The organism is Methylobacterium sp. Leaf465, from assembly GCF_001424705.1.
In the GTDB taxonomy this organism is placed as follows: domain Bacteria; phylum Pseudomonadota; class Alphaproteobacteria; order Rhizobiales; family Beijerinckiaceae; genus Methylobacterium.
In genome coordinates this window covers 341,987-455,597 of the sequence record NZ_LMRA01000012.1, presented here as the reverse complement: position 1 = coordinate 455,597, position 113,611 = coordinate 341,987, and the positions used below count along the sequence as shown (strand labels likewise).

Below are 113,611 nucleotides of genomic sequence, written 5' to 3'. Positions count from 1 at the left end.
TTCCTCCGCGTCGCTCACAGCGTGAATTCATGATGGCCGCCACCGCACCGACCTTCGCGTCGACCCATGCCGCGCCGCCGCCGCTCGCGGGGCAGCGGGTCCGGGTTCTGATCGCAGACGATTCGGCGGTGGTGCGCGGGCTGGTCGCGCGCTGGATCGGCGAAGCCGGCCACGAGGTCGTCGCCACGGCGGCCAACGGCCGGATCGCCGTCGAGGCGATGGCCCGCCACGACCCCGACGTCATCCTCCTCGACATCGACATGCCGGAACTCGACGGCACCCAGGCCCTGCCGCTGCTGCTCGCCAAGAGCCCCGGCGTCCAGGTCATCATGATGTCGACCCTGACCACCCGCAACGCCGACATCTCCCTGCGCTGTCTCGCCCTCGGGGCCGTGGACTACATCCCGAAGCCCGAGAGCAACCGGGGCGTGACCACCTCGGACGCCTTCCGCACCGACCTGATCGAGCGGGTGCGCCTCTTCGGCTCTGCCCGGGCGCGCAAGCGCGGCGCCTCCGGCGCGCCGATCCCCGTCTCTCCCGGGTCGCACGCGCCCGCACCGGTCTCGGCCCTGCGTCCGACCGCCCCCCTGGTGCTGCGGCCGAAGGCCCGCACCGGCGTCGCGCCCCGCGTCCTGCTCATCGGCGCCTCCACCGGCGGGCCCCGCGCGGTGGGCGAGGTGCTGGAGAAGATCGGCAGCGCCACGCTGCGTCAGTTCCCGGTCCTCATCGTCCAGCACATGCCGCCGGTCTTCACCGCGGTCTTCGCCGAGCATCTCGGCGTCCGCACCGGCCTACTGGCCGCCGAGGGCAAGGCCGACGAGCGCCTGCAGCCGGGCCGGATCTACGTGGCGCCGGGCGGACGGCACATGGGCCTGGGCGGAAGCCGCCAGGACGTGACCATCCGCCTGCATGACGGGCCCGTGGTGAATTTTTGCCGGCCCGCCGTGGACGTGCTGTTCCAGGATGCCGCCGCGATCTTCGGCGCCGCGGCCCTCGCGGTCGTCCTCACCGGCATGGGCTCGGACGGGACGGGCGGGGCCCGCGCGCTGACGGAGGCCGGGGCGGCGGTGCTCGCCCAGGACGAGGCGACCAGTACGGTCTGGGGCATGCCCGGCAGCATCGCCAAGGCGGGACTCGCCCAGGCGATCCTGCCTTTGGGCGAGATCGGCCCGGCGCTGCGCAATCTTCTGACGGGGCAGGGCGCATGACCGACGTCGAGTTCGATTTCCTGCGCGCCTACCTCAAGCCCCGCTCCGGCCTCGCGCTCAGCGGAGAGAAGCGCTACCTCGTCGAGAGCCGCCTCGGTCCGATCTGCCGGCGCTTCAACCTCGCCGATCTCGGGGCGCTGGTGAACGCCCTGAAGGGCGGCCGCGACCTCGCGATGGAGCGGGCTGTGGTCGAGGCGATGACCACCAACGAGACCTTCTTCTTTCGCGACCGCACGCCGTTCGACCTGTTCCGCGACGTGCTGCTCCCCGAGGCCATGGCCCGCCGGGCCGTGCAGCGCCGCCTGCGGATCTGGTGCGCCGCCGCCTCCACCGGGCAGGAACCCTATTCCCTGGCGATGATGCTGCAGGACGCCGCCCCGCGCCTCGCCGGCTGGACCGTCGACCTCGTCGGCACCGACCTGTCGACCGAGGTGCTCGAGAAGGCGAAGGCCGGGCTCTACAGCCATTTCGAGGTGCAGCGCGGCCTGCCCGTGCAGTCGCTCATCAAGCACTTCGAGCAGGTCGGCGAGCAGTGGCGCATCTCGGCCAGCCTGCGGCAGATGGTGGATTACCGCCCGCTGAACCTGCTGCAGCCCTTCGATTCGCTGGGGACGTTCGACATCATCTACTGCCGCAACGTGCTGATCTATTTCGATGCGCCGACCAAGGGCGACGTGCTGGCCCGCCTCAGCGGCAGCCTGGCCGCCGACGGTGCCCTGCTGCTCGGCGCCGCCGAGACGGTGATCGGCCTGACCGAGAAGCTCGTCCCGAACACCAAGCACCGGGGCCTGTACAACCAGGCCGCCGCGTCCCTCGCACCGCAGGCTCGGCCGCTGCCGGTGCTCAACCCCGCCGCCGTGGCGGTCGCGCCGGCCCTGGCCGTCGCCCCGGCGCTGCGCCGGGTGGTCGGCCTCTGAGTGGCATCCGACGGATCGTGGCGCGGGCGCAGGCCCGCGCCATCTGCGCTTGGTCGGTCGACGCCGCGCGGGGGAGGGGACGACGGGTGTCCGCACGAACAAAAAAGGCCCCGCTCGCGCGGGGCCGTTTCGTCGTCCGACCGGTGGTTCAGACGGCGATCCGCTCTTCGCCCTCGTTGCCCCAGACGGTCTCGATGTAGTTCTTGCCCTGGCTGGCGTTCGCCAGCTTCTTGCGCAGCTTGCAGATGAAGACGTCGATGATCTTCAGCTCGGGCTCGTCCATGCCGCCGTAGAGATGATTGAGGAACATTTCCTTCGTCAGCGTCGTGCCCTTGCGCAGCGAGAGGAGCTCCAGCATCTGGTACTCCTTGCCGGTCAGGTGCACGCGGCTGCCGGAGACCTCGACGGTCTTCTGGTCGAGGTTCACGATCAGGTCGCCGGTGGTGATCACCGACTGGGCGTGACCCTTCGAGCGGCGGACGATCGCGTGGATGCGGGCGACGAGTTCGTCCTTGTGGAAGGGCTTGGTCAGGTAGTCGTCGGCGCCGAAGCCGAGGCCCTTCACCTTGTCCTCGATGCCGGCCATNGTGGATGCGGGCGACGAGTTCGTCCTTGTGGAAGGGCTTGGTCAGGTAGTCGTCGGCGCCGAAGCCGAGGCCCTTCACCTTGTCCTCGATGCCGGCCATGCCGGAGAGAATCAGGATCGGCGTCTTCACCTTGGCGACGCGGAGGTTCCGCAGCACCTCGTAGCCCGACATGTCGGGCAGGTTCAGGTCGAGCAGGATGATGTCGTAATCATACAGCTTGCCGAGATCGATCCCCTCCTCACCGAGATCGGTAGTGTAGGTGTTGAAGCTCTCGGACTTGAGCATCAACTCGATGCTCTGCGCGGTCGCGCTGTCGTCCTCGATCAGAAGTACCCGCATCGTCGGTCCCCAGCCCAGCCGGCCGTGTGCAGCGTACGGGCAAGCCCCCGCCGTTCGTTCGCCACCGGCCCGTGGCGAACGCTCCCTCGTCAATGACGTGAAACGCTATTCGTTAATCGTTAACAAACCCTGTTTCACGGACGCAAGCACCCAATTGGACCCGCGGCCCGGCCACGCTTCGAACCGTTGACGATCTGTTCTCGTCCGACCGTCTTCGGGTGTGATGCGAAACCTTCGCATGTCCCCTCAAGTGCCTCACCCGCATGGGCTTGTTGCGCGCTGTCTCTCCGGAACAACGGCACCGGAATGTCGTCGGCCGAACGAAAATTTTTTACGTCCCGGCGTGAGCCGGCGGCGCGCTACAAGCCCGATGCACACAGTGTTAAGGAGGGAGGTAAACGAATGGTTGAGAGACGCGCCGATGACCGATCGCGACCCTAGCATCGGACGCTTGCGCCTGGCTGACGCGCGCAGCGCCCTCGCGGGAATCCAGGTGCTCGAGACCTACGGACGGGTCGTGGCGATTCGCGGCCTGCTGATCGAAGTGGCGGGTCCGGTGGCGGCCATGCGCCTCGGCGGACGGCTCGACATCGCGGTGGAGAACGGCCTCGGCGCCGTGCCCTGCGAGATCATCGGCTTCCAGGGCGATCGGGCGCTGGCCATGCCCTTCGGCTCCCTGGAGGGAGTGCGGCGCGGCTGTCCGGCCCTGGTGCGGGACGAGGCCGCCGGCGCGGTGCGCCCCTCCGCCGCCTGGCTCGGCCGGACCATCGACGCCCTCGGCCGGCCCATCGACGGCCTCGGGCCGCTGCCCCCCGGCCCGGCGATCTATCCGCTGCGGGCCGATCCGCCCCCGGCCCATGCCCGGCAGCGGGTCGGGCCGCCCCTCGACCTCGGTATCCGCTGCATCAACACCTTCCTGACGATGTGCGCCGGGCAGCGCATGGGCATCTTCGCCGGGTCCGGCGTCGGCAAGTCGGTGCTGCTGTCGATGCTCGCCCGCTACACCGCCGCCGACGTGGCGGTGATCGGCCTCGTGGGCGAGCGCGGCCGCGAGGTGCAGGAATTCCTCCAGGACGATCTCGGCGCCGCCGGCCTTGCCCGGTCGGTGGTGGTGGTGGCCACCTCCGACGAGCCGGCCCTGATGCGCCGCAACGCCGCCTACGTCACCCTGGCGATGGCGGAGTATTTTCGCGATCAGGGCGCACAGGTCCTGTGCATGATCGATTCGATCACCCGCTTCGCCATGGCCCAGCGCGACATCGGCCTCGCAGCCGGCGAGCCGCCCACCGCCAAGGGCTACACGCCCACCGTGTTCAGCGAGCTGCCCCGGCTCCTCGAGCGGGCCGGGCCCGGGACGGGGCAGGGGGCGATCTCCGGCCTGTTCACCGTCCTGGTCGAGGGCGACGACCACAACGAGCCCGTGGCCGATGCGGTCCGGGGCATCCTCGACGGGCATATCGTGATGGAGCGCGGCATCGCCGAGCGCGGGCGCTACCCGGCGATCAACGTCCTGCGCTCCGTTTCCCGCACCATGCCTCGCGCCTGCGACCCCGCGCACCTGCCGACGGTGCGCCGGGCCCGTCGCCTGCTCTCCACCTACGCCGACATGGAGGAGCTGATCCGTCTGGGCGCCTACCGGGCGGGCGCCTCGCCGGAAGTGGACGAGGCGATCGCGCTCATGCCCGAAATGGAGGCTTTTCTGGGTCAGGGTAAGGAAGAAGCAACTTCGATCGGCGAGGGTTACCGTCGCCTGGCAGAGATCGTCGGCGCGCCCTGAGAGGACGCCCCGGCTCCATCTCCCGATGCCGGGCCCGGGGCGCGGCCGGTCGCGCACCGGCGAGCCGTGCGTTGCGTGGAGTGAACCCGCCCATGAAATCCCGTGACACGTTGATCCGGCTGCGACGCTTCCAGGTCGACGAGAAGCGTCGGCGCGTGACGCAGATCGAGATGATGAAGGCGGACTTCACCCGCATGGCGATGGAGCTCGACCGCGAGGTCGCCCACGAGGAGAGCCGCGCCGGCATCACCGATCCGGCCCATTTCGCCTACCCGACCTATGCCCGGGCCGCCGCCACCCGCCGGGACAACATGCGCCAGTCGGCCGCCGCCCTCGAGGGGCAGCTCGCCGAGGCCAAGGCCGAGCTCGGCGAGGCCTTCGAGGACCTGAAGAAGATCGAGATCCTTGACGACCGGGAGCGCAGCGCCGAGCGCGTCGCCGAAGCGGCCCGCGACCAGGCCGCCATGGACGGTATTGGCCTCTCGCGCATCCGCGCCTGAGACGGACGGGGTGCCGGCGCCCCGCGGGGCGACCGGCACGAAACCGTCATGATCCCGTGGGATGAGCCATCCCTGCCGGGGCCGCGCGGAACCTTGCTTGCGATGCCGCGCATCGTCGTGCAGGGAGGGCCCGAACAGGGGCGTGTCCGGACCACCATGAAGAAGATCAGCGATTTTATCTGGCCGATCATCGGCCTCGCCGCCGTGATCGGTTCGGGTTACCTGCTCTACAAGGAGTTGGCCGGCATCTCCATGGCGGAGATCAAGGGCAGCTTCGCCGCGATTCCAATCCACCGCTTCCTCTTCGCGGCCCTCTCGACCCTCGTCGCCTACGCGGCGCTCGCCTGGTACGACCGGATCGCGCTCCTGCATCTCGGCGTGCGCCACATCTCGTGGTTCTTCGTCTCGGTCTGCTCGTTCACGACCTACGCGCTCTCCCACAATATCGGCGCCTCGGTGTTCTCCGGCGCGGTGGTGCGCTACCGCGCCTACACCGCCAAGGGCCTCTCCGCGGCCCAGGTCGCGGTCCTGGTGGCGCTCTGCTCCTTCACCTTCGGCCTCGGCACCATCCTGCTCGGCGGCTTCGTGCTCACCGTCCTGCCCGACACCCTGACGCGCCTTAACGGCTACCTGCCGGCGATCCTGACCGACCCCGCCACCGCCCGCATCCTCGGCTGCTGTCTGCTCGCCTTCGTCGCCCTCTACGTCGCGGGCTCGCTGCTGCACCTGAAGCCGCTCACGATCCGCAAGTTCAAGCTCGAATATCCCCGCCCGCGCATCATGGGCCGCCAGCTCATCGCCGCTCCGCTCGAGCTGCTGGGCGCCGCCGGCATCATCTACTTCGCCCTGCCGGAGGCCGGGAACCCCGGCTTCCTCGTCGTGCTCGCGGTCTTCCTCGCCTCGTTCTCGGCGGCCCTGGTGTCGAACGCCCCCGGCGGCCTCGGGGTGTTCGAACTGGTCTTCGTGGTGGCGATGCCCGACATCGCCCGGCCGTCGGTGATCGCCGCGCTGCTCGTCTTCCGGCTGTTCTATTTTTGGCTCCCGTTCCTGATCTCGGTGGTGGTCGTGCTCCTCTACGAGCGCAACCGCCTCGCCTCGGCCCTGCGGGACGAGCCCCACGACGCGGCCGCCCCCGAGCCGCCCTTGACCGCCCCCGGCCTCGACGCCCATGCCCTCGAGCGCCGCATGGAGAAGAAGCCGGTCTGATCCGTCCTCGTAAGGGGAGATCGAACCCGCATCACCCGGTCCGCGACGGCCGGCTTCGGGCGCGAACATCCGGACCCGCTCCCGGGGCTTTCGCGTCGACGACTCCCCGACGGATCGCTGGCTGCGCTAACCGGATCGCGCGCGGATTCGTCCGCTCCGGAGGAGCGGGATGAGGCAGCTTCTGAAATTCGGCCGCGGGACGGAGGACCGCGACCTGTCGAAGGATTTCGATGCCGCGGAATATCTGCGCCTCAATCCCGACGTCGCGACGGCGGTCCAGGACGGAAAATCCGGTCCGCCGAGGTCCACTACCTGAACATCGGTCGGCACGAGGGACGGATTCACGCCCTCTCCGCCGAGATAGTAGCGGCGATGACGGCGGATCTGGGACGGGAGCTGTTCCGCTACCCCTATCGGGCAGTGGGGGCGATGCCGCCCTTCCGGTTCGAGGTGCCGTCCCGGAGCGCGGCGGACCGCGCGATCTGCGAACGGATCATCACAGCCTGGCACGTCTCCGCCGCCGCGGATCCCGGCAAGACCGGCGGGATGTGGGATCAGCTCACCGCCGGCCACACGCGGTTGAAGACGGCCCTGGCGCAGCGCGATCCCGATCTGCTGGCGGATCTCCTCGCCAACATGTCCCAGGAGCACCTCGTCCACGGCCTGGCCATGGGCAAGAGCACGGCCGCCCGCGCCCGCGGCGTGCCGGATCGGCATGCGGCCATCTGGTGCGACCGCCTGCTGCGCCTGGGCGAGGCCCTCGGCGTCTGTCCGGTCCGGTCGCCGGAGCAGGGCGGCACCGATGCCCCCCTCGAATAGCTCGACATCGTTGCCGCGGTGGAAGCGGTCCTGAGCTTCCCGTTGGCGTTCCCCGCCATCGGAGCCCCTTTCGGCGTGGCCCTGCAAGGGTCCGCCTTTCCCGAGCAGTCCTTCATGCATGCCTACGCCGCCTGGCGAGTCGACACGCTCGGCCCCTTCCGGCGCATCGCGGAGATCGGTGGCGGCTTCGGCGGGCTGTGTGCCTATCTGGCCGGCGGTGATCGAACCTACACGATCTACGACCTGCCCTACACGAACCTGCTGCAGGGCTATTTCCTGCTGCGATGCGGTCTGCCCGTCTCCCTGAGCGGCGAACGCCCGGAGCGGATCCAGGTCCTGCCCTGGTGGATGATCAACGATCCCGCCGCCCGGTTCGACCTGGTCATCAATCAGGATTCCATTCCGGAAATGTCGCCGGCAACCGGGCGGGCCTATATCGATCGCATCAAGGAGATCGCGCCGGCCTTCTACTCGGTCAATCAGGAGGCCTCGGCGATGAACCTGCGGGCGGACCGCCAGCTGCGCGTCCCGGAGATCATCAGGGCCGCCGGCGGCTATACGCGGCGATCGCGGAACCTGTTCTGGCTCCGGGACGGCTACGTCGAGGAATTCTACCTCTGCGGCACGACAGACTGATCCGCGTCACCCCCGCGACGGGGCCGACCGCGACAGGCGCGCGCGGCGAACCCGGATGGTCCGCGAGACCGGCTCACCGCCGGGGCGCGGGGTCGCCTCTCAGACCGAGCCGACGGTCCGGAGCCGGGCGCGGGGATGGATCTCCGCCTGGCTCATCACCGGCGTCTCGCGCCGGAAGCGCTCGATGATCGAACGCACGAAGGGCCGGGCCTGGACCGAGGTCACCAGCACGGGCATCTCGCCCATGCGGGCGGCGGTCTCGAAGCGGTCGCGCACCGTGTTGACGAAGTCCGAGAGCTTCGAGGGCTGCATCGCCAGGTAGCGCTCGTCGCGCTCGCCCGCGATCGAGTCGAGGAAGGCCTGCTCCCAGGCCGGCGACAGGGTGATGATCGGCAGCATGCCGTCCGGCCCCTGGTACTGGGCGCAGATCTGGCGGCCGAGGCGGGCGCGGACGTGCTCGACGATGTCGCGCGGGTTCTTCACGTGCCCGGCCACCTCTGCGACGCCCTCGATGATCGCCCCGAGGTCGCGGATCGAGACCCGCTCGGCCAGCAGGAACTGCAGCACCCGCTGGATGCCGGTGGTGCCGATCTGGCTCGGCATCACCTCCTTGAGGAGCTCGGCATGCTCCTTCGAGACCTCGCGCAGGAGCTTCTGCACCTCGACATGGTTCAGGAGCTCGGAGACGTGCGCCTTGATGATCTCGGTGAGGTGGGTGGAGACCACCGTGGCGGCGTCCACCACGGTGTAGCCCTTGAGCTGGGCTTGGTCCCGCAGGGAGGCGTCGATCCAGGTGGCGGGGAGGCCGAAGGTCGGCTCCAGCATGTGCTGGCCGGGCAGCTGCACCTGTCCGCCCATCGGGTCCATGGCCATGAACTGGCCGGGGAAGATCTGGCCCGTGCCGGCCTCGATCTCCTTGACCCGCACCACGTAGGCGTTCGCGTCGAGCTGGACGTTGTCGAGGATCCGGACCGAGGGCATCACGAAGCCGAGCTCGGCGGCGAGCTGGCGGCGCAGGGCCTTGATCTGGTCCGTCAGGCGGTCCTGGCCCTCCGGGCCGTTGACCAGGGCGAGCAGGGCGTAGCCCATCTCGAGCTTGAGGTCGTCGAGCTTCAGGAGGTCGGTGACGGTTTCCTCCTTGGCGGCCGCGGCGGCGGCCACCGCCGAGGCGTCCATCGGCGCACCGTCGGCGTCGAGGGGCGGCGCCTCGCGGGCGACCTTGGCGAAGTGCCAGGCGGCGTAGCCGGACGCGCCGGCGAGCGCCAGGAAGGGCAGCATCGGCATGCCGGGCAGGAGGGCGATCAGCACCATGACGCCCGAGGACATGCCCAGGGCCTTGGGGTAGTTCGCGAGCTGCTTGCCCAGGGCCTTGTCGGCCGAGCCCTTCACGCCCGCCTTGGAGACCAGGATGCCGGCCGCCGTCGAGACGATGAGGGCGGGAACCTGCGAGGCGAGGCCGTCGCCGATGGTGAGCAGGGTGTAGGACTTCGCCGCCCCCAGGAACGGCATGCCCTGCTGGGCGACGCCGATGATGATGCCGCCGATCACGTTGATGAAGGTGATGAGCAGCGCGGCGATCGCGTCGCCGCGGACGAACTTGGAGGCACCGTCCATGGCGCCGAAGAAGGAGGATTCCTCCTCCAGGGCGGCGCGGCGGGCCTTGGCCACCTTCTCGTCGATGAGGCCCGCCGAGAGGTCGGCGTCGATGGCCATCTGCTTGCCGGGCATCGCGTCGAGGGTGAAGCGGGCGGCGACCTCGGCGATGCGGCCCGATCCCTTCGTGATGACGACGAAGTTCACGATGATCAGGATCGCGAAGACGATGATTCCGATGACGAAGTTGCCGCCCATCACGAAGTTGCCGAAGGCCTCGATGACGTGGCCGGCGGCCGCCGTGCCCTCGTGCCCGTGGCCGAGGATGAGGCGGGTGGAGGCGAGGTTCAGCGCGAGGCGCAGCAGCGTCGCCACGAGGAGCAGGGTCGGGAAGACCGTGAACTCGAGCGGATTGTCGATGAACAGCCCGGTCATCATGATCAGCACCGAGATGATGATCGAGACCGCGAGCAGCAGGTCGAGCAGGAAGGCCGGCAGCGGGAAGATGAGCACCGTGAGGATGCCCATCACGGCGGTGGCGAAGAACAGGTCCGTGCGCTTGGAGAGCGCGTTCAGGTTCGCCCGGTTCGGGATCGCGAAGCTCGCGAACTGTGCGAGGCTCCCCCCGGCCCCTCCCGCCGGAGCCGGCGCGCCGGCAGCCGTCTCGCTCATCGTCACCCTCGCTGCCCCCGAGGGTCGGGGGCTCGGCAAGATTTGCCGAGCACAGGGTTAGCGAAGGGTTAACGCCACGCCGTCCGCCGCCCCGCCTGAGCGGAAATACCGCGTCAGGCGAAGTATTTGCGGGTGACCACCGCGAGCGCGAACACCAGTCCGGCACCACCGGCGATGAGGCTGATCATCAAGAGGCGCCGGGGCTCCTGGGAGGATTCGGGCTTCACCGGCTCGACGATCATGCTGAAGAACTCGATCTGGCGCTCCGCGATGATCCGCGCCCGCTCGTTCGCGGCCAGCACCTTGGCGAAGTACTTCTCCGCATCCGCCCGGTCGGCGTCGTAGGCCTCGAACCGGGTGAGGGCGTTCGCCAGGATGCGGCGCTGTTCCGGGTCCTCGCTGGCCGACTGGCGCTCGATCCGCGCGATGTTGTCGTCGAGGTCCTTGATCTGGGCCTTCATGTCCTGGATGCGGCGGGTCTCCGGCGAGAGGTCGCGCTGACTTTGGATGAGCTGGACGGCCAGGTTGATGCGGGCCGTGCGCAGCTCCGACAGGACCTTCAGGTTGCTCTCGTTGGTCTTCTGCGCGTCGAGGACGCCGTCGCGGTTGCGCAGGGCCGCCACCTCGGTGCGGATCTTCAGCATCCGCTCCTCGGCCCGCTTGAGCTCGCGCTGGCTCTCCAGCACCGCGTCCTCGCGGGCCCGGCCGCTGAGGGCGTTCACCATGCGCTCGCTCTCGGCCAGGATCGCATTCGAGAGGTTGAGGGCATCCTGCGGATCGAAGGCGTTCACGGACAGGAGGATGATGCCCGATCCGGACTCGATCTTGGTGTGGACCCGCTCGTGCCAGTACTTGACCAGCTTCTCGATCGGCTTCTCGGGATCGAAGCGCGAGAGGATGTCGATGCCGGGCCGGGAGAACATCTCCCGCAGGGGGTAGGTCTTCTCGATGGCCTCGATCATCGGCCGGCTCATGATGTAGTTCGTCGCGATCAGGCTGTCCTGCGCCACCATCTGCTTCATGGGGGAGCCGGAATTGGTGCCGACCTGATCGGGCGAGGCCTTGTCGACGTTGCCGAGGGCCGGCCGCAGGGCGAAGCGCGACTCGATCACGAAGCGGTCCGACGCGATCACGCCGTAATAGGCGATGGCCGCCAGGGTCGGGATCAGGAAGCAGACCAGGAAGAGCACCGGGATCAGCGGATCCGTCTTCACGTGGCTCTGGTAGGAGCGGATGCCCTTCTTGCGGTCGGCGAAGCGCGAGACGCGGGCGATCTGCTTCAGGGATTCGGCCACCGCGTTCGAGCGGTCGGCCGTGGTCAGCGGCTGACCCTGCGGGTTGCGGATTTCGATGCTCATGCGCCCCGGTATTCCATGTCGTCCGGCCATCCCGCCGCCAGGTTACACCCTTTGCACCGCCGCCGCGGCAAAACCGTGGCCACCGGCGCGCCGGCGCAACTCAGGCGTTCAGGCGGCGATAGACCTCGATGGCGTCGTCGATGCTCTCGTAGACGATCGCCCGCCCGTTGATGATGACGATGCCCTGCTGGCACCAGGTGCGCAGGGTGTCCATGCCGTGGGAGACCATGATCACGTCGGCATTCTCCCGGCGCGCCGCGAAGGCCTCCTCGCAGCGCTTCTGGAAGCGGGCATCGCCCACCGCCGTGACCTCGTCGATGAGGTAGCAGTCGAACGGGATGGCCATGCTCATGCCGAAAGCGAGGCGCGAGCCCATGCCGGACGAGTAGGTCCGGATCGGCACGTCGAGGTAGCTGCCGAGCTCCGAGAAATCCTCCACGAACTCCAGCACCTTGCGCGGGTCCTCGCCGTAGATGCGCGCCACGAAGATGATGTTGTCGCGCCCGGTCATGGCCGGGTGGAAGCCGCCGGCGAAGCCCAAGGGCCAGGACACGCGCGTGGTGCGGACCACGCGGCCCTTCGTGGGCATCTCGGTGCCGGCCAGGAGGCGCAGGGAGGTCGACTTGCCGGCGCCGTTGATCCCCAGGATGCCGTAGCTGGTGCCCGGCTTCAGGGTGAAGGAGACGCGCTCCAGGATCGTCCGGCGATGCCCGTCCGTCCGGTAGACCTTGGTCACGTTGTCGAAGCGGATCACGGCGGAGCACGACTCCCGAAGCCTGGCCCTGCGCGCATCGGCTGCAAAAGCGGCGAATCTGAGAACGCAGCGCCGCGACCCCCGAGGGGCGGGTACCCTCGGGGGGGGAAATCGCACGGGAATCGTCAGCTTTGCCGTTCCGAGGCTTGCACGCCGTCCATGCGGCTTGTACAGGACGCCTCCCGGCGCGATCGCGAAGCCCGGCCGCCCCGGCGGCTGCGAGACGCGGCGACGGGACCGGAGGGGTGGCCGAGTGGTTGAAGGCGCACGCCTGGAAAGTGTGTATACCGGAAACGGTATCGCGGGTTCGAATCCCGCTCCCTCCGCCAGATCCTGACGTCCGACATTCGGCTCGTGCGAGAACGCCCAGCGTTCTCCGCGCATCGCCAAGGCTTTCGTCCTGTTCGAAATGACAGGGCTTCACCCACCCTCCCAAGACTGACGGCGCGCCCCGCCGTCTGTCTTACAGGCTCGGCAGCCCCGCGCATCGTCGCGTCGTTGTCGTCGCCCGGCTGTGTTCGCGGGCGGCACCATCGTCATCCTCGCCCCCACCGCCGGCCACGGTATCCTGCATAGGGCCGGCGAGCGCTGCGGTGAGGACCTGATCGGCGCGCTCTGCGCTGAGTTTAGGCGGGCGTCGGGACATCCGTGGCGCCGCCGGCCCCGGTTCGGTGAATCCGCAGACCGGGCCGCCGCGCAGGGGTCGGGCGACCCAGTCCAAAAATTGGACTCGTCTTGCTGAAAGTCTGGCGCTAAATGACGCCTCATCTGAATTTTGTCGGTTAATTCAGACGAGTCGCGGCGTGCGCAGCCACAAAGCAGGTCCAGGTCCATGCGGTTGACCTTTCTGTTCGATCCCTTGTGCGGCTGGTGCTACGGGGCCGCTCCCGCGTTGGCCTGGATCGCCCAGTCGGGGGCGGTCGCGCTGGACCTCGCGCCCACGGGCCTGTTCGCGGGCGAGGGCGGCCAGCCCATGGATCCCGCCTTCGCGGACTATGTCTGGCAGAACGACCAGCGCATCGCGGACCAGACGGGGCAACCGTTCAGCGACGCCTATCGCGCCCTGATCTTCCGGACGCCCGGCGCCGCCTTCGATTCGGCCTCCGCCACCCTCGGCCTCGTCGCGATCGGACTGACCCGGCCCGGCCGGGAGTTCGAAGGCCTGCAGGCGCTCCAGAAGGCCCGCTACGTCGCGGGCCGGGACACCGCGGATCGCACCGTGGTTGCGGACGTGCTCGCCGGCGCCGGCTTCGCGGAGGCCGCCGGCCGGCTGGAGGAGCCCGACCCCGAACTGCGCAAGGCGACCCGGCATCGGATCGAGGCCGCCGTCCGGATGGCGGCCCGGTTCGGGGCCCGGGGCGTCCCCGCCCTCGTCCTCGCGGACGAGGAAGGCGCCCGACGCCTGCCGAGCGGCATCCTCTTCGGCGACCGGGACAGATTGGCGGCCGAGCTTCGCGCCGGATCGGGAGAAACACTTTGATGGAGGAAACGCCGATGCAGGCCGGGCTTGGCTCGACCATCGCGATGCCGCTGACCGGGCTGGCCGGACCCGGGCTCGCCTGGACGCACTTTCCCGCCGGCCCGAAGGGGTTCTTCCGCGCCCCGGTGCTGATCGAGGGGCCGACCGAAGCGATCCTGATCGACGGCGGCTTCACCTTCTCCGACGGTCGAGCCGTCGCGGCGGCGATCGCAGCGACGGGCAAGCGCCTCACGACCATCTATGTCAGCCAGTCGGACCCGGACTATTACTTCGGGCTGAAACCCCTCTGCGAGGCCTTTCCGGAGGCCAAGGTGCTCGCTGCCCCCGCCACCGTGTCGGCCATCGCCCACACGGTCGATGCGAAGATCGCCGCCTGGGGCCCGCAGCTGGGGGCCGAGGGTCCGGGGACGCGGGCCGACGTGGTCATGCCCACGCCCTTCGACGGCGCTGCCCTGTCGGTCGATGGAGAGACCGTCGAGATCGTGCCCGCCATGGGCCTGCCCAACCGCCGCACCCTGTTCGTCCCGGCCCTGAACGCGGTGTTCGGCGGAGTCCTGATCTTCTCCGGCGTCCACGTCTGGACCGCCGACACGCCGAGCCCGAAGGCCCGCGCCGCCTGGATCGCCGAACTCGACCGGATCGCCGCGCGTGCGCCGTCCGTCGTCGTGCCGGGCCATCTGGCGGTCGAGGCCGCCACCGACGGCTCGGCCCTCGCCTTCACCCGAAGCTACCTCCTGGCCTTCGAGGAGGCCCTCGCGGCGGGCGGGGATGCCGCCGCGCTGAAGGCCGCGATGCTGACCCGCTTCCCGGGCCTCGGCATGGACATCGCCCTCGACATCGGCGCCAAGGTCGCCACGGGCGAGATGGTCTGGGGCTGAGGCGGAGCGGCACGCCAGCGGGGGCGGCGGACGGTGGCCGGGCCGCCGGCCCCCTCAGAACGCGTACCGCACCGTACAGTAGGGCATGCGCTCGGCGAGCAGGGCCTTGAAGCGGGCGAGCCACTGACCCTTCCAGCCGGTGCGGTAGCGCAGGTTGGCGCCGCCGCCCTCGGAGACCTTCGCCTCCTGGATGTCCGGTCGCCAGAGCAGGTCCTCGGCCTTGGGGTGCCAGCCGAGATTGACCGCATGCAGGTCGGCGTTGTGGGTCAGCAGGATGATCTCCGCCTTGAGCTGTGCCCGGGCCGCCGGCCCGATCGCGCCGTCGATGGCGGCGAACAGGGCCGACCAGTCGGCCTCCCAGCCCTCGTAGAGGATGACCGGCGAGAAGTTGACGTGGACCTCGTAACCGGCGGCGACGAAGTCGTCGATGGCGGCGATGCGCTCGGGGATCGGTGCCGTCCGCACGTCGACGATGCGGGCGATGCGCTCGGGCATGAGCGAGAAGCGGATCCGGGTCTTGCCCTGGGGGTCGTAGGCCAGGAGATCGCGGTTCACCGCCTTGGTGGCGAAGGACGCCTTGGCGTTGGGGATGTCCCGGAAGAGCGCCACGAGATCCCGCACCGTCTCGCTCACCATGGCGTCCACCGAGAGGTCGCCGTTCTCGCCGAGGTCGTAGACCCAGAGGGCGGGATCGATCGTGTCGGGCTCGGATAGGTGCCCCTGGCGGGCGGCGTGGCGCGCGATGGCGGCGGCCACGGCCTCGACGTTGACGAAGAGCGAGATCGGATTGGCGAAGCCCTTGCGCCGGGGCACGTAGCAGTAGGCGCAGGCCATGGCGCAGCCGTTGGAGGTCGAAGGAGCGATGAAGTGGGCGCTGCGCCCGTTCGGCCGCATGGCGAGGCCCTTCTTCACCCCCAGCACCAGGGTGGAGCGCTTGATCCGCACCCAATCCTCCACCGAGCCGGCATTGCCGTGCAGACTCGGGATGTTCCAGTGCGAGGGGACGACGATGCGTTCGGCCTCCGGAAACCGGTCCAGGATTTCCCGCCCGCGCGGGTAATCCGGCACGGCGGGCTCGTGATAGATCGTCGTGACGTCGAGGAGGTCGCGGGGTCGAGCCATCAGCCTTGCGGAATCTCTGCCGCGATCCGCGTCCTGCGCGCGGCACCGGTTCCGGGCCAACGCAGCCGGCCCCCGGGCGATCCGGCCCGCGTCGTTCGGAGCCGGGCGATCAGAGGCGCGCGAGCAGCTCGGCCTTCTTGGCGGTGAACTCGCCCTCCGTGAGGATGCCCTTGCGGCGCATCTCCGACAGGCGCTCGATCGTCGAGAGCACGTCGCTGCCGCCCACCGGCCCGGCGCTGCCCGGATGCGACGCCTCGGCGCCCGGATGACCGGCCTCGAAGGGTTCGGGCGCGAAAGGTTCGGGGGCGAAGGGTTCGGGAGCGAAGGGGCGGGCCTCGCCGCGCTCGGCCTCGTCGAGGCGCTTCAGGCTGGCGAGGTCCACGGGGCCGCCGGGGCCGGAGAAGCGCAGGCTCGTCGCGCTGCCCTGCTGCTGCGAGACGCCGCTGATGGCGTGATCGGCGGTGTCGTAGATCGCGGCCCGCCCCTCCGATTCGACCACGAGACGCCGCTGGACCGGGAAATAGGCGTAGCGCATCCCGTTCTGCGATCCGGCGGTGGCCGGTGCCCCCCATTCGGGAGGCCAGGGCGCCCCGGCGCCGCGCGGCACCTCCGACCAGACGCCCGCCGGCAGCGCGGCGGCGAGGGCGGTGCAGAGGGCGTCCACCCGGGCCTTGAGCTCGGCGTTGAACATGTCGCCGATCATGGTCATGCCCGAGCCCGACCATTGGCCGAAGCCGCCGAGCTCGGGATGGTTGAACTGCGCCATCCGGCCGTGGCCCGCTTCGAGCGCCTGGACGAGGTGGCGCACGGCGTCGAGGCTGACCCGGTAGCGATCGGCGATCGCCTGCAGGCCGTAGGGCTGATCTGTCATGCGCCGGTCTCCTTGCCCCGGGCGGCCCCCGCCGCGCCGTGTTCGCAGTCTTGGTGTTCCCAGTCTTGCCGTTCGTAGTCTTGCAGCAACCGCTCGCGCCGTGGAAGCGGCTGCGGGGCACCGCGCCGTGCGCTGCAAAAAGATTTGCCCCGTGGCGGACCTTCCGGCGAAGCGTGAGCGTTCCTGTCCAGGTTTCCAGGACGGGGCGTCGCGCAGCGCCCTGTCTCGACGCACCCACCGATACCGCCCGGAGCGAACATGGCCGACACGACGAATCCCGCGGACCGCTCAAGCCCGCAGGGCCGCGCTAAACGTTCGCGCATCAAGGAAGGCTCGCCCTATCCGCTCGGCGCGAACTGGGACGGCCTGGGCGTGAACTTCGCCCTGTTCTCGGCCCACGCCACCAAGGTCGAGCTCTGCCTGTTCGACGATGACGGCGTGAACGAGATCGAGCGGATCGAGCTGCCCGAGTACACCGACGAGATCTGGCACGGCTACCTGCCCGACGCGCGCCCGGGCACCATCTACGGCTACCGCGTCCACGGCCCCTACGAGCCGACGGCCGGGCACCGCTTCAACCCGAACAAGCTGCTCATCGACCCCTACGCCAAGGGGCTCGTCGGCTCCATCACCTGGAACCCGGCCCTGTTCGGCTACCAGATGGAGACCGGCGACGACCTGACCTTCGACGACCGCGATTCCGCGCCCTTCACCCGCCGCTCCCGCGTCATCGACCCGGCCTTCACCTGGGGCCGGGACCGCAAGCCGCACGTGCCGTGGGAGAAGACCATCTTCTACGAGACCCACGTGAAGGGCTTCACCAAGCTCCACCCGGCGGTGCCGGAGAAGCTGCGCGGCACCTATGCGGGCCTCGGCACGCCGGCGGTGCTCGACTACATCAAGAGCCTCGGCGTCACCTCGGTGGAGCTTCTGCCGGTCCACGCCTTCGTGCAGGACGATTACCTGCAGGAGAAGGACCTGGTGAACTACTGGGGCTACAACACCATCTCGTTCTTCACCCCCGCCCGGCGCTACGCCGCCGTGCCGGACTTCGCCTTCTCCGAGTTCAAGGAGATGGTGGCGCGCATGCACGGCGCCGGCCTCGAGGTGATCCTGGACGTGGTCTACAACCACACCGCCGAGGGCAACGAGAAGGGTCCGACGCTGTCGTACAAGGGCGTCGACAACGCCTCCTACTACCGGCTCATGCCCAAGGAGCCGCGCTACTACATCAACGACACCGGCACGGGGAACACCTTCAACCTGTCGCACCCGCGGGTGCTGCAGCTCGTGACCGACTCCCTGCGCTACTGGGCCACCGAGATGCGGGTGGACGGCTTCCGCTTCGACCTCGCCACCATCCTGGGCCGCGAGCCGCACGGCTTCGACGAGGGCGGCGGCTTCCTCGACACCTGCCGGCAGGACCCGGTGCTGAACGGCGTCAAGCTCATCGCCGAGCCCTGGGATTGCGGCCCGGGCGGCTATCAGGTCGGCGGCTTCCCGCCGGGCTGGGCCGAGTGGAACGACCGCTTCCGCGACGACGTGCGCGGCTATTGGCGCGGCGACGAGGGCATGCTGCCCGATCTCGCCGCCCGGCTAACCGGCTCGGCCGACAAGTTCAACAAGCGCGGGCGCAAGCCCTGGGCTTCGGTGAACTTCCTGACCGCCCATGACGGCTTCACGCTGAACGACACCGTGTCGTACAACGAGAAGCACAACCTGGCGAACGGCGAGGACAACCGCGACGGACACTCGCACAACCTGTCGAACAACTACGGGGCCGAGGGACCGACGGACGATCCGGAGATCCGCGCCGTGCGCCTGCGCCAGATGCGCAACATGCTGGCGACGCTGTTCCTCTCCCGCGGTACCCCGATGCTGCTCGCGGGCGACGAGTTCGCCCGCACCCAGAACGGCAACAACAACGCCTATTGCCAGGACAACGAGATCTCCTGGCTCGACTGGGAGGCCGTCGGGCCCGAGGAGCGGGATCTCGCCGAGTTCACGCAGCGCCTGACCCTGCTGCGCGAGGCGCTCCCGATCCTCACCCGCGGCCGATTCCTCACGGGCGCCTACGACGAGGAGTTCGGCGTCAAGGACGTGACCTGGCTGCGTCCCGACGGCGGGGAGATGTCGCCGGAGAACTGGACGCAGGGCGATGCCCGCGCCATCGCGGTGCTCCTCGACGGCCGGGCCCAGGCCTCGGGCATCCACCAGCGCGGCGGCGATGCCACCCTGCTGCTGCTCTACAACGCCTACCACGACCTCGTGTCGTTCACCCTGCCGGAATCGGTGGGCGGCGTCGGCTGGACGCGGCTCCTCGACACGAACCTGCCCGACAGCCAGGACGTGGTGAGCAAGCCGATCGGCGCGACCTACGAGGTCACCGGACGCTCGATGCTGATGTTTGTCCTGAAGCCCGAGGAGATCGAGGGCGTCGAGGCCAGCGACGGGGAGCGTTCCTACCAGCACGTGATGCAGGCCTTCGAGCGGGCCAACGTCAACAGCGTCCGCTTCGAGACCGAGCAGCGCTGACCCTCCGACCCGCCGCGCGTCTCGTGACGCGCGGCGGGTCCTCGCTGAATCGTCATGCCGACGGTGAGATGCCTGGGCCGGCACAGGGAACGATGATGGCGCCGGGAGTTTGACCCGTGTAAGGGGCGACCTGCCAGGCTCGCCTGCGAAGCCCCGCCGATGTGATAGCGCGACGATGATCGACACGCCCAAGATGCCGCCGAACGGGGCGCTCGCGCAGGACCCGATCCGATCCCCGATCAGCTCGGAAGCGGCCTTCTTCTTCGCCTCGGTGGCCGCCTCGCGCATGCCGATGGTGATGAGCGACCCGCGCCTGCCCGACAATCCGATCATCTTCACCAACGACGCCTTCCTGGAGATGACCGGCTACCGCCGCGACGAGGTGCTGGACCGCAACTGCCGCTTCCTCCAGGGGCCGGACACCGATCGTGGGGCGGTGCGCGAACTCGCCCGGGCGATCGCGGCCCGCGAGAACGTCGCCACCGAGATCGTCAACTACCGCAAGGACGGCACGCCGTTCTGGAATGCGCTCTTCGTCTCGCCGATCTACGACGCGGGCGGAACGCTGGTGTACTTCTTCGCCTCGCAGCTGGACGTTTCGCGCCGGCGCGACGCCGAGGAGGCCCTGGGCCAGGCCCAGAAGATGGAGGCGCTTGGCCAGCTCACCGGCGGCATCGCGCACGACTTCAACAACCTGCTGCAGGTGATCGTCGGCTACGTCGACATCCTGGGCGCCGGCCTCGACGATCCGAGCGCCGACCGCAACCGCCTGCGCCGGGCCACCGACAACATCCGCACCGCCGCCGAGCGCGCCACGACCCTGACGCAGCAACTCCTGGCCTTCGCACGCAAGCAGCGCCTCGAAGGCCGCTCGGTGAACCTGAACGCCCTGGTCCAGGGCATGGCCGACATGGCCGGCCGGACCCTCGGCGAGACCGTCTCCCTCGACTTCGACCTCAGCCCCGACCTCTGGAACTGCCGGGTCGACCCGAACCAGGCCGAGGTCGCCCTCCTCAACGTCTTCATCAACGCGCGCGACGCGATGCCGGAGGGCGGCCGCCTCACGGTGCGGACCGAAAACCACGTCATCACCGGCGAGGTCGACGGTCCCCTGGCCCCCGGCCGCTACGTCACCATCAGCGTGAGCGATACCGGCAGCGGCATCCCGGCCCATGTCCTGGCCCGGGTCATGGACCCGTTCTTCACCACCAAGGAGGAGGGCAAGGGCACCGGCCTCGGCCTGTCGATGGTCTACGGCTTCGCCAAGCAATCGGGCGGCGCCGCCCGCATCGAATCCGTCCTGGGGGCGGGGACCGTGGTGCGCCTGTCCTTTCCGGCCACCGAGACCGCGGTGTTCGAGGCGGCGCCGGCCGCTGTCGGCCCCCAGGAGGGGTCCGGCACCGAGACGATCCTCATCGTCGACGACCGGGAGGACGTGGCCGAGCTCGCCCGCACCATCCTGCGGGATTTCGGCTACAGCACCCTGATGGCGCAGAACGGCCGCGAGGCCCTCGAAGTGCTGGAGAGCGGGAACGCCATCGACCTGCTCTTCACCGACCTCATCATGCCGGGCGGCATGAACGGCATCGCCCTGGGACGCGAGGCCAAGCGCCGGCGGCCCGACCTCAAGGTCCTGCTCACCACGGGCTACGCCGAGGCAAGCCTGGAGCGAACCGATGCCGGGGGTTCGGAGTTCGATCTCCTGAACAAGCCCTACCGCCGGACGGACCTGGTCCGCCGCGTTCGGGCGGTTCTCGACGGGCCCGTCGCGATCGGCTGACGCCTCGCCCGGGTCCTCCAGCGGAGTGGATTCGCGATGAGCCAGGGCGACAAGTCGAAGTACACCGACAAGCAGATCCGCAAGGCGGAGCACATCGCCGAGTCCTACGAGGCGCGCGGCGTGCCCGAGAGGGACGCCGAGGCGCGGGCCTGGGCGACCGTCAACAAGGACGATGGCGGCGGCAAGAAGCCCGGCGGCTCCGGGCGGGGCAAGGCGACCCGCCATCCCGCGGCCCATCGCGGCGGCGCGGTCGGCGGCAAGGCCTCGGCCAGCCGCACGGCGGAAGAGCGCTCCGCCTCCGCCAAGAAGGGCGCCGCCACCCGCAAGCGCAACGCGGACGCCGCGCGGCACGCGTCCTGAGGATGACCTGGGTCGAGGCGTACCGGGTGGTATCGACCGTCCGACCCGACGGGGCTCGGGCGTTGGACGGACGCCTCGAGCGCTGAAGGTTTCAATGCTCCCTCCCGTGCGGTCGGGGCGATCGCCGATGGTGCCGCGCCGTCAGCGTGCCATTCCAGAAGCCGCTCACGGGATGAAGTCCTGTACGGCCCACGTTTCCTGATGTGGGGCTCCGTTGCGCGGCCCCGGGATGACGGGGTGCTGAGCGCGGGTTTTCACCGGATGCCGCGCGCGGGCAGACGCCCCCCGACCCAGAGCGGGGAACGGTGAGGGCCCCGCAACAGAGAGAGGCGAGCACCCATCCGCGGACGCTGGACCGTATGATCCAGCGTCCATCGCAGACGACGCGTCCGCGCTACGACGTCGGCCCTCGGGCTCCGCCGAAGCCCGCTCAGGCCATCGCGGCCTTCAGGTGCTGGTCGACCTTGTCGAGGAAGCCCGTGGTCGAGAGCCAGCGCTGGTCGGGGCCGACGAGCAGGGCGAGGTCCTTGGTCATGAACCCGGCCTCGACCGTGTCGACGCAGACGGTCTCCAGGGTCGTGGCGAACGTGGCGAGCGCCGCGTTGTCGTCGAGCTTGGCCCGGTGGGCGAGGCCACGGCTCCAGGCGAAGATCGACGCGATGGAGTTGGTGGAGGTCTCCTTGCCCTTCTGGTGCTCGCGGTAGTGGCGCGTCACCGTGCCGTGGGCGGCCTCGGCCTCGACGGTCCGGCCATCGGGGGTAAGCAGCACGGAGGTCATCAGGCCGAGCGAGCCGAAGCCCTGGGCCACGGTGTCGGACTGCACGTCGCCGTCGTAGTTCTTGCAGGCCCAGACGTAGCCGCCCGACCACTTGAGGGCCGAGGCCACCATATCGTCGATCAGGCGGTGCTCGTAGGTGATGCCGGCCGCATCGAACTTCGCCTTGAACTCGTTCTGGAAGACCTCCTCGAACAGGTCCTTGAAGCGGCCGTCATAGGCCTTCAGGATGGTGTTCTTGGTCGAGAGGTAGACCGGGTACTTGCGGTTCAGGCCGTAGTTCATCGAGGCGCGGGCGAAGTCGCGGATCGAGTCGTCGAGGTTGTACATCGCCTGGGCGATGCCGGGGCTCGGGAACTTGAAGACTTCCTTCTCGATGACCGTGCCGTCCTCGCCCTCGAACTTGATGGTCAGACGGCCCTTGCCCGGCACTTTGAAGTCGGTGGCCTTGTACTGGTCGCCGTAGGCGTGGCGGCCGACCACGATGGGCTGGGTCCAGCCCGGCACGAGGCGGGGCACGTTCTTGCAGATGATCGGCTCGCGGAAGATGACGCCGCCGAGGATGTTGCGGATCGTGCCGTTGGGCGACTTCCACATCTCCTTCAGGTTGAACTCCTTCACCCGGGCCTCGTCGGGGGTGATGGTGGCGCACTTCACACCGACGCCGTGGCGCTTGATCGCCTCGGCGGCCTGGACGGTGACCTGATCGTTGGTGGCGTCGCGGTGCTCGACGCCGAGGTCGTAATAGTCCAGGTTCAGATCGAGGTAGGGGTGGATCAGCTTGTCCTTGATCTGGCTCCAGATGATCCGGGTCATCTCGTCGCCGTCGAGTTCGACGACCGGGTTCGCAACCTTGATCTTGTCCATCTGCAGCACACCTTCCTGAGCCAGGATGTCCGGCGCCACGCAAGGCGGATGCCGAACCTGCGCCGCTCTTAGCCCGCGCGCTTCCGGGGCGGAAGCAGGCGGCTCCCTCCCGGCGCATGACAAACCTTTTGGCCTGTCAGGGACCGGCGACGAGGCGCGCCTTCCGGGTCGCCTGATCGAACATGGCGTTCAGCGCTTCCTGGATCTCGCTCGCCGAGTTCGCGGTGCGGAAGTAGCCCGACGAGGCGCAATTCTGCAGCGTGGCGGGCACGCCCGGAATCAGTGTGTTCACGAGGAGGTTCTCGTTCGTGACCACCTGATCCGGGTGGTTCGCCGGCGAGATCGGGATGTACGGAATGTAGAGAATCGAGATGGTGATGCCGCGATCCTTCAAGGGCTTGCACAGCGAGGGATCGAGGAGCCTCGCCTGGGATCCGGTCCAGCCGGTCGAATTGAAGTAATACTGGTTGTTGTCCATCCCATCCGTGATCACGAACACGAACGGCAGCGCCCGCTTGGCACTGAGCCCGTCCCCGACGCTGGTGATCTTGTTGTTGATGATCGGGAAGACGTTCTCGTAATGCGTGCCGCCGCTCCCGCGTGGCACGGACGAATTGCCGATATCCATGTAGTTTTCGAGATTGATGGTCTTGAGCGAATCCAGATCGGCCGTCACGTCGGCCGCGGTTTCGAGATTGCTCACGAAGGGATAGAGCCCGACCCGGTACTGGTTGACCAGGGTCGCGTTGGTCTTCGCCTTGGCGATAAGACCCTGGACGGCGTTGCTGACGGTCGCGATCCGAAGCTCGATGTTGTTCTGCTTGGAGATCGCGAAGCCCTGCCAGCCGGGGAAATGGCAGGCGAAGGCGCAATTGTTCGGGCCGCCGGATTTCATGTCGGGGTTGAGCTTGGCGAACTGCGTCTGCGCCGCGCTGGAGGTCGGGAAACCCATCGAGCCGGACGTGTCGAGCAACAGGTAGAAGTCCACGTAGTTGCTCAAGGTCAGGCTGGACGTGGATTTCCCGGACACCTGGATCGCCTTCAGATCGCCCAGGACCTTGCTGAAGGGTGAGTTGAAGCTCGAGGCGTATGTCGCCCGAGCCGTTATGACCCCGGCGGTGCGGGTGACCGTGAGGTCCGGGACCAGCGGCAGGCTCTTGAGCATCGCGCCGGCATTGACCTGAAAGGCCGCCAGCCCGCGGGTCTTGGCGAGCGCCAGGGCCGAGGCGGTGGGGTCCGCCTCGTTCTTCGGGTTGGTGGAGATGTAATCGCGGGCCGTCGCGATCGCGGTGATCGTGGCCGCGTCGGCCGCGCGGTCGAAATGGGTGCGGTAGTTGATGCCGCGGACGTAATCGACGCCGAGCCCGGTCAGGCCGATCAGCGGGATCAGCGCCAGGGCGAAGACCATGAGGACATTGCCGCCCGTCTCATCGCGCAGGCGCCGCAGCAGGCGCCCTGGCGGAGAGACGGGATGCGTGGAGTCGGCGTGCATGGAACAGGCCTCGGGGTCAGGGGCAGGCATTGGCGGAGGTGCTCCCGCCGCTTGGATCGAAGGTGATGGCCGTGACGTAGCGCGGCGCGAAGTAGAAGGACTTCGCGATGTCGATCGAGCCGACGACGGATTGGAGGATGAGGGGCTTGTAGCTGAAGACCACGTCGGCCACGACGAGGAAGCCGGGGCCGAACGTGTCGCTGGGCAGCGTCGTGGGACTCGGTCCGGCCGTATTGGGCGCCGCGACGGGCGGTGTCGTGCAGGAGCGCTTCTGGCCGGACGTCCAGACGACCTTCGGCGTATAGGTACAGTTGGACGTGCAACCGGCGACGGTCGGGGTGAACTGCACCCCCGACAGCGACCATCTCAGCAGGGTCCAGACCGAGACGTTGGCGTCCTTGGCGGCTGACATGGCCTCCGGGAACATGACCAGCTGGGATCGGGAGATCGCGAGGATGTCGGTCTGGGTGATCTTGCCCGTGTCGTTGCGCGCCACGAGATCCGCCAGGGTGCTGGCGGCGAGCTCGAGCTTGCGCATGTAGATGACGTAGCGGACGAGATCGAAGGTCACCGCCGAGAGCGTGAGCAGCAGCGGCAGGATCAGCGCGAACTCGATGATGGCGATGCCGCGCCCGTCCCGTCCGAAGCGCTTGAGGGTCTGGCGGCTCATGGCGGCGTCAGCACCCGGTCGAGACGCTGGCGGTGGTGAACGGCTCGTTCCGGAACGCCACCGCCGCCCGGGCGAACACGACCGAGGTCCCGTTCCAGGTCGTGCCCAGCTTCAGGGCGATCCAGACCGGGCTGAACACCGGGACGGCGTAGAAGACCTGGAGGTAACCGTAGGTGCCGGGTGCGCCGGTGCAGTACGCCGTCTGACTGTTGTTCATCGGCACCGGCACGAGGCTCTTCTCGTCCGGGCTGACGAACACCGAGTAGCCGCCTCCCGACCCGGTCAGGGTGGTGGTCTGCAGATTGGTGACGATGTTGTTGCAGGACAGGCCGGCGATCAGGTTGGCGCAGACCACCGAGCTGCGAAAGCCGTTGGCGGTGGAGGCCGTATCGGTCAGCGCGCCGATCATGATCGTCCGGCTGGCATCGGCGGTCGCCTTTTCCAGGGCCGCGTAGCAGAAGACGTACAGGCCACCCTGAAGAATTTCGACGAACACCAGTATGAAGAGCGGCATGACGAGGGCGAACTCGACTGCCGTCGCGCCGCTCGAAGATCGGCGAAAGCGGCTTACCCAGCCTGTTTTCTTGGCGCCGCAGGACATGAGAGTGTCGAAACCGATCGCATTCTGATGTTGCGGGTCGCTTGGCCTTGCCATCACGCTCCGACGGGGCGGTTCCTCTGATGTCCTGACGAACAGCCGATGAAGAGGTCCCGTATCACTCAGCGATGCATGGCGAGCCTTAAGGTCGAATTACTGCGATCCACGACGGTCGCCCGCATCCCCGATGCCCTGTGGATCGGCCGCGGGCCACGTACGCCCGGGCGGCGCGGACGGCGTCCGAAGGCGCGGCGGGGCCCCATGCGGCCATGGGGCTGGACATTGACGCCGACACGCGGAATCTGCCCGCCACGCGGCACAGCCCCCGCCGTCCTGTCCTCCGCTGTCCTGAGAGAGCCCCATGAGTGAACGCATCATCCTTCGCGCCGGCGAGGCCCTGGTCGCCGGCGGACCGCCGAACACGGCGTCCGAGCCCGAGGTGATCATCGGCGAACTCGACGGTCCGGTGGGCACCGCCCTCGCCACCCTCACGGGCGATCAGGTCGTCGGCCACAGCCGCGTCTTCGCGCTCCTCAACACCGACATCATGGTGCGCCCCGTCACGCTCTGCGTCTCGAAGGTGAGCGTCACCGAGAGCAAGTACACCTCGATCCTGATGGGCACGGTGCAGTTCGCCATCGCCAACGGCGTGCTCGATGCGGTGCGGGCCGGCTACATCCCGAAGGAGAAGGCCAACGACCTCGGCATCATCTGCTCGGTCTGGCTGAGCCCCGGCGTGATCGAGGCCGAGACCGTCGACCACAAGGCGCTGTTCGACATCCAGCGCCGGGGCATGACCGAGGCGATCCGAAAGGCGATGACCAACGAGCCCTCGATCGACTGGCTCCTGGAGAACCAAGACAAGATCATCCACAAATACTACCAGATGGGCCTCGACGGAAAGATCTGAGTCCGCTCGGGCCTCCCCGGGCCGGCGGCGCTTGGCCGTCGCGCCCGCCTCGTGCAAGACGGCGCGAATGAGCTCCGACCCGCACATGCCCGATCCCATGCCGACCGATCCCGCAACGACCGACCCCGTGACCACCGGCGCCGCGGCGGCCGAACCCGCCCCATCCCCCGCCGGGCCCGTGATCATCCTGGTCCAGCCGCAACTGGCCGAGAACATCGGCATGACCGCCCGCGCCATGGCGAATTTCGGGTTGTCGGAGCTCCGCCTGGTGGCGCCGAAGAACGGCTGGCCGAAGAAGGGCGTGCGCGAGGCGGCCTCGGGCGCCACCCACATCCTCGACGGCGCGGTGGTCTACGACACCCTCGGCGAGGCGATCGCCGACCTGCACTACGTGCTGGCGACGACGGCGCGCGAGCGCGGTCAGATGAAGCGGGTCTTCGCGCCCGACGAGGCCATGCGCGACGTCGCGGGCCGCGCCGGCCAGCGGGTCGGTATCCTGTTCGGACGGGAGCGCTCCGGCCTCGACAACGACGAGGTTTCCCGCGCCGACGCCATCGTGACCTTCCCGGTCGATGCCCGATTCTCCTCCCTGAACCTGGCCCAGGGGGTGCTGCTCATGAGCTACGAGTGGCGCCGGGCAGCCGGCCTCTCGGTGCTGCCCTTCACCGGCGAGATGCTGTCGCCGCCCGCCACCCGGGAGGCGATGGCCTCGCTCTTCACGACGCTGGAGGACAGCTTGGCGGTCGCCGGCTTCTATCCGCCGGAGAAGCGGGATATCATCGCCCGCAACATGCGCGACATGCTTCATCGCATGGCCATGACCGAGCAGGATGTGCGCACGATGCGGGGCGCGCTGCGGGCCCTGACGGCACGCGGGCCGCGCGCTGTGAAATAAAAGCCCAGGCCAGGCGCTCTTAACCCCTGCGCGATCTTTGCGTGTCACGGTCGGGCGTCATGACGACCGAACGGCTCATCACTCCTGCGGGCGCATTCGCCTCCCGTGCCCACGAAACGGCGTTCCGGGCGGAGCGGCTCCCCAGGATTCTGCGCCACACGCGGGCGGTCCTGTGCGCCTCCCTGGCGATCGACCTCCTGCTCCTCGTCGACGACCTCAGCCTGATCGAGGCCCGCAGCGGGATGCGGGCGATGCTGGTCACGCATCTCGGCCTCGTGGCGGCGACGCTCGGCGGTCTGGTCGCCCTGCGATCCGTCAAGGACTTCGCGCAGCTGCAGCGATGGCTCCTCCCGTGGCAGGCCGCCGCGAGCCTGGGCCTCGGCGCCTTCTACGTGGCGCGCCCCGAAATCCCGGTCCTGGCGGCGCTGCTGGTGCCGACCGCGTTCATGCTCGTCGTGCCCCTGAGCTTCATTGGGACGGCGGTCACCGGCAGTGTGTCGGCCCTCGTCCTGCTGTCGGGCTTCCTGGCCGTGCGATCCTCCGGCGAGGTGAGCCTCGCCCTGGCGATCGAGCTCGTCCTCGGCCATTTGACGGTCCTGCTCTACATCGCCCGGTCGAACCGCCTGCGCCGCCTGGAATGGGCGGCGGCCGACGTGGAACGCAGGGCGAGCCTGGAACTCGCGGAGAGCCGGGAGCTGTTCGAGACGATGTTCCGGGCCGTGCCGGTGCCGATCGTGGTCTCCCGGGCGGCCAACGGGCAGATCGTCAGCACCAACGATGCCGGCGTCCAGTTCTTCGGGCTCGCCCCCGGCGACACCCTGGCGAACTACGCGAACCGCGACTTCCTCGCTGGCGCCGACCGCCGCCGGATGCAGGCGGTGCTGGACCGGCGCCAGGCGATCCGCGACTGGGAGGCGAGCATCGTCGTCCTCACCGGGGAGCGCCGCGACGTGCTCCTTTCGATCGAGTGCGTCCAGATCGACGGCATCGCCTGTCACGTCTCCAGCCTCGTGGACATCACGAGCCGCAAGGCCGCCGAGGCGCAGATCCGCTCGGCCGCCCATCACGACGTGCTCACGGGCCTGCCCAATCGCGCGCTGTTCCAGGCCACCCTGGAGACCGCCCTGGCGCGGGCGGAAGCCCAAGCCGCTGCGGTCGGCCTGATCCTTCTCGACCTCGACGCCTTCAAGGAGATCAACGACACCCTCGGGCACGATTCCGGGGACGCCCTGCTCAAGGAGGTCGCCCTGCGCCTCTGCGGCGTGATCGAACCGGACGACCTCGTGGCGCGCCTCGGGGGCGACGAGTTCGTCGTGATCTGCACCGGCCGCGATGCGGCGGGGCGACCCCGCATCCACGACCTCGCGGAGCGCATCCTCGACGTCCTGCACCCGCCGATGCCGATCAGCGGGCGGATCGTGGCGCCGCGCGCGAGCCTCGGCCTCGCCCTCTACCCCGACCATGCCGGGAACTCGGCCGACCTCTTCACCAACGCGGACCTCGCCCTCTACGCCGCCAAGGCCTCGGGGCGGAACCGCGCGACGCTGTTCGTGCCGGCCCTGCGGGCGAACATCGAGGAGCGGGTGGCGATGACCCGCGAGATGCGCGCGGCCCTCGACGGGGGCGGCGGCCTCGAGCCCCACTACCAGCCGAAGATCAACCTGCTCTCGGGGGCGGTGATCGGATTCGAGGCTCTGGCGCGCTGGCACCATCCCGTCCGCGGCCTCCTCGCTCCCGGCGCCTTCTCGGCCGTCTTCGACGATCCCGAGATCGGCGTCGCGGTAGGCGACGTCCTGCGCCGGCGAATCATCGCCGACCTCCTGCACTGGATCAGCCTCGGGCTCGATCCCGGCCGCGTCTTCCTCAACCTCTCGACGGCGCAGTTCGCCCAGGGTGACCTGGCCGGGACCTTCCTCGACGACGTCGATTCGGCCGGCCTGGCACGCAGCCGGATCGGGGTCGAGGTGACGGAGACCGTCCTCCTCGGCAGCCACGGCGACCGGGTCAGCGACGTGCTGGCCGAGCTGCACGGCTCCGGCATCCGGGTCGCCCTGGACGATTTCGGCACCGGCTACGCCTCGCTCACCCACTTGAAGCAGTTCCCGGTGGACGAGATCAAGATCGACCGCAGCTTCATCCGGGACCTGGAGCGCGACGCCAACGACGCCGCCATCGTCACCGCCGTGCTGCAGCTCGGCCGCAGCCTCGCCCTCGACGTCACCGCCGAGGGCGTCGAGACGGCGGAGCAGGCCGCCTTCCTGCGGGACGGAGGCTGCACCAACGTCCAGGGTTATCTCTACGGAAAGCCGATGCCGGCGAGCCGCGTCCCCTGGTTCCTGCGCAACCGCCCGGACCTGCTGGGCGACGCGGAGGCGGAGCCCACCCTGCGGATCGCCTGAAGCGGGCGCGCGGACCACGGACGGTCCGACGCCGCGCGTTCGCCGGTCGCCCGCGGGGGCCGGACTTCACGGCGCATCCCCCGGATGTGCGGCGAACGATCGGCCTTTCATCCCTCGGCCGGCACGCTGCGATGCCGCGGAGCCGCCGAAGCGGTCGAGGCCTCAGGCCCCGGATCATGGGAGCCGGTCGCCGCCCGCGCCGAGGGCGACCACCGCGACTCGAAATCGTCCGATGACATCGGTGTCCGGCGTGTCGGAACGGGAAGCTGACCAAGAATAACCGCCGAAATGGGTCATAAAGAACTAATTTTGTCCACCAACGGCAGCTTATCCGGTTGGCTAGTCTGATTTGCGGACTTGCTCGATTGATGACACTATCATTTGAGAAGGTGCAGCAGGCCGTGACGACATGCAGGTCGACAATCTCAAGTTTTCTCCAGCCCAGTTTTTAAACCTGATCGAAAGCCATGGGCTCACCGGCACCTGGGGTTGGCAGTTTGCCGACAACCAACAGGTCTGGTCGTCCGGCCTGTACCATCTCCTGGGCCTCGACCCTCGGACCACGCGGCCGAGCTACGAGCTGCTGGTCGGACTGGTCCTCACGGAGGATCGCGCGAAACTGGCGACCGGGGCCGACCTGATCCAGGGTACCGCCCTCGGCAGCCAGACGGTGCGGTTTCGCCGGCCGGATGGCGCGATGCGGGTCCTGTCGGTGCGAAACGAGATCTATTTCGACCCGGACGGGCGACCGCGCGGGGCCGCGGGCGTCGTCCTGGACGTGACGGACCACGAGAGCCTCCGGCAGGCGCGCTTGGTCGACCAGCGCCGCAGCCGGGTCCTGTTCGGAGACGAGGGCACGCCGAGCCTCTTCGGCGATGCCGCCCTCCCATTCACCGAAGCGCCGGTCCCGGTGGATTCGGGCGGCGGGGCGGAGGACTGGGCTGGCCTCACTCGCTCGCTTGAGGCGGACGCGCACCCGCCCGGCCCGCCGTTCGACGAGGCTCTCGACGAGGCCCTCGACGGGGGAATCGACGGGCGTCACCTGCGCGCCGCCCGCGCCCTGCTGGACTGGTCGATGACCGATCTTGCGAAGGCCGCCGGCCTTTCCCTGTCGACGGTGAAGCGCATGGAGGAGCATCTCGACAACACCGCCCAGCAGTCCCGGCACAAGGCGGTCGAGACGCTGCGCAAGGCGGGGATCCGGTTCTCGCGCCTGGACGGCGGCGTCATCGGCATCGGGCATCGGGAGGTCGCATCGACCTGACCCGGCGCGCGCACCGGCGCGCCCTTAACGTTGGGGGAACCATGTCGACGATTCGCGTGGAACCGTAAGGGACCTGGCGTAACCGAGCCGGTAAGCTTTGCCGCGAGACAGGCAAAGCGATGCAGATCGATCTCCAAACCCTCTGGTACCTGACGATTGGGACGCTGCTGGTGTCGACGTCGCTTCTGCTCTGGGAGCGGCAGGCCCACCCGGCGCGGGCGCGGGGGCTCGCCGTGCTGGCTGCCGGTCTGGTGGCCTTCGTTTTGGGCTGCGTCGTGGCGATGAACCGCGGCCGCGTACCCGTCGCCCTCGGCATGGCAGCGACCAACCTCCTGATGGTGTCGGGCTACCTCCTGGTCCTGAACGCCGCGGCGAGCCTCGACGGGCGGCGGCACCTCCGCGCCTCCCTCGCCGCGCTGGCCGGCCTCGCGGTTCTGTGGGCGCTCGCCGGGACGCAGTTCCCGACCGCCTTCTGGAACCACGTCTCGGCCCTGCCCATCGCGCTGGCCTGCGGCCTGACGGCGTGGATCCTCCTGCGCAGCCGCACGGCCCGGGGATTGCGATCCCGGCCGGTGGCAGTCGCGATCTCGGCCGTCCACGCCGGGTTCTACCTCGGCCGCGCCTTCGTCGCCCCCGTCCTCGTCCAGTGGTACGGCCCGGACATGCTCGTCGTCGTGGCCAAGGCGACGATGGTCGAGGCCGTCCTGTATTCGGTGGCGATGCCGATGTCGTTCCTCGCCCTCGTCCGCGAGGAGGAGAAGCAGCACCTCCTGCGCCTGTCGCACACGGACCAGCTCACGGGGCTGGCGAACCGCCACGCCTTCTTCGAGCAGGGGGGCCGGATCCTGCGGGAGCAGCAGGGCCGCCCCGTCGCGCTCCTCGCCTTCGACCTCGACCACTTCAAGGCGATCAACGACCGCTACGGCCATCCGGCGGGCGATGCGATCCTGAAGCTGTTCGCCGAAACCGCCCGCGCGGGCGCGGGCCCCGACGCGCTTCTGGTTCGCCTGGGTGGCGAGGAGTTCGCCGCGCTCCTGCCCGACTGCGACCGGCTTCAGGCCCTGAGCCGCGGCGCCACCATCGCCAGCCGCTTCGCCGCCGCGGCCACGCGGGCGGAAGGCCCCGGGATTCCGGCGACCGTCAGCATCGGTCTTGCGGCGCCGGATCGCGGCGACCTCACCACGATGCTGGCCAGCGCCGATGCGGCCCTGTATCGGGCCAAGGGACTCGGCCGCAACCGCATCGAGGCCGCGGGCCCGCCGACCCTCTCCGCCGCGGCCTAGAGTTTGTCAGGGATCAGCGGAAGCGGGTGATCCCGAAACGACAAACGACAAGACAGAATTTCGGGCCGGGCTCCGGCACCACGCCTCCGGCTCGTGCGCTCCGGGCAGGCGTGTCGGCCGATGCGCAGGAGCGACGGGCACCGCTTCGGCTGACGACGCGCGTCCCCCCTGCCACCGGCCCACCACGCCGTCAGCGCTGCCGCGTCGCTGCGGATCTTCGGCGCTCGGCCTAAGGCCGCCGAAGGTTACACCTGCGAACAAATAAATAAAGACTTCTGCATGTCTTGCTTTGTATTGCGCACGACGCCGGATGGAAACTATACATCGGCCATGTCCGTCGTTGGTGTTGCCCGGCACGACACAGATGAATGTTGAAAGCCTTGGATTCGCGTCCCAGCATTTGCTGAACCTGATCGAGAGCCAGGGCGCCACCGGGACCTGGGGCTGGCGCTTCGCCGACAACGATCATGTCTGGTCACCGGGCCTGTTCCGCGTGCTGGGCCTCGATCCGCAGAGCACCCGGCCGGGCTACGACCGTCTGCTCGGCCTGCTCCATCCGCAGGACCGGGAACGGGTGGAGAGCGGCCTCGACCTGATCCAAGGCGTGACGTTCGGCCAGAAGACCGTCCGCCTGCTTCGCCCGGACGGCGCGGTCCGCGTGCTGTCGGCCCGGACCGAGATCTATCTGGCGGCGGACGGACGCCCCCGCGGCGCGGCCGGGATCGTACTCGACGTGACGGATCAGGAGCGGCTGCAGCAGGCGCGCCAGGCCGATTTGCGGCGTCGGCGCGCCCTGTTCCAGCAGGGGCGGGCGTTCCTGTTCTCCAACGATCCGGACTACGCGTTCTCCATGCCCCAGGAGGCCAGCGATCTGACGGGCCTCTCGCTCGCGGACATCTCGGCCGATGGCTTCCTGTGTGTGGTCCATGAAGAGCGCGAGCACTGGCGCGAAGCCAGCATCGAGGGACAGCTTTCGGGGCGGGCGCACGTGACGAGACCCGTCCTGCACCTCGCCGGCGGCGATCGCGGGCCCTTCGAGGTGTTCTCCGTTCCGCTTCGCGACACGGACGGCGTGGTGGTGGAGTGGAGCAACCTGACGCGCCCGATCGGATCGCACAGCCCCCTGGCCAGCGACCCGTTCCGCGAAGGCCTGGAGCAGGCGATCGACAGGCGCCACCTGCGCGCCGCCCGCGCCCTGCTGGACTGGTCGATGACCGACCTCGCCCGGGCCGCCGGCCTCTCGCTCTCCACCGTCAAGCGCATGGAGGAGGACATCGGGGCGATCGCGGAGCGGTCCCGCCACAAGGCCGTGGACGCCCTGCGCCGGTCCGGCATCCGCTTCTCCCTGATGGAGGGCGGGGTCATCGGCGTCGGCCTGACCTGAGCCGTGCCGCCGGCCGAGGGGAGGGGCGCGGCCCCGAGCCGGGCCAAGGCCTGCGCGACGTCGGCGATGGGGGCCTCGACGGTCTCCAGGCCGATCGCGCGGCGCACCGTCCCAGGGGCCGCCCGGCGCGGCGGAGGGGTCGGCCGTCGCGCAGGAGAGGCGGGAACCGCGTCGGGTCCACGACGACCGTCGCTTCCGTCGCCGGCCCGCCACCCTTCGCGCACCGCAATGTTGCGGCGGATCATCGGCACCCCACAAAATATACCTGAGGTTTCCGAGAACCCCGCCGCATCTCATACTCTAGGTTTTCTGGGCCTCCATTGCACGCCACGCTACCCTGATACTATACCTTGGAGACGTTCTTATTATTTTTGCTCGGCACCTCACGAATGAATTTGGAAAGCCTCGATTTCGCGTCCCCCTATTTTCTGAACCTGATCGAGAGCCAGTGCGTCGCCGGGACCTGGGGCTGGCGCTTCGCCGACAACCACCATGTCTGGTCGACGGGCCTGTTCCGCGTGCTCGGCCTCGACCCGCAGACCACCCGGCCGGGCTACGACCGTCTGCACGGCCTGATCCATCCGCAGGACCGGGAGAGGGTGGAGACCGGCGCCGACCTGATCCGGGGCGTGACGCTCGGCCAGCAGAGCGTCCGCCTGCTCCGCCCGGACGGCGCGATCCGCGTGCTGTCGGCCCGGAGCGAGATCTATCTCACGCCGGACGGACGTCCCCGCGGGGCGGCCGGGGTCGTGCTCGACGTGACGGATCAGGAGCGGCTGCAGCAGGCCCGCCAGGCCGAGCAGCGGCGCCGGCGAGCCCTGTTCCAGCAGACGCGGACGCTGGCCTTCTCCAGCGATCCGGAGCGCCGATTCACCTTCCCCCAGGAGGCCTTCGAATTGACCGGCCTTTCGCCGGACGAGATCGCAGCCGATGCCTTCCGGACGATCCTGGGCGAGGAGCGGGAGCACTGGCGTGACGTGAGCATCGCAGCCCAGTCAGATGGGCTCGCCCATCGGCTGACGCCGCTGCTCCATATTGCCGGCGGCAATCGTGAGCGCTTCGAGGTGTTCACCGTTCCGCTCCGCGACGCGGCCGGCGTGGTGGTGGACTGGAGCAGCCTGACCCGTCCGATCGGATCGCACAGCCCCCTGGCCAGCGACCCGTTCCGCGAAGGCCTGGAGCAGGCGATCGACGGGCGCCACCTGCGCGCCGCCCGGGCCCTGCTGGACTGGTCGATGACGGACCTCGCCCGGGCCGCCGGTCTCTCGCTCTCCACCGTCAAGCGCATGGAGGAGAACGTCGCGGCGATCGCGCAGCGCTCCCGCCACAGGGCCGTGGACACCCTGCGCGGCTTCGGCATCCGCTTCTCCCTGATGGAGGGTGGGATCATCGGCGTCGGCCTGCGCTGATCGGGCTTCGCGCACCCGGAGCGGTGCCTGGTTCGCCACGTCGGCGCGGCGCTCGCGCAAGGCCCGGATCCCCCATCCCGGAGGGATCGGACGGATCGGATGCGCGCCGGTCCGCCGGCCGAGGGGCGAGGCCGGCCCTCGCTGAGCCCGGGGCCTCCACGACATCGGAGGTCAAGTCCCCGACGGCGTCCGGCCCGGCCCGCGACGAGCGCCGCACTATCGCGGCGAATTGCCAGCACATCGAGAAACATACCTTAGGTTATCAAACACGGATCGAATGCTGAACTCTAAGTTTTTCATCCCTCGATTTCGCCATATGCCGAGCGGATACTATAAGGACGAGGCGGCTTTTGGTGTTGGGTGCCGGCGTCATACGGATGAATCTGGAAAGTCTCGAATTCGCGTCCCCGTATTTTTTGGACCTCATCGAGAGCCAGGGTGTCACCGGGACCTGGAGTTGGGGCTTCGCGGACAACCATCACGCCTGGTCGCCGGGCCTGTTCCGCGTGCTCGGCCTCGATCCCCAGACCACACGGCCGGGCTACGAGCGTCTCCTCGGACTGATCCATCCCCAGGACCGGGAGCGGGTGGAGACCCGCGCCGACCTGAACCAGGGCGTGACGTTCGGCCAGAAGACCGTCCGCCTGCTCCGCCCGGACGGCGCGATCCGCGTGCTGTCGGTCCGGTGCGAGATCTATCTCACGCCGGACGGGCGCCCCCGCGGGGCGGCCGGTGTCGTGCTCGACGTGACGGACCAGAATATGCTGCAGCGAGCGCGCACGGTCGAGCAGCGGCGCCGACGCGTGCTGTTCGAGGAGAAGCGGATCCTGTGCTTCTTCAACGATTGGACCAATCGGTTTTCCGCGCAGGCGGAAACCTCCGAGCTGACCGGACTTCCGTTAGACGAGATTGCGGCCGATGTTTTCGTGACCATCGTGGCCGAGGAGCGCCCGCGCGCGCGGGCGGAGAACGGAGTGGCGCTGGAGGCCGCGAAGGCCTACCGGATGACCCCCCTGATGCGGATCGCCCGCCACGGCCGCGCCCAATTCGAGAGCTTTCTCGTCCCGATCCGCGATGCGGGCGGAGAGATCCGGGAATGGGCCGGCATCACCCGGCCGATGGGCTCGATGACGTCGCCGGTCAGCGACCAGTTCCGCGAAGGCCTCGAGCAGGCGATCGACGGGCGCCACCTGCGCGCCGCCCGGGCCCTGCTGGACTGGTCGATGACGGACCTCGCCCGGGCCGCCGGCCTCTCGCTCTCGACCGTCAAGCGCATGGAGGAGAACGTCGGGGCGATCGCGCAGCGCTCCCGCCACAGGGCCGTGGACGCCCTGCGCCGGTCCGGCATCCGCTTCTCCCTGATGGAAAGCGGAGTCATCGGCGTCGGCTTGACCTGAGCCGTCCCGTCGGGCGCGCGGCCCTTAGCCGATCTGCGCCAGGGCCTGCTCGACGTCGGCGATGAGGTCCTCGACGCTCTCCAAGCCGATGGAGAGGCGCACCGTCTCGGGGCCGACCTTGGCGGCGGCCTTGTCGGCGGGGCTGAGCTGGCGGTGGGTGGTGGTCGCCGGGTGGATCGCCAGGGACTTGATCTCGCCGATGTTCACGAGGTGCGAGATCAGCTTGAGGCCCATGATGAATTGGACCGCCGCCGGCTCGCCGCCCTTCAGCGCCACGGTGAAGATCGAGCCCGGGCCCTGCGGCACGTAGCGGGCGGCCATCGCCTCGCCCTCCTGGCCGGGCAGGGCGGGGTAGCTCACCCAGGCCACCGCCGGGTGGTCCTTGAGGAAGGCCGCCACCGCCTTCGCGTTCGAACAGTGCCGCTCCATCCGCAGGGGCAGGGTCTCGATGCCGGTGAGCGTCAGGAAGGCGTTCATGGGCGACAGGCCGGGTCCGAGCTCGCGCATGCCGAAGACGCGGCAGGCCGAGGCGAAGGCGAAGTCCGGGAAGCGCTCGGTGAGCACGAGGCCGTCATAGTCGGCCCAGGGCTCGCTCATCAGGTTGTAGCGGCCGGGGATCGCCGCCCAGTCGAAGCGCCCGGCGTCGCAGATCACGCCGCCGATGGTCTGGCCGGAGCCGCCGAGGAACTTCGAGGTCGAGTGGATGACGATGTCGGCCCCGTGCTCGATCGGCCGGATCAGGGCCGGGGAGGCCAGCGTGTTGTCGACCACGAGCGGCAGGCCGTGGCGGCGCGCCACCGCGGCGATGCCGGCCAGATCCATCACGGTGGCGCAGGGGTTGACGATCGACTCGCAGATGATCGCCCGGGTCTCCGGGGTGATCGCGGCCTCGAAATCGGCCGGGGTCAGGCCCTTGGTGAACTGGGGCTTGAGGTCGTAGCGCCCGTCGAGGCGGTTCATCAGGCCCAGCGAGCCGCCGAAGAGGCGTGAGGAGGCGACGTAGGCCTCGCCGCTCTTCATCAGGGTCATGAGCACCATCAGCACGGCCGACTGGCCCGAGGCCACCGCGACGGCGGCCTTGGCGCCTTCCAGCGCGGCGACGCGGCGCTCCAGGGCGGCCACCGTCGGGTTGGAGCCGCGCGAGTAGGAGAACCCGGTGCGGCGCATGGCGAAGATGTCCGCCGCCTGCTGGGTGTCCTCGAAGACGAAGCCGTTGGTGAAGTAGATCGGCTGGGCCCGGGCGCCGGTGGCCGGGTCGGGGGCGGCGCCGGCATGGATCGCCTGGGTCGCGAAGCGATGGGTCTGGGTCTCGGTGGCCATCGGGGCCTCCCGTCTGTGAAGAGGTCGCGGTGAGCGGTCAGGCGGCGCGGTGGGTGAAGGCGCGCAGGGTCCGGACCAGGGTCGAGGGCTCGTAGGGCTTCGGGATGAAGCGCGCCCCGTCGGGCATGTCGTGCGGGCCGGGGGTGCCCATGCCGGAGACGACGAGGACGGGGATGGAGGGCCAGCGATGCGCCACGAGGCGGGCCAGGGCGAAGCCGTCCATGGAGCCGCGCGGCATGTCCACGTCGGTCATCAGCACGTCGACGTCGCCGCGGCTCTCCAGCACCGAGAGGGCGTTGTCGGCGTGGCTCGCCTCCAGAACCTCGAAGCCGGCATCCGCGAGCGTGTCGGCGGCTTCCATGAGAAGCAGGCCGTCGTCTTCGACGAGGAGAACGACAGGCAGATCCGTCGGATCTTGCGTCTCTGTCGAGGCTTGCCTCTCTGGCGGGTTCTGCGTCATCGGCGGCCGGACGATCTCGCGACAGGGGTGAGACGGGGGCCTAGGCCCCGCCAAGGGTGTCGTCAACAACGGCCGGTGTCGCGCATCCGTTTCACCGGAGCGGTGACGCGGCGCCCGGGCAACTCCGGGGCGAAGGCGATCGCCAGCCCCACGAGGGTCGCCAGGATGGCCAGGAACGCCGCCGCGTCGCTGATCTGTTCCACGAATGCCCAGTCCATCGAAGCCAAGGCCGACATCGCCACCTCCGGTGATCGCGCCGCGAGCCTCGGCCCAACATGGTAAAGAGACCGTTAACACCGCCCCGCTCAGGCGTTCAGCGCGGCGTCGAGGTCGGCGATCAGATCCTGTGGATCCTCGAGGCCGACCGAGAGCCGCACCACCTCCGGCCCGGCCCCGGCGGCGATCCGCTGCGGGTCGGTGAGCTGGCGGTGGGTGGTGGAGGCGGGGTGGATGATGAGCGAGCGGGTGTCGCCGATATTGGCCAGATGCGAGAACAGGCTCAGGCCGGAGACGAGCTTGACGCCGGCCTCGTAGCCGCCCTTCAGGCCGAGGGTGAAGACCGCCCCGGCCCCGTGCGGCGTGTAGCGCCGGGCGAGCGCGTGGTAGCGGTCGGTCTCCAGGCCCGGATAGCTGACCCAGGACACCGCCGGGTGGCCCTGCAGGAAGGTCGCCACGGCGAGCGCATTGTCGCAATGGCGCTGCATGCGCAGGGGAAGGGTCTCGATGCCCGAGAGGAGCAGGAAGGCGTTGAAGGGCGAGAGCGCCGGCCCGAGGTCGCGCAGGCCCAGTACCCGCACCGCGATGGCGAAGGCGAAGTTGCCGAAGGTCTCGGCCAGCACCTTGCCGGCATATTCCGGGCGCGGGGCCGACAGCATGGGGAAGCGCGCGTCGCCCACCCACGGGAAGGTGCCGCCGTCGACCACGAGGCCGCCGATGGAATTGCCGTGGCCGCCCAGGAACTTCGTCGCCGAATGCACGACGATGTCGGCCCCGTGCTCGAAGGGGCGGATCAGGTAGGGGCTCGCCATCGTGTTGTCGACGATGAGCGGGATGTTGTGGCGCTTGGCGATCTCCGAGAGCGCCGCGATGTCGGTGATGACCCCGCCCGGATTGGCGATCGACTCGCAGAAGATCGCCTTGGTGCGCGGGGTGATCGCGCGCTCGAAGGAGGACGGGTCGTCGGTCTCGGCCCAGACCACGTTCCAGCCGAAGTTCTTGTAGGAGTGGTTGAACTGGTTGATCGAGCCGCCGTAGAGCCGGTCGGCCGCGATGAACTCGTCGCCCGGCTGCATCAGCGCGTGCATCACCAGGAACTCGGCGGCGTGGCCCGAGGCCACCGCCACGGCGGCGGTGCCGCCCTCCAGGGCCGCGACGCGCTCCTCCAGCACCGCGTTGGTGGGGTTGGTGATGCGCGAGTAGATGTTGCCGAAGGCCTCGAGCCCGAACAGCGAGGCGGCGTGCTCGGCATCGTCGAACACGAACGAGGCGGTCTGGTAGATCGGCGTGGCGCGGGCTCCCGTGGTCGGGTCGGGCAGGGCGCCGGCATGGATGGCCCGCGTGTTGAAGCCGGGCAGACGATCGGTCATCGCAAAAACCTCCCGGGCCCGCCGGCCCGCACACGCCCACCCTCTACGCCTCGGCCGCGACCGACGGAAGGGGGCGTCATCCGCTGAAACGAACGCTGGTTCTTTATGCCGGACGGGGAAGGGGGTCAAGGCGCGCGATGACCCTCCCCCCTCCGCGGGGAGGGTGCCTGCGGAGCAGGCGGGAGAGGGGGAGCGAACTCTCCGGATAAGGCGCACCCCTCATCCGACCCGCTTCGCGGGCCACCTTCTCCCGCAGAGGGGAGACGGCAATGCGCGCCAACGCTCCGCCCGACTCCGAACCAGCGCTATCCTGCCGGTCGCGCCTGCGCTAAGGCCCCGGCCATGAGCCAGACAGCCCTTCGCCCCGCCGCGACCCGCCCGACGACACCCGCCGAGGTCGTGCCGGCCGCGCGCATCCTTATCGCCAGCTTCGTCGGCACCGCGATCGAGTTCTACGACTTCTACGTCTACGCCACCGCCGCCGCCCTGGTGATCGGGCCGATCTTCTTCCCGCCCGGCGATCCGGCGGTGCAGACGCTGGCGGCCTTCGCCACCTTCTCCATCGCCTTCATCGCCCGCCCCCTGGGCGCGGCCTTCTTCGGCCATTTCGGCGACCGGGTCGGGCGCAAGGCCACCCTCGTGGCCTCCCTGATGATCATGGGCCTGTCGACGGTGCTGATCGGCTGCCTGCCCTCCTATTCCACCGCCGGCTGGTGGGCGCCGCTCGCCCTCTGCGTCCTGCGCTTCGGCCAGGGCGTGGGCTTCGGCGGCGAATGGGGCGGGGCGGCCCTGCTGGCGGTGGAGAACGCGCCCCCGGGCCGGCGCGCCCTCTACGGCATCTTCCCGCAGCTCGGGGCGCCGGTGGGCTTCATCACCGCCAATCTCGGCTTCCTCGGCCTCGCCTTGGCGCTGAGCCCCGCCGACTTCCAGGCCTGGGGCTGGCGCATCCCGTTCCTGGCGAGCGCCGTCCTTGTGGGCGTCGGGCTCTATGTCCGCCTCAAGCTCACCGAGACCCCGGTCTTCAAGGCCGCCCTGGAAAAGGCCGCGCCGGAAAAGGTGCCGCTGGCGGTGATCTTCACGAAGTACATTCGGGCGACCCTGCTCGGCACCTTCGCCATGGTGGCCTGCTACGCGGTGTTCTACCTCTCCACCGTCTTCGCCCTGAGCTACGGCGTCTCGACGCTCGGCTTCACCCGGCCCACCTTCCTGCTCTTCGAGTGCGTGGCCGTGCTGTTCATGGGCCTCGGCATCCCCCTCTCGGGCTGGGCCGCCGACCGGTACGGCCGCCGCCCCGTCCTCCTCTCCGGCCTCGTCTTCACCGCCAGCCTCGGCCTGCTGATGGGCCCGATGCTGGGCAGCGGCCAGGGCGGCCTCGTCCTCGGCTTCCTGTGCCTGGGCCTCTTCGCCATGGGCTGGCTTTTCGGCCCCATGGGCGCGCTGCTGCCCGAGCTCTTCCCGACCCGCGTGCGCTACACCGGCGCGAGCGTGACCTACAACCTCGCGGGGATTTTGGGCGCCTCCGCTGCGCCGTACCTGGCGCAGCGGCTGAGCGAGTGGGGTGGTGTGGGTTGGGTGGGGTTGTATCTGGCCGTGGCGGCTGGAATTAGTTTTCTGGCCGTGGCGTTGATGAAGGAGACGCGGCAAGCGACTATTTGATAGCGCGATTTCTGCATGCATCTTAAAGCCCGCGCTATGTGCAAAGCTGTAAAAAATCTAGAAAAATATATCAAGATCGACGACTTTCTTATTTCGCCATAGTAAAATTTTCCAAATTACTGTTCGGTATCCAATCTATATAATTTTACCCACCTAGTTCTGCGAATTATTTAGCAACGATGTTGCTCTTAACTTCAATGCAGAACGGTTTCCAGCCAAAGAAAATGCTACGATATTCTTGGTATCTTTGTTCTTGATCGACAATTTCGAAAGATCAAATTGTGCAAACATACCAATCCAACGATCAAGCGGTTTTTCGTACCATGATAATTTCTGCAACACTAGATGATCATTCGGAAGACACTCATTGAAATAGTATTCCCACTGATTACTTGAAAGCCTTTGCAGAAGTGAACCAATATCCTCTTGTGCGTTCCACGTATGACCATACATGTTTCCAAGATATACAGCGAATATAGATGACATGCAGATCGGGAATGCCGGCCAAGGTATTGTCGAGCCAAGTTTTACAAGCGCTGAAATAGCCGCCGGCTCATTATAAAAGTTATTGCCTGCGGTATGGACGTTAATTACTGCAGAAGCTGCTGCCGAAAAAGTCTGTGAACGGAGCGTCTCAGGTACGTAGTCAAAGCCCTGAACCGACATCAGAGCCTTTTTCAAGGCAATTACCGCGGTTGACTCTCCTGAGTTGACAGCTTCAGCGTAAGCTTGGCCGACTGACCATTTTTCCTTATCTCGAAGAGACCCCCACAAAGCCGGGACGATGGCAACAATATTTCCCAGGGTATGCTCATATTGAGCTCCACTCCTGGATTTAATTCCGGCGAGCAATACACTTAAAATTGTTCTCTTAAAGAAATACGGAGTCACCCCCAAAGACACAATATCAGAGTCTGTTGATTTGAAAGTGCGACTTTCAAGTGCAGAGCGAAATTTTACGAAATCAGTTGGCGCAACGTTGTCTGTGCGGCCAAGCACAGAATTTACGCACGTTCGAAGAAAACCTATAGCTTCTTCACGCGTCATCTCAGACGCTTCGGCCTCATGAGAATCTAGATTATCGAAGTGAGCTAACAAATCCGAATGCTGAGTAAGACGTTTTGCGTCAGTGGAATTGATTACACCAAGTTCTTTGGCTAATCGGATCGCTTCATAGTTTGAAATACTTACCGTAGGAATAGAGTCGTCATTTAAGTCCTGTCTACCAAGCATCTCACCAACGAATTCCATTCCGAGCGTTGATAGCTGCTTTTTCAACTGTGACAGTGCTTTATTAAGCACAAATCCAGCTACCATTTCATAGGATTCGGCTTCAAACGCACTTACAATTTGCTTATGATCTCGGACGGTAAGCCCTGTCGCGACTCTTACAATATCCGGGGCATTTGACACCGATCCGGGAACAACGGTTCCAGTCGGTTCGGCCCATACTGTCAATGCATTAGGCATGGAGAGCCCCCTCGTTCGCGCCGCTGAGTTCCATACGTCCATCCTGTGAACGGAAAAAGGCCGCGTCCAGTCCGTTCCCGATCAACTCACTTAAAGCAACAAAAGCTCTTGTTCGGGCACCGCCATCCGAGGGCGCGTTTGGCTCGCCACTTTTAATAAAAGCCCGATAACCAAGTATTTTTCCTGTAGAATTAACGACAGTTATACCATCACTATTTATAAAACCAGACAGCAACTCTGCTGCAGATTGAAGCCTACTAACCGATACAGCCGTTTTGCTTTCTTCATGATGAAGACGGTATCGTAGATAAAGATCAAGTGGCTCGGCAAGTGCAACGGCATCTGACAGACGCGGTGGGATCTTCAAGCCTCCATCTGACACAACTGCTATTAAAGTTCCATGCGAAGCGCGGATAGCTGCGGTCAGCACACGCTCCATGAAGCCTTGAAAAGCGGGATCCACCGGGCTGAGCGAACGACATGTAGAAATTGCAAGATTTCGTATCTTCAGTTTATTATTGAGGTCTGGCACATCCGCATCATCATTGAATCGAAATTCGATGGTGCTTCCTGCGCTCGTACTAACTTCGACTTTGTTCGTAATGCTTTGAGAGATTCGAACAATCGGAAAATTTGGATCCAATTCACTCAATGCAAGCTCTTCCACTGTTAATGATGATGGATCATTGGAACCACAAAAAACTCCAAATTTGCATGTCCTTCCATCTGCACTTCTCTCAACATAGATACGCCAATTAGATGAACAAAGCGGTGCGGCTGCTTTCAGAATTTTTGCTGCAGCATCTGCTGTCTCAATGTAATTGGATAATGCAACATGTTCACCTGCACCAGCAATCTGGACAAGCTGAGATACCGAATTACAAATAAATACTGAAGGAGCAAGAGGAACGCCTTCTTCAGTGTAGGCCGCCAATCGAGACACAAGACTTATCACAAGTCTTACAGTGTAAGTACAAGGTATACTTGTGGAATCAAGCAGATCTGTAGTATTTGACTGGAGATGAGACCTAAATGAGATGCTCTTTTCAGCCATTTTAATAAAATTTCTCACCGTTATTGCGTTAACAAGAGTCTCACGATTGCATTTTGTCTTAAGTAGCCACCTTGAGAAAAAATTTCTTCTTCCCAGATTTTCCTGTTTGACCGAGTTCCTACCACATTGTTTGGCAATTCGGGGATCTAATTTGAATATTTTTATACTCATCCCATTCACAATAGCACATTTTCCTGAAAATGATTTAGTGATAATTTACTATAACTATTCTTAGATTATCTAAAATATAATAAGCAAAAACATCAATTCATTCATTATGAATTTGCATGTCTTATTTTGTCAACTAATAAAGAAACAACGATTTAGTAATTATTGCGCGGTCATTGACTCAAATTTTAAAAGCTTATTATAAGTTTACCAGAATTGTTTAGAAAATCGGGGCAAAAGACACTATTTCCTGAAAATCTCAATCTTCGGACACCGATCCATCACCACAACACACCCCGCCGCCTCAGCCCGCGAGGCGGCGGAAAGATCCCGCACCCCGATCTGCATCCAGATGAAGCGCGGCGGCTGGGGGAGGGCGAGGGCCTCGTCCACCACGCCGCCGGCGGCGTCGGAGCTCCGAAAAATCTCGATCATGTCGACGGGCTCGGGCAGGTCGGCGAGGCGGGCGATCACGGGCTGGCCCTGGAGCACCTGTCCCTTAAGCCCGGGATTGACCGGGATCACGCGGTAGCCGCGCTCCAGCAGGAAGGCCATGACGTGGTGGCTCGGCCGGGCCGGGTTGGCCGAGGCGCCGACCAGGGCGATGGTCCGGGTCTCGGCGAGGACCCGGCGGATCAGGGCGGGGTCGTAGGCATCGTGGGACTGGGGCATCCCCGATCTTGTCGGGCAAGCGGGGGCGTGCTGCAAGGCTTCGCGGGGACTCGCCCCAGACGCGCGAAGCGTTGTCCAGTCGTCGCGGGAGGAACCCGCGTCATCGGGTCGGTCGCCGCCCGATGAACCGGAGTGTCCGTCAATGTCCGAGACCCTGCCCCAGGCCCTGTCCCTGGAAGAGACCGTAGCCTTCCTCGAATCGGCCTTCCCGCAGATGGAGGCCGGGGGCCGGACCTACCACCTCGTGGAAGTCGGCCCCGGCCTCGCCCGGATGCGGATGGACCACCACGACCGTCACCTGCGCCCCGGCGGCACGGTCTCCGGCCCCTCCATGATGGCGCTGGCCGACTACGCCCTCTACGCGGCGATCCTGGCCAGCCTCGGCCCCGTGGCGCTCGCCGTCACCACCAGCCTCAGCTTCAATTTTTTGCGCAAGCCCGGCCCCACCGGGCTCCTCGGCACCGCCCGCCTGCTCAAGCTCGGCCGCCGCCTCGCCGTCGGCGAAGTCCATATCACCGGCCCGGACGGTGCCCCCCTGGTCTGCCACGCCACCGGCACCTACGCGATTCCGCCGGGCGCCTGAGGGCGACGCGCGACGGGGTCGGCGCCGGGCCCGAACCCCCGCGACCTCGACACGACCCGCGCGGTATACGCAGGCGTTTTCCAACCGGTGGACCGCCGGACCGCTTCGCCCCGCGGGTTCGCTGTGGCCCGGTTCGCGCGTAGCTGGTAGAGATCCGGCGCTGACCAGGGGAGACGACGATTTCCGACGATGTATGGGTGACCGGCCTGGGCCTCCTCGCCGTCTTTGCCCTCGTGCTCGCCAACGGATTCTTCGTGGCCGCCGAATTCGCCCTCGTCTCCGTCCGCAAGAGCCGGGTCGCCGAACTGGTTTCCGAGCGACGGACCAACGCCCGATCGCTCCAGCGCGCCACCGATCAGCTCGACGCCTACCTGGCCGCGACCCAGCTCGGCATCACGATCTCCTCCCTGGCCCTCGGTTGGGTCGGCGAACCGGCGCTGGCGCATATCATCGTGCCGGCATTGAGCTTTTTGCCGGAGCCCGTGGGCACCACGGCCGCCCACACCATCGCGGTGGTCATCTCCTTCGTCATCATCACGGCGATGCACATCGTGCTGGGCGAGCTCGCCCCGAAGAGCCTCGCGCTCCAGCGCAGCGAGCGCACCGCCCTCGCGGTGGTGCGGCCCCTGGGCGTCTTCCTCTTCGTCTTCCGCCCGGCGATCCTCTTCCTGAACGGCCTCGGCAACGGCGTCGTCCGCCTGTTCGGCCTGCAGGCGGGACACGGCGAGGGCGCGCTGCACTCCACCGCCGAACTGAACCTCCTGGTCCAGGCGAGCCAGGAGGCCGGCCTGATCCGCGAGGCGCAGCAGGAGGCGGTGCAGCGCATCTTCTCCATCGGCGAGCGCCGCGTGCGCGATATCATGACCCCGCGCCACGAGGTCGAATGGGTCGATGCCGACGAGGAGCCGGAGGCCATCCTGACCTCCGTGCGCGCCTGCGACCACGCCCAGTTGGTGGTGAGCCGCAGCGAAGTCGACGAGATCGTCGGCGTCGTGCGCAAGCAGGACCTGCTCAACCAGCTGCTCGACGGCAAGCCCGTCAACGTCCTGGCCGTGACCCAGCCCCCGATCGTCGTGCACGAGAGCATGTCGATCCTCGCCGTGCTGGAGACCTTCCAGGCCAAGCCCGTGCGGATGGCGGTGGTGGTCGACGAATACGGCAGCCTGGAAGGAATCGTGACGCAGACCGATCTCCTGGAGGCGATCGCCGGAAACATCCCCGAAGTCGGCGACGAGCCGAACGTGGTCGAGCGCGAGGACGGCTCGCTCCTCATCGACGGCATGATGCCGGCCTCGCAGGCCTTCGACCGCCTCGCCTTCGCCGAGCATCCGGATTCCGACGACTTCACCACGCTCGCCGGCTTCGTGATCTTCCGCCTCGGCCGGATCCCGGGCACCGGCGACCACTTCGAGTCGCATGGCTGGCGCTTCGAGGTCGTCGACATGGACGGCCGCCGCATCGACAAGGTTTTGGCGACGCCCCTGTCCTGAGGGCCCAGCGGGTTCGGGGGATGGCTGCGCACGATCGACGGCAAGCCGCGCCCTTGGCGGATCGCGTTGACGCCCACGGGGGCCGGGAGGCCGCGCCGAATGCGGTTTCCAGGGCACCTTCGAGGACCTCGCCGCTCGCGGGAGCGACGGGCATGCGCGCGTTCGGGATCATAGGACGACGCAGGAATGGCGAGTCGTCTCCCTCACGCACCACGCGAAATGGGAGGCGAGGGCGTCCCGCAAGCACCGGATCTGGAGGTCCGCTGGGGGGATCACCCGATGACCCGCGGCCTGCGAGGTTCAACCGGCCACGCCGACCTCCGCGAGGGCACCAGCCGGGCAGTCACGGCGCTTCTGCCGAGCCCATGGCACGTACTGCGCCTCGCTCCTCCTCGGGAGAGCCGACGCTCGAAGGCGCCGGCGAGGGCGCTCTACAGCGGCTCGATCGGAGGGCTACGGACGCGCTGACCGGTGCAGGGCGGGGGCCTCATGGCAAACGCCGCACCGGAGCCGCAGCGGTTACAGGATCGCACGACACAAGCGTCTCGCTGACGCGCACGCGCTCGACCGATGTGGAGCAAAGGGTGCAAGCCCGCAGACGTGCGGCTTCGGCACTCTGGATGGGACGCATTGCGAGGCGAGCGCTGGCTCCAGACATCGGCACGTCACGCAAGCACCCGGACCGGATAACAACACGAGCGGCGCCGACCGGCCGGAAACCCGATCAGCGCCCCATCGCCGGTGCAGACCATGTCGAAAACGGTCTGCACGCACCTTGGCGCGTGCAGACCTGATCCAAACTCAGGCGTCGACTTTCTTGCGCGGGCCGCGACGCTTCTTTTCGGTTTGCGGAGCCTCGGCGGCCTCCTCCTCGGGCGGCGGAGCGGACACGGTCTCCTCCGGCGCGCTCTTGGCTATACCCTTCCGGCGCTGTTGACCGAGGCCGAGGGCTCGGGCCAACTCGGAACGCTGCTCCGAGTAACTTGCCGAGGTCATCGGATAGTCGGGCGCGAGGCCCCACTTGGCCCGATACTGCTCGGGCGTCAGGCCACGCAGGGTGAGGTGGCGACGCAGCGTCTTGTACTGCTTTCCGTCCTCGAAGCTGATCAGATAGTCCGCCGTGATCGAGCGGCGGATCTCCTGGGGAGTCGCCTTCGGCGGACCCGCCTCGGCTGCCGGCGTGCCACTGGCGGTTACGCCACGGATCGCCTCATGCACATCACTGAGCAGCTTAGGAAGCTCCGCGCTCTGTACATGATTATTGCTGACGTAGGCCGAGACGATGTCGGCGGCCAGGGTGATGAGTCGAGCTGCATCGTTGTCTGTTTCGGTCATGTTTCGTAGCCAATCTGCATAAGAGCCGATGTTGTCTTGAAGCGTAGGCTCAGATCTTTTTGCAAGCAAGATGTTACGACACAGAATGGGCGATTTTTCATCCTGTCCGTGTGGATCATTTATCAATTTTTCGCGTATCGCCTGCACACTTTGCAGCAGTCGCGTTCCAGTTGCCCAACAAGACCATCACGGATCGAGCAGGAGCGGAAATCTACGCATGATCCGAGAGACGATGCTGGAACAAACCATTCCGTCAGCGCAACAGGATCGGGCTTTGACCGAATCCGTCCCTCAAAGAACGCTCGGCATTGTTGACGCGTTCGCAAACGGCGGTTTCACCATACGCGGACAGACGGAAATCCGCGCCTCATCGAGAGCATCGACTACTGTTCCGACGGTCTCCCACAAGATTCGGACCGACCATCGGACATAACGTTGCGTTCGATAGAACACTTTTACGGTGTTCGCAATGAATGGAGGAGAGTTCGTACAGCATCAGCCAGAAATGCTTGGGGAAGGCCGTGCCGGCATCTGACCAGAGATCGTCGGTGAGGAAGGTGGGTCGCCATTTTCTGGTTTGCCCATAGTTCTTCTTCACGAACGCCGCAGCGATCTCGCGTGGATGAGAACCTGTCTGTGATCAGGGTAAAGTGTTGTCGATCGAGGCTTTGGTACAGCGTGGGCCCGCGCAGCACAGCTACGGCGTTCGGCACGCGAATCCGGTGTCGACGCGGCACACGCATCCCGTGTCGGGTACGACCTTCTCGACGTGTACCATCCCTACCCGAGAGAGCGCCCCCAGCGAACGGGGCAGGGGTGCGCTCCGAGGCGTTCAGTCGAGCCCAAGCATCAGGGTGATGTTCTGTACGGCTGCCCCCGATGCCCCCTTACCGAGATTGTCGAGGCGGGCAACGAGGACGGCTTGTCCATAGGCGTCTTTGCCGAAGACCCGCAATTCGAGCCGGTCGGTGTCGTTCAGGGCTTCCGGCTCAATCCGCTCATCTTCGTCGGCGGGGATCACCCGGACGAGATCCTGCCCCGCGTAATAGGCACGAAGGGCGGTCTCCAGATCCGTGACATTCGGTGAGCCCGGCAGGGTATCGAGGTGCAGCGGCACGCTCACCAGCATGCCCTGCCGAAAGTTCCCCACCGACGGGATGAAGATCGGCCGCCGCGTCAAACCGGAATAAGCCTGGGTCTCGGGCAGATGCTTGTGGCCGAGACCCAGGCCGTACAGCAGGAAGGGCTCCCCCTGTCCCGCCTCGTAGGTCTCGATCATCGCCTTGCCGCCACCACTGTAGCCGCTGACCGCGTTGATGCTGATCGGGTAATTCGCGGGGATCAGACCGGCTTCCACCAGGGGGCGGAGCAGAGCGATCGCGCCGGTCGGGTAGCAGCCGGGATTGGCCACGCGGCGGGCTTCCCGGATCGCCTGCGCCTGGAGGGGGTCGAGTTCGGCGAAGCCATAGACCCAGGCCGGATCGACCCGATGGGCCGTGCTGGCGTCGAGAATGCGGGGCCCGCCGCCCGGCAACGTGTCGGCCAGGGCAACGGTCTCCTTCGCGGCGGCATCGGGGAGGCACAGCACAACGAGGTCGACCGCCTGCAGAAGGTCGCGCTTCACCGCGATGTCCTTGCGGCTTTCGTGCGGAATGCTCTTCAGGGCGATGCGGCCGTCGCGCTCGAGGCGCTCGCGAATTCCGAGACCGGTGGTCCCTGCCTCGCCGTCGATGAAGACCGTGGGCTTCCGCCCGACACCGTTCTCGCTCATGGACACCTGATATCCTTTTCGTCGAGTCGTCGAAGACGCATCCTGCATCGACCCGTATGCGCGACGTGGCCGGGACGCTTCGTCAAGTCAATGTCTTCGCGACACTCGAAGAAGGGCGGATGACGGGCGATCAAGCCTGTGTATCGTTTCCCCTTGCCTGGAACGGCGCCGTCGACTGGCCTGTTATGGGCCAAAGGAACCAGCAATCGAGGAACAGCGAATGTCGGCCAGCGCGGAGAAGAGTGATCCCAAGCTCTGGGAGAAGGTGAAGAACGAGGTCACGGCATCCGACAAGGGCGGAAAACCCGGACAATGGTCGGCACGCAAGGCGCAGGCTGCGACCAAGGCCTACAAGGATGCCGGCGGCGGCTACAAGGGTAAGAAGTCGGACGACAACCACTTGAAGCAGTGGACCGAGGAAGAGTGGGACACTAAGTCCGGCAAGAAAAGCGGAGAGACGGGGGAGCGGTACCTGCCCAAGAAGGCGCGCGATTCGGTGTCCAAGTCCGAATACGACCGGTCGTCGAAGAAGAAGCGTGCCGATTCGGCCAAGGGGAAGCAGTTCTCGAAGCAGCCCGCCGACGTCGCGAAGAAGACCGCCGCAGCGCGTAAATCCCAATCCGGTAAGACCAAGGCGGACCTCATGAAGGCGGCACGGGAAAAGGACATTCCGGGGCGCTCGAAGATGTCGAAGAGCGAACTCGAGCGCGCCCTTCACGCCTGATCCATCAGGCGACCAGCGTTCCCCAGGACGGTTGCCACACGTTCTGCGGGTCGATCACAACGATCTCACGATCGCTCTCGTTCGCGACATGAACGGCGATGCCGAAGGCTTGGGCGATCGGAAGCGTGCCGGTGGTGCTGAAGAGGCGGCCGTCGGCGAGCTTCACTTCCCCCGTCGTCGCGCCGTCCGCCTGTGCGAGACAGAGGGTCACTGCGGAGGCGTCAGGCTCGGTCACGCGTCGGAAGGGCTTGGCCATGGGGAATTGTCTTTCTGAGGCTCAAAAAGGAAAGGGCGGCCGAAGCCGCCCTGACCAGACATATCTCGAAGGAAGCGCTTAGCGCTTCGAGAACTGGAAGCTGCGGCGGGCCTTCTTGCGGCCGTACTTCTTGCGCTCGACCACGCGGCTGTCGCGGGTGAGGAAGCCCTCACGCTTCAGCGGCGAACGCAGCTCCGGCTCGTAGTACGTCAGCGCCTTCGAGAGGCCGTGGCGCACGGCGCCGGCCTGGCCCGACAGACCGCCGCCATGCACCGAGACGGTGATGTCGTACTGGTCGACGCGGTTCGCGATCTGCAGGGGCTGGCGCAGGATCATGCGCAGCACCGGACGGGCGAAGTAGGTCTCGACGGCGCGGCCGTTGACGACGACCTTGCCGGTGCCCGGCTTGATCCAGACGCGGGCGACTGCGTCCTTGCGCTTGCCGGTGGCGTAGGCGCGGCCCTGGGCGTCGAGCTTCTGAACGTGGACCGGGGCGGCGTTCTCCGGCGACTCGACGTTCGCGCGGTTCAGGTCGGAGAGGGACTGAAGGGTCGCCATGATCAAGCGCTCACGTTCTTGCGGTTGAGGCTGCCGACGTCGAGCGCCTGCGGCTGCTGGGCGGTGTGGGGATGCTCGGAGCCCTTGTAGACCCGGAGGTTGCCCATGATCTGACGGAAGAGCGGGCCGCGCGGGAGCATGCGCTCGACGGCCTTCTCCACGACGCGCTCGGGGAAGCGACCGTCGAGGATGAACTTGGCCGTGCGCTCCTTGATGCCGCCCGGGTAGCCGGTGTGGTGGTAGTACACCTTCTGCTCGCGCTTGCGGCCGGTGAACTTCACCTTCTCGGCGTTGATGACGATGACGTTGTCGCCGCAATCGACGTGGGGCGTGTACGCGGGCTTATGTTTGCCGCGCAGGCGCATGGCGACGATGGAGGCGAGCCGGCCGACGACCAGGCCCTCTGCATCGACGATGATCCACTTCTTGTCGACGTCGGCGGGCTTCAGAGAAAAGGTCTTCATCCCGTGGCGTTCCGTATGGTGTCTGGACAAAACGATGCGCCGTCGCGTGCGGGACGCGACGGCGTTGGCGGCTGCATTAGGCCCCCAACTGCGTTTCGTCAAGACGGACAGGCTCTCTTCCACGCCAGTGAAACGCCGAAAGGTGCAATCTTTCAAGCCTTTCGAGCATGAGGTATCTGGTTACCGCATAACGATCCGCTGATCGCGGGGATCTCGTCTCGTGCTCCTCAAGGCCTCACGAAAGGCCCTTGAGCGAGCGATTCGTCGTCAGGAAGACGCGGCGTCTGTCACGCGAACGCACCCTGCACGCACAGACGAGCGAACGTGCAGGGCAACCGACTGGGCCGGGTAATTTGCGAGATCAGCGGTCCGCCTTGTCCCCGGCCAGGGTCAGTTCGATGTAGCGCAGGGTGGTCGGGCGTACGAGGTCGCGAACCTTGCGCGCCATCGCCTCTTCTTCCCGCAGGGATTGCTGGAATCCCGTGAGCGCCGTCTGCTCTCCGGCGGCCTCCGCAATGGCGAGGAGCGACTCGTAGGCCGCGATCTCGAAGTTCTCGAAGGCATGGTTCGCGAAAGCGTTCTTCAGGATCTCGTCCTGGGCGGGCATATGCCCGAGCGCCATCATGTTTCCGACGAAGCCGAGCACACCCTCCTTGAGGCTCGAGGGACTTTCGGAAAGGCTGTGCAGGGCTTCCTCCAGGCGGGTCCGCTGACCGTGCGTCTCCTCGATATGACGGCGCAGGGCCGCCTCCATCTCGGGGTAGCGCTGCAAGCGCTCGACCTGCCGCTCCATGATCTGAAGCGCCTGCATCTCGAGTGCATGCGTGTTCTTCAGAGCCGTGACATAGATTTCGCGCGTCTCGATAGCCACGTTTCTCGTCTCCTAATCGGTAGCGAAGGCGTTCGCCGTCGTTACGAGAAGATCTCCATCGCGGCTCATGTTCCGGCGCAACCTGCGACATCTGTGGGTGCCGCCGCCGCGACATGCTAGCATCGAGGAGCGCCACGTTCGCAAACCGCTGACCCGCATCGACGCGGAGATGTGGCCACGCTCAGCCTCGCTGCAGCCGCTCCAGTTCCGCCTCCGCGGCCAGCGCCCGCGCCTTCCACGCATCGCGCTCGGCCTCGGTGGCGCGCGCCGCGGTCTCGGCACGCTGAGCGCGCGCCGCCTGGGTCGCGGCCAGGGCCTGAGCCCGTTCGCGGGCGCGGGTCTCGCCCGCCATCTGCACCTTCAGGTCGCGGGGCGTGGCCATCGCGGCATTCCTTCATTCCGGTCCGTGGGCTGCCTTCCCGCGCCGGTACGCCGGGGTCAAGGTCCGCGCGCCAAGCAGCGCAATCTCAGACGGTCGTCGAGAAGGTAGACCCGGCCCAACAGGAGTCGGCGTCGACCCGGGAGATCCCGAGGATCGGCCCCTCCGCCGCAGAAAGCCACGGCAACAGAAGCCGCCCGAGACCGGGCCGGTCAGGCTTGCCCCCGTCGCAGGCGAGCGAGGCCGATCGTTGCATGGCGAGCCCCCCGACTCAGAGACCGGATTTCCTTAGGACGGTTCGGGAGCATGAGGCGCTTCAGGCGAAGGGGTCCTGTCGTCTCGGGACCAGCGGCACATCCGAGGTGCTGTCGCGTCGCCGCATCGTGCGCGAGCCGGCCAGCCCCGCAATCCACATCGGCCATCCGGGGCCGGCGCGGCTGCGAGGGGGCCAGGGGATCCTGATGCGACCCTTATGAAATGACGCCTCGTTGCCGCTCGAACCCTCACGCGCCGCGACGCAAATTCCTCCTGCGATCCGACACCGGGATCGTGCGAACCCACGAGCCATCCATGTCCCGTCCACGTCCGGTCACGCCCGTCAGCCCGATCTCGGGCCCCGACACGCCACGCTTCGTCATCGGCCAAGACGGGCGGGGGTGCTGGGTGGCCATCGAAGTCCATGGCCGGGCCGGCGGCCTGTTCCGCACCTGCCAGGCCGCGCTGCACTACGCGGTGGAGGCGACGGCGCATCGACCGGATGCCGTCAGGATCGCGGCGGAGCGCGTCGAACTTCGGATCTGAGGGAGCGAACGGCGTTCGGACCGGCTCTCAACCGCCGGCCCCGAGCCCATTCCGGCGCAGGGCAGCGTGCAATCCCGGCACGTCACGGGCGGTGCGCAGGGCCACCGCGACGTCCGGATCGCGCAGCCGCCGGGCGATGCAGGCCAGCGCAGTCACCGAGACGTCCCGGGGGTCCGCCGGCAAGAGCAGGAGCGCGACGAGGTCCACGGGACACCCATCAATGGCCTCGAAGTCGAGGGGATCGCGCAGGCGGGCCAGGAGCCCGAAGGGTCGGTCCAGGCCGTCGAGGCGCGCATGCGGCAGGGCGATGCCGTCGCCGATCCCGGTGGAGCCGAGGCTCTCGCGCGCCGCCAGGGCCGCGCGGATCGGCGCCGCCTCGCGCCCGAGGGCGAGCGCCGCCCGGCGCGCCAGGTCGTCGAGGAGCGCCGTCTTCTCGGCCGTTCGCAGACCGCAGATGACGCGGTCCGCGGGCAAGAGATCGTCGACGGTCATCGGATTGGTCCGCCCCCATCGTCGGGCGCGCGCAGGCGGTAGCCGACGCCGGTCTCGGTGAGGAGGATCCGAGGGCGCTCGGGATCGGCCTCGAGCTTCTGACGGAGTTGGCGCATGTAGACCCGGAGATATTGCGGGTCGGACGAGGTCGAGACCGCGTTCATCAGCTGGGCGTGGGTCAGGGCCTTTCCGGCATGCTGCACCAGGACCCGCAGGAAATCGTATTCCCGCGGCGTCAGCTTCACCTCCGCGCCGCGGACGCGGACGATGCGGCGCACGAGGTCCACGCTGAGGCCGTCGATCTCGAACAGGGCGCGCTCGCCCTGCACCGCCAGCTGATGACGCAGGGCCGCCCGCAGGCGTGCCAGGAGTTCACCCATGCCGAAGGGCTTGGTGACGTAGTCGTCCGCGCCGAGGTCGAGGGCCTCGACCTTGCCCGGCTCGTCGTCGCGGCTCGACAGGACCACCACCGGGAGGTCGCGATGATCCTCGCGGATGCGACGAAGAAGATCGTGCCCGCGCATATCCGGCAGGCCGAGGTCCAGAATGATCAGGTCGATCGTCTCGCGGGCCAGGATCTCAAGAGCGACGCGCGCGTTCGGCGCCTCGAAGATCGTGTAGCCCTGCGTTGCCAGCCCCATTCGCAGGAGTTTGCGGATGGGCGGCTCGTCATCGACCACGAGAACGGCGGGGCTCATGCGGCGAGGTCCGAGGCGGTGGCGCTCGTGGCGGGCACCGGGAAGAGGAGGGTGAAGACGGCACCGCTGCGGTCTTGCCGGTTGCCCGCCGTGAGCGTCCCGCCCATCGCCTCCACGAAGCCACGGGCGATGGCGAGGCCGAGTCCGGTCCCGGCCCGCACGCTGTCGCCCTTCCGAGCGCGATAGAACTTGTCGAACACCCGCTCCCGCTCCGCCTCCGGCAGGCCGTCGCCCGCGTCGATGACCTGAAGGCGGACCTGAGACGGCCCGCCGGACGGGCCGGAGACGATCTGCGCCGTCACCGTGACGGTCGAGCCGTCCGGGGCGTACTTCGCAGCGTTGTCGAGGAGGTTGACCAAGACCTGTTCGAACAGGACCGGGTCGAGGCGAAGGGCCGGGAGATCCGGTGCGAGGTCCAGGACGACCCGGTGCTCGGCCAGGATCGCGCCCAGGCGGCGCAGGGCGGTGTCGACGATCTCCGCCACGTCCTGTGCGGTCAGGTTCGCCGCGACCGCGCCGGCCTCGAGCCGGGTCATGTCGAGGAGATTGACGATGAAGCGGTTCAGCCGCTCGGATTCGGCGATGATCGTCGCCAGAAGGTCGCCCTTCGCCTCCCGGCCGAGATCGGCGTCGAGGTCGCGCAGGGTCGTGGCGGCCCCGAGAACCGAGGACAGGGGTGTCCGCAGGTCATGGGAGATCGAAGTCAGCAGGGCCTGGCGCAACCGGTCGGTCTCGGCATCGCGTTCCGCCCGCGCCAGATCCTCCACGAGGCGAACCCGTTCGATGGCGAGGGCGCCCATGTCGGCGAGGGCATCGAACAGCCGTCGATCCTCGGGCGTGAGGATCGGTCCGCTACCGTCCGCGTCGAGACCGATCACCCCGATGGGGCCGCGACCTGTTCGCGTCGGTATGAAAATACGACGGGCACCCGGAAGCGTATCGGCCCCGCGTCCCGCCGGCCGATCGTTCGCGAAAGCCCACTGCGCCGCGGCCAGATCCGCCGCGTCGAGGCGGTCCTCGGGGGGATACCCGGCCCGGACCGTCACCGTATCGCCCTCGGGCAGCAGCAGCACGACCCGTACGTGCAGCATCGCGGCGATCTGCGCGGAGGTCGCCCAGAGAACGTCGTCGAGGGTTCCGCAGGCGGAAAGCTTGCGGCTGAAGCCGTAGAGACGCTCCGTCGCCCGCGCCCGGCGCTGGCTGACCACCGCCACCGCCCGAGCCCGGGCGGCGAGGTTCGAGACCAGCACGGCAACCAGGGTGAACAGCAGGAACGCGGCCACGTTGGTCGGGTCGGCGATGGTCAGCGTGTAGACCGGCGGCAGGAAGAAGAAGTTGTAGGCCAGCGACGCGGCGACCACGGCGGACAGCGCCGGCCCCAGGCCGAAGCGCGCCGCGACCGCCACCACCGCGGTGAGCAGGAACAGGTCTGCGTTCTCGACCCCGAGGTAGGGCTGCAGCCCGAGGGCAAGGCCGAGGCCGGCGAGGATGGCCAGGGCGGCGAAACCGTAGCCGGCGCCGTCGACGGCGGGTCGGACCGGGGCCGTCGCCACCCTCTTGGGGGAGACGGACGCTGGCAACGTCTCACCGGGCACGACGTGGATGCTGATGGCGCCGCTGCGGCGCACGAGATCGTGGACCACCGAGCCGTTGAAGAGTTCGAACAGCCAGGACCGCGTCGCCTTGCCGACGACGATGTGATTGACGTTGGCGCCCCGGGCATAGGCCAGGAGGTCGTCGGCGACGCGCCGGCTCCCCGGCAGGGTCACGGCGTCGCCGCCCAGCCGATCGGCGAGGCGCAGGGCGTCGGCGACCCGATCGCGGTCCGCTTCGCTGAGGCCGAGGCTCCGCGCGCCCTCCACCGTGACGGCAGTCCACGGCGCGTGCAAGCGATCGGCCAGACGCTTGGTGTAACGGACGAGGCCGGCTGAGCGCGGATCCTCGCTCACGCAGACCATGACCCGCTCCCCGGCACTCCAGGGTCCCGCGATGGCATGAGCCTGCATGTGGCTGAGGAGTTCGTCGTCGACCCGATCGGCGGTCCGCCGCAGGGCGAGTTCGCGCAGAGCGGTCAGGTTGCCGCGGGAAAAGTAGTGGCGTAGGGCACGCTCCGCATTGGCAGGCACGTAGACCTTGCCGGCCTTCAGGCGCTCGATCAAGTCGTCGGGATTGAGGTCGACCACCTCGATGTCGTCCGCCCGGTCGAGGATGCCGTCCGGCACCGTCTCGCGCACCCGGATGCGCGTGATCTGCGCGACGACATCGTTCAGACTCTCGACGTGCTGAATGTTGAGGGTCGTGTGCACGTCGATGCCGGCGGCGAGCAACTCCTCGACATCCTGGTAGCGCTTGGGATGGCGCGAGCCCGGCGCATTGGTGTGGGCGAGTTCGTCGACTAGCGCCAGGGCCGGCCGCCGCGCCAGCAGGGCGTCGAGGTCCATCTCCTCGATGACGCTGTCATGGTAGGGGACCCGCCGGCGCGGAACGACCTCGAAGCCCTCGATCAGGGCCTCAGTCTCGCTGCGGCCGTGGGTCTCCACGACGCCGATTACCACGTCGGTCCCGGCCTTGAGGCGAGCCCGGCCGATCGTGAGCATCTCGTAGGTTTTGCCGACCCCGGGAGCTGCGCCGAGGAAGACCTTGAGGCGGCCCCGTCCCGTCTCGTCCCGGCGCGCGCGGTCGAGCAAGGCCTCGGGCGAGGGACGCTGGCGCTCGCGGACATCCTCACTCATGGAAAGTCCCTCATCCCACGTGTCCTCCGGCGCGGATTATTGCCGGAGGCGCGCGTCCAAAGCGAGGTTCAGCGCCAGGACATTCACGCGCGGCTCGCCGAGGACCCCGAAGGTCCGGCCTTCGACCTGCGCGGCGACGAGGTCGCGCACCCGGTCCTCGCTGACGCCTCGCGCACGGGCCACGCGTGCCACCTGGAACAGGGCAGCCTCGGGGGACAGGTCGGGATCGAGCCCGGAACCGCTGGCGGTGACGAGATCCACCGGCACCGTCGCGCCGGGGTTCTCGGCCCTCAGGGCGTCGAGGTCGCCCTTCACGCGCTCGGCCAGGGCGGCGCTGGTCGGTCCAAGGTTGGAGCCGGCCGAGTTGGAGGCGTTGTAGGGCGACGGCACGGTCTTGGCTGCATCGGCCGGATCGGTGGCCACCGTCGCCGAGGGGCGCCCGTGGAAGTAGCGCGGGCTGGTGAAGGATTGGCCGATCAGACTGGAGCCGATGATCGTGCCGTCGCGACGGATGAGGCTGCCGGCGGCCTTGGCGGGGAAGATTGCCGTGGCGAGGCCGGTCATGGCCAGGGGATAGGCGAGGCCGGTGATCGCCGTCAGTACGACGAAGAGGGCGAGAGCGGGACGCAGGGAGGCGAGCATGGAGACAACTCTGGTTCGGACAGGAAGGGGGGTTAGGCGAGGTGCAGAGCGTTCACGGCGAGGTCGATCACCTTGATGCCAACGAACGGCACCAGGATGCCGCCGAGGCCGTAGATCAGCAGGTTGCGCCGCAGGAGCGCGGCGGCTCCCACCGCCCGATACGAGACGCCTCGGAGGGCGAGCGGGATCAGCGCCACGATGATCAGTGCATTGAAGATGATCGCCGACAGGATCGCGCTCTGGGGCGAAGCGAGCCCCATGACGTTCAGGGCCTGAAGCTGCGGGTAGAGCGTCAGGAACATCGCCGGGATGATGGCGAAGTACTTCGCCACGTCGTTGGCGATGGAGAACGTGGTCAGGGCCCCGCGGGTCATCAGGAGCTGCTTGCCGATCCCGACGATCTCGATGAGCTTGGTCGGGTCTGAATCGAGATCGACCATGTTCCCGGCCTCACGCGCCGCCACCGTTCCGGTGTTCATGGCGACGCCGACATCGGCCTGGGCCAGGGCGGGCGCATCGTTGGTGCCGTCGCCGCACATGGCCACGAGCTTGCCGTCCGCCTGCTCCCGCCGGATCAGCGCGAGCTTATCCTCCGGCGTGGCCTGCGCCAGGAAATCGTCGACGCCGGCCTCGGCCGCGATGGCCGCCGCCGTCATGGGGTTGTCGCCGGTAATCATCACCGTGCGGATGCCCATGCGGCGAAGTTCGGCGAAGCGCTCTCGGATGCCACCCTTCACGATGTCCTTCAGGAACACGACGCCGAGGAGCTGCCCGTCGCGGGCGACCGCCAGGGGCGTGCCGCCGGCCTTCGCGATGGTCTCCGCGATGGCCCTGATCTCCACCACGGCCTGCGAGTCCTCAACCGGTCGATAGGCGAGCGCCGCATTCGCGCCGCGGGACGCGATCGGCTGTCCTCCCAGAGAGGCGATCACCGCCTCGACCGCACCCTTGCGGATCGACTGTCCGTCGAGGTCGACCCCGGACATCCGCGACTGGGCCGTAAACGGCACGAAGGTGGCGTTCAGGCCCGCCATGTCGCGGGCTCGGATGCCGTAGCGGTCCTTGGCCAGCACCACGATCGAGCGGCCCTCGGGCGTCTCGTCGGCAAGCGAGGCGAGTTGTGCCGCGTCGGCGAGATCGTGCTCGTCCACCCCGCCGACCGGCCAGAACTCGGTCGCCTGACGGTTGCCGAGGGTGATGGTGCCGGTTTTGTCGAGCAGGAGGGTGTCGACGTCACCGGCGGCCTCAACCGCGCGGCCCGACATGGCGAGGACGTTGAAGCGAACGAGGCGATCCATGCCGGCGATGCCGATGGCCGACAGGAGCGCACCGATGGTGGTTGGGATAAGAGTCACGAACAGGGCGACGAGGACGATCAGGGGGATCGCCCCGCCGGCGTAGTTCGCAAAGCTCGGGATCGAGGCGACCGCGAACACGAAGACGAGGGTCAGGCCGGCGAGCAGGATGTTGAGGGCGATCTCGTTCGGGGTCTTCTGGCGGGACGCGCCCTCAACAAGAGCGATCATGCGGTCGACGAAGGTCGAGCCGGCCGCTGCCGTGATGCGGACCCGGATCGCGTCGGACAGGACCTGGGTTCCGCCCGTCACCGCCGACCGGTCCCCGCCGGATTCCCGGATCACCGGTGCGGACTCGCCGGTGATGGCCGCCTCGTTGACGGAGGCGACGCCCGCGATGACCTCACCGTCGGACGGGATCAGGTCGCCAGCCTCCACCAGCACCACGTCGCCGACCTTCAGGGCGGTCCCGGGCACCGAGTCCCAGGCATCGCCCGGACCGGTGAGGCGCTTGGCGGTCATCTCGGTGCGGGTCCGGCGCAGGCTGTCGGCCTGCGCCTTGCCGCGGCCCTCGGCCAAGGCCTCGGCGAAGTTGGCGAAGATCAGCGTGAACCAGAGCCAGAGGATGATCTGGCCGGAGAAGCCGAGCCCGGACGCGCCGGTCGCGAGATCGCGGACGAACAGGACGGTGGTCAAGACCGCGACGACCTCGACCACGAACATCACGGGATTGCGGATCATGATCCGGGGATCGAGTTTGCGGATCGAGCCGACGAGGGCCGGGCCGACGAGGGCGGCGCTGAAGAGGGACGTGGAGGAGCGAGACATGATGGGGGGGTCCACGAAGGGGCGCGGGACGGCCGGGCGCGACGCGCCGGGTCCGTGGCTGGTCAGGGTGCGAGGGCGCGGCGCGTGAACTCGGCGGCGAGCACCAGGGCGAGGGCGCCCAGGAGGGTGACACCGAGCACCGCCAGGATCAGGTCCGAGAGCCGGGGCGGCCGGGCCCCGGGAATTGGGTGAGGCTGGCGGGTACCGGATCGGAGCCCGTGAAGGTGGTGGCGCCGGACCCGGCGCGGTGGAAGGGCGGGGCGCACCGCTCAGCCGCCCGTCGCGAAGGTCAGGCCTGCGGTGCCCGCCAGGTGCTCGACGATCGGGCCGAGAGCCAGGGACGGGAAGAACGTCAGGCCGCCGACGATCAGGATCACGCCGACCAGCATGCCGATGAAAAGCCCCCCATGGGTCGGCAGGGTTCCGGCGGAAGCCGGCACGGTCTTCTTGGCGGCGAGGGCGCCTGCGATGGCGAGGGCGGGGATGATCACGAAGAACCGCCCCACCAGCATGCCGATCGCCAGCGTCGTGTTGTAGAACGGCGTGTTGCCGCTGAGGCCGCCGAAGGCCGAGCCGTTGTTGGCCGCGGCGGACGTGAAGGCGTAGAGGATCTCCGAGAATCCGTGCGGCCCGGCATTGGCGGGGCCGGCGAGGCCGGCGGCCACCACGGTGGCGAGGCCGGTGAATCCCAGCATCATCAGAGGCAGGCACAGGATGGCGAGCATGGCCATCTTCACCTCCCGCGCCTCGATCTTCTTGCCGAGATACTCGGGGGTCCGGCCGACCATGAGCCCGGCGACGAAGATCGCCACGATGACGAAGACAAGCATGCCGTAGAGGCCGGCGCCGACGCCGCCGACGATGATCTCGCCGAGCTGCATGTTGATCATCGGGATCAGGCCGCCGAGGGCGGTGAAGCTGTCGTGCATCGCGTTGACCGCGCCGCAGGAGGCGGCGGTGGTCACCACCGCGAACAGTGCCGAGGCGACGATGCCGAAGCGCAGCTCCTTGCCCTCCATGTTGCCGCCCGCGAGCCCGAGCCCATTCAGCACGGAGCTGCCCGCGGCCTCGCTGGCGTACGTGACGAGGACGCCGGCGAGAAACAGCACGCCCATGGCGCCGAGAATCGCCCAACCCTGCCGCTCGTCGCCGACCATGCGGCCGAAGACGTTGGTCATTGCCGCGCCGAGGACGAAGATCGAGACGATCTGGATGAAGTTGGACAGCGCGGTCGGGTTCTCGAAGGGATGAGCCGCGTTGGCGTTGAAGAACCCCCCGCCGTTGGTGCCGAGCATCTTGATCGCGACTTGGCTCGCCACGGGCCCGATTGCGATCGTCTGGGTGGCGCCTTCGAGCGTCGTGGCCTCAATGGAGGCGCCCAGGGTCTGGGGGATGCCCTGTGAGACCAGGAACAGGGAGTAGATCACGCAGATCGGCAGCAGCACGTAGAGGGTGCAGCGGGTCAGATCGACCCAGAACGAGCCAACCGTCCGGGCCGAAGCTCGCGCGAAGCCCCGAACGAGAGCGACCGCGAGGGCAATGCCGGTGGCGGCCGAGAGGAAGTTCTGGTGGGTCAGCCCGAGCATCTGCGACAGGTAGGAGAGGGTGCTCTCGCCGCCGTAGTTCTGCCAGTTGGTATTCGTCACGAAGCTCGCCGCGGTGTTGAAGGCGAGATCCGGCGCCACGGCCCCTTGTCCGGCCGGGTTCAGAGGCAGGACGTCCTGCAGGCGCAGGAGCCCGTAGAGCATGGCGAAGCCGAGGGCGTGGAACGTCAGCATGGCGAGCCCGTAGCTGAGCCAGCTCTGCTCGCCCCGTGCGTCGATGCCGGCCAGGCGATAGAGTCCGGTCTCGACGGGCCGGAGAACGGGCGAGAGAAGGGTACGCTCGCCTTGGAACACGCGGGTCATGTACCCGCCGAGCGGCCTGACGAGCGCCAGCACGATCGCGCAGAACAGCGCGACCTGAATCCAGCCGTTGATGGTCATGGAGGTGGTCCTTGGGAATTCGTCCGGAGGGCGCGTCAGAACCGCTCGGGGCGCACGAGGGCGTAGGTGAGGTAGCCGAGCAGCCCCAGGGTCACGAGGGCGCCGAGGGTGAGGTCGAGGGTCATGAGGGGGATGCTCCCGTCAGCGCGCTCAGAGGCGTTCGCACAGCAGGGCGTACCCGGCGGCGAGACCGAAGAAGGCGAGTCCTGTGGCCAGGAAGGCGATGTCGAGCATGAGGGGTCCGATCCTGTGCGGCGGATCGGCCCGGGTCGTCACGACCGATCACGCTCGCCCGGAGCATGGACGGGAACCGCATTAGGGTTCGAGTGAGCGCGCCACGCGATTTTATAAGGATGGCATGAGGATCGGAGCGCGCGGCGTCGGCGGCTCGAACCCTCGCGAACGGGTCGCTGCCGAGCCGCTGGTATACACGAGGGTCGTCGTCGAGGTCGCGCCGAAAACCCGTCCCCGTCGGCGGCGTTTCATATCCCGCGCCGCTCCCGCGCGGGATGAACAGAAAAATAGCCGGTCGGCCTCATCGAACGGAGAAGGGCAGCTGATACGGGCGTCCGAACGGGACGCCGTTGTTCACGGTCTGGACGGGCGAGAGGAAGCCCGTTCCGTCGCGGCGGTTGTTGCGGGTGTCGACCACGGAGAGCGGCCGCTCGACCCATTCCATCACCGAGACGTCGCCCGGCGCTCCGACCTGCAGCGTCCCGAGCTTCGCGTCCCGGTCGATCACCCGGGCGGGTGCCGCGGTCGCCATCGCGATGACCTGTTCCAGGCTGAAGCCCAGGGGCAGGAACTTGCTCATCACCAGGGGCAGGAACGGCATGCCCGGCGTATTGCCGGAGACGACGTGCAGATCCGACGAGATCGTATCGGGCGGAGCTCCCTGCGCGATGGCCGCCTCCGCCACGGTGAAATCGAAGGAACCGCCACCGTGGCCGATGTCGAACACGACGCCGCGCTGCTTGGCGGCCAGGGCCGCCGGGAGGAGCTTGCCATCCTGGACGATGTTGGTGAACTGCCCAGCCATGTTGGGCGCGCCCGAGTAGCAGTGCGTGAGGATGTCGCCCGGCCGCAGCAGGTCGAGGATGCGGCTCATCAGGTCGGCAGTCTCGACGCCGCCGATATGCGCCATCACTTTGGCGGGTCGTCCCGACAGCTCACAGGCCTGGATCGCCCGGCGCAGGGGCTCGGCGCCATGCTTGAAGATGACGTTCTCCGACATTCGCACCTTGGCGCCGAGGACGAAGTCCGGGTTCTCCGCGATGGCCAGCGCGCAGGCGTCCACCTGGGCGTTGTCGATGGTGTAGAGTTCCGCGACGGGGAAGGCCGACAGTCCGTGATTGGCGATGTGCACGAAGGCGAACATCCGCGTCCGGGTCTGCGCGGCGATGTGCCGGCGCAGGGCGGCGATGGTGTTGGCGCCCGCGTCTCCGGCGGAGACCACCGTCGTCACCCCGGAGAACGGGACCGTCTCATCGGCCGGGATGCCGATCGCCGAGCCATAGGGAAAGGTGTGGGCGTGGAGGTCGACGAGGCCGGGCAGCACGAGCTTGCCGGAAGCGTCGATCGTCTGCTTGGCCCGATCCGTCGGCAGATCCGCCGCGAGGGCGGCGATCCGTCCGTGACGGATACCGATGTCGCGCTTTCCGCGTAGGGACTGGCTCGGATCGATCACCTCGCCACCCCGTATCACGAGGTCGAAAGGACCGCCCGGGTCCGGTTCCGCCGAGGCCCCGGTCGTGGCCACGAGGCTCGTGGCGGCCGCCCCAGCGAGCCACGCCCGGCGGGTCACCGCGTCCATGTGGTCGCTCCGTGGAGGCGGGGGCAGGGCTGGGCACGCGGAGGGCGGGACCGCCGATGCCGGTCCTGTGGGGCGGGCGGCGCTTGGCACCACGACATCGCTTCTGATCCCTGACCGCGGCGCTCGTTGATTGGCTCCGACGCTCGGGATGCTAGAGGCTGCCGGGCACGGTCGGCAATGCTTTTCGAAGATGGGCGTGCGTCGACGTCGGGAAATGGGTGGGGCGAGGTTCGTCCCCTGGACGACCGGCAGGCGTTCCGCAGACACCGCATCCCAATGACGGGTCCCTGAGGCACGAGCCGCCGCACGAGGACTTCGGCAACTCTTTGGACCGGTCCGATCCACAAACAAATTGCATCAAACTAACCGTCGCGATCGACCTGCAGAACGTCGATCGGCGGCCCCTGCGTCTCATCGAAGACGCCGGCCGTGAGGCACCGGCCGTAGACGCAACCCGTGTCGAGGTTGGTGCGGTAGGGTTGCCGGTCGGGCATCCCCTCCAGTTGCGGCGTGTGTCCGTGAACCACGTGCTTCCCGAAGTCGAAAGCCGTGCCGAGAAACGGCTCTCGGATCCAGAGGCGGTTCCACATATCGGGATCGACGCCGGTTCGCCCGGGGCGAAAGCCGGCATGGACGAAGTAGTGCGCGGCGTCCTCATGGACGGTGGGCAGGTATGAGAGCCAGGTCAGCACGTCGGGCGGAAACGCTTCCGGGCCGGTGATTCCAAAGGAGCGGAGGGTCTGCCGGCCGCCGTTGCTCAGCCAGGTGGAAGCCCCATGCGGGTCGCGATAGGCCTCCAGCATCATCTGCTCGTGGTTGCCCATCAGGCAGGTGAGGGCACTCGGAGCGTCGCGCTGAAGGTGCCTGAGAATCTCGATCACCCGGGCGCTCTCGGGACCCCGATCCACGTAGTCGCCCAGGCAGACGATTCGGGCCGGACGCCCGGCCCGGTGCAGGTTGATCCGCTCCAACAGACGGAGCAACGCATCGGCGCAGCCGTGAATATCGCCGATCGCGTAGGTGAGGACGTTCATGCGAAGTCCGGTGACAGCGTTGGGAGCATCCCCGTCGCATGGCAGGAAACGGATGCGCTGAACATCCTTGCGTTGGGCCGGCTCCGGAGCCAACGCCGCGTTCAAGGGTCACGGGCCACGTGAATGTGAAGGCCGGGGCCTAACGGAAGATCTGGATCATCGCCGGGGTCAGGATGACGACGAAGAGTACCGGAAGGAAGAACAGGATCATCGGCACCGTCAGCTTCGGCGGCAGGGCGGCGGCCTTCTTCTCCGCCTCGTTCATCCGCATGTCGCGGCTTTCCTGGGACAGCACGCGCAAGGCCTGGCCGACGGGCGTTCCGTAGCGCTCGGCCTGGATCAGTGCCGTCGTCACCGCCTTGATCTGATCGAGACCGATGCGGTTGGCGAGGTTTTCAAAGGCGATGCGCCGATCCGGCAGGTAGGAGAGCTCGGCGGTCAGGACCGCGAGTTCCTCGGCGAGCACGATGGATTGCCCGACCACCTCGGTGCTGACGCGCCGGAACGCGTGTTCGACGGACATGCCGGACTCGACGCAGATCAGCGTGAGGTCGAGGGCATCCGGCCAGGCGGCCCGGATCTCGGTCTGCCGCTTGCTGGCGCGGTTGTGGAGGTACAACTCCGGGGCCTTGATGCCGAACAGGAGCACGCCGATGACGATCATCGTGCGGATGGCAAACGGCTGATCGAGGACACCGAGCACGAAGAGGTAGAAGATCGCGACCAGAGCCAGAACGATCGGCGTCACCAGGCGGAAGAACAGGAATCCCGTCTCGGCCCCCGGCGACCGATAGCCCGCCATCATCAGCTGCTTGCGGGCGGTCTCCGTCCCGAGCCAACGGCTGAGGTTGAACTGCTCCACCACCCGTTTCATGTAGGCCTTGGGGGCGACCCGGAGCGTCGCCTTGGAGCTCATGCGCTCGCGTTCGCGGCGCCGGATCTCCTCCCGCTCCTCGCCGATCAGCTTCATGCGCTTCCCGAGGCGGTCGGGCTCCAGCACCGGCTGGAGCAGCGCGAAGGCGGTCGCAGCCGCCGCGATGGCGGCGAGGGCGGTGCCGAGGAAGCGCGGCTCGGTGACCTTGGCGGCGATGAGATCCAGCATGCGGTGTCTCCGTACGATCCGACCGGACGAGGATTCGAACTTGATACCGGGTAGGCATCGACGAATCAGACGTCGAAGCTGATCATCTTCTTCATCGTGAAGACCCCGAGCGACATCCAGATCGCGGAACACACCAGGGCAAGTTTCCCGATATCGGTCCGCCAGAGCAGGGAGATGTAATCCGGGCTCGACAGGTAGGTCAGGAGGGCGACGATGAAGGGAAGCGCCGCGATGATGCCGCCGGACGCCTTCGCCTCCATGCTCATCGCCTGGATCTTCCCGGCCATCTTCTTGCGTTCGCGCAGAACCCTGGACAGGTTGGCGAGGGCCTCGGACAGATTGCCGCCGGACTTCGCCTGGATGCTGATCACGATGGCGAAGAAGTTGACGTCCGACACGGGCACGCGCTCGTGCATCTTCATCAGGGCTTCGCCGAGGGACAGGCCGAGAGTCTGGGACTCGACCACCTGACGAAACTCGCTGCGGATCGGCTCCTCGGCCTCCCGCGAGATGATCCGGAAGCAGTCACCCACCGGGATACCCGCACGCACACCACGGGTGATGATGTCGATCGCCGTCGGCAATTCGTTGATGAACGCCTTGATCCGCCGCTTGCGCAGATACGTGATGAGCCAGAGAGGCAGCCCGAAGCCGCCGGCGAAGACCGCGCCCAACCCCGCGAGGGGATTGCCGGTCGCGATCAGGATCACCAGGCCGAACACCACCGCCATCACTGCCGCGACGGCGAAATATTGCTTGCGCGACCAGGACAGGCCGGCGCGGGCCAGCTTCAGCTCCAGCGTGACCTTGGTGCCTTCGCGCTTCGCCTCGACGTCCTTGAGGCTCTTGGCGACCTGCTCGCGGCGATTGACGGTCGCGACCCGGTTTCCCGGCGCCGTCACGACGCTGACGGTGCGACGGCGTTCGGCGGACCGCTTCTCTCCCGAGAGGTAGGGAAAGACGAAGACGTAGGCGAGCCCCCCGGCCGTGAGCGCGAGGAGACCGGAGGCGAGGGCCAGGCCGCCGGCGTTCACAGCCCACTCCCGCCGGCACTGGCCGCATCGAGGGCCGCCGCGAGCGCTTCGTCCTCGCCGTAGTAGCGCGCGCGCTCCCAGAACCGGGGGCGGCCAATACCCGTGGATCGATGGCGCCCGATGAGCTTGCCGTTCGCGTCCTCGCCGAGCACGTCGTACAGGAAGAGATCCTGGGTGATGATGACGTCGCCCTCGAGTCCCATCACCTCGGTGATGTGGGTGATCCGGCGCGACCCGTCGCGCAGGCGGGTGGCCTGCACGATGACGTCGATGGAGCCGCAGATCATTTCGCGCAGCGTCCGCGACGGCAGACTGAAACCGCCCATGGTGATCATCGACTCGATACGGGCCAAGGCTTCGCGCGGGGAGTTCGCGTGGAGCGTCCCCATCGAGCCGTCGTGACCGGTGTTCATGGCCTGCAGGAGATCGAAGGCCTCCGGGCCGCGGACCTCGCCGACGATGATCCGCTCGGGCCGCATGCGGAGGCAGTTCTTGACGAGGTCGCGCATGGTGACCTGCCCGGACCCCTCCATGTTGGGAGGCCGGGTTTCGAGGCGCACCACGTGCGCCTGCTGGAGCTGCAGTTCCGCCGCGTCCTCGCAGGTGATGATGCGCTCGTCGGCGTCGATGTAGCGGGTCAGGCAGTTCAGCAGCGTGGTCTTGCCGGATCCGGTGCCTCCCGAGATGACCACGTTGCAGCGCACGCGGCCAATGATCTGCAGGATGCGGGCGCCTTCCGGCGAGATCGCTCCGAAGGTCACCAACTGGTCGAGGGTCAGCTTGTCCTTCTTGAACTTGCGGATCGTCAGCACGGGCCCGTCGATGGCCAGCGGGGGCGCGATGATGTTGACGCGCGACCCGTCCGGAAGACGGGCGTCGCAGATCGGCGAGGCTTCGTCGACCCGCCGGCCGACCTGGCTCACGATCCGCTGGCAGATGTTCATCAGTTGCTGATTGTCGCGGAAGCGGACGTTGGTCAGCTGGATCTTGCCGCCGACTTCGATGAAGGCGCGGCTGGCGCCGTTCACCATGATGTCGGCGATGTCGTCGCGGGCCAGCAGAGGCTCCAGCGGGCCGTAGCCGAGCACGTCGTTGCAGATGTCGTCGAGCAGCTCTTCCTGCTCGGCGATCGACAGGACGATGTTCTTAAGGCCGATGATTTCCGAAACGATGTCGCGGATTTCCTCGCGCGCCGATTCCGCGTCGAGACGCGAAAGCTGGGACAGATCGATCGCCTCGATCAACGCCCCGAAGATCATGCTCTTGGTGCGGAAGTAGTCCTCGGACTTGGCCGACTCCGTGACGGGCGCGGGCTCGGGCCGGCGGGGCGCCTCCGCGCGGGGGCGCAGGGCGGAATCGTCGTGGACCGGCAGCGAAACTTCCGGCTTGTCGACCACGGCCGCCGGACGCGGCGCCTGCACCGCTGCGCTGCCGGATCGTCTACCGAACATGGTGCAGCCTCCTGGCGATCAGGTCACGGGGAGCAGGCCGGAGCATCACGATGCCTTGCGACGGGCGAGCTTGGAGAGCAGCGGCTCGAACAGATTCGGGCGCGCCCGGCGCAGTTCGGCGCGGCCGGTGATCGAGGCGGCGAGCGACGAATAGATCTCGGCCGCCTTCGCGTTGGCCTGCACCTCGCCGATCATCTGCCCATTGTTGGCGGCGGTCCCAAACAGCGCGGCATCGAAGGGAATCGCGGCCGTGATCGTGGTGTCGAGGGACTTGGCGAACTCGGCCGCGGCGATCTCGGGACGCTTGGGCACCCCGACGCCGTTGAGGATGATGCGGGGCTTGCGATCATTCGGGCGGTTCTGCTGCAGAAGCGTCAGAAGATTCTTCGTGTTGCGCAGGGCGGCGAGCTCGGGACTCGCGACGATCAGGATCTCGTCCGCGCTGATCATCAGCCGTCGCGACCAGGCGGTCCACTGGTGCGGCACGTCGAGGACGACGCATGGCACGGCAGCCCGCAACAGGTCGAGCAGATGGTCGAAGGCCGGCTCGGCGAGATCGGTGGTGCGGTCCAGGGTGGCGGGGGCCGCGAGCAGGGAGAGATTGTCGCTGCACTTCGACAGGAGCCGGTCGAGGAGATTCGAATCCAGGCGATCCGGCGCGAACACAGCCTCCGCGATGCCCTGGGGCGGATCCTGATTGAAGTTCAGGCTCGCGGTCCCGAAGGCGATATCGAGGTCGGCGATGACCGTCGCGGTGTCCTGCTCCCGGCCGATCGTCCAGGCCAGGTTGTGCGCGAGAGTGGAGACGCCGACCCCCCCCTTCGCGCCGACGACGGCGACGGTGCGGCCGACCGGCTTGGCGCCCGGCGCCGTGAACAGGTCCGAAATCGCCTGGATGAGATCGATCGGGCGCACCGGCGCCATCAGGTACTCGCTGACGCCTCGCTGGATGAACTGCCGGTAGAGCGCGACGTCGTTGACATGCCCGATGACGACGACCTTCGTTCCCTCGTCGCAGACCTCGGCCAGCGAATCGAGGCATTCGAGCGGGCGCGACTTCGCCCCCTGGGTCTCTATGACGATGACGTTCGGCGTGGGCGCATGCCGATACGCTTCGACCGCCGCCGCGCCGCCGCCCATCTGAACCTTGATGTGCGCCTTCTGCAGGCGCCGGTCCGCGCCGGCCGACTCGATCAGCGCCGCGCTCTCCTGCGTCTCGCAGAACGCCTGAATCGTGATCCGCGGCACGGGAGCGATGATGCGCTCGGACGTCTCGTTCAGATCCGTCATGGAGGGAATTCCGGTTCAGGTTGCCGCCGATGCGGGAGCGAAGATGGGGCACGTCGCGGGCGAGACGGTGCGCCCGCCCGACGCGGTTATTGGGAGACCTGCGCCTTGATCGAGGTCTTCCCATCCTGACGCCATTCGATTGACGGATCCTTGCCGTCGCGGATCTTGCCGATGTCGTTCGTCCGCCGGATCGTATCGATCCGACCTTCCGGGCGGGCGCGGACGAGATCGACGGGATCCGCGATCTGCGCGGCGACGTTCGACTGCGTCGCGCAGCCGAAGTTCCAGTAGGCCTCGTTGCGACCGCTGAAGGCCGGATCTCCGACGCCCAGATCCTGGGGCCAGGTTCCGCACTGGCTCCCGCCCCTGGCCTCCATGCGCTGGAAGCTGAGCCGGAGGGGCGCCGCAAGGTTCGGATTGGCCACCGCATAACGGGCGACCACCACCTGGCGGTCGGAGACGCCGCCGTTCAGGCTCATGCGATGCAGGGCCGCGGCCGTCCGCTCCACCGCGGCCGCCGTCCGGGGCGTGCCGCCGGCGGGAACGTCGAGGGCCAGCGTCCCGCGCCCGTAGCGCCGGAATTCCAGCAGGAACGCGTCGACGTCGGCGGCCTGGCGCGGATCGAGATGGCCCGTGCCCGTGACGAACACGTCGAGGGTGCGCACGCCCTCGGCGAGGGCGAGGGGATGCCGCGCGCGGTAGTCGGCCGGATAGAGCGAGCCGGTGGTCACGACGGGATCGGCTCGGCAGGCCCCGAGCAGGGCGGCGACGCCGGCCACGGCCACGAGGGCCAGGGGGGTGCGGAGGGGAGAGGTGGACATCGGGGGAGGGTCCTGCTGAGGCCGGGGCCGGAGCGCCTGGATCGGTCGGGAGAGCGCCGGACTAATCGGTGATGAAGCCGACGCGGCCGCGATAGGCGCTGCCGAGGGGACTGGCGCCAGCGACGCCGTAGAGGCGGTTGAAGCGCCCGAGCAGGATGGCCTGCGCATCCTGCGCATCGACGAAACCGTCATCCGGGCGGGAGACCTGGCGCGGCTCCATCGGCTTGGCAATGTAGGGCGTGACCATGATCATCAGCTCGGTTTCCTGCCGCTGATAATCGCGCGACCGGAAGAGCGCGCCGATGATCGGCAGGTTGATCAGGCCGGGCAAGCCGGTGATCGCCGCCTTGTTGCGCTGCTGGATCAGGCCGGCGGTCATCATCGTCGCGCCGGAGGCGAGCTCGATCGTGGTCTCCGACTTGCGGACGGTGAAGCCCGGCACGGCCGTGGTGGTGCCGGTGAAGTTCAGGTTCAGGGCGTTCTGCTGGTCGATCTCGGTGACCTGGGTGCCCACGCGCACCGAGATCTTGTTCTCCGCCAGCACCACAGGCGTGAAGTTGAGGCTGACGCCGTAATCCTTGTAGCTGACGCTCGGAACGCAGGTTTGGATCGTGCTGGTGCCGACGGAGGTACAGCTCAGGTTCGACGGGACCGGGATCTGCCCGCCGGCCGTGAAGGTCGCCGATTCGCCGGAGATCGCCGTCAGGGTCGGCTCGGCCAGAACACGGGAGACGCCGGCCTGCTCGAAGGCCCGCAGGGTGGCCGTGAGGTTCGCTCCGCCCGGCCCGTTGATCGTTCCGGACAGGAGGTTGCCGGTGGGGAACGAGCCGCCGTTCAGGGCGAGCGGCGCCGTGTTGACGAGGTTCAGGCCGGACCAGCCGCCGCTGAGATTGACGCCGAACTGCTTCAGGACCGTGCGCGACACCTCCACCACGGTGACGCGCAGCATGACCTGATCCTTGCCGCGGATCGTCAGGTTGTTGATGACGGCGCCGCGCGCCGCGGCGCCGGCGGCCGAGATCCCCACGAAGGCATTGGCGATGTCGAGGGCCTGGGCCGCCTCGGACGCCGAGTTGACGGTCCCAGTCAGCACGACCGAATCCCCAGCGGCGCGCACGTCGAAGCGTCCCCCGGCGATGCTCTGGTTCAGGGTCTGGCGCAGCACGTTGAGGTCGCGCGCCACCGTGACGTCGAGAGCCGTGATCTGCCGGCCCTCGGCATCCATGATGAAGATCGACGTGGCCCCGTTCTCCATGCCGATGATGAACACCTTCCGGGTCGAGCGGACGACCGCGTTGGCGACCTTCGGATTGGCGACGAAGACCTCCTTGGCGTCGCGCGGCAGATCGATCACCAGGGAGCGTCCCATGGTGAGATCGATCCGGCGCGAGGTCGCCGCCTCGTTGGTCCCGACCGCGAGGATCGGCGCCGCCGTCAGTCCGCCGGAGGGCTGGCCGTAGCTCGGATTGACCATCGCGTTGGGCAGGAGGCCGGCGAGGAGGCAAGCCAGCAGCGGGGTGCGGCGCGCCGCCGGCCAGGGGGAGAGGGTCATCGACGTGTCCTCAGTCATGGTGCGTGTGCTTCCCTCAGCGACGCGATTGCTGCTTCGCGACGCCGAACCGCACCACGGTCAGGGCCGTCTCCGGACGACCCTCGAGAATGGGCTCGCCCGCGCGCCCGCTATCCACGAGGCTCCGCAGGGAGAGCGAGAGTTGCCCGACTTTCTGGGCGAGCGTGACGGTCTCGGCCTGGGCCGGCGTCAGGGCCAACGTCGCCGTCTGGCCGGTGGCGACGGTGTTGCCGTTCTTCTCCTGGAGGATCTGCCCGATGGCCAGGACGCGCACGTCCTGGAGCAACGTCTCCGAGACCTGCACCTCCGCGCTCCCGCGCGAGGATTCCTCGTCCCGATAGGTCCGGAGCACGTCCACGTGGTCGTTGGGGAGGATGAAGCCGCCTGCCGTGCTGCTGCCGATCGCATCGATGGTGATGGCGACGGCGCGCATGCCGGCGGGCAGGATCGCGGCCATGAAGCCGCCGTCGGAGCGGGCGAGCTTCTGCGGCCGGATCGGTTCACCGGCGAGGAAACTCGACCGGGCGATCGACCCGACGACCTCCTCCATGCCGCGGGGCGAATTGGTGCGGGTGATGTAGCCGCTGGTGACGGCCTCGTTGGGCCAGGGCTGCCAACGCAGGTCCGGTGCCTGGATGTTCTGGCCCATCGGCAATTCGGCGGCGGCGACGAGCACGTCCGTCATCGGCACGACGGGAGGCGGAACGATGGCGGCCGGCTGCACGACCGGCCTGTCCTCCCCGCTGATCAACAACGCCGCGCCACCACCTGCCACGAGGGCTATGGCAAGGACGGCCAGTCTGGCTGGTTTCATCGCCGAACTCGAACCTGCGACGGCACATCGCCGTGTCGGTTCAGAGTGGCCTGGCATTCCTCAAATTACGGTTAACAAGGAGTAATCGGTTCGACGCATTGCCGAACCGAGGAGCAATGCCGTTCAGACCGCGACCAGGCGAAGCCAGATGGCCGTGTCGGGCAGCACAAGGAGCGCCGAGAGGGCGAGGGCGATGCCGTAGGGCACGCCGGTCTTCGCATCGTGCAGGTGAAGCACGAAGGGAAGGCGGGCGATCGTGGGCGGGAGCGGCTGCTGGCGCAACGCGAGGAGCGTCAGGGTCAGTGCGCCGCCGGCGAGCGAGGCGATGAGGAGGTAGCCGGCCAGCTGGTCGAAGCCGATCCACAGGGCCGTCGCGGCCGCGAGCTTCGCGTCGCCGCCACCGATGAAGCCGAAGGCGAAGAGCGTGAAGGTCACCACGAGGGTCGCGGCGCCGGCGCCGAGGTGCCCGGCGAGATCGTCCCAGCCCAGGCCGGTGGCGACGGCGAAGACCGCGAAGCCGACGACCAGTGCCACCGAGACGGTGTTGGGGATCAACATCGTCAGGAGGTCCCTGACGGCGGCGTAGGCCATGAGAAACGGAAACACGACGAGGAGGCTGACGCTGGCCATGTCGTTCTCGGTCCTGTCTCTTGCGGGCGCAACATTTCGCGGGCGCGGGTCTCTCGCGGGCGGGAGGCCCTGGGGAACCGCGGTCTTGCCCCATGATCCCGGACCGGGATTAAGAGTCCGTGCCGCGAAACCCGAAAGGGCGCACGCCACGCGCGCGAACGATCCCGCAGATCCGAAACGGAGCGAGGAGCATCGCGGACATCCCGCAATACTCCTCGAAACCGGCAAAATCGGAAGATCTACAGCGAACCGCTCGGCCACCGGGGCCGTAGCCGCGAGACCGTCCCGGGTGCGCGGACCGCGATTACGAGCTCTTGAGGTTGTTCGCCACGGTGGTGAGGGTCGCACGCAGGTTCGTGCCGACCGTTGTCAGAACGGTGACGACGGCGACGGCGATCAGAGACGCGATCAGGCCGTACTCGATCGCGGTCGCGCCGGACTCGTCGGCCACGAAACGCTTGAACATGGTGGTCATGGCAAAACTCCCCTGGAAAGGCATGTGCCGTTCACGCTGTAGGCGTCTCAATCGGCGACAGGTGGAGTGTGCCCCGGCGCCGTTGCCATTGGGTTAAATCGGTCGCCGAAACCCCGGCGGAGGAAACCGCTTCGTGATGTGGTGAAGGGTTGGTTAAAAGCCGCACGCCGCCCTCGGCCGCGGAGCTTGCGGCTCCGATCCGAGACTTCTGGTGCTCGCACGCGTCGTCTTCACGCCACCCGCATTCACGGGCGGTTCTAACGAGGGTCTCTCATCACAAGTCGGACAACGCGATTATCGGTTCGTTTACCGTACTGGTGTCTCTTGGTCGTCGAGCTTCGGCCGGTGGGTGCGTCCCGATGCACCGAGATCAATCACGATCTGCGTCGTGCCGTGCGGTCCAGTGAGCGTCCGATGCACTCCCCAACCAATCCGTCCCACATCCCTCTCCGGATCCTGACGGCGCTTCTCCTGGCCGGGTACGCCGTCTTCGGATGCGGGTCGGTGCGCGCTCAGGCACCGGACGCGCCGCCGACCATCGTGGCGGTCACGGTCGACAACGCCAAGGTCATGCGCCTGCCCGAGAAGACCCAGACCGTCATCGTCGGCAATCCGATGATCGCCGACGTCGCCCTCCAGCGTAACGGCATCCTGATCCTGACCGGGAAGAGCTTCGGCAGCACCAACCTGATCGCCCTCGACGCCGCCGGCCACATGCTGGCGGAATCCACGATCAGCGTGCAGGCGCCGCAGGCGGCCGTCATCACGGTTCAGCGCGGTCTCGAGCGCGAATCCTATTCGTGCACGCCGAATTGCCAGCCCTCGATCCAGCTCGGCGATGCGAACAAGTTCTATGGAGAAGTCAGCAGTCAGGCCGAGAACCGCCGCGCCTTGGCTACCGCTGGCGCCGGACCCACGAATCGCTAGCCCGTTCGCGTGCCGGGAGCCGCGAAGTCGGCTCCCCGGACCTCAACGGACCGGTGTATGCCGCTCGCCGGTCTCGGGCGCCGAGGCCAGGCGAAACCCGTCCAGCCCCTCGACCGTGGCCGCGAGGCCCGCGCGCCGGTCGGCGACGTAGCGCAGCGCGCCGGCGACCACCCGCTCGGAATAGGGTTTCGCAATAACCCCGACCGCGCCGGCGAAATCGTCGGGAATGCGCTTGGCGTTCGCGGTCATGAACACGACCGTGGTGTGAGGATCGGCGCTGAGGGCGCGGGCCACCTCGACGCCGGTGGGGCCGTCGATCAGGTGGATGTCCACGAACGCCACGTCGGGGGAGGTCGCCTGCCCCAGGGCGATCGCGTCCGCTGAATTCCCCGCGACGCCGACCGTGATGTGGCCGAGGTCATCGAGCAGGCATTCCAGTTCGAGGGCGATCAGGACCTCATCCTCGACCACGAGGATCCGCAGGGGCGTCTCGGTCATGGGGAAGCCCATTCGGGCCCCGGCGCCCGATCCGTGATGGGACTCTGGAGGGAGATCGCATCGAGGGGAACGAGGATCTCGACGCGGGTGCCCGGCGCGACGTCGCTCCAGGCGATCACCCCGCGAAGCTGCCGCACAACCATCTCCACCAGGGAGCGACCGAAGCCGGCCGGATTCGGCGTGCCGCCGGCTAAACCGACGCCGTCGTCCTCGATCAGCATGCGCAGGCCGTCGTCGCTGCGCTGCGCGCTGATCGTGACGCGCCCGGGCCGGCTGTCCGGGAATGCGTGCCGGACGGCGTTGGTCGCCAGTTCGTGCAACATCAGCGCCAGGGGCGCCGCCATCGCGGCCGATACGGCGATCGAGTCGATCTCCGCACTGACGGCCGTCCGGTCCGTGTCGAGCCCCGCCACCAGCTCTGAGACGAAGTCGTCGGCGAACTCGCGCAGGTCGAACCGCGTGACATCGCCGGTGGAGTAGAGCATCCGGTGCACCGTCGAGAGGGCGCCGATGCGCTCCGCCATGCCCTGCAGGGCATCCTTGGCCTCTCCGCGCGGGGTGCGCCGCGCCTTGAGAAGCATCAGCGAGGAGATGACTTGGAGGTTGTTCTTGACCCGATGGTCGACCTCGTGGAGGAGCGCGGTCTTCTGCTCGAGGGCGGCGCGAAGGTGGGCGGTCTGCTCCCCGACCCGTCGTTCGAGCTCGTCGTGCGCGTCCTTCATCGCGACTTCGGTCCGGTACTTGCCGGTCATGTCGGCCTGCGCCGAATAGAAATGCACGATCTGCCCCGTCTCATCGTGCACCGGGGCGACCGTCATGCCGTTCCAGAACGAGGTCCCGTCCTTCCGGTAATTGACCAGCTCGATCTCGATGGGTCGCCCGGCGATCACCGCGTCGCGCAACCGACGCACGGCCCGCGGATCGGTCTCGGGCCCCTGCAGCATGCGGCAGTTCCGACCCGAGATCTCCTCCCAGGCGTACCCGGTCAGACTCAGGAAGGCCTCGTTCGCCCAGACGATCGGGTTGTCGTGCTGGCGCGGGTCGGTGAGGACCATGGGCGTCGGACTCGCGGTGAACGCCGCCACGAATGCGCCTGCGCTGATGCCGAGGCCGTGTGCTCCGGTGGCCGGCGTTTCCCTATGCGTCATGATCGGCTTCAGCCAAGACGAGACACCCGAAATGTTGACCTGAACGTTGGCCCGTCGCCGGTCCACTCGGGCGCGACCACAGACTTGAACTGCCGGGAAACCCCGCCGTCAACACCTGGATCGAGGAACCTCTTGGATGCGATCGGGCCGCTAACAGGAAGATGCGAGACCTCGCGTTAAGATTTCGGAAGGCATGCTGCCGATGGTAAGCGATGCGCCACGGCACGCGGGCCCGGCGACAGCCCCGTGCCGGGGCGGCGCGGAGGCCTGCTATGGTCTGCGGGCATCAAGCCTTTCGGCCCCCAGGAGTTCCATGCCATGGCCCAAAGCGAAGCGCTGGAGATCCCGAGCCGCCGCCTCCGACTGAGGGACATCGTCGAGGATCCCCGGATCCTCCTGATGCTCGCCCTGGGCTTCTCGTCGGGATTGCCGCTGCTGCTGGTCCTCGGGACCTTCTCGACGCGCCTCGCCTACTCGGACGTCGACATCAAATCGATCGGCCTGTTCAGCTATCTGGCGCTCCCCTACAGCCTGAAGTTCTTCTGGGCCCCGATCATCGACCGGTTCGACGTGCCGGTGCTGAGCCGGGCGCTGGGCCGCCGCCGGGCCTGGATGATCGCGACCCAGTGCGCGGTCGCCCTGTCGCTGAGCCTCATGGCCTTCGCCGATCCCGGCACCAGCCTGGCGCTTCTCGGCCTCGGTGCGTTCCTCGTCGCCTTCTGCGCCGCGACGCAGGACGTGGTCATCGACGGCTGGCGCATCGACGCAGCCGGCACGGACCTGCAGGGGGTGATGGCCGCCACCTCGAACCTCGGCTACCGCCTCGCCCTGATGTCGGCCGGTGCCGGAGCCCTCTTCATCGCCAGCGCCTATGGCTGGAACGTCGCCTACCTGTCGATGGCGGCCCTGATGGCCGTCGGCATGGTGGCCGCGCTGCTCGCTCCGGCCTACGACCGCGCGATCACCGACGCGACGCCGGCCGCCCCGGCGAGGACCTGGACCTTCCGGGGCGCGGTGCTGGAGCCCCTCACCGAACTGCACACGCGGCTCGGCGCCCGCCTCTGGGCGATCCTGCTCCTCGTCGCCCTCTATCGCCTGCCGGACTTCATCTCCGGCGTGATGGCGAGCCCCCTCTACCGGGAGGTGGGGTTCAGCCTCGTGGAGATCGGAGCCGTCTCGAAGCTCTACGGCATCTGGGTGGGCATCGCGGGCGCCTTCGTGGGCGGCTGGGCCATGACGCGCTTCGGCCTGTTCCCCACTCTCGTGGTCGGCGCCTTCCTGGGTGCGGCCTCGAACCTCGCTTTCTCATGGCTGTCCTTCGGCGGACCGGAGGTCTGGCGTCTCACGGCGACGATCTCGATCGACAACTTCTGCGGCTCCTTCGCCGGGATGGCCCTGATCGCCTACATGTCGAGCCTGACCGCGCCGGGCTTCGCGGCGACGCAGTACGCACTCTTCTCCTCGCTCTATGCGCTGCCGGGCAAGCTCGTGGCCGGCACCTCCGGCTTCGTCGTGGCGGCCTACGGATATCCGGTCTTCTTCGCCTTCACGGCGGCGGTCGGCATCCCGGTGGTCGTCCTCTGCCTGCTGGTCGGCCGGGCGGGCGGGCGAAAGGTGTCCGCCGCCGAAGCGACCGCGACGGACCCGGTCCGCCCCGAAGCGGCCGCGGGCGACGAGATCGGCGGGAACCATCCGCGGGGCCCCGGCCTTGCTTCCACCGGCCAGGACCACCCTGGCGCAGGCCGGCCCGCGAAACCCCACCCGGCACACGGATGAGACAGCAGACGTGAGCAACATCAAACTCGTCGACGATACCACCACCGCCCCGGCCGTGAGCCCCGGCATTCCCGGCCTGAGCGAGGCCGATCGGGCGGCTTTGCGGCGCGCCGTCGAGGCGCTGGAGAAGCCCGGCCTCGCGGCGCGGCTCTCGGCCGTGGCCGGCGCCCCCCTGGACATGATCGGGCGGGCCCTGCCGGCGCAGGTCACCGACGCGGTGTCGCAGGCGACGGAGAGCGCCATGCGCGCCTCGCTCAAGGTCGCCCTGGCGACGCTGCCGGAGGGACGCGCGATCGCGGTTCCGGCCGATCCGCTTCTCGCCGGTCCGGCCGACACGGATGCCGCGACGGTCCGCACGACCACGCGCCTGGCGAAGTACCTGCCCTCCAGCGCCTTCGGCCACAAGGCGATGGCCGCCGTCTCCGGTGCCCTCGGGGGCGCCTTCGGCCTCGCGACGCTCGCGATCGAACTGCCGGTCTCCACCACCCTGATGCTGCGCTCGATCGCGCAGATCGCCCGGGAGGAGGGCGAGGACCTCAGCGATCCCGAGAATGCCCTGGCCTGCGTGCAGGTCTTCGCCCTGGGCGGTCGCGAAGCGGCGGGCAGCGCGCTCACCGAGAGCGGCTACTTCGCCGTACGCGCGGCCCTGGCCAAGACGATGGTCGAGGCGGCGCGCTATGCCGGCAACCGCGCCCTCCTCGACGAGGCCGCGCCGGCCCTGATCCGCTTCTCGACGCAGATCGCGGCCCGCTTCGGCCTGGTCGTTTCCCAGAAGGTGGCGGCGCAGGCCGTCCCCATCCTGGGAGCCGTCGGTGGGGCGGCGGTGAACGCCGCCTTCATGGACCACTTCCAGTCCACCGCCCGGGCGCATTTCACCGTGCGGCGGCTGGAGCGGCTCTACGGGGCGGAGCCGGTCCGGGCCGCCTACGAATCCGAGAAGGCGATGCTCGGCCTCTGAAGCCACGCGCCCGGGCGGGCCTCCTCGCAATCAGGCTTTCGGATAGCGGCGCGCGAGGAGGTCGTGGACGAGGCGGGCGGTCTGCACCTCGCCCCCCTCCGGCCGACCGGGTTTGGTGGACGGGTTCCAGCCATACAGGTCGAAATGAACGTGCGCCCGGGTGCCGGGGGCGAAGCGGCGCAGGAACAGGGCCGCCGTGATCGCCCCGGCGAAGGGGCCGCCGGAGACGTTGTTCAGGTCGGCGACCTTCGAATCGAGCAGGCGGGCATAGGGCTTGTGCAGGGGCAGGCGCCAGACCGGATCCGCGACGGCGATCCCGGCCTCGGACACCGCCGCGGCCAGCGCCTCGTCCTCGGTGAAGAAGGCCGGAAGGTCGGGTCCGAGCGCGACCCGTGCCGCACCCGTCAGGGTGGCGAAGTCGAGGAGCAGGTCCGGTGCGTCGGCATCCGCCAGGGCGAGGGCGTCGGCGAGGATCAGCCGCCCCTCGGCATCGGTGTTGCCGATCTCGACGGTGAGCCCGGCCCGGCTGCGGATCACGTCGCCCGGCCGGAAGGCGCTGCCCGAGATGGCGTTCTCCACGGCCGGCACGATCAGGCGCAGGCGCAGGTGCAGCCCCGAGCCCATGACCATGTCGGCGACCGCCAGGGCGGCGGCGGCGCCACCCATGTCCTTCTTCATCAGAAGCATGCCGCTGGATGGCTTGATGTCGAGCCCGCCGGTGTCGAAGGCGACGCCCTTGCCGACCAGGGTCACCCGGGGCGCGTCCGTCGGTCCCCAGGCGAGGTCGATGAGGCGCGGGGCCCGCGGCGAGGCCGCCCCGACCGTGTGGACGAGGGGAAACGCCGCGGCGAGGTCTTCCCCGGTCACGACCGAGACGGTGGCGCCGTGGCGCTCGGCGACCGCGCGCACCGCGGCCTCGATCTCGGCCGGACCGAGATCGTTCGCCGGCGTGTTCACGAGGTCTCGGCCCCGCGCCACGGCCTCGGCGATGCGGGTGACGGCCGCACCGTCGACCCCGTCCGGCACGATGAGGGCCGGGCGCTCGGAGCCGGCCTCGCGGTAGCGTGCGAAGCGATAGCTCCCGAGGAGCCAGGCGAGGGAAGCGGCGCCGGCATCGAACCCGTCCGCGGGAACGAGGCGATAGGTGCCGGGCGGCAGGGCGCCGGGGAGCTTGCCGGCGATCAGCGGATCGCTGCGATCGCCCAGGCCGAACAGGATCTGCCCCAGCCGACCGTCGGCCGCCGGGAGGAGGGCGATCCGCCCGGCCTTCGGCACGAACTCGGTCGCGCGGGCATAGGCCGCCTGCGGGGCCGGCAGCGCCGCCTCGAGCCGGGGCCAGGTCTCCGGAGTGACGCTCAGGATCGGGATCGCGTCGCCCGGATCGGCAACGAGGCGGGACAGGGTCTGGGTCATGGCGCTCGCGAGGGCAGGGGCGGGAGATTAACGGCGGGTTAGGGTTAACGCTCTATCACCGGGGCAACGGGAGCGCGAAGCGCTCGCCGGAGCAAATCCTAAGGCCCCTGCGGGCCGTCGTGGAGCGCGTCATGGTCCGGCCGCTGGTCAACTTCTCCCGGGTGCGCCCGATGCCCGTCCTGGCGGCAGCGCTCGTGGCGGCCCTCACCGCCGGTTGCCAGTCCCGGTCGCCGGAAACGACCGGCTCCATCGGGGGGATCTCCCTTCCGGGTTTCGGCCGCTCCCCGAGCCCCGCCGTCATCAGCCGACGGGAGGTCGAGGCCCTCGGCGAGAAGTACGCCGCCGACTCGAACGACCTGTCGCTGGCCCTGCGCTACGCCCAGGCCCTGCGCGCCACGAACCAGAAGACGCAGGCCGTCGCGGTCCTGCAGCAGGCGGCCCTGCGCAACCCGAAGAACAACACCGTCCTGGCTGCCTACGGCAAGAGCCTGTCCGAGGTCGGCCGGTTCCAGGAAGCGGCCGACGTCCTGCAGAATGCCCACACGCCGGCGCGTCCCGACTGGCGCGTCCTCTCCGCCCAGGGCGCGGTGGCGGACCAGCTCAACGACCATACCCGGGCCCAGGGCTTCTACGAGGCGGCGCTGAAGATCCAGCCGGACGATCCCGTCATCCTGTCGAACCTCGGACTTTCCTACGCCCTCGGCCGCCAGCTGCCGCAGGCCGAGTCGACCCTGCGGCGGGCCGCCGAACAGCCCCGCGCCGACGCACGGGTACGCCAGAACCTCGCCCTGGTGCTCGGGCTGCAGGGCAAGTTCGCCGAGGCGGACGCCGTCTCCCGCCAGGATCTCTCGCCCGAGGAAGCGGCGGCCAACACCGCGGCGCTGCGGGCCTTCGTGGCGCAGCCGAACAGCTGGAAGGCGCTGAAGGCCGCGGATGCCCGCAGCGCCCGGCCGATGCGCCCGGTCGCCTCTGGCCCGGCGGAATGAGGCCGTCTGCCCCCGATGGGGCGGGTGACTTGAGGTTAACCGCAGGTTAAGGCCCACGGCCTAGTTACAAGATGGACAGGACGCGGAGCGACGCCAGCCCGCGGCTGTGCCCCCGGAAGAGGAGAGCGCGTGCGTTGGGGGACTGATCGCTGGCGCTTCTATCGGCTGATCGGACGCGAAGTCGCGCGCTCGGTGCGCGACACCTATGCCCGGGTGACCGGCCGACCCGATATTCTGGCCCGCGCCCGCGTCACAGCGCTCGTCATCGCACCGCACGACCTGCGCACCAGCGACGCGACCTTCGCCGACGACATCTATGCCGGCCTGTTCGTCTTCGCCGGGCGCTCCCTGTCTGTGAGCGGTCGCTCGCCCTTCGACTACGCACCGCCCTCTCCGGAATGGGCCGACATCCTCTACGGCTTCGGCTGGCTGCGCCACCTGCGCGCGGCCGATACGGCCCTGGCCCGCGCCAATGCCCGCGCCTTCGTGGCCGATTTCATCGCCGGCCGGGGCGACGCGGCCCTCGCCCGGCCGACGCCGGTCGCCGCCCGCCGGCTGATCTCGTTCCTGTGCCAGTCGCCCCTCGTCCTGGAGGGGGCCGACCACGCCTTCTACCAGGCCTTCCTGAAGGCCCTCGGCAAAACGGCCCGCGACCTCGAGAGCGACCTGCGCCGGAGCATCGCCCCGCAGAACCGCCTGCTGGCGGCGGTGGCGCTCTGCTACGCGGGCCTGTGCTGCGACGGCATCCAGGCGATCTTGCGCCGCTCGACCCGCATCCTGGTGCGGGAACTCGAGCGACAGATCCTGCGCGACGGCGGCCATCGCAGCCGCGATCCGCGGTTCGCCATGGAACTGCTCCTCGACCTGCTGCCCCTGCGCCAAAGCTTCCTGTCGCGCAGCATCGACCCGCCGGAAGCGCTCCTGCACGCCATCGACCGCATGCTGCCGCTCCTGCGCCTGCTCCGGCACCCCGATGCGTCGCTGAGCCACTTCAACGGCATGGGCGCCACGGCGGCCGACCACCTCGCCACCCTGCTGGTCTACGACGGCGCCCTGGCCCAACCGATGATGCACGCGCCGAATTCCGGCTACGAGCGCCTGGAGGGCGGGCGGGTCCTCGTCGTCGCCGATGTCGGCGCGCCGCCGCCGCTGCCCGATTCCATCAACGCCGGGGCAGGGTGCCTGTCCTTCGAGATGTCGAGCGGCCCCCAGCGCATCGTCGTCAATTGCGGCCTGCCCGCGAGCGGACCCGAGTTGCGCCGTCTCGCCCGCAGCACCGCCGCCCATTCCACCGCGACGGTCGGCGACACCTCGTCCTGCCGCTTCCTCGTCGGGGGGGGAGCCTGGTACGAGCGCTGGGCCGTGACCTGGCTCTCGCACCGGATCGGACCCGTGATCCTGCGCGGCCCGCGCGACGTGAAGTCCGAGCGGACGACGGAGGAGGGCGCCACCATCCTGGCGGCGCGCCACGACGGCTATGCGGGCGATCTCGGCATCGTCCACGAACGACGCTGGCGCCTGGCGAGCAACGGCAACGTCCTCGAAGGCGAGGACGCCTTCCTGCGTCCGCCGGCCGGCAAGCGGGGCAAGGCCCGGCATCGGCCGCAGGAGGTGGCGGTGCGCTTTCACCTCCATCCGGCGATCGCCGCGCGCGGTCTCGACGACGGCCGCCTCGAACTGACCTCGCCGATCGGCGAAATCTGGCATTTCGGTGCCGAGGGCGTGCCCGTGGCCCTGGAGGAGAGCGTCTACTTCGCGGGGATCACCGGCGCCCGGCGCACCGACCAGATCGTGCTCTACCTGCCGGTCGCGGACGACACCCGCATCCGTTGGGGCTTCGCCCGGGTTCCGGCGCGCCAGGGCTGAGGGGACGACTGGCCGCAGCGCACAATTTCATGGTAGGCGCCGCTCAGTTTCTCGTCGCTTGCCTCCGGACGCAACGCCATGTCGCATGACCAGGTGCGGGTCACCCGCGCACTCCTCTCCGTCTCGGACAAGGACGGCCTCGTCGCGTTCGCCACCGCCCTCGACCGCCTCGGCATCGCGCTCGTGTCCACGGGCGGGACGCACAAGGCTCTGCGCGAGGCCGGACTCCCGGTCACCGAGGTCGCCGACCTGACCGGCTTTCCCGAGATGATGGACGGGCGGGTGAAGACCCTGCATCCCGGCGTCCACGGGGGCCTGCTGGCGGTGCGCGACAACCCCGAGCATCAGGCCGCCCTGGCGGCGCACGGGATCCGCGCCATCGATCTCCTGGTGGTCAACCTCTACCCATTCGAGGCGACCGTGGCGAAGGGCGCCGCCTACGACGACTGCGTCGAGAACATCGACATCGGCGGCCCGGCAATGATCCGCGCCGCCTCGAAGAACCACGCCGACGTCGCGGTCGTGGTGGACGTCGCGGACTACGCCGATCTCCTCGCCGAACTGGAGGCGAATGCCGGCAGCCTGCACGCGCAGACCCGCCGCCGCCTCGCCCAGAAGGCCTACGCCCGCACGGCGACCTACGATGCGGCCATCGCCAACTGGCTCGCCGGCCAGATCGAGAGCGCGGCGACGCCCACTTATCGGGCTTTCGGCGGCAGCCTTGCCCAGCCCCTGCGCTACGGTGAGAATCCCCACCAGAGCGCGGCCTTCTACCGGTCTCCCGGCCTGCCGCGCCCGGGTGTCGCCACAGCGCGCCAGCTCCAGGGGAAGGACCTGTCCTACAACAACCTCAACGACACCGACGCGGCCTACGAATGCGTGGCCGAGTTCGACCCTGCGCGCTCGGCGGCGGTGGCGATCATCAAACATGCCAATCCCTGCGGCGTGGCCGAGGGCGCGAGCCTCGTCGAAGCCTACGAGCGTGCCCTCAGCTGTGATCCGACATCCGCCTTCGGCGGCATCGTCGCCCTGAACCGCCCCCTGGATGCCGAGGCGGCGCGCCGGATCGTCGAGATCTTCACCGAAGTGATCATCGCACCGGACGCCACCGCGGAGGCGATCGCGATCGTCGCGGGCAAGAAGAACCTGCGCCTCCTCCTGGCCGACGGCCTGCCCGACCCGCGCGGGGCCGGCGAGACCGTGAAGACCCTCGCGGGCGGCCTCCTGGTCCAGGCCCGCGACGCCGCGGTGGTCGACGACATGCCGCTGACGGTCGTTACGCAGCGCGCGCCGTCGGAGCGCGAATACGCCGACCTGCGCTTCGCCTACCGGGTCGCGAAGCACGTCAAGTCGAACGCCATCGTGTATGCGCGCGACGGCGCGACGGTCGGCATCGGGGCCGGACAGATGTCGCGGGTGGATTCCGCGCGCATCGCGGCCTGGAAGGCCGCCGAGGGCGCCAAGCGCCTCGGCGCGACCGAGAGCCTGGCCAAGGGCTCGGTGGTCGCATCCGACGCCTTCTTCCCCTTCGCCGATGGGCTGATCGCGGCGGCGGAAGCCGGCGCCACGGCGGTGATCCAGCCGGGCGGCTCGATGCGCGACGCCGACGTGATCAAGGCCGCCGACGCGGCGGGTCTCGCCATGGTGTTCACCGGCCACCGCCATTTCCGGCACTGACGCCTCGCCCGGGCGGCTGGGAACGGCTACGCTTCTTCGAGTCCACGAGGCCCGATCCCATGACTCATACGCACCAATCCAGCCGCCGCGACGAGCGCCGGGCGGCGGGCAAGCGCCTGCGCGAGCAGGTCTCGCGGGAGTCGCACGCCGACTGGCGGCCCGCACCGCAGCGCGATCCCCTCGCGGTCCTCGAGGCCGGGGAAACCGGCCGGCTCGCCGAGCTCGTGCCCCTGCGCCGCGAGCGGATGCGGGCCGACCCGTTCGCCTTCCTGCGCGGGGCCGCCGCCGTGATGGCGGCGGACCTCGAGGGCGTACCGGTGCCGGGCATCCCGGTTCAGGCCTGCGGCGACTGCCACATCGGCAATTTCGGCGTCTACCGCAGCCCCGAGGGGCAGACGCTGTTCGACATCAACGATTTCGACGAGACCCTGTGGAACGTCGACTTCACCGTCGACGTGAAGCGCCTCGCCGCCAGCATCGCCCTGGCCGCCCTGCCGCACGGCGCGGACAAGGCGCGGCGGGCGGCGCGGGCCGGCGTCCGGGCCTATCGCGAACACATGCGCGAGCTCGCGGCCCTCTCGCCCCTGGCGATCTGGCACAGCCGGATCGACCTCGACCACGAGGTCGGGCGCCTCGGCGACGGCGACCTCTGCCGGCGCCTCCTGTCCGAGGCCGGGACCGAGAATACCGATGGCCTCAGCCGCGGCGACGTGCCCACCCTCGCGGTGGCCCCGCACGAGACCGACCCGGTGGAGTGGCGCATCGCCGACAAGGCGCCGATCATCTTCCACGAGGGGCCCCGCGGCCTCACCGAGGCGGTGCGCGACGCGGCGGCGGCCCTGTTAGCCTACCCGCACAGCCTCACCGCCGACCGCTGGACCCTCCTCTCGCGCTACGCGCAGCGCGACGTCGCCTTCAAGGTCGTCGGCATCGGCTCGGTGGGGCTGGTCTGCGCCGTCGGGATCTACAGCGACGCGGACGGCGCCCCGCTGTTCCTGCAGATCAAGGAAGCCCGCCCGTCCGTGATCGGCCAGCTCGCGCTCAAGCCCTTCAGCGTCGCCTCGGAAGGCCAGCGGGTCATCGACGGCCAGCGGATCATGCAGGCGGCGAGCGACCTCTTCCTCGGCACGACGGTCTCCGACGCGAGCGGCCGCTGCTACTACGTGCGCCAGCTGAAGAACCGGAAGCTGTCGGCGGTGGCGGAGATCCTCGCCGAGAGCGGGGCCAAGCCCTACGCCCGGCTCTGCGGCACGACCCTCGCCCGCGCCCATGCCCGCTCGGGCGATGCCGCGATGATCGCCGGCTATCTCGGCAAGGGGTCCGCCTTCGACGAGGCGGTCGCCGACTTCGCCATGGCGTATGCCCGCCAGAGCATCGCCGACCACGCCCTGCTGGTCACCGACTTCCTGACGACGCCCGAGCCTCAAGCCACCTGAAACGAAAAGGGCCCCGCCTCGCGGCGGGGCCCCTCGGGGGAGAGCCGGCCTCAGCGGACCGGGTTCTCGTCGTAGGTGAAGATGTCGCGGTCCTTGGTCTCCGGGATGAAGAGGAGGCCGATGACGAAGGTCATCGCCGCGATCGCGATCGGGTACCACAGGCCGTTATAGATGTTGCCGGTCTGGGCGACGATGGCGAAGGAGGTGGCCGGCAGCAGGCCGCCGAACCAGCCGTTGCCGATGTGATAGGGCAGCGACATCGAGGTGTAGCGGATGCGGGTCGGGAACAGCTCCACCAGGGCCGCCGCGATCGGGCCGTAGACCATCGTCACGTAGAGGACGAGGATCGTTAGGATGCCGATGACGATGAGCTTCTGGCCCGTGAAGATGTCGATCGGGTTGGCGACCTTCACGATGGTGGCGTTGCCGGCGGGCGCCGGGTAGCCGGCGGCGGTCAGGGCGGCCGGAACCGACTTGGCGAAGGCCGGGTCGGCGACGGGGAAGTCCTTGCCCGCGATGGTCACGATGGTCGGCGCGCCCGCGGCGACCGCCTCGGTGGTGTAGTTCACGGCCGAACGGGCGAGCAGCGCCTTGGCGACGTCGCACTCCTTGGTGAACTTGGCGGTGCCCACCGGATTGAACTGGAACGAGCACTCGTCCGGGTTGGTCTTGACCACCACCGGCACCGTGGACTGCGCCTGGTAAAGCGCCGGGTTGGCGTTGGCGGTGAGCTGCTCGAACAGCGGGAAGTAGGTCAGCGCCGCGATCAGGCAGCCGCCGAGGATCACCGGCTTGCGCCCGATCTTGTCGGAAAGCGCGCCGAAGAACAGGAAGCCGCCGGTGGCGAGAAGCAGCGACCAGGCGATCAGCACGTTGGCGGTGAACTGGTCGACCTTGAGAATGCTCTGGAGGAAGAACAGGGCGTAGAACTGACCGGCGTACCAGACCACGGCCTGACCCGCGGTGAGGCCGAGGAGCGCGAGCAGCGCCCACTTGGCGTTGCGCCACTGGCCGAAGGCCTCCGAGAGCGGCGCCTTCGAGTGGGTGCCCTCTTCCTTCATCTTCTTGAAGGCCGGGCTCTCGTTCATCTGCAGGCGAATCCAGACGGAGATGCCGAGCAGCACGCAGGAGACGAGGAACGGGATGCGCCAGCCCCAGGCCTGGAAGGCCGTGATGGTGGTCTGGGTGCCGTCGGCGGCCGTGGTGACGGTGGGCGCGTAGGCGCCGTTCACGTAGCCCTGCGTCGACAGGATGATGACCAGCGAGAGCAGCAGGCCCAGCGTCGCCGTCGTCTGGATGAAGGCGGTGTAGAAGCCGCGGCGGCCGCGGGGCGCGTGCTCGGCCACGTAGACGGCGGCGCCACCGTACTCGCCGCCCAGAGCCAGGCCCTGCAGCATGCGCAGCGCCAGCAGCGTCACCGGGGCGACCCAGCCGATGCCGTAGCCGTTCAGGGTGTCGTAGGAGGGCAGCAGGCCGACGCAGAAGGTCGAGATGCCCATGATCAGGATGGTGATGAGGAAGGTGTGCTTGCGCCCGACCATATCGCCGAGCCGGCCGAACACCAGGGCGCCGAAGGGCCGGACCAGGAAGCCCGCCGCGAAGGCCAGCAGCGCAAAGATGTTCCGCGTCGCTTCCGGGTAGGCCGAGAAGAACTGCGCTCCGATGATCGTCGCGAGCGATCCATAGAGGTAGAAATCGTACCACTCGAAGACGGTACCGAGGGAGGAGGCGAGGATGACTTTCTTCTCGCCGGCGCTCATCGGCCGTGTGGCCGAATCGCTGACGGGAATTGCGCTGGACGCAACCATGGGACGTTTCTCCAAGTCTTGTTTTGCCCAGGCGTAGTCCGCCCGTGACGTGTTGGACCCTGCGACGACCGCAGCATTGCGGCAAAAGCTGCCCGGACTGTTCAGCCCGCGGCTCGCCTGAGCCTAAGTCTGAGGACCCGCGGCTCGATGCTAGGCCATGCCACGTTTTCGCCCAAGTCCCCCGACGACCGCGAGAGATCGAATCCAGATATTTTTTTAGCCGTCCGCGAAGTTTTTTTGTCTTTGGCCGGGATTAAAGTCCGGCCCGGAAACGAAGAGGGGCGCGACTCGCGTCGCGCCCCCCTCGAGTGGCCTTCGTTTGGGTCAGCGGCGGCTAGTGCGCGTGGGCGCCGTCGGCACCGATTCCCGTCTCGGAGCGAACGAACTGCGCGTCGAACAGTGCGCGCTCGGCTTTCGCCCGCCGGGTGTTGTCGAGCTTCGAGACGAGGAAGATCGTCAGGAAGGCCAGCGGCATCGAGAACAGGGCCGGGTTGTCGTAGGGGAAGATCGCCACGGGATTGCCGAAGGTCGTCACCCAGACTGCCTTCGACAGCACCACCATCCCGACCGCCGCGACGAGGCCGACGAGGCCGCCGATAAGGGCACCCCAGGTGGTGGTGCCCTTCCACAGGATCGACATGGTCAGGACCGGGAAGTTGCAGCTGGCCGCCACCGAGAAGGCGAGGCCGACCATGAAGGCGACATTCTGGTTCTCGAAGACGTAGCCGAGATAGATCGCCACGATGCCGATGACGACGGCGGCGATCTTGGAGAGCCGGACCTCCGCCGCCTCGTTGGTGCGCCCGCGGGCGATCACCTGAGCGTACAGGTCGTGGCTGACCGCCGAGGCGCCGGCGAGCGTCAGGCCCGCCACCACCGCCAGGATGGTCGCGAAGGCCACGGCCGAGATGAAGCCCAGGAAGTACGGGCCGCCCACTGCGTTGGCGAGGTTCACCGCCACCATGTTGGTGCCGCCGATCATGCCCTTGAGCTTGTCGAAGGCGCCGGCCGCGTCGAGGGAGAAGTAGGCCGGGTCGGACATCAGCAGGGCGATACCGCCGAAACCGATGATGAAGGTGAGGATGTAGAAGTAGCCGATCAGGCCGGTGGCATAGAACACCGACTTGCGGGCCGCCTGGGCGTCCGACACCGTGAAGAAGCGCATCAGGATGTGCGGCAGGCCGGCCGTGCCGAACATCAGGCCGACACCCAGCGAGATCGCCTCGATCGGATTGTTGACGAGGCCGCCCGGCGCCATGATCGCGTCACCCTTGGGGTGGGTGGCGACGGCAGCGGCGAACAGGGTCTCGGGGTTGAAGCCGTACTTGTACAGCACGGCGCCGGCCATGAAGGTCGCCCCGCCGAGGAGCAGGCAGGCCTTGATCACCTGCACCCAGGTGGTCGCCTTCATGCCGCCGAAGGCCACGTAGACGATCATCAGCACGCCGACGATGATGACCGCGTAGAGGTAGGGCAGGCCGAACAGGAGCTGGATCAGCTTCCCCGCGCCGACCATCTGGGCGATCAGGTAGAACGCCACCACCACCAGCGTGCCGGTGGCCGAGATGATGCGGATCGAGGTCTGGTCGAGGCGGAAGGAGGCGACGTCCGCGAAGGTGAACTTGCCGAGGTTGCGCAGGCGCTCCGCGATCAGGAACAGCACGATCGGCCAGCCGACGAGGAAGCCGGTGGAGTAGATCAGGCCGTCGAAGCCCGAGGTGTAGACCAGGCCCGAGATGCCCAGGAACGAGGCGGCGGACATGTAGTCGCCCGCGATGGCCAGGGAGTTGGTGCCGGCCGAGATGCCGCCGCCGGCGGCATAGAAATCGGCCGCCGACTTGGTGCCTTTGGCGGCCTTGTAGGTGATGCCGAGGGTGAACAGCACGAAGAACGCGAACATGCCGATGGCCGGCCAGTTCGTCGCCGACTGCTTGACCGCGCCGAGATCGGGGCCCGCGGCGTAGGCCGCCGTCACGGCCAGGGCCGCCAGAGCGGTGCCGAGGACGAGGGGGTGCTTCGCGCGGATCATCGGCCGAGATCCCGCTTGAGGGCAGCGGTCAGCTGGTCGAAGCGGCCGTTGGCGCGCTGGACGTAGATGCCGGTGAGGATGAAGGCGAGCACGATCACGGCGACGCCGAGGACGAGGCCGAGGGAGGCGGTGCCGCCGCCGATCTTCACGGCGAGCAGCGCCTTGTCGAAGGCGATCAAGCCGATGAAGCCGAAATAGATCAGCAGCATGATGATGGTGAGGGTCCAGCCGAAGCGTGTCCGCTCGTGGACCAGTTCCTTGAAGTGCGGGCTCTGCGCGATCCGCGCAGTCTCCAGATCGGCCATGACGATTTTCTCCCAGGGATCCGCCTCTTGTCAGGGCGGCTTCCGGATTGAAGGCGTGTGAATTGTCGGCGCAGCAAATTGCGCGGACACGGGGTTGCCGTATCCGCGCGATCGAAGGGAACGGGGCGCTCAGTGCGTCCGGTTCTGACGATTCTCGATGAGGTCGTCGACCACCGCCGGCTCGGCGAGCGTCGAGGTGTCACCCAGCGAGGAGAACTCGTCCTCGGCGATCTTGCGCAGGATGCGGCGCATGATCTTGCCCGAGCGGGTTTTCGGCAGGCCCGGCGCGAACTGGATCAGATCCGGCGAGGCGATCGGACCGATCTCCTTGCGGACCCAGGTCACGAGTTCCTTGCGCAGTTCCTCCGAGCCCTCCTCGCCCTCCATCAGGGTGACGTAGGCGTAGATGCCCTGGCCCTTGAGATTGTGGGGATACCCGACGACCGCGGCCTCTGAGACCTTCGGGTGCGCGACGAGGGAGGATTCCACCTCCGCCGTGCCCATCCGGTGGCCCGAGACGTTGATGACGTCGTCGACGCGGCCGGTAATCCAGTAATAGCCGTCCGCGTCGCGGCGGCAGCCGTCGCCGGTGAAGTAGTTGCCCGGATAGGTCGAGAAGTAAGTCTGCTCGAACCGCTCGTGGTCACCGTAGACCGTACGCATCTGGCCGGGCCAGGAATCCTTGATGCAGAGGTTGCCCTCGCACGGCCCGTCCAGCGTCTTGCCCTCGGCATCGACTACGATAGGCTGGACACCGAAGAACGGCCGCGTCGCCGAGCCCGGCTTCAGCTTGGTCGCGCCCGGCAGGGGCGTGATCAGGATGCCGCCGGTCTCGGTCTGCCACCAAGTGTCGACGATGGGGCAGCGGGAATCGCCCACGACCTTGTAGTACCAGTCCCAGGCCTCCGGATTGATCGGTTCGCCGACCGAGCCGAGGACGCGCAGGGACGCGCGGGAGGTCTTCTTCACCGGGCCTTCGCCACCGCCCATGAGCGAGCGGATCGCCGTCGGGGCGGTGTAGAAGATGTTGACCTTGTGCTTGTCGACCACCTCCCAGAAGCGGGAGTTCGACGGATAGGTCGGGATCCCCTCGAACATCAGGGTCGTCGCGCCGTTCGCGAGGGGCCCGTAGACGATGTAGGAGTGGCCCGTGACCCAGCCGACATCGGCCGTGCACCAATAGACCTCGCCCTCGCGGTAATCGAAGACGTACTGGTGCGTCATCGAGGCGTAGACGAGGTAGCCGCCGGTGGTGTGGACGACGCCCTTCGGCTGACCCGTCGATCCCGAAGTGTAGAGGATGAAGAGCGGGTGCTCGGCCTCCACCGGCTCGGCCGGGCATTCGTCGGTGACCTGGGCGGCGGCCTCGTCGTAATATACGTCGCGGCCGGGCTCCATGGCGATCGACGACCCGGTGCGGCGCACCACGACCACGTGGTCGACGCTGTCCTGGGGCAGGCGCGCGATGGCAGCATCCACATTGGCCTTGAGCGGCACCTTGCGGCCGCCGCGCAGGCCCTCGTCCGCCGTGATGACCATCTTCGAGGCGCAGCCCTCGATACGCCCGGCCAGCGAATCCGGCGAGAAGCCGCCGAACACGATGGAGTGGATGGCGCCGAGGCGGGCGCAGGCGAGCATCGCGTAGGCGGCCTCGGGGATCATCGGCAGGTAAATCGTGACCCGGTCGCCCTTGGACACGCCACGATTGCGCAGCACGTTGGCCATCTTGCCGACTTCAGAATGAAGCTGGCGATAGGTGATGTGCTTGGACTCGCTCGGGTCGTCGCCTTCCCAGATGATCGCGACCTGATCGCCCCGCGACGCGAGGTGGCGGTCGATGCAATTGTAAGCGACGTTCGTCCGCCCGTCCTCGAACCACTTGATCGAGATGTGACCGGGCTCGAAACTCGTGTTCTTCACTTTCGTGAAGGGTGTCATCCAGTCGATGCGCTTGCCGTGCTCGCTCCAGAACCGCTCTGGATCGGCGACAGAGGCCTCATACATGGCCAGGTACTTCGCGTTGTCGACGTGGGCGCCCTCGCTCCACGTCGAACGCACTTCGACCACCTTCTCGTCCATCGCGTTGTCCCTATCGGTGCCCGATCGTATCGCGACTGTTCACGCAGCCGGGTCTTCCAAATACCGTCATAGGCTCAACGAGATATTCCCCGCAAGCACCCATATGGCGCGGTGCGGGACAGGACCGGTCTTTTGTCTGAACACTCGTCAGTTGCACCCAATGCAGATGCCGGTCTCGACCTTCTTGTCGATGGCGCGCTGCTTGCGGGTGGTGTCCGACACGCGATCTTCTTCGGGGGCGGCCGCCCGGCCTGGGGGCTTGGTCACGCCGGTCGAAGTGATATTCCGGAACTGGCCGGCCGATCCTAGATTCGGCTCGGTGCCACTCTGTTGGGCCAGGGCCACCCCCGGCAGACCGATCGCCAGACCGGCGATCAACGTCAACGCACGCATCATCGTCTCCATGGCAGGGGAGGGCTCCCCTCCGCTGTGAATCCAACGCGCGCTGCGTGGGCCGGTTGCAGCGACCCCGGCCCGGTGTCAGGCCCGTTTCGTCGCCCCCGGTACGGGGAAGAGCATCTCCACCAGGGTTCCCTCGTCCTTCCGGCTGGAGATGCGGAAGCGACCGTGATTGGCCTCGGTCAGGGCCTTGGTCAGCGGCAGCCCGAGTCCGGTACCGCGGGATGGTTCGACCCGGGAGCCCGACCGGAAGGGATACAGGGCGCCCTCCATCTCGGCCGCCGTCATCCCGACCCCGGTATCACGGATGCGCAGGGCGATCTCCCCGCGATCCGCGAGCGACGTCGACACGATGACCTGTCCGCCGGCCTCGGTCAGCGCGATGGCGTTCGCGATGACGTTCATGGTCGCCTGGCGCACGAAACGCTCGTCGGCCGAGAGAACCGGCAGGTCGGTGGAGAAGCTGGTGCGCAGGACGATGCGCCGGCGGACGGCCTCCGGGTGGAGGAGGGTGACGCAGTGCGTCACAACGTCGTTCAGCGCGATGTCCGCGACGACGCGGTCGATCTTCCCGGCCTCGATCCGCGCCAGGTCCAGCAGATCCGTGAGGAGATCCAGCAGGCGCGCGCCCGAGGCGTGCACCTCCCGGAGGGATACGCGGTAACGCTCCGACCCCGCGGGACCGACGGTCTCGTCGACGAGGCCCCCGAGCGAATCGAGCATCTGCTTGACCGGCGCCTGAAGGGTCTGAGCGACCTGAGCCAGGAGCTCGGCCTGCTGCGGGATCGCCTCCCGCGCCGCGATCGAACTCCGCAGGTCGGCCCCGCTCCGGTCGGCGGCCGCAGCCTCGTCGCGGATCACGGCGCAGACACGTTCCTCCGCGTCCCCCGAGAGCGGCAGCACCTTCACCCGAAGGCGCCGTCCCGTGCCGCGCACCGCCACCGGCACCTCGTCCCGCACCATTGAGCCGGGCTCGGCATGCAGGCGCGCCAGCAGATCGACGGCATGCTCCGAGGCGAACAGGCCAAGGAAGCTCGCGCCCACCACCTCGCGGGGATCGAGCCCGAAGGTCTCGGCGGTCCGGCGGTTCAGGGAGAGGATGCGGGCCTGGTGGTCGAGCAGCACGATGCCGTCCTCCAGCGCATCGAGGACCGCGCGGGCATCCACGCTGTGGCGGGCGGCGAAATCCTGGGCGATCGCGGTCGCCGTCGCGGCGCGGGCTTCCTCGCTCGGCTCGGCATCGCGGGCGAGCAGGAGGTGGGCTGGTCGGCCGGCCCAATCGAGGGCGGAATGCTCGATCAGGACGCTGACCCGTCCGCCGTCCCGGGTCGTCAGCACCAGGGGTGCCTCACCCGCCGGTCGGGCCTGGGGATCGAGGCCACCGAACAGGTGTCCGATCCCACCGGCCGCCGTCAGATCCTCCCGCGTCGCGTACCCGACGAGGCGGAGGAGGGTCTGGTTGGCAAACAGCACGGTGTCGTCGCGATAGACCAAGACGCCGGAGGGGATGCGCTCCAGGGTCGCCACCATGGAGGCGTCGGGCGACAGGTCGTCGGCCGACCGCGCGAACGGAACCGGAAACGGCATCACCGCGCAGGGAAGGCTGGGCTCGGCCTCCCTGTCCGAACGCTCGTCGCCCGCGAACCGGGCACCGAGGGCCCGTGCGATCTCGCGGAACGCCGCGTGCTCGTGGCTCGAGAGATGCGGATCGCTGGAATCGACCGCCGGCTCGACCGCCACATCGGCCTCGGTATGGGAGGCCGCGGGCGGGTCGGGCACGAGCGCGGCCGCGGTCGTCGCCTGGGCGGGCGCCGTCGCGACCGTCGGTGCCGGCGGCGCCGCGACGGGACCCGTGATCGACCGGATCTGCCCGAAGCCGCGACATCCCGATCCGGCCCGGCTCTTCGGAGCGCCGGACATTTCGAGATCGCAGAGGGCGCCATCCGCCGCGATCAACGTCAGCGGGATCGCCCGGAAGGTCCGCCCAAGATCGAGGGCGGCGAGAAGGCCGCCGGCATCGCGCAGGATGTCCGCATCCGCCAGCGCCTGCCAGCTCCGCCCCTCAAGGCGCCGGCGCAAGCCCGGTCCGGCCGCCGACGAAACCTGGAGGATCGTCCCCGCCGCGTCGCTTTCCCAGGTGAAGCGCTGCCGGGCGACGATCGGCTCCCCAGTCTCCACGACGGGTTCGCTCGCGGCCGGCGCGCCCGTGTGCTCCGCCGCGTCCGGCTCGGCGATCGCAGCCGTGTCGACGGCCGCCACACCGGGTGCGCGGCGCCCGCGGAGACCCTGCAGACGCATCGGGAGCGGCGAGTTCGCGAGGAGCACGACCGCGTCGCGCGACTCGGCGAGGGCAATGCGCATCACGCTGACCAGGACCGGCGGTGCCAGGCGCCGGGCATCGAGATGCAGGCGCATGAGCACCGGCTGGTCCTTTCGCAGGCGAGCCTGCGCGATCTGTTCGCCGAGCCTGAGCCCCGCGTCGACGCAACCGTCCGCTCCGCTGATGCCGTCCCGGAGATTCGCGGCCCGCGGCGACGCGTGCAGGATGCGCGTCCCGTCCGCATCAAGGATCAGAACCGCCGTCTTCGAATCGCTCAGGCTGGGGCCGAGGCGCGAATCATCCGCGCATCGACGCAGAGCCGCCTGAATCGCCCCGTCGTCATTCCCGCCAGGCCCTGAGGCTCCACTCTCGAACATCCGCACCTGTTTCGCGTGACGAATCTTGGAACGTGACGTCCTTTTTACCGCGTCACCGCCTCTCCATAAGCCACGAGAGGGGCCGCCGCACGTTTACCTGTTGTCAACCTTAATGCGCCCGAGCAGGGTGGCATAGGGCCGGCGCTGTGCTATTGTGCAGTGCACAACGCGCCATCAACAACGAGATCGAGGAGAGGATAATGAACAGCACCCCGAATTACGAGGTTCCCGCCGAGATGCGCGATTTCGCCGAGAAGAGCGTCGATCAGGCCCGCAAGGCGTTCGACACCTTCATCAGCGCCGCCCGCCGCACCGCCGACACCGTGCAGGGCTCCGCCGAGATGGCGCGCACCAACGCCCAGGACGTGTCCGCCCGCGGCTTCGAATTCGCCGAGCAGAACGTGACGGCGGCGTTCGACCTCGCCCAGAAGCTCGTCCGCTCCCGCGACCTGCAGGAAGCGATGCAGCATCAGGCCGAGTTCGTTCGCAGCCAGTTCGCCGCCATCCAGGCCCAGGCCAAGGAATTCGGCGGCCTCGCCCAGTCGGCGATGCAGCAGAGCGCCGAGAAGGCCAAGGGTGCCATGCAGGAGGGCGCCGAGCACGCCCGCAAGGCGATGGAGCAGGGTTCCGAAGCCGCTCGCAAGGCCGGCAGCGATGCCGAGCAGGCCATGCGGAACGCCACCAACTCCTGAGTCTCGCTCCGCGAAGCCCTCGCGGCTTCCGCCTAGCAGCCCGCTGAGCCCTTCGGCCAAGCGGGCTGTTCGCGTTCGAGCCCGGGCGTGCAGAGCGGCACCGGCTTCGATGCGAACCGTCGCGAACACGACTTGCCCGCCCCGGGCGGGTCTCCTAACCCTGTCGCCGCGCTTGCCCGAGTGTTCCGGGCCGGCGCTGTCAACGAGGGCGTATGACCATGCGACGTATCTCCCGAGGCAGTCTGATCCTCACGGTCCTCGCCGGCCTGTTCGCGGCACAGGGCGCCAGCGCGCAATATGATGACGACGGCTACGACAGGCCGCCGCCGCGCCGCGCCTATGACGAGCGCCGCCTGCCGCCCCGTCGCGAGGTCGGCCTGAACTGCGATGCGGTGCAGTCGGGCCTGACCGGCTACCAGCCCTATTCCTGCCCGCTGCCGGGTCCGCGCCCCCTCGGTGCGCGCTGCTTCTGCGACATGCCGATCGCGCCCTTCAGCCCACCGCAGACCGCGGTCGGGCGCGTGGTCCCCTGAGCGGTCGACGATCCGACGCCCGGAACGCCGAAGGCCGCGTCATCCTTCCGGATGGCGCGGCCTTCGCGTGATCGTCCCTGTCGCGAAAAATCAGTTCAGAACGACGACCTTGGCGCCGACCTTCACACGCTCGTAGAGGTCGGTGACGTCCTCGTTGGTCATCCGGATGCAGCCCGACGACACGGCCTGACCGATGGTATCCGGCTCGTTGGAGCCGTGAATGCGGTACTCGGTGTTGCCGATATACATGGCGCGGGCGCCCAGGGGGTTCTCGACGCCACCTGCCATGTAACGCGGCAGGTCGGGGCGACGGGCGATCATCGCGGCCGGGGGCGTCCACGACGGCCATTCCTTCTTCGCCGTCACCGTCTTGACGCCCGACCAGGTGAAGCCCGGACGGCCGACGCCGACGCCGTAGCGGATCGCTTCGCCATTCGGCATCACGAAGTAGAGGCGCCGCTCGGCCGTGGAGACCACGATCGTGCCCGGCTTGTAGTTGCCGTCGAAGGCCACGATCTCGCGCGGGATCGGGGCGACCTGCGCCTGGGGCGCCGCCTGGTAGCCCTGGCCGGCGGTGGCCGGGTAGCCGTACGGATCGTCGGTCGCGCGGCCGTAGCCGTAGGCCGGATCGGACGCGTAGTAATCCTCGCCGGCATTCGTGCCGAACGGATCATAGGGAGCCGCCGCAACAGGGCTCGTGGAGAGAACGCAGACACCGAGTAAGCCTGCGAGGGCAGTCGCCAAGGTCTTCATGTTGGGTCCCTTACCTATGCCGTAACCTTTGCTATACAAGCGTAAGCATGGAGAGTGGTTCCACGGCCCGCGAGGATTCCGTCATTTTTGCGGCGCCCCCGGTTTTAATCCGTTCCTTCTGCCGCGTGCTGGAGGGCGGCGACGTCGCGCTTCACCAGGGACTGCATGGCGGTGAAGACCCGACCAGCCAAGGCGGGATCGCCGGAACGATCGGCCTGGGCACACCCCAGCGGTCGCGCAGCCAGCCCTACGGGATATGGGAACCACCCTCCGCCCGGCGCCTGTCGACGCCGCCCGATCCACGAAGGCAACCCTGATCGCGGAGGCCGTGCCGTCATCGGCCGCCACGTCGCCGTTCAGGGCCTGGAAGCTCTGCCCGCCGAGGGTGAAGCGGATCAGGATGACGTCGCCGGGCCAGGGGCCGCGGGCCCGCGGGAGGTGATCGGGGTGGGAGTCCGGCACCCGCGAGACGTCGTGGCGGATCGCCTCTTCTGCATTGCACGTGGACCGGAGGTTCGTGCAGATTGGCGCGCTGACCTTGACGCTCTTCTCGGAGATGACCGCATTCCCCCGCGTTGGTCCTCCGGGCGGCCTGGGCGAAGGCCGCGTCAGAGGTTCGCGGCGAGCGCGGCCCCATTCGTTTGGGAAGCCCATGGCCACCTGGGCCGCGCAGTCCTCCGCCGACCAGTGCCGCAGCCGCGTGATGTGGCGGGTGGCCTCGCCCTCCGGCGCGAAGGTGACGAGGCCGGTGGAGAGCGGTTTGGCCGAGGGGTCCCGGGCCGGGACAGAGGCGTTCGTGGAGACGATCCGGGGGTTCTTCATCGGTTCGAGGTTGAAGCCGGCGCTGGGAATCTCGCGCCGTCCGGGCCCCGCATGACGAATCAAGTCGCGCCGCCCGGCCCCAGGTCGGTCTCCGCCGCCGCCGCCACAAACGCCTTGCGGGCAAACCAGCGCCCGATCGCGTCCCGCTCGGTCCAGCAGCGACAGAGGACGGCGGGCGAGAGAGGGTCAGCGCTTCGGCTGGTTCATCGCCCAGAGCACCCCGAAGGGGTCGCGCAGCTGGCCGTAGCGATCCCCCCAGAACATGTCGGCCGGCGGCGTCACGGCGGTCGCGCCGGCCACGACGGCATGGGCGTAGCGCGCGTCGATGTCGTCGACCATCAGCATCAGGGAGAAGGCCTGCGGCGGCTGGAGCGCGTGCCCGTACTCGGGAAACGCGTCGCTCAGCATCAGCGACGCCCCGTTGACGTGGAGATGCACGTGCATCGTCCGTCCCTGGTCGTCGACGGGCAACGCGGCAGCGATCTCCGCCCCAAAGGCCCCGACGTAGAACTCCGCCGCCTTCATCGCGCCCGCCACGGTCAGGTAGGCCACGAGGCCCCCCTTTACAGGGGCCGGTCCTTCGGGTTGATTCGCGCTGCTCATCGGGATGCTCTCCGCGCCGGCCTCCGACGCGCGTCCGCTCCCGGCGGGGCCGCCCTCGACGATGGATCGGCATCCCACAGGACCGGCCGGACTTTTTCAAGCGGCCGCCCCCGCGAAGCCCCGAAAGGACCGACCCGGCGCGGTACACGTCGACCCTTCCCGTGCGCCGGAAGCCGGGGCCTCGCCCCCGCGGCCGAAAGGCTTGACCCCGGGCGGGACCCATGCCTTTTACGGGCGACGGCACCCCCGACTCCGTAGCTCAGCTGGATAGAGCAGCCGCCTTCTAAGCGGCAGGTCGTTGGTTCGAGCCCAACCGGGGTCGCCAGGTTCTTCTCAGTAAACCAAGATGGCAACTCCCGGGGGCGCCTTCATCTGGCGCCTCCCGGCGAGAACATTTGCGACCTATCGCCGGCCATTCTCCGGGTCTCCCGTCAAGTTCTCCTACGCCAAGTCCCACGCAGTCCCACCAAAAGCCGGAGCGGAGCCGAGGGCTCGCCGGACATGGAGACCCCATGCCCCACGCGACACCAGCTTCCCCGAGGGCAACGACTGCCGATAGCCACACGCACTGCTTCGCCTGCGGCAATTCGCGATAGAGTGGGTCGACGGGGGTTCCAAGGGGGCCCCCGGGAAGCTCAAGGCCGACTACCTTTGCCTCGACCGGTTCGAGGAGATCATCCTCTGGTTCGACAACGACGAGTTTGGCCAGACCGCCCTCGAGGCATGCGTCAAGATGGTCAAGGTCCGCGTGGCCAACGCACCGGCTGGCATCAAGGATGCCAAAAACCTGATGAATCTCAAACGCCCCGGCGACATCATGACCTGACCGGCTGGTTCGGTCCTGGCTGATTTGAAGGATCAGCCAGGACCGAACCAGCTGGACATGCGGCGAGGTTATCTACGATCAGGCCCCAGCGGTTCTCCATCAGGGTGTGACCGATGAAGCAGAGCTTGGCTTCCATTCCAGAACTTTTACGGTAGAGGCGGGCTTCTCGGTCCGTTGTGCTCGCGTGGGTCTCGTTCGAGCGCGTCTGACCCCTGAAGTCGACCTCGACGTTGCGCCCGCCGGCGGACGGCGGCGGATCTTTCCCTTGATCGTTGCCGCCCTGATCCTTGGGCTTGAAGCACATGAATCGACGCCCAGGCCTCGATCAGCGTCCCGTCGACGCTGAAGTGATCGCTGGACAGAAGCCGCCTGACCCGGGGCCAGGCCAGCACGGCGGCCAGGAACTGGGCCGCGATCCCACCGGCCAGGAGCCGGTCCCGGTTCCGGAAGAAGCTCGAATGGTCCCAGGCCTGATTGGCGATGCCCAGCCCGACGAACCAGCGGAACAACAGGTCGAACGCCAGCCGCCCCATCAGTTGCCGCTCAGAGCGGATCGAGTAGAACATCTGCAGGAGCCTGGCCCGCAGCAGCATCTCGGGCGGGATCGACGGATGACCCATCCGGGCCGCATAAAGCGCCGAGAACGACCCGCTCAGGGCCGCCAGCGCCTCGTCCGTCAGTGTCGGATGGCTCGCAGAGGATGATCGGACCGGACCCGAGCCCCAAGGGCCACATACGAGAACAACGCTCCCGAATGCCGATCCGAGCCCCGCATCTGCCTCCCCCGCTGACTGCCAGGGAGCAGTGAATCATGCCAACCCCTGGCACGCCACGGACTTCTTCAACACCCTGCTAAGACCATCCTCCTGCACGCCCGACGGACCTTCCTAGTGGCCGATCACACCAAGTTCACGCGCCGGCCGATGGTCGAGGTGGGACGCCTTGCGCAGATCGACGCGCTCTTCACGGACCGGCCGCCGCCGCCAGAAATCGTCGCCCTGATGGAACGGCACGGGGTGAAGCTCGCATTGACCGGATCGGGAGGCGTCTCGCAAAGCCCTGATTTTCGCTTGCGACTATTCCTCGACAAAGGGAAATCCTCCTGGCGTCGGCATACGACGAGACCTGGAGGAGACTCATGACGTCAGGAGGGATCCGTCGGGCCGAGGGAGCCCCCTACGATCTGCTCGTCATCGGCGGAGGCATCAACGGCACGGGGATCGCTCGCGACGCGGCCGGACGAGGCCTCTCGGTCCTGCTCTGCGAGCGTGGGGACCTCGCCGAATTCACCTCGTCATCGAGCACGAAGCTGATCCATGGCGGCCTGCGCTACCTGGAATATTACGAGTTCCGCCTGGTGCGCGAGGCGCTCGCCGAGCGGGAACGCCTGCTGCGTCTGGCACCGCACATCATCTGGCCGCTCCGCTTCGTGCTCCCGCATGACGATGGACTCCGCCCGGCCTGGATGCTGCGGATCGGCCTCTTCCTCTACGATCATCTCGCGCGCCTGCGCACGCTCCCGCGCTCGGAGATGGTTCGCTTGCGAACATCGCCGATGGGCGCGCCTCTACAGGGTCGGCTCTCGAAGGGCTTCGTCTATTCGGATTGCTGGGTGGAGGACAGTCGGCTCGTCGTCCTCAACGCGATGGATGCCAGGTCGCGGGGCGCCGAAATCCGAACACGGACCGGCGTCGAATCGGCCCACCGCATCGATGGGTCCTGGACCGCAACCCTCCGCGACGTCGGCACCGGGCAGTCCGAGACCGTTCGCGCGAAGGCCGTCATCAATGCGGCCGGACCTTGGGTGAGCGAGACGCTGGGCACCACCCTCGGGATCAACAGCCGCGCGGCAGTCCGCCTGATTAAGGGCAGCCACATCGTCGTGCCGAAGCTCTACGAGGGAGACCAGGCCTATATCCTGCAGCAGCCCGACAAGCGCATCATCTTCGCGATTCCGTACGAGCACGACTTCACCCTGATCGGTACCACCGACGTACCTTACGAGAACGAGCCCGGCCCGGCGACGATCTCGGCGGAGGAGACGCGCTATCTCTGCGAGAGCATCAATCGCTCCTTCGCCCGGTCGATCGACCCGAAGGATGTGGTCTGGAGCTACTCCGGGGTGCGCCCGCTCTACGATGACGCGGCAGCCGACGCCGCGGCGGTCACCCGAGACTACGTGCTCGACCTCGAGGATGGCGGTGGGCGGGCTCCAGCACTCTCGGTCTTCGGCGGCAAGATCACGACCTACCGTCGCCTCGCCGAGCACGCGATGGAGAAGATCGCGCCACATTTCCCGGGGCTCAAGAAAGCCTGGACCGGCACTGCAGTCCTGCCCGGCGGCGCGATGCCGGCGGCGAATTTCGAGACATTTCTGGAGCAGTTTCGCCGAGAGGCTCCTTTCCTCCCGTCCGAGACCGCGCGGCGCCTCGCCCGAGCCTATGGGACCGAAGCGCGGACCATCGTGAAGGGCGCCCGCAGTCTCGCGGATCTCGGCGACGCCTTCGACGGCGGCCTGACGGCTGTCGAGGTCGACTATCTCGTTCGCGCCGAATGGGTGCGGACCGCCGAGGACATCCTTTGGCGCCGCTCGAAGCTCGGCCTGCGCACGAGTCCGAAAAGTGCCGCGCGCCTCGCCGCCTATATCGCGCGGAAGACCGAAGCCGCCTGACGCCAACGCCTTCCGAAACGCCAAAGCCGACGCGAAGACCGGCCCGGACATCTTCGACGCCGCTCCCAAGGGAGGAAGACGACCATGTCTCAGTATGTCGGCGCCATCGACCAGGGCACCACCAGCAGCCGCTTCATCGTCTTCGATCGCGAAGGGCACATCACCGCCTGCAGGCAGCGGGAACATGCGCAGATCTATCCGCGGCCCGGCCACGTCGAGCACGATCCGATAGAGATCTGGCGCAATACGCAGGCCGTCATGCAGGATGCCCTCGACGGGGCCGGACTAACGCCGAAGGACCTGCTCTCGATCGGCATCACGAACCAGCGTGAGACTACGCTGATCTGGGACCGGCGCACGGGTACTCCGCTTCACAATGCGCTGGTCTGGCAGGATACCCGCAACGATCGCCTCGTGACCGAGTTTGCTCGCCACGGCGGCCGCGATCGCTTCCGGGCGCTCACAGGCCTGCCCCTGGCGAGCTACTTCTCGGGCTTGAAACTGCGCTGGCTCCTCGACCATGTCGACGGCGCGCGCGAGAAGGCGGAAGCTGGCGACGTCCTCTTCGGAAATATCGACAGCTGGCTCGTCTGGAATCTCACCGGCGGCCCGGACGGCGGCCTCCACGTCACCGACGTGACCAATGCCAGCCGCACCCAACTCATGTCCCTCGAGACCCTGGCCTGGGACGATGGCATGCTTGCCATGTTCGGAATTCCCCGCGCGATGCTGCCGGGGATCGTCTCGTCATCCCAAGTCTACGGAGAGACACGCCTGCCCTTCGCCGGGGTGCCGATCGCCGGGATCCTCGGAGACCAGCAGGCCGCCCTGTTCGGCCAGACCTGCTTTCGGCCGGGCGAAGCGAAGAACACCTACGGCACCGGCTGTTTCGCCTTGATGAACACCGGCGAGACGCCGGTGCCCTCGACCTGTGGCCTCGTGACGACGCTGGGCTACAAGCTCGACGGCGCGCCCGCGGTCTACGCGCTGGAAGGTTCCATCGCCATCACGGGCGCGCTGGTGCAGTGGCTGCGCGACAACCTGCACATGATCCAGGACAGCGCCGAGGTCGAGCGCTTGGCCACCACCGTGGAAGACAATGGCGGTGTCTACTTCGTGCCCGCCTTCTCTGGGCTCTACGCGCCGCACTGGAACGAGGGTGCCCGCGGCCTAATCATCGGCCTGACCCGCTATGCCAATCGCGGCCACATCGCCCGGGCCTGCTTGGAGGCTACGGCGTTCCAGACCCACGAGGTCCTGGAGGCGATGGAGAAGGATTCCGGCATCCCGGTGCGGGAGCTGCGCTCGGACGGCGGCATGGTCGCCAACGTGACCCTCATGCAGTTCCAGGCCGATATCCTCGACGTTCCGGTCGTGCGGCCGAAGGTGACGGAGACCACAGCGCTGGGAGCCGCCTACGCTGCGGGCCTCGCGACCGGATACTGGAAGAGCACGGCCGACCTCGTGCGCAACTGGGGAATCGACCGGCGCTGGGAGCCAAATATGGACGCGACGCAGCGCCAGCGCATCACCGCGGCCTGGGGCCGGGCGGTGAAGCGCGCCTTCGACTGGGACAGGCAGGACGACTGACGTTCACCCCGACATCGACCACCTCGGAAACACAAGACGACGTCGGCGGACTTGCCATGACGTCGCCACTCCCGGGGGAGCTTCTCGGCACGATGGTGCTGATCATCCTCGGCAGAGGGGTTGTGGCCGGGGCCCTCTTGCGCGGCTCGGAGGCGGAAGGCGCGGGCTGAATCGCGACCACCGCTGGCTAAGCCTTCGCCGTCCTGGCCGGGATCTTCGTCGCCGCTGCGACGGGCAAACCCGACGCGCACACCGACCCCGCGGTCACGATCGCGGCGGCGATCGCCTCCGGTTCTCACGAACGTCCGCAATGGGGCCGCCTGCGTCGTCACGGCCCTGAGCGGGGTGGACCCTGTCATCTTCGAAGCACGGGGTCGGCGGCCCGATGCAGCGGTCGCCGCCGATGTACCGCGCGTCATCCGTTCGGATTTCTCCCTCGACTTGCCGGGGCACGCAGGGCCTGCGGACATGGCCGTCGGACAAGGCCGATCGACGCTTGCCGGCAACGATCGTCACGGCTGGATGCGGTGGATCGATCTCCGATCAACCCTCTCGGCCGTCGAATGAGAGCTTGGCCGATCCGCAACAAGCTCAGGCGGTGTGGCGCTGGCCGACGACGAGGCGCAAGCCGGCCGGGCCGACGGACGCCTCGGCGAGGATGGCGGTGGCCTTGCGCGCCAGTTCTCCGCGCTGGAACGGCTTCTGGACGATGCGCTCGGCTCCGACCTCGCCCGCCTGCATCAGCGCCGCGGTGTCGGCGTATCCGGTGACGAACATCACGGGAAGATGCGGCCAGCGAAGGCGGATCTGGCACGCGGCCTCGGCCCCGTTCATACCCGGCATGGCGAAGTCCAGAACGATCAGGTCGACACAGGCGTCGGATTCGAGAGCGGAGAGAGCGGCAAGGCCAGAGCCCGCCTCGCGGATGCGATAGCCGTTCTCGGACAGGATCGAGGTGGTGATCTCGCGCACCGCACTATCGTCGTCCACCACGAGGACCACCGGCCGATCGCCCGCCCGACGCTGCTCGGCGCAGTCGATAACAGGCCGGAATGCCTCGCGGGCCGGGGAGGTGGCCTCCGCCCGCGGAAGGTAGATCCGCACCGAGGTGCCTTCGCCCACGCGGGTGTCGATGCGAACACCGCCGCCGGACTGCTTCACGAAGCCATAGACCTGTGCGAGGCCGAGGCCAGACCCCTTATCGACCGCCTTCGTGGTGAAGAACGGCTCGAACACACGGGCCAGGACCTCGGGCGCAATCCCGGTACCGGTGTCGCTCACCGCGAGCATCACGTACTCGCCGGGCACCGGCTCCTCCGCACGGGCAGGGGTCCGCGTCAGGGTGACGTTCGCGGTCTCGATGGTGAGGCACCCCCCCACGGCCATGGCGTCGCGCGCGTTGATCGCGAGGTTCAGGATCACGAGCTCGATCTGCGTCGCATCGACAAGGGCTGACCAGAGATCGGATTGCAGCGTCATCTCGATGCGCACCGCACCGCCGATCGAGCTCTGCAGGAGATCGCGCATGGACGCGACGGTCTGGTTCAGCTCCACCGGCGTCGGCTCCAGGCGCTGACGACGGGAGAAGGCGAGGAGTTGCGCCGTCAGGCGTGCTCCGCGGTCGGCGGCACCACGCATCATCTGAAGGCGGCGCTGCGACCGCTCGTCGGGGATGGCACGCTCCAGGAACTCGATGTTGCCGGAGATCACCGTCAGTAGATTGTTGAAATCATGGGCGACGCCGCTGGTGAGTTGGCCCACGGCTTCCAGGCGCTGCGCCTGGCGGAGAGCCTCCTCGACCCGCTCGCGCTCGGCAATCTGGCAGTGCAGCTCGGCATTGGCGGCGGCGAGGTCGCTCGTGCGCGCTTTCACACGGGCCTCCAGGGTCGCGTTGAGGTCCCGCAGATCCTGGACTGCGCGCTCGCGCTCGGCATGGGCGCGCGCCTCGGCGAGGGCGCGCAGGATGGTCCGGGGCAGGCGGTCGAGGCGCTGCTTGGTCACGTAGTCGGTGGCACCCCGCTTCAGGGCTTCCACCGCGACATCCTCACCGAGGGTGCCCGAGACGAAGACGAAGGGCGTACCCGGACAATGGGTGCGAGCGATCGCCAGGGCGCTGAGGCCGTCGAAGGTCGGCAGAACGTAGTCGGCGAGGATGAGGTGATGCCCGCAGGACGCCGCTGCAGCGGTGAAGTCCGGCGCGGTCATCACCCGGTCGATCGTATACGGACGCCCGAGATCGTCGAGCACCGCACCGAGGAGTTCCGTATCGAGGTCGCTGTCTTCGAGAAGGAGGATTCTCAGGAGTGCCGGACCGACATCATCCTGCGTCGCCTGATCGGGCTGAGTCACGTGTTCGATGGCCAACCTCCTCCCCGATGCGGGGGCGGCTCGTTCAGGACCGCCCAGAACACGCCGAGATCCTGGATCGCCTCGAAGAATTCCGTGAACCCAACGGGCTTGACCACGAAAGCGTTCACGCCGAGGTCGTAGGACCGCACGAGGTCGGTCTCCTCCCGCGAGGAGGTCAGCATCACGACCGGAATCGCGCGGGTCCGGACATCGCCCTTGACCTGCGCGAGGACCTCCAGGCCGTCGACCTTGGGCAGCTTGAGGTCGAGGAGGACGACGGCCGGGTCGCGCGTATCCCGACCCGCGAAGTCGCCGCGGCGATAGAGGAAGTCGAGTGCCTCCGCACCGTCGCGACAAATCACGATCTCATTGGCGAGTTGGCTCTTCTCCAGGGCGGCAAGGGTGAGTTCGATGTCGTTCGGATTGTCCTCGACGAGGAGGATCGGCTTCAGATCGGGCATGGATCAGCGCGCTTCCCTGGGGTTCCGCGACGATCGGGCTCGGTTCGCGGCATTCGGATTGGGCACCGCCCTCGGTGTCGGCAGCGTGAAGTAGAAGGTCGCGCCGTGTCCCACGGCTCCTTCGGCCCAGGTGCGACCGCCATGGCGCTCGACGATGCGCCGCACATTCGCAAGTCCGATGCCGGTTCCCTCGAATTCCTCCACCCGGTGCAGGCGCTGGAACACCCCGAACAGCTTGTCGACATAGGCCATGTCGAACCCGACGCCGTTGTCGCGCACGAAGAAGACGGCCTGCTCCGCTCCGTCGTCCTCCTGTCCGGTGTCGGGGCTCCGACCATCGAGACGACCGATCTCGATCGTCGCATCCGTCCGACCACGGGTGTACTTGACGGCGTTCGAGAGCAGATTTTCGATGACGAGGCGCAGCATCACCGGATCGGCGTTGACCCGTCCGAGCTGTCCGATGGTCCAGTGGATCGTCCGCTCGGAGGAGACGTCACGAAGCACAGAGCGACGGACCTCCTCGACCAGCGCGTTGAGATCGCCGGCGACCGGGTTCAGGGCGTTGCGGCCCATCTGCGAGAAGCGCAGCAGGTTGTCGACCAGAGTACCCGCCGAGAAGGCCGCCTCGATGATCGTGTTGATGTAGTGCCGCCCCTTCTCGGATAAGAGGCTGCCTTCGCGCGATCGCAACAGCTCCGAGTACCCGACGATATGCCGGAAGGGCGCGCGGAGGTCGTGGCTGACCGAGTAGGAGAAGGCTTCCAGTTCCTTGTTGGAGCGCTGCAATTCCTCGCTCAGGGAGGCGAGCTCCTCGGCCCGCCGCAGAACGATCCCGAGCACGGAGGCCCTCAGGTCCTTCACCGATTCGATCTCAGCCCGCATCCAGGGGAGGGCGCGGTTCTGCAGTGTCTCCTTCCAGATGGCGAAGGATTGCCGAGGGTGCAATCGTTCGAGGCCGCCGGCCGGATCGGGCACGGCGGCCTTGGTCGGGTCGCCGCCCCACTTCACCGTGCGCACCACCTCGGGTCGAAACCAGAGCACGTAGCTGGCATATTTCTGCGAGATCGAGATCGCCAAGAGGCCGCTCGCCCGTTCGGCGAAGGCGCGTGCCGGCGGATAGACTTCACTCAGCGCATCCGTGGCGACGAGGTCGGCACCGCCGGGTCCGCTGGAGAGCCATTGGTAGATTGCCCGCACTTCGGATTCCCGCGGCGTCGCGCCGAGGAGCCGGCAGGTGTCCGAGGTGATCACGGCCGCGCCTGATGCTCCGGCGAGGGCCAGGACGTCGTCGGAATGCTTCAGCAAGCCGTCGAGGAAGTTTTCCTCCTCCGCCATGAAGCCGAGGAGCCGCGACTGGATCGCCCCCAGGCGCAGGCGCTGTTCGGTCTCCGCGCCACGCTCCTTGGCCGCGAGCTGAAGCGCGAAGATGCGGGTGAGGAAGTCGCAGGCGTTGCGGGCCTGGAGCGGCACGCGGCGGGGCTCGGCATTGTGGCAGGAAATCAGGCCCCAGAGGACGCCGTCGACCAGGATCGACACCGACATCGACGCCATCGTGCCCATGTTGCGCATGTACTCGACATGCACCGGCGAAACGCTGCGCAGAATCGACTGGCTGAGGTCGAGGGGCTCCGCGTCCTCGCTGGCCTCCCGCAGGATGGGGACCGGCCGGTACCCGGCATCGGGGATGATCCGCAGGCGGTTGCGCCGGTAGAGCTCCCGGGCCTGGGCGGGGATGTCGGACGCGGGAAAGCGGAGGTCGAGGTAGGAGGGCAAGGCGCCGTTGCCATCCTCGGCGATGACGGTGCCGTGCCAGTCCCGGTCGAACCGATAGACGAGGGTACGGTCGAAGCCGGTGATGTGGCGGATGTCGACGGCCACGAGGTGACACAGTGCGGCGACGGAGGCGGCGTCGTGCAGACCCTCCACGAAGCGGCTCAGGCGCGGGTAGAGCGCGTCGAGGCTGTGGTCGGATGCGAAGACGCTCGCGACCGCCTCGAATTCCAGAATGATGAGCCCGGCCGAGCGATGGATCGCGAGGTCGTAGGCGAGGGGCCCCTCGGGGGTGGCCAGGGTCACGGTGCGCAGGTACTGGGCGCCGTCGCGCTCGGATTCCGCCGCTCCCTCCAGCAGGAGGCCGGCGAGTTCCGGAAAGACCGCATCGCAGGGTTGGCCGAGGCAGGCCTCGACACCCCCGGGGACGTTGGCACTCGCCTGGACGATTCGGCCGTCCGTCGCCCGGAGGGCGAGGAGGAAGCCGTGCGGCTGGAGCGTCCCGAGGCGGTGGATCGGCTCACGGTCGCAGACGGTCAGAGCTTCGGCGGGCGACAAGCCCATGTCCAACCCCCGCGAATCCACCGTCAAAGCCTCCGCTCCCCCCGACCGTCCCCGTCATGCGCGTCCTCTCGCGTTTGGTTACGCGGATCGCGCGGGCGGCGCAACGCGACCCGGCGCGCCGCAGCCACAACAGACCGCGAGAACTCCCGTACCCCGTCGCGCCCGCCAGCCCCGCAATCTCCGGTCGACATCCCTGCGGGCCGCTCTAGCTTCCGCAGAGGATCGACTCCGTCCAACGCGGCGGGATCGACGACAAGGGGGGGGACGACATGGCGAAGCGCGAGCGCATGGAACCGACGCCGCCAGAGCTCCTGAGCCCCTGGCGGACCGAGGCGCGGGCCAAGCTGCAGGCCGAGGCACGCGATTTCGCCCGGGACGTCGTGATGCCGCTCGCCGACGCGCTCGATCCGCAGAAGGCGGAGATGCCGCGAAGCCTCATCGATCAAATGGCCGCCAAGGGCTGGTTCGGCATCACGATCCCGGCCGAGCAGGGCGGCCTCGGCCACGGCGTGTTCGAGTACTGCCTCGTCTCCGAGGAACTCGCCCGGGCCTGGCTCTCGGTGGGCAGCATCCTGGCGCGGGGCCAGGGTCTCGGCACCCAGACCCTCGATCCAGAGCGGCGAAAGGCCCTTCTGGAGAAGTCGGCGAAGGGACAATGGATCGGCGGCATCGCCCTCTCGGAGCCCACCGCCGGCTCGGACCTCGCCGGCGTGCAGACCCGGGCGGTACGCGAGGGCGACACCTGGGTGTTGACCGGAACCAAGCGCTGGGCGGGCTTCGCCAAGGCCGCGGACTTCGTCGAGGTCTTGGCCCGGACCCGCGATCCCGAGCCCGGCGAGCCACGCTCGGCGGGGCTCGAACCCTTCCTCGTCGTGAAGGAGCCCGGTACCTTTCCGCCCGGCATGACCGGCCGGGTCATCGACAAGATCGGCTATCACGGCTTCCTCACCTTCGAACTGGACCTCGACGGCGTGCGGGTGCCGGAGACCGATCGCCTCACCGGGCTCTACGGCGACCAGGGCGCCGACGCGGATTCCGGGGGCTTCGCTTCGGTCCAGCGGGGGCTCAACATCGCACGGGTGCACACGGCGGCCCGCGCGGTCGGCGTGGCCCGGGCGGCCCTGGAGGATTGCCAGGCCTATCTGCAGGAGCGCGAGCAGTTCGGGCACCCGATCGGCGACTTCCAGGCCCTGCGCTTCGCCCTGGCCGACATGGCGGCCGACGTCGCACAGGCCCGCGCCTTCTGGAACCAGGTGGCGCACCTGCTCGACGCCGGCGAACCGGCCGAGAGCGAGTCGGCCATGGTCAAGCTCGTCGCCACGGAAATGGCGGTGCGGGTCACCAACCAGGCGATGCAGCTCCATGGCGGGAACGGCTACACCACCGAACGCCGGGTGGAGCGCTACTGGCGCGACGCGCGTCTGACGACGATCTTCGAGGGAACGAGCGAGATCCAGCGCCGGATCATCAGCGACCGGATGCTGCCGAAGCCCTGACGCACCGGTACCGACGTCAGCGTCCGACCATCACCAGACGCAGCTTGTCGGCGAGATCCTCGCGCCGGTAGGGCTTGCTGAGGAGCGGCAGGTCGACGGGAACGCCCTGCTCGCCGAGGGCCGAGCCGGTATAGCCCGAGGCGAGCAGCACCCGCAGACCGGGACGCAGGGCCCGGGCGTGGGTCGCAAGCTCGACGCCGTTCATCCCGCCGGGCATGACCACGTCGGAGAACAGGATGTCGATGCGCTCCGGTCCCTTGAGGCGTTCCAGCGCCTCGGCCGCATGGGTGGCGGTGAGGGTCCGGTAGCCGAGTTCCGACAGGCTCTCCACCGCCATCTCCAGCACGGCGGCCTCGTCCTCGACCACCAGGACGACCTCGCCCTCCGCGGCCCGACGCAGCGGCAGAAGCCCGTCCGTCCGGGCGGCCTGCACGACCGGCTCGGCCGAGCGCGGCAGGTCGATGGTGATGCTGGTGCCCTGGCCCGGCGCGCTCGCGACCCGGACCTGCCCGCCGCCCTGGCGCGCGAAGCCGTAGACCTGGCTCAGACCGAGCCCGGTGCCTTTCCCGACATCCTTGGTGGTGAAGAACGGCTCGAAGGCGCGGGCGGCCGTGGCCGCATCCATGCCGAGGCCGGTATCCGTGACCGTGACGCGGACGTAATCGCCGGGGGACAGATCGGGCCAGGCCGCCCGGCGCTCCGGGGTGAGGGACAGGTTCTCGGTCCGGATCGTCAGGGTGCCGCCACTCGGCATGGCGTCGCGGGCATTCACCGCGAGGTTCAGGATGGCGCTCTCGAATTGCCCGGGATCGAGGCGGACGGGATCGAGGGCCGCGTCGAGGTCGAGGACGATGTCGACGGTCTCGCCGACCGCGCGCTGCAGCAGGCCCTGGAAGTCCTTGATGAGGTGGTTGGGATTGACGGTCTCGGGTCGCAGAACCTGCCGGCGCGAGAACGAGAGGAGCTTCTCGGTGACCTCAGCTCCGCGCCGGGCCGCCGTCATCGCCGAGGTCGCCAGCCGCTCGACCCGCTGGGCGTTGTCGGGCCGGCGCACGATCATGTCGAGGTTTCCGACGATGACCGTGAGGAGGTTGTTGAAGTCGTGGGCGACGCCTCCCGTGAGCTGGCCGATCGCCTCCATCTTCTGCGCCTGGCTGAGGCGCTGCTCGGCCTCGTGCCGATCGGTGGTGTCGATGACCACGCCGGCCATGCTGGCGGGGGTTCCATCCGGGTCCCGATAGAGCCGGCCGCGCACGTCGATCCAGCGCTCGGCACCGTCCCCGGCCCGGGTGATGCGACACTGGAAACAGAGGATGTTCTCCACCTGCGCCCGCGCCATGGCGGCTTCCGCCAGCGCCCGGTCGTCAACAACCACATGCCCGAGGAAGTCGGCGAGGCCCCAGCGCGGAAGCAGGCT

At 68.0% G+C, this 113,611-nt stretch carries 100 protein-coding genes, 2 tRNA genes and 2 pseudogenes (1 of these 104 only partly in view); 43 read left to right on the top strand and 61 right to left on the bottom strand.

Annotated elements, in window-relative coordinates; genetic code table 11:
* Positions 1–29 precede the first annotated feature (29 nt).
* Together cheB and ASG51_RS10540 are read left to right on the top strand one after the other, a co-directional pair.
* The gene (cheB, locus tag ASG51_RS10545) at positions 30–1,208 is read left to right on the top strand and encodes a chemotaxis-specific protein-glutamate methyltransferase CheB (RefSeq protein ID WP_056380677.1); all 1,179 of its coding nucleotides are present in this window, start codon (positions 30–32) and stop codon (positions 1,206–1,208) included.
* Complete coding sequence (locus ASG51_RS10540; RefSeq protein WP_056380675.1) at positions 1,205–2,125, top strand: protein-glutamate O-methyltransferase CheR; 921 nt, start codon at positions 1,205–1,207, stop codon at positions 2,123–2,125. Before cheB ends, ASG51_RS10540 begins: the two co-directional genes overlap by 4 nt.
* A 148-nt stretch (positions 2,126–2,273) precedes the next feature.
* Here the strand turns inward: ASG51_RS10540 and ASG51_RS25005 are convergent.
* Together ASG51_RS25005 and ASG51_RS25000 are read right to left on the bottom strand one after the other, a co-directional pair.
* A pseudogene (locus ASG51_RS25005) lies at positions 2,274–2,711 on the bottom strand (response regulator transcription factor); the annotation flags it as partial.
* A gap of 1 nt (position 2,712) precedes the next feature.
* Positions 2,713–3,051, bottom strand: a 339-nt coding sequence (locus ASG51_RS25000; protein ID WP_277996207.1) for a response regulator, incomplete at its 3' end; no start/stop codon positions are given.
* A 421-nt stretch (positions 3,052–3,472) separates the two neighbouring features.
* On the opposite strand from ASG51_RS25000, the gene fliI reads away from it, so the two are divergent.
* The 6 genes from fliI (at position 3,473) to ASG51_RS10510 (ending at position 7,989) form a co-directional block, all read left to right on the top strand.
* On the top strand, positions 3,473–4,828 hold the full coding sequence (gene fliI / locus ASG51_RS10530) for a flagellar protein export ATPase FliI (RefSeq protein WP_056380673.1): 1,356 nt from the start codon (positions 3,473–3,475) through the stop codon (positions 4,826–4,828).
* Between the two features lie 92 nt (positions 4,829–4,920).
* On the top strand, positions 4,921–5,328 hold the full coding sequence (gene fliJ, locus ASG51_RS10525; protein WP_056380671.1) for a flagellar export protein FliJ: 408 nt from the start codon (positions 4,921–4,923) through the stop codon (positions 5,326–5,328).
* Positions 5,329–5,484: 156 nt separating this feature from the next.
* The gene (locus tag ASG51_RS10520; RefSeq protein WP_056274866.1) at positions 5,485–6,534 is read left to right on the top strand and encodes a lysylphosphatidylglycerol synthase domain-containing protein; all 1,050 of its coding nucleotides are present in this window, start codon (positions 5,485–5,487) and stop codon (positions 6,532–6,534) included.
* 169 nt (positions 6,535–6,703) lie between these two features.
* On the top strand, positions 6,704–6,850 hold the full coding sequence (locus tag ASG51_RS24060) for a hypothetical protein (protein ID WP_156389655.1): 147 nt from the start codon (positions 6,704–6,706) through the stop codon (positions 6,848–6,850).
* 56 nt (positions 6,851–6,906) lie between these two features.
* Positions 6,907–7,353, top strand: a complete 447-nt coding sequence (locus ASG51_RS10515) for a hypothetical protein (protein WP_056380668.1) — start codon at positions 6,907–6,909, stop codon at positions 7,351–7,353.
* Between the two features lie 75 nt (positions 7,354–7,428).
* The gene (locus ASG51_RS10510; RefSeq protein WP_156389654.1) at positions 7,429–7,989 is read left to right on the top strand and encodes a putative sugar O-methyltransferase; all 561 of its coding nucleotides are present in this window, start codon (positions 7,429–7,431) and stop codon (positions 7,987–7,989) included.
* A 99-nt stretch (positions 7,990–8,088) separates the two neighbouring features.
* Here ASG51_RS10510 and flhA read toward each other — a convergent pair whose 3' ends face one another.
* The 3 genes from flhA to ASG51_RS10495 all read right to left on the bottom strand — a co-directional run bounded on the left by flhA (position 8,089) and on the right by ASG51_RS10495 (position 12,366).
* Positions 8,089–10,254, bottom strand: coding sequence for a flagellar biosynthesis protein FlhA (gene flhA / locus ASG51_RS10505; protein ID WP_056222579.1), 2,166 nt, complete (start codon positions 10,252–10,254; stop codon positions 8,089–8,091).
* A 113-nt stretch (positions 10,255–10,367) separates the two neighbouring features.
* A complete protein-coding gene (locus ASG51_RS10500; protein ID WP_056222574.1) occupies positions 10,368–11,612 on the bottom strand; it encodes a hypothetical protein in 1,245 nt (414 codons plus the stop codon).
* A gap of 100 nt (positions 11,613–11,712) precedes the next feature.
* The gene (locus ASG51_RS10495; RefSeq protein WP_055953674.1) at positions 11,713–12,366 is read right to left on the bottom strand and encodes an ABC transporter ATP-binding protein; all 654 of its coding nucleotides are present in this window, start codon (positions 12,364–12,366) and stop codon (positions 11,713–11,715) included.
* A 239-nt stretch (positions 12,367–12,605) separates the two neighbouring features.
* Here ASG51_RS10495 and ASG51_RS10490 point away from each other — a divergent pair.
* The 3 genes from ASG51_RS10490 to ASG51_RS10480 all read left to right on the top strand — a co-directional run bounded on the left by ASG51_RS10490 (position 12,606) and on the right by ASG51_RS10480 (position 14,724).
* Positions 12,606–12,695 (top strand) — tRNA-Ser (locus tag ASG51_RS10490).
* Between the two features lie 503 nt (positions 12,696–13,198).
* A complete protein-coding gene (locus ASG51_RS10485) occupies positions 13,199–13,846 on the top strand; it encodes a DsbA family protein (protein ID WP_056380663.1) in 648 nt (215 codons plus the stop codon).
* A gap of 14 nt (positions 13,847–13,860) precedes the next feature.
* Complete coding sequence (locus tag ASG51_RS10480; RefSeq protein ID WP_082513970.1) at positions 13,861–14,724, top strand: MBL fold metallo-hydrolase; 864 nt, start codon at positions 13,861–13,863, stop codon at positions 14,722–14,724.
* 54 nt (positions 14,725–14,778) lie between these two features.
* Here the strand turns inward: ASG51_RS10480 and ASG51_RS10475 are convergent, their stop codons facing one another.
* Positions 14,779–15,846 (bottom strand): spore photoproduct lyase family protein, encoded by a 1,068-nt coding sequence (locus tag ASG51_RS10475; RefSeq protein ID WP_056380660.1) that lies wholly within the window; start codon positions 15,844–15,846, stop codon positions 14,779–14,781.
* A 109-nt stretch (positions 15,847–15,955) separates the two neighbouring features.
* Positions 15,956–16,717, bottom strand: a complete 762-nt coding sequence (locus ASG51_RS10470) for an SHOCT domain-containing protein (protein WP_056380657.1) — start codon at positions 16,715–16,717, stop codon at positions 15,956–15,958.
* A 258-nt stretch (positions 16,718–16,975) separates the two neighbouring features.
* Between ASG51_RS10470 and glgX the strand changes: the two genes are divergently transcribed.
* From glgX to ASG51_RS10455, 3 genes are all read left to right on the top strand, one after another.
* Entirely contained in the window at positions 16,976–19,252 is a 2,277-nt protein-coding gene (gene glgX, locus ASG51_RS10465; RefSeq protein ID WP_056380655.1) for a glycogen debranching protein GlgX, read from the top strand.
* 175 nt (positions 19,253–19,427) lie between these two features.
* Entirely contained in the window at positions 19,428–21,032 is a 1,605-nt protein-coding gene (locus ASG51_RS10460) for a hybrid sensor histidine kinase/response regulator (RefSeq protein WP_056380653.1), read from the top strand.
* A gap of 36 nt (positions 21,033–21,068) precedes the next feature.
* Positions 21,069–21,392 (top strand): hypothetical protein, encoded by a 324-nt coding sequence (locus ASG51_RS10455; protein WP_056380651.1) that lies wholly within the window; start codon positions 21,069–21,071, stop codon positions 21,390–21,392.
* 430 nt (positions 21,393–21,822) lie between these two features.
* Here ASG51_RS10455 and ASG51_RS10450 read toward each other — a convergent pair whose 3' ends face one another.
* The 4 genes from ASG51_RS10450 to ASG51_RS10435 all read right to left on the bottom strand — a co-directional run bounded on the left by ASG51_RS10450 (position 21,823) and on the right by ASG51_RS10435 (position 25,797).
* Positions 21,823–23,034: an NADP-dependent isocitrate dehydrogenase gene (locus ASG51_RS10450; RefSeq protein WP_056274708.1), complete on the bottom strand. Its 1,212-nt coding sequence runs from the start codon at positions 23,032–23,034 to the stop codon at positions 21,823–21,825.
* 136 nt (positions 23,035–23,170) lie between these two features.
* On the bottom strand, positions 23,171–24,526 hold the full coding sequence (locus ASG51_RS10445; RefSeq protein ID WP_056274702.1) for a pilus assembly protein TadG-related protein: 1,356 nt from the start codon (positions 24,524–24,526) through the stop codon (positions 23,171–23,173).
* 16 nt (positions 24,527–24,542) lie between these two features.
* Positions 24,543–25,196: a TadE/TadG family type IV pilus assembly protein gene (locus ASG51_RS10440; RefSeq protein ID WP_056222542.1), complete on the bottom strand. Its 654-nt coding sequence runs from the start codon at positions 25,194–25,196 to the stop codon at positions 24,543–24,545.
* A gap of 7 nt (positions 25,197–25,203) precedes the next feature.
* Positions 25,204–25,797, bottom strand: coding sequence for a TadE/TadG family type IV pilus assembly protein (locus ASG51_RS10435; protein ID WP_274534761.1), 594 nt, complete (start codon positions 25,795–25,797; stop codon positions 25,204–25,206).
* A 358-nt stretch (positions 25,798–26,155) separates the two neighbouring features.
* On the opposite strand from ASG51_RS10435, the gene ASG51_RS10430 reads away from it, so the two are divergent.
* From ASG51_RS10430 to ASG51_RS10395, 8 genes are all read left to right on the top strand, one after another.
* Positions 26,156–26,704, top strand: a complete 549-nt coding sequence (locus tag ASG51_RS10430) for a formaldehyde-activating enzyme (protein WP_055952093.1) — start codon at positions 26,156–26,158, stop codon at positions 26,702–26,704.
* Between the two features lie 85 nt (positions 26,705–26,789).
* Entirely contained in the window at positions 26,790–27,599 is an 810-nt protein-coding gene (locus tag ASG51_RS10425) for an RNA methyltransferase (RefSeq protein WP_277996206.1), read from the top strand.
* A gap of 59 nt (positions 27,600–27,658) precedes the next feature.
* Positions 27,659–29,998, top strand: coding sequence for an EAL domain-containing protein (locus ASG51_RS10420; RefSeq protein WP_056380648.1), 2,340 nt, complete (start codon positions 27,659–27,661; stop codon positions 29,996–29,998).
* Between the two features lie 409 nt (positions 29,999–30,407).
* A complete protein-coding gene (locus tag ASG51_RS10415) occupies positions 30,408–31,262 on the top strand; it encodes a PAS domain-containing protein (RefSeq protein WP_056380646.1) in 855 nt (284 codons plus the stop codon).
* A gap of 119 nt (positions 31,263–31,381) precedes the next feature.
* Entirely contained in the window at positions 31,382–32,545 is a 1,164-nt protein-coding gene (locus tag ASG51_RS10410) for a GGDEF domain-containing protein (RefSeq protein WP_056380645.1), read from the top strand.
* A 364-nt stretch (positions 32,546–32,909) separates the two neighbouring features.
* Complete coding sequence (locus ASG51_RS10405; RefSeq protein ID WP_162245240.1) at positions 32,910–33,929, top strand: PAS domain-containing protein; 1,020 nt, start codon at positions 32,910–32,912, stop codon at positions 33,927–33,929.
* Between the two features lie 395 nt (positions 33,930–34,324).
* Complete coding sequence (locus ASG51_RS10400) at positions 34,325–35,338, top strand: PAS domain-containing protein (RefSeq protein WP_210168761.1); 1,014 nt, start codon at positions 34,325–34,327, stop codon at positions 35,336–35,338.
* A gap of 377 nt (positions 35,339–35,715) precedes the next feature.
* Positions 35,716–36,735, top strand: a complete 1,020-nt coding sequence (locus ASG51_RS10395; RefSeq protein WP_082513958.1) for a PAS domain-containing protein — start codon at positions 35,716–35,718, stop codon at positions 36,733–36,735.
* A gap of 24 nt (positions 36,736–36,759) precedes the next feature.
* Here the strand turns inward: ASG51_RS10395 and ASG51_RS10390 are convergent, their stop codons facing one another.
* The 4 genes from ASG51_RS10390 to ASG51_RS10380 form a co-directional block, all read right to left on the bottom strand.
* The gene (locus tag ASG51_RS10390; RefSeq protein ID WP_056380637.1) at positions 36,760–38,055 is read right to left on the bottom strand and encodes an aminotransferase class I/II-fold pyridoxal phosphate-dependent enzyme; all 1,296 of its coding nucleotides are present in this window, start codon (positions 38,053–38,055) and stop codon (positions 36,760–36,762) included.
* Between the two features lie 37 nt (positions 38,056–38,092).
* A complete protein-coding gene (locus ASG51_RS10385; protein ID WP_056222496.1) occupies positions 38,093–38,515 on the bottom strand; it encodes a response regulator in 423 nt (140 codons plus the stop codon).
* Between the two features lie 62 nt (positions 38,516–38,577).
* Positions 38,578–38,751, bottom strand: coding sequence for a hypothetical protein (locus ASG51_RS24055; protein ID WP_156389653.1), 174 nt, complete (start codon positions 38,749–38,751; stop codon positions 38,578–38,580).
* Positions 38,752–38,820: 69 nt separating this feature from the next.
* Positions 38,821–40,101, bottom strand: a complete 1,281-nt coding sequence (locus ASG51_RS10380; protein ID WP_056351268.1) for an O-acetylhomoserine aminocarboxypropyltransferase — start codon at positions 40,099–40,101, stop codon at positions 38,821–38,823.
* 342 nt (positions 40,102–40,443) lie between these two features.
* On the opposite strand from ASG51_RS10380, the gene ASG51_RS10375 reads away from it, so the two are divergent.
* Complete coding sequence (locus ASG51_RS10375; RefSeq protein WP_244480112.1) at positions 40,444–41,757, top strand: MFS transporter; 1,314 nt, start codon at positions 40,444–40,446, stop codon at positions 41,755–41,757.
* A 153-nt stretch (positions 41,758–41,910) separates the two neighbouring features.
* Here the strand turns inward: ASG51_RS10375 and ASG51_RS24050 are convergent, their stop codons facing one another.
* The 3 genes from ASG51_RS24050 to ASG51_RS10370 all read right to left on the bottom strand — a co-directional run bounded on the left by ASG51_RS24050 (position 41,911) and on the right by ASG51_RS10370 (position 45,121).
* Positions 41,911–43,227, bottom strand: coding sequence for a hypothetical protein (locus ASG51_RS24050; RefSeq protein WP_156389652.1), 1,317 nt, complete (start codon positions 43,225–43,227; stop codon positions 41,911–41,913).
* Positions 43,220–44,281: a hypothetical protein gene (locus tag ASG51_RS24045; RefSeq protein WP_210168760.1), complete on the bottom strand. Its 1,062-nt coding sequence runs from the start codon at positions 44,279–44,281 to the stop codon at positions 43,220–43,222. The genes ASG51_RS24050 and ASG51_RS24045 overlap by 8 nt, the downstream gene beginning before the upstream one ends.
* Before the next feature lie 411 nt (positions 44,282–44,692).
* Positions 44,693–45,121 carry a CoA-binding protein gene (locus ASG51_RS10370; protein WP_056380634.1) on the bottom strand — a complete coding sequence of 143 codons (429 nt, stop codon included), beginning with the start codon at positions 45,119–45,121 and terminating at the stop codon, positions 44,693–44,695.
* A 142-nt stretch (positions 45,122–45,263) separates the two neighbouring features.
* Here ASG51_RS10370 and ASG51_RS10365 point away from each other — a divergent pair, with 142 nt between their 5' ends.
* A complete protein-coding gene (locus ASG51_RS10365) occupies positions 45,264–45,704 on the top strand; it encodes a PaaI family thioesterase (RefSeq protein WP_056380631.1) in 441 nt (146 codons plus the stop codon).
* A 197-nt stretch (positions 45,705–45,901) separates the two neighbouring features.
* Positions 45,902–47,194 (top strand): hemolysin family protein, encoded by a 1,293-nt coding sequence (locus ASG51_RS10360; protein WP_277996205.1) that lies wholly within the window; start codon positions 45,902–45,904, stop codon positions 47,192–47,194.
* An 801-nt stretch (positions 47,195–47,995) separates the two neighbouring features.
* On the opposite strand, the gene ASG51_RS10355 is transcribed toward ASG51_RS10360, so the two are convergent.
* Positions 47,996–48,529, bottom strand: coding sequence for a MucR family transcriptional regulator (locus ASG51_RS10355; protein WP_056380629.1), 534 nt, complete (start codon positions 48,527–48,529; stop codon positions 47,996–47,998).
* An 832-nt stretch (positions 48,530–49,361) separates the two neighbouring features.
* On the bottom strand, positions 49,362–50,300 hold the full coding sequence (argC, locus tag ASG51_RS10350; RefSeq protein WP_056380627.1) for an N-acetyl-gamma-glutamyl-phosphate reductase: 939 nt from the start codon (positions 50,298–50,300) through the stop codon (positions 49,362–49,364).
* Between the two features lie 220 nt (positions 50,301–50,520).
* On the opposite strand from argC, the gene ASG51_RS10345 reads away from it, so the two are divergent.
* Positions 50,521–51,024, top strand: coding sequence for a hypothetical protein (locus ASG51_RS10345; RefSeq protein ID WP_056274408.1), 504 nt, complete (start codon positions 50,521–50,523; stop codon positions 51,022–51,024).
* Positions 51,025–51,028: 4 nt separating this feature from the next.
* On the opposite strand, the gene ASG51_RS10340 is transcribed toward ASG51_RS10345, so the two are convergent.
* The 5 genes from ASG51_RS10340 to ASG51_RS10320 all read right to left on the bottom strand — a co-directional run bounded on the left by ASG51_RS10340 (position 51,029) and on the right by ASG51_RS10320 (position 53,555).
* The gene (locus tag ASG51_RS10340; RefSeq protein WP_056380625.1) at positions 51,029–51,280 is read right to left on the bottom strand and encodes a hypothetical protein; all 252 of its coding nucleotides are present in this window, start codon (positions 51,278–51,280) and stop codon (positions 51,029–51,031) included.
* 78 nt (positions 51,281–51,358) lie between these two features.
* Complete coding sequence (rpsI, locus tag ASG51_RS10335; RefSeq protein WP_056222465.1) at positions 51,359–51,838, bottom strand: 30S ribosomal protein S9; 480 nt, start codon at positions 51,836–51,838, stop codon at positions 51,359–51,361.
* 2 nt (positions 51,839–51,840) lie between these two features.
* Positions 51,841–52,302, bottom strand: coding sequence for a 50S ribosomal protein L13 (gene rplM / locus ASG51_RS10330; protein WP_056184577.1), 462 nt, complete (start codon positions 52,300–52,302; stop codon positions 51,841–51,843).
* Between the two features lie 361 nt (positions 52,303–52,663).
* Positions 52,664–53,173 carry a ferritin-like domain-containing protein gene (locus ASG51_RS10325; protein ID WP_056222947.1) on the bottom strand — a complete coding sequence of 170 codons (510 nt, stop codon included), beginning with the start codon at positions 53,171–53,173 and terminating at the stop codon, positions 52,664–52,666.
* Between the two features lie 181 nt (positions 53,174–53,354).
* The gene (locus tag ASG51_RS10320; RefSeq protein WP_056222462.1) at positions 53,355–53,555 is read right to left on the bottom strand and encodes a hypothetical protein; all 201 of its coding nucleotides are present in this window, start codon (positions 53,553–53,555) and stop codon (positions 53,355–53,357) included.
* A 567-nt stretch (positions 53,556–54,122) separates the two neighbouring features.
* On the opposite strand from ASG51_RS10320, the gene ASG51_RS10315 reads away from it, so the two are divergent.
* Positions 54,123–54,353 (top strand): hypothetical protein, encoded by a 231-nt coding sequence (locus ASG51_RS10315; RefSeq protein WP_056380624.1) that lies wholly within the window; start codon positions 54,123–54,125, stop codon positions 54,351–54,353.
* Between the two features lie 27 nt (positions 54,354–54,380).
* Here the strand turns inward: ASG51_RS10315 and ASG51_RS10310 are convergent, their stop codons facing one another.
* From ASG51_RS10310 to ASG51_RS10225, 20 genes are all read right to left on the bottom strand, one after another.
* Positions 54,381–54,845 (bottom strand): PTS sugar transporter subunit IIA, encoded by a 465-nt coding sequence (locus tag ASG51_RS10310; protein ID WP_056380623.1) that lies wholly within the window; start codon positions 54,843–54,845, stop codon positions 54,381–54,383.
* Positions 54,842–55,543 carry a response regulator transcription factor gene (locus tag ASG51_RS10305; RefSeq protein WP_056222453.1) on the bottom strand — a complete coding sequence of 234 codons (702 nt, stop codon included), beginning with the start codon at positions 55,541–55,543 and terminating at the stop codon, positions 54,842–54,844. Before ASG51_RS10305 ends, ASG51_RS10310 begins: the two co-directional genes overlap by 4 nt.
* A complete protein-coding gene (locus ASG51_RS10300) occupies positions 55,540–58,275 on the bottom strand; it encodes a sensor histidine kinase KdpD (RefSeq protein WP_056380621.1) in 2,736 nt (911 codons plus the stop codon). The genes ASG51_RS10305 and ASG51_RS10300 overlap by 4 nt, the downstream gene beginning before the upstream one ends.
* Before the next feature lie 36 nt (positions 58,276–58,311).
* Complete coding sequence (locus ASG51_RS10295) at positions 58,312–58,917, bottom strand: K(+)-transporting ATPase subunit C (RefSeq protein ID WP_056380620.1); 606 nt, start codon at positions 58,915–58,917, stop codon at positions 58,312–58,314.
* A gap of 32 nt (positions 58,918–58,949) precedes the next feature.
* Positions 58,950–61,040, bottom strand: coding sequence for a potassium-transporting ATPase subunit KdpB (gene kdpB / locus ASG51_RS10290; protein ID WP_056380619.1), 2,091 nt, complete (start codon positions 61,038–61,040; stop codon positions 58,950–58,952).
* A 62-nt stretch (positions 61,041–61,102) separates the two neighbouring features.
* A complete protein-coding gene (locus ASG51_RS23350; protein WP_056222440.1) occupies positions 61,103–61,306 on the bottom strand; it encodes a hypothetical protein in 204 nt (67 codons plus the stop codon).
* A 3-nt stretch (positions 61,307–61,309) separates the two neighbouring features.
* Positions 61,310–63,025 (bottom strand): potassium-transporting ATPase subunit KdpA, encoded by a 1,716-nt coding sequence (kdpA, locus tag ASG51_RS10285; RefSeq protein ID WP_056380617.1) that lies wholly within the window; start codon positions 63,023–63,025, stop codon positions 61,310–61,312.
* 35 nt (positions 63,026–63,060) lie between these two features.
* Positions 63,061–63,150, bottom strand: coding sequence for a K(+)-transporting ATPase subunit F (locus tag ASG51_RS10280; protein ID WP_036267122.1), 90 nt, complete (start codon positions 63,148–63,150; stop codon positions 63,061–63,063).
* Between the two features lie 25 nt (positions 63,151–63,175).
* Positions 63,176–63,301 carry a hypothetical protein gene (locus ASG51_RS25345; RefSeq protein ID WP_274534757.1) on the bottom strand — a complete coding sequence of 42 codons (126 nt, stop codon included), beginning with the start codon at positions 63,299–63,301 and terminating at the stop codon, positions 63,176–63,178.
* 259 nt (positions 63,302–63,560) lie between these two features.
* Complete coding sequence (locus tag ASG51_RS10275; protein ID WP_056380612.1) at positions 63,561–64,838, bottom strand: amidohydrolase/deacetylase family metallohydrolase; 1,278 nt, start codon at positions 64,836–64,838, stop codon at positions 63,561–63,563.
* Between the two features lie 362 nt (positions 64,839–65,200).
* Entirely contained in the window at positions 65,201–65,872 is a 672-nt protein-coding gene (locus ASG51_RS10270; protein ID WP_056351298.1) for a metallophosphoesterase family protein, read from the bottom strand.
* Between the two features lie 139 nt (positions 65,873–66,011).
* Positions 66,012–66,974 (bottom strand): type II secretion system F family protein, encoded by a 963-nt coding sequence (locus tag ASG51_RS10265; protein ID WP_056380610.1) that lies wholly within the window; start codon positions 66,972–66,974, stop codon positions 66,012–66,014.
* A gap of 65 nt (positions 66,975–67,039) precedes the next feature.
* Positions 67,040–68,008: a type II secretion system F family protein gene (locus ASG51_RS10260; protein ID WP_056274451.1), complete on the bottom strand. Its 969-nt coding sequence runs from the start codon at positions 68,006–68,008 to the stop codon at positions 67,040–67,042.
* Positions 68,005–69,459, bottom strand: coding sequence for a CpaF family protein (locus tag ASG51_RS10255; protein WP_056222422.1), 1,455 nt, complete (start codon positions 69,457–69,459; stop codon positions 68,005–68,007). The genes ASG51_RS10260 and ASG51_RS10255 overlap by 4 nt, the downstream gene beginning before the upstream one ends.
* Before the next feature lie 45 nt (positions 69,460–69,504).
* Positions 69,505–70,749, bottom strand: coding sequence for an AAA family ATPase (locus tag ASG51_RS10250; protein WP_056222418.1), 1,245 nt, complete (start codon positions 70,747–70,749; stop codon positions 69,505–69,507).
* A gap of 86 nt (positions 70,750–70,835) precedes the next feature.
* On the bottom strand, positions 70,836–71,570 hold the full coding sequence (locus ASG51_RS10245; protein WP_056351303.1) for a CpaD family pilus assembly protein: 735 nt from the start codon (positions 71,568–71,570) through the stop codon (positions 70,836–70,838).
* A gap of 61 nt (positions 71,571–71,631) precedes the next feature.
* Positions 71,632–73,044 (bottom strand): type II and III secretion system protein family protein, encoded by a 1,413-nt coding sequence (locus ASG51_RS10240; protein WP_156648059.1) that lies wholly within the window; start codon positions 73,042–73,044, stop codon positions 71,632–71,634.
* 112 nt (positions 73,045–73,156) lie between these two features.
* The gene (gene cpaB, locus ASG51_RS10235) at positions 73,157–73,954 is read right to left on the bottom strand and encodes a Flp pilus assembly protein CpaB (protein ID WP_056380607.1); all 798 of its coding nucleotides are present in this window, start codon (positions 73,952–73,954) and stop codon (positions 73,157–73,159) included.
* Between the two features lie 123 nt (positions 73,955–74,077).
* Positions 74,078–74,584: a prepilin peptidase gene (locus tag ASG51_RS10230; protein ID WP_056274464.1), complete on the bottom strand. Its 507-nt coding sequence runs from the start codon at positions 74,582–74,584 to the stop codon at positions 74,078–74,080.
* 304 nt (positions 74,585–74,888) lie between these two features.
* Complete coding sequence (locus ASG51_RS10225; RefSeq protein WP_056222398.1) at positions 74,889–75,059, bottom strand: Flp family type IVb pilin; 171 nt, start codon at positions 75,057–75,059, stop codon at positions 74,889–74,891.
* A 504-nt stretch (positions 75,060–75,563) separates the two neighbouring features.
* Here ASG51_RS10225 and ASG51_RS10220 point away from each other — a divergent pair.
* Positions 75,564–75,986: a pilus assembly protein N-terminal domain-containing protein gene (locus tag ASG51_RS10220; RefSeq protein ID WP_244472656.1), complete on the top strand. Its 423-nt coding sequence runs from the start codon at positions 75,564–75,566 to the stop codon at positions 75,984–75,986.
* Positions 75,987–76,028: 42 nt separating this feature from the next.
* Here the strand turns inward: ASG51_RS10220 and ASG51_RS10215 are convergent, their stop codons facing one another.
* Together ASG51_RS10215 and ASG51_RS10210 are read right to left on the bottom strand one after the other, a co-directional pair.
* Positions 76,029–76,484 (bottom strand): response regulator, encoded by a 456-nt coding sequence (locus ASG51_RS10215; RefSeq protein ID WP_082487410.1) that lies wholly within the window; start codon positions 76,482–76,484, stop codon positions 76,029–76,031.
* On the bottom strand, positions 76,481–77,632 hold the full coding sequence (locus ASG51_RS10210; protein ID WP_056380604.1) for a histidine kinase dimerization/phosphoacceptor domain -containing protein: 1,152 nt from the start codon (positions 77,630–77,632) through the stop codon (positions 76,481–76,483). Before ASG51_RS10210 ends, ASG51_RS10215 begins: the two co-directional genes overlap by 4 nt.
* 318 nt (positions 77,633–77,950) lie before the next feature.
* Here ASG51_RS10210 and ASG51_RS10205 point away from each other — a divergent pair, with 318 nt between their 5' ends.
* Both ASG51_RS10205 and ASG51_RS10200 read left to right on the top strand, forming a co-directional pair.
* Positions 77,951–79,408: an AmpG family muropeptide MFS transporter gene (locus ASG51_RS10205; protein ID WP_056380602.1), complete on the top strand. Its 1,458-nt coding sequence runs from the start codon at positions 77,951–77,953 to the stop codon at positions 79,406–79,408.
* Between the two features lie 19 nt (positions 79,409–79,427).
* Positions 79,428–80,366, top strand: coding sequence for an EcsC family protein (locus tag ASG51_RS10200; RefSeq protein ID WP_244480122.1), 939 nt, complete (start codon positions 79,428–79,430; stop codon positions 80,364–80,366).
* Positions 80,367–80,396: 30 nt separating this feature from the next.
* Here the strand turns inward: ASG51_RS10200 and ASG51_RS10195 are convergent, their stop codons facing one another.
* On the bottom strand, positions 80,397–81,779 hold the full coding sequence (locus ASG51_RS10195) for a leucyl aminopeptidase family protein (RefSeq protein WP_056380599.1): 1,383 nt from the start codon (positions 81,777–81,779) through the stop codon (positions 80,397–80,399).
* A gap of 131 nt (positions 81,780–81,910) precedes the next feature.
* Between ASG51_RS10195 and ASG51_RS10190 the strand changes: the two genes are divergently transcribed.
* The 4 genes from ASG51_RS10190 to ASG51_RS10175 all read left to right on the top strand — a co-directional run bounded on the left by ASG51_RS10190 (position 81,911) and on the right by ASG51_RS10175 (position 87,744).
* Positions 81,911–82,765, top strand: coding sequence for a CDC27 family protein (locus ASG51_RS10190; RefSeq protein WP_056380597.1), 855 nt, complete (start codon positions 81,911–81,913; stop codon positions 82,763–82,765).
* A gap of 129 nt (positions 82,766–82,894) precedes the next feature.
* Positions 82,895–84,631, top strand: coding sequence for a heparinase II/III family protein (locus ASG51_RS10185; protein ID WP_056274481.1), 1,737 nt, complete (start codon positions 82,895–82,897; stop codon positions 84,629–84,631).
* Positions 84,632–84,709: 78 nt separating this feature from the next.
* Entirely contained in the window at positions 84,710–86,308 is a 1,599-nt protein-coding gene (gene purH, locus ASG51_RS10180) for a bifunctional phosphoribosylaminoimidazolecarboxamide formyltransferase/IMP cyclohydrolase (protein ID WP_056380594.1), read from the top strand.
* Positions 86,309–86,367: 59 nt separating this feature from the next.
* Entirely contained in the window at positions 86,368–87,744 is a 1,377-nt protein-coding gene (locus ASG51_RS10175; protein ID WP_056380591.1) for a DUF2252 domain-containing protein, read from the top strand.
* Positions 87,745–87,794: 50 nt separating this feature from the next.
* On the opposite strand, the gene ASG51_RS10170 is transcribed toward ASG51_RS10175, so the two are convergent.
* The 6 genes from ASG51_RS10170 to ASG51_RS10145 form a co-directional block, all read right to left on the bottom strand.
* Complete coding sequence (locus ASG51_RS10170; RefSeq protein WP_056380590.1) at positions 87,795–89,552, bottom strand: MFS transporter; 1,758 nt, start codon at positions 89,550–89,552, stop codon at positions 87,795–87,797.
* Positions 89,553–89,886: 334 nt separating this feature from the next.
* Entirely contained in the window at positions 89,887–91,581 is a 1,695-nt protein-coding gene (locus tag ASG51_RS10165; RefSeq protein ID WP_056222351.1) for a cation acetate symporter, read from the bottom strand.
* Positions 91,578–91,886: a DUF485 domain-containing protein gene (locus tag ASG51_RS10160; protein ID WP_056222348.1), complete on the bottom strand. Its 309-nt coding sequence runs from the start codon at positions 91,884–91,886 to the stop codon at positions 91,578–91,580. The genes ASG51_RS10165 and ASG51_RS10160 overlap by 4 nt, the downstream gene beginning before the upstream one ends.
* 129 nt (positions 91,887–92,015) lie before the next feature.
* Positions 92,016–93,965 carry an acetate--CoA ligase gene (gene acs, locus ASG51_RS10155; protein ID WP_056380587.1) on the bottom strand — a complete coding sequence of 650 codons (1,950 nt, stop codon included), beginning with the start codon at positions 93,963–93,965 and terminating at the stop codon, positions 92,016–92,018.
* Between the two features lie 147 nt (positions 93,966–94,112).
* Positions 94,113–94,370, bottom strand: a complete 258-nt coding sequence (locus tag ASG51_RS10150) for a hypothetical protein (RefSeq protein WP_056222342.1) — start codon at positions 94,368–94,370, stop codon at positions 94,113–94,115.
* Between the two features lie 75 nt (positions 94,371–94,445).
* A complete protein-coding gene (locus tag ASG51_RS10145; RefSeq protein ID WP_210168759.1) occupies positions 94,446–96,779 on the bottom strand; it encodes an ATP-binding protein in 2,334 nt (777 codons plus the stop codon).
* Between ASG51_RS10145 and ASG51_RS24040 the strand changes: the two genes are divergently transcribed.
* The 3 genes from ASG51_RS24040 (at position 96,768) to ASG51_RS10135 (ending at position 98,286) form a co-directional block, all read left to right on the top strand.
* Positions 96,768–97,043: a hypothetical protein gene (locus ASG51_RS24040; protein WP_156389649.1), complete on the top strand. Its 276-nt coding sequence runs from the start codon at positions 96,768–96,770 to the stop codon at positions 97,041–97,043. The two genes, ASG51_RS10145 and ASG51_RS24040, sit on opposite strands and share 12 nt — an antisense overlap.
* A gap of 218 nt (positions 97,044–97,261) precedes the next feature.
* Positions 97,262–97,753: a phasin gene (locus ASG51_RS10140; RefSeq protein ID WP_056222335.1), complete on the top strand. Its 492-nt coding sequence runs from the start codon at positions 97,262–97,264 to the stop codon at positions 97,751–97,753.
* A 212-nt stretch (positions 97,754–97,965) separates the two neighbouring features.
* Positions 97,966–98,286 (top strand): hypothetical protein, encoded by a 321-nt coding sequence (locus ASG51_RS10135; protein ID WP_156389648.1) that lies wholly within the window; start codon positions 97,966–97,968, stop codon positions 98,284–98,286.
* Between the two features lie 90 nt (positions 98,287–98,376).
* Here ASG51_RS10135 and ASG51_RS10130 read toward each other — a convergent pair whose 3' ends face one another.
* The gene (locus ASG51_RS10130; protein ID WP_056222332.1) at positions 98,377–99,039 is read right to left on the bottom strand and encodes a L,D-transpeptidase; all 663 of its coding nucleotides are present in this window, start codon (positions 99,037–99,039) and stop codon (positions 98,377–98,379) included.
* Positions 99,040–99,691: 652 nt separating this feature from the next.
* On the opposite strand from ASG51_RS10130, the gene ASG51_RS24035 reads away from it, so the two are divergent.
* Positions 99,692–99,916, top strand: coding sequence for a hypothetical protein (locus tag ASG51_RS24035; RefSeq protein ID WP_156389647.1), 225 nt, complete (start codon positions 99,692–99,694; stop codon positions 99,914–99,916).
* Between the two features lie 131 nt (positions 99,917–100,047).
* Here ASG51_RS24035 and ASG51_RS10120 read toward each other — a convergent pair whose 3' ends face one another.
* On the bottom strand, positions 100,048–100,464 hold the full coding sequence (locus tag ASG51_RS10120; RefSeq protein ID WP_056380582.1) for a glyoxalase/bleomycin resistance/extradiol dioxygenase family protein: 417 nt from the start codon (positions 100,462–100,464) through the stop codon (positions 100,048–100,050).
* Positions 100,465–100,712: 248 nt separating this feature from the next.
* On the opposite strand from ASG51_RS10120, the gene ASG51_RS10115 reads away from it, so the two are divergent.
* Positions 100,713–100,789, top strand: a tRNA-Arg gene (locus ASG51_RS10115).
* A 571-nt stretch (positions 100,790–101,360) separates the two neighbouring features.
* Here ASG51_RS10115 and ASG51_RS23340 read toward each other — a convergent pair.
* A pseudogene (locus tag ASG51_RS23340) lies at positions 101,361–102,065 on the bottom strand (transposase); the annotation flags it as partial.
* A 115-nt stretch (positions 102,066–102,180) separates the two neighbouring features.
* On the opposite strand from ASG51_RS23340, the gene ASG51_RS24995 reads away from it, so the two are divergent.
* From ASG51_RS24995 to glpK, 3 genes are all read left to right on the top strand, one after another.
* Complete coding sequence (locus ASG51_RS24995; protein ID WP_244480111.1) at positions 102,181–102,432, top strand: hypothetical protein; 252 nt, start codon at positions 102,181–102,183, stop codon at positions 102,430–102,432.
* Positions 102,429–103,961, top strand: a complete 1,533-nt coding sequence (gene glpD, locus ASG51_RS10105; RefSeq protein ID WP_056380579.1) for a glycerol-3-phosphate dehydrogenase — start codon at positions 102,429–102,431, stop codon at positions 103,959–103,961. Before ASG51_RS24995 ends, glpD begins: the two co-directional genes overlap by 4 nt.
* 84 nt (positions 103,962–104,045) lie before the next feature.
* Complete coding sequence (gene glpK / locus ASG51_RS10100) at positions 104,046–105,551, top strand: glycerol kinase GlpK (protein ID WP_056380577.1); 1,506 nt, start codon at positions 104,046–104,048, stop codon at positions 105,549–105,551.
* Between the two features lie 591 nt (positions 105,552–106,142).
* Here glpK and ASG51_RS10095 read toward each other — a convergent pair.
* From ASG51_RS10095 to ASG51_RS10085, 3 genes are read right to left on the bottom strand one after another with little or no spacing between them, the layout of a single operon-like run.
* Positions 106,143–107,909, bottom strand: a complete 1,767-nt coding sequence (locus tag ASG51_RS10095; RefSeq protein WP_244480121.1) for a response regulator — start codon at positions 107,907–107,909, stop codon at positions 106,143–106,145.
* Positions 107,897–108,361, bottom strand: a complete 465-nt coding sequence (locus ASG51_RS10090; protein ID WP_056213964.1) for a response regulator — start codon at positions 108,359–108,361, stop codon at positions 107,897–107,899. Before ASG51_RS10090 ends, ASG51_RS10095 begins: the two co-directional genes overlap by 13 nt.
* Before the next feature lie 3 nt (positions 108,362–108,364).
* Complete coding sequence (locus ASG51_RS10085) at positions 108,365–110,698, bottom strand: ATP-binding protein (protein ID WP_082513956.1); 2,334 nt, start codon at positions 110,696–110,698, stop codon at positions 108,365–108,367.
* Between the two features lie 269 nt (positions 110,699–110,967).
* On the opposite strand from ASG51_RS10085, the gene ASG51_RS10080 reads away from it, so the two are divergent.
* Positions 110,968–112,194, top strand: coding sequence for an acyl-CoA dehydrogenase family protein (locus tag ASG51_RS10080; RefSeq protein ID WP_056274518.1), 1,227 nt, complete (start codon positions 110,968–110,970; stop codon positions 112,192–112,194).
* 16 nt (positions 112,195–112,210) lie between these two features.
* On the opposite strand, the gene ASG51_RS10075 is transcribed toward ASG51_RS10080, so the two are convergent.
* Positions 112,211–113,611: the 3' portion of an MASE4 domain-containing protein gene (locus tag ASG51_RS10075; RefSeq protein ID WP_056380575.1), read on the bottom strand. 1,026 nt of this gene lie beyond the right edge of the window; only the last 1,401 of its 2,427 coding nucleotides appear in the window; its start codon lies off the right edge, out of view; the stop codon is at positions 112,211–112,213.

Coding starts and splice junctions, on each gene's coding strand:
- glgX (WP_056380655.1), top strand. CDS start 16,976: ATGGCCGACACGACGAATCCCGCGGACCGCTCAAGCCCGCAGGGCCGC.
- glpK (WP_056380577.1), top strand. CDS start 104,046: ATGTCTCAGTATGTCGGCGCCATCGACCAGGGCACCACCAGCAGCCGC.
- ASG51_RS10310 (WP_056380623.1), bottom strand. CDS start 54,845: ATGACCGTCGACGATCTCTTGCCCGCGGACCGCGTCATCTGCGGTCTG.
- ASG51_RS10355 (WP_056380629.1), bottom strand. CDS start 48,529: ATGACCGAAACAGACAACGATGCAGCTCGACTCATCACCCTGGCCGCC.
- ASG51_RS10230 (WP_056274464.1), bottom strand. CDS start 74,584: ATGGCCAGCGTCAGCCTCCTCGTCGTGTTTCCGTTTCTCATGGCCTAC.
- ASG51_RS10300 (WP_056380621.1), bottom strand. CDS start 58,275: ATGAGTGAGGATGTCCGCGAGCGCCAGCGTCCCTCGCCCGAGGCCTTG.
- ASG51_RS24040 (WP_156389649.1), top strand. CDS start 96,768: ATGCAGGCGCATGAGCACCGGCTGGTCCTTTCGCAGGCGAGCCTGCGC.
- ASG51_RS10135 (WP_156389648.1), top strand. CDS start 97,966: ATGACCATGCGACGTATCTCCCGAGGCAGTCTGATCCTCACGGTCCTC.
- ASG51_RS10240 (WP_156648059.1), bottom strand. CDS start 73,044: ATGGTCAATCCGAGCTACGGCCAGCCCTCCGGCGGACTGACGGCGGCG.
- ASG51_RS10340 (WP_056380625.1), bottom strand. CDS start 51,280: ATGGCCAAGCCCTTCCGACGCGTGACCGAGCCTGACGCCTCCGCAGTG.
- ASG51_RS10245 (WP_056351303.1), bottom strand. CDS start 71,570: ATGTCCACCTCTCCCCTCCGCACCCCCCTGGCCCTCGTGGCCGTGGCC.
- ASG51_RS10455 (WP_056380651.1), top strand. CDS start 21,069: ATGAGCCAGGGCGACAAGTCGAAGTACACCGACAAGCAGATCCGCAAG.
- ASG51_RS24060 (WP_156389655.1), top strand. CDS start 6,704: ATGAGGCAGCTTCTGAAATTCGGCCGCGGGACGGAGGACCGCGACCTG.
- ASG51_RS10210 (WP_056380604.1), bottom strand. CDS start 77,632: ATGACGCATAGGGAAACGCCGGCCACCGGAGCACACGGCCTCGGCATC.
- ASG51_RS10470 (WP_056380657.1), bottom strand. CDS start 16,717: ATGACAGATCAGCCCTACGGCCTGCAGGCGATCGCCGATCGCTACCGG.
- kdpB (WP_056380619.1), bottom strand. CDS start 61,040: ATGTCTCGCTCCTCCACGTCCCTCTTCAGCGCCGCCCTCGTCGGCCCG.
- ASG51_RS10305 (WP_056222453.1), bottom strand. CDS start 55,543: ATGAGCCCCGCCGTTCTCGTGGTCGATGACGAGCCGCCCATCCGCAAA.
- fliI (WP_056380673.1), top strand. CDS start 3,473: ATGACCGATCGCGACCCTAGCATCGGACGCTTGCGCCTGGCTGACGCG.
- ASG51_RS10395 (WP_082513958.1), top strand. CDS start 35,716: ATGAATCTGGAAAGTCTCGAATTCGCGTCCCCGTATTTTTTGGACCTC.
- ASG51_RS10375 (WP_244480112.1), top strand. CDS start 40,444: ATGAGCCAGACAGCCCTTCGCCCCGCCGCGACCCGCCCGACGACACCC.
- ASG51_RS24035 (WP_156389647.1), top strand. CDS start 99,692: ATGGCCACCTGGGCCGCGCAGTCCTCCGCCGACCAGTGCCGCAGCCGC.
- ASG51_RS10150 (WP_056222342.1), bottom strand. CDS start 94,370: ATGGAGACGATGATGCGTGCGTTGACGTTGATCGCCGGTCTGGCGATC.
- ASG51_RS10515 (WP_056380668.1), top strand. CDS start 6,907: ATGACGGCGGATCTGGGACGGGAGCTGTTCCGCTACCCCTATCGGGCA.
- purH (WP_056380594.1), top strand. CDS start 84,710: ATGTCGCATGACCAGGTGCGGGTCACCCGCGCACTCCTCTCCGTCTCG.
- ASG51_RS10540 (WP_056380675.1), top strand. CDS start 1,205: ATGACCGACGTCGAGTTCGATTTCCTGCGCGCCTACCTCAAGCCCCGC.
- ASG51_RS10270 (WP_056351298.1), bottom strand. CDS start 65,872: ATGAACGTCCTCACCTACGCGATCGGCGATATTCACGGCTGCGCCGAT.
- ASG51_RS10170 (WP_056380590.1), bottom strand. CDS start 89,552: ATGGTTGCGTCCAGCGCAATTCCCGTCAGCGATTCGGCCACACGGCCG.
- glpD (WP_056380579.1), top strand. CDS start 102,429: ATGACGTCAGGAGGGATCCGTCGGGCCGAGGGAGCCCCCTACGATCTG.
- ASG51_RS10445 (WP_056274702.1), bottom strand. CDS start 24,526: ATGCACGCCGACTCCACGCATCCCGTCTCTCCGCCAGGGCGCCTGCTG.
- ASG51_RS10120 (WP_056380582.1), bottom strand. CDS start 100,464: ATGAGCAGCGCGAATCAACCCGAAGGACCGGCCCCTGTAAAGGGGGGC.
- ASG51_RS10175 (WP_056380591.1), top strand. CDS start 86,368: ATGACTCATACGCACCAATCCAGCCGCCGCGACGAGCGCCGGGCGGCG.
- cpaB (WP_056380607.1), bottom strand. CDS start 73,954: ATGAAACCAGCCAGACTGGCCGTCCTTGCCATAGCCCTCGTGGCAGGT.
- ASG51_RS10145 (WP_210168759.1), bottom strand. CDS start 96,779: ATGCGCCTGCATCTCGATGCCCGGCGCCTGGCACCGCCGGTCCTGGTC.
- ASG51_RS10255 (WP_056222422.1), bottom strand. CDS start 69,459: ATGTTCGGTAGACGATCCGGCAGCGCAGCGGTGCAGGCGCCGCGTCCG.
- ASG51_RS10450 (WP_056274708.1), bottom strand. CDS start 23,034: ATGGACAAGATCAAGGTTGCGAACCCGGTCGTCGAACTCGACGGCGAC.
- kdpA (WP_056380617.1), bottom strand. CDS start 63,025: ATGACCATCAACGGCTGGATTCAGGTCGCGCTGTTCTGCGCGATCGTG.
- ASG51_RS24055 (WP_156389653.1), bottom strand. CDS start 38,751: ATGTCGGCCTTGGCTTCGATGGACTGGGCATTCGTGGAACAGATCAGC.
- ASG51_RS10275 (WP_056380612.1), bottom strand. CDS start 64,838: ATGGACGCGGTGACCCGCCGGGCGTGGCTCGCTGGGGCGGCCGCCACG.
- ASG51_RS10315 (WP_056380624.1), top strand. CDS start 54,123: ATGTCCCGTCCACGTCCGGTCACGCCCGTCAGCCCGATCTCGGGCCCC.
- ASG51_RS10295 (WP_056380620.1), bottom strand. CDS start 58,917: ATGCTCGCCTCCCTGCGTCCCGCTCTCGCCCTCTTCGTCGTACTGACG.
- ASG51_RS10475 (WP_056380660.1), bottom strand. CDS start 15,846: ATGGCTCGACCCCGCGACCTCCTCGACGTCACGACGATCTATCACGAG.
- ASG51_RS10320 (WP_056222462.1), bottom strand. CDS start 53,555: ATGGCCACGCCCCGCGACCTGAAGGTGCAGATGGCGGGCGAGACCCGC.
- ASG51_RS10415 (WP_056380646.1), top strand. CDS start 30,408: ATGCAGGTCGACAATCTCAAGTTTTCTCCAGCCCAGTTTTTAAACCTG.
- rpsI (WP_056222465.1), bottom strand. CDS start 51,838: ATGGCGACCCTTCAGTCCCTCTCCGACCTGAACCGCGCGAACGTCGAG.
- ASG51_RS10090 (WP_056213964.1), bottom strand. CDS start 108,361: ATGCCCGATCTGAAGCCGATCCTCCTCGTCGAGGACAATCCGAACGAC.
- ASG51_RS10365 (WP_056380631.1), top strand. CDS start 45,264: ATGTCCGAGACCCTGCCCCAGGCCCTGTCCCTGGAAGAGACCGTAGCC.
- ASG51_RS10345 (WP_056274408.1), top strand. CDS start 50,521: ATGTCGGCCAGCGCGGAGAAGAGTGATCCCAAGCTCTGGGAGAAGGTG.
- ASG51_RS10165 (WP_056222351.1), bottom strand. CDS start 91,581: ATGATCCGCGCGAAGCACCCCCTCGTCCTCGGCACCGCTCTGGCGGCC.
- ASG51_RS10380 (WP_056351268.1), bottom strand. CDS start 40,101: ATGACCGATCGTCTGCCCGGCTTCAACACGCGGGCCATCCATGCCGGC.
- ASG51_RS10265 (WP_056380610.1), bottom strand. CDS start 66,974: ATGCTGGATCTCATCGCCGCCAAGGTCACCGAGCCGCGCTTCCTCGGC.
- ASG51_RS10480 (WP_082513970.1), top strand. CDS start 13,861: ATGCAGGCCGGGCTTGGCTCGACCATCGCGATGCCGCTGACCGGGCTG.
- ASG51_RS10435 (WP_274534761.1), bottom strand. CDS start 25,797: ATGTCCTGCGGCGCCAAGAAAACAGGCTGGGTAAGCCGCTTTCGCCGA.
- ASG51_RS10520 (WP_056274866.1), top strand. CDS start 5,485: ATGAAGAAGATCAGCGATTTTATCTGGCCGATCATCGGCCTCGCCGCC.
- acs (WP_056380587.1), bottom strand. CDS start 93,965: ATGGACGAGAAGGTGGTCGAAGTGCGTTCGACGTGGAGCGAGGGCGCC.
- ASG51_RS10085 (WP_082513956.1), bottom strand. CDS start 110,698: ATGGGCTTGTCGCCCGCCGAAGCTCTGACCGTCTGCGACCGTGAGCCG.
- fliJ (WP_056380671.1), top strand. CDS start 4,921: ATGAAATCCCGTGACACGTTGATCCGGCTGCGACGCTTCCAGGTCGAC.
- ASG51_RS10225 (WP_056222398.1), bottom strand. CDS start 75,059: ATGACCACCATGTTCAAGCGTTTCGTGGCCGACGAGTCCGGCGCGACC.
- argC (WP_056380627.1), bottom strand. CDS start 50,300: ATGAGCGAGAACGGTGTCGGGCGGAAGCCCACGGTCTTCATCGACGGC.
- ASG51_RS24045 (WP_210168760.1), bottom strand. CDS start 44,281: ATGGCTGAAAAGAGCATCTCATTTAGGTCTCATCTCCAGTCAAATACT.
- ASG51_RS10215 (WP_082487410.1), bottom strand. CDS start 76,484: ATGACCGAGACGCCCCTGCGGATCCTCGTGGTCGAGGATGAGGTCCTG.
- ASG51_RS10500 (WP_056222574.1), bottom strand. CDS start 11,612: ATGAGCATCGAAATCCGCAACCCGCAGGGTCAGCCGCTGACCACGGCC.
- cheB (WP_056380677.1), top strand. CDS start 30: ATGATGGCCGCCACCGCACCGACCTTCGCGTCGACCCATGCCGCGCCG.
- ASG51_RS10420 (WP_056380648.1), top strand. CDS start 27,659: ATGACGACCGAACGGCTCATCACTCCTGCGGGCGCATTCGCCTCCCGT.
- rplM (WP_056184577.1), bottom strand. CDS start 52,302: ATGAAGACCTTTTCTCTGAAGCCCGCCGACGTCGACAAGAAGTGGATC.
- ASG51_RS10190 (WP_056380597.1), top strand. CDS start 81,911: ATGGTCCGGCCGCTGGTCAACTTCTCCCGGGTGCGCCCGATGCCCGTC.
- ASG51_RS24050 (WP_156389652.1), bottom strand. CDS start 43,227: ATGCCTAATGCATTGACAGTATGGGCCGAACCGACTGGAACCGTTGTT.
- ASG51_RS10250 (WP_056222418.1), bottom strand. CDS start 70,749: ATGACGGATCTGAACGAGACGTCCGAGCGCATCATCGCTCCCGTGCCG.
- ASG51_RS10410 (WP_056380645.1), top strand. CDS start 31,382: ATGCAGATCGATCTCCAAACCCTCTGGTACCTGACGATTGGGACGCTG.
- ASG51_RS10440 (WP_056222542.1), bottom strand. CDS start 25,196: ATGAGCCGCCAGACCCTCAAGCGCTTCGGACGGGACGGGCGCGGCATC.
- ASG51_RS10140 (WP_056222335.1), top strand. CDS start 97,262: ATGAACAGCACCCCGAATTACGAGGTTCCCGCCGAGATGCGCGATTTC.
- ASG51_RS10205 (WP_056380602.1), top strand. CDS start 77,951: ATGGCCCAAAGCGAAGCGCTGGAGATCCCGAGCCGCCGCCTCCGACTG.
- ASG51_RS10130 (WP_056222332.1), bottom strand. CDS start 99,039: ATGAAGACCTTGGCGACTGCCCTCGCAGGCTTACTCGGTGTCTGCGTT.
- ASG51_RS10280 (WP_036267122.1), bottom strand. CDS start 63,150: ATGACCCTCGACCTCACCCTCGGCGCCCTCGTGACCCTGGGGCTGCTC.
- ASG51_RS10160 (WP_056222348.1), bottom strand. CDS start 91,886: ATGGCCGATCTGGAGACTGCGCGGATCGCGCAGAGCCCGCACTTCAAG.
- ASG51_RS10390 (WP_056380637.1), bottom strand. CDS start 38,055: ATGGCCACCGAGACCCAGACCCATCGCTTCGCGACCCAGGCGATCCAT.
- ASG51_RS10080 (WP_056274518.1), top strand. CDS start 110,968: ATGGCGAAGCGCGAGCGCATGGAACCGACGCCGCCAGAGCTCCTGAGC.
- ASG51_RS10485 (WP_056380663.1), top strand. CDS start 13,199: ATGCGGTTGACCTTTCTGTTCGATCCCTTGTGCGGCTGGTGCTACGGG.
- ASG51_RS10460 (WP_056380653.1), top strand. CDS start 19,428: ATGATCGACACGCCCAAGATGCCGCCGAACGGGGCGCTCGCGCAGGAC.
- ASG51_RS10425 (WP_277996206.1), top strand. CDS start 26,790: ATGCCCGATCCCATGCCGACCGATCCCGCAACGACCGACCCCGTGACC.
- ASG51_RS10430 (WP_055952093.1), top strand. CDS start 26,156: ATGAGTGAACGCATCATCCTTCGCGCCGGCGAGGCCCTGGTCGCCGGC.
- flhA (WP_056222579.1), bottom strand. CDS start 10,254: ATGAGCGAGACGGCTGCCGGCGCGCCGGCTCCGGCGGGAGGGGCCGGG.
- ASG51_RS10385 (WP_056222496.1), bottom strand. CDS start 38,515: ATGACGCAGAACCCGCCAGAGAGGCAAGCCTCGACAGAGACGCAAGAT.
- ASG51_RS10370 (WP_056380634.1), bottom strand. CDS start 45,121: ATGCCCCAGTCCCACGATGCCTACGACCCCGCCCTGATCCGCCGGGTC.
- ASG51_RS10195 (WP_056380599.1), bottom strand. CDS start 81,779: ATGACCCAGACCCTGTCCCGCCTCGTTGCCGATCCGGGCGACGCGATC.
- ASG51_RS10405 (WP_162245240.1), top strand. CDS start 32,910: ATGAATGTTGAAAGCCTTGGATTCGCGTCCCAGCATTTGCTGAACCTG.